The sequence below is a fragment of the Streptomyces ardesiacus genome (genome assembly GCF_003112575.1).
GTDB classification, from domain to species: domain Bacteria; phylum Actinomycetota; class Actinomycetes; order Streptomycetales; family Streptomycetaceae; genus Streptomyces; species Streptomyces ardesiacus.
Genome location: NZ_BEWC01000002.1, coordinates 966,846 through 1,082,188 on the forward strand (window position 1 = coordinate 966,846; position 115,343 = coordinate 1,082,188).

The following is a 115,343-nucleotide window of genomic DNA, read 5'->3' on the forward strand; positions in this document are numbered from 1 at the left end:
CCGCCACCGCCCTCCGCCGCCTCCGCCTGGTCTCGGCGCCCGAGGCGATCTCGTTCCTCCTCCTGCTCGTCTGCTCCGTCCTGAAGCGGACCACCGACTTCAACGCGGTGCCGGTGATGGGCGCGATCCACGGCCTCCTCTTCGTCCTCTACGTGCTCTTCTGGGCGGACGCCTGGAACCGCGCCAAGTGGCCGCTGAAGACCGCCGCGCTCTACTTCGTCCTCTCCGTCCTGCCCACCGGCGGCTTCTTCGCCGAGCGCCGGCTCAAGCGCGAGGCCGAGGACGCGGTCATCGCCTCCCGCGCCCGCCAGGAAGGGGTCGTGAACGCATGATCGTCGCCTTCTCCGTGACGCCGCTCGGCGTCGGCGAGGACGTGGGGGAGTACGTCGCCGACGCCGTCCGGGTGGTCCGCGAGTCCGGCCTGCCGAACCGCACCGACGCGATGTTCACGTCCGTCGAGGGCGAGTGGGACGAGGTCATGGACGTCGTCCGGCGGGCCGTCGCCGCCGTCGAGGCACGCGCCCCGCGGGTCTCCCTGGTCCTCAAGGCCGACCTCCGTCCCGGCGTGACGGACGGCCTCACCTCGAAGGTCGAGACGGTCGAACGCCACCTCGCCGGCTGAGCATCCCGGACCGGGCGGCGGTATCGAAAGGCGAGACGGGGCTGACCGGCATGTGACCGGCCGGTAAGGTCTGGTGGCGTGCCGAAGCCCCTCAGTCTCTCCTTCGATCCCATCGCCCGAGCCGACGAACTCTGGGCACAGCGCTGGGGCGGTGTGCCCTCCATGGCCGCGATCACCTCGATCATGCGGGCCCAGCAGATCCTGCTGGCCGAGGTCGACGCCGTGGTCAAGCCGTACGGGCTGACGTTCGCGCGCTACGAGGCACTGGTGCTGCTCACCTTCTCCAAATCGGGTGAGCTGCCGATGTCCAAGATCGGCGAGCGCCTCATGGTGCATCCCACCTCCGTGACGAACACCGTCGACCGGCTGGTGCGCTCCGGCCTGGTCGCCAAGCGCCCCAACCCCAACGACGGCCGCGGCACGCTGGCCACCATCACCGACAAGGGCCGCGAGGTCGTCGAGGCGGCCACCCGCGAGCTGATGGCGATGGACTTCGGCCTGGGCGCGTACGACGCCGAGGAGTGCGGGGAGATCTTCGCGATGCTCCGGCCGCTGCGGGTCGCCGCGGGGGACTTCAAGGAGGACTGAGCGCGGGCCGGGCGGGTCCCGGCGAGCCGCCCGACCCGGTCGAAGATCGCGCGAAACGGGCGGTTACGCTCGGAGCCATGAAAAAGAGCGTGCTGACCCGCTACCGGGTCATGGCGTACGTCACCGGTGTGCTGCTGATCGCGCTGTGCCTCGGCATGATCGCGAAGTACGTGCTGGACCTGGGCGGCGCCGCGGACTTCACCCAGGTCGTCAGCATCGCCCACGGCTGGCTGTACGTGATCTACCTGGTCTTCGCCTTCGACCTGGGCTCCAAGGCGAAGTGGCCGGTGAAGAAGCAGCTCTGGGTGCTGCTCGCCGGGACCGTTCCGACCGCCGCGTTCTTCGTGGAACGCAGGATCAGCAAGGAACTGGACGCCAAGGTCGCCGCCGCCGAGGCGCCCGCCCCCGTCAAGGCGTAACCGGCCCCTCACCGGCCGCCCCACCGCCGTGCGGACACCCGTACGGCGGTAGCCCATCGACATTTACTTGGACGTCCTAGTAAATTTGAAGGTATGGACGCTCATGCCATAGAAGAGGGCCGCCTTCGGTGGCAGGCCCGGTACGACGCGGCGCGCAAGCGCGACGCGGACTTCACCACGCTCTCCGGGGACCCCGTGGAGCCGGTGTACGGGCCCAGGCCCGGGGACGGGTACGAGGGCTTCGAGCGGATCGGCTGGCCGGGCGAGTACCCCTTCACCCGCGGCCTGTATCCGACCGGGTACCGCGGGCGTACGTGGACCATCCGGCAGTTCGCCGGGTTCGGCAACGCCGAGCAGACCAACGAGCGCTACAAGATGATCCTCCGCAACGGCGGCGGCGGGCTCTCGGTCGCCTTCGACATGCCGACCCTCATGGGCCGCGACTCCGACGACCCGCGCTCGCTCGGCGAGGTCGGGCACTGCGGGGTCGCCATCGACTCGGCCGCCGACATGGAGGTGCTGTTCAAGGACATCCCGCTCGGCGACGTGACGACCTCCATGACGATCAGCGGGCCCGCCGTGCCCGTGTTCTGCATGTACCTGGTCGCCGCCGAGCGGCAGGGCGTCGACGCGTCCGTGCTCAACGGCACGCTGCAGACCGACATCTTCAAGGAGTACATCGCCCAGAAGGAGTGGCTCTTCCAGCCCGAGCCCCACCTGCGGCTCATCGGCGACCTCATGGAGTACTGCGCGGCCGGCATCCCCGCCTACAAGCCGCTCTCCGTCTCCGGGTACCACATCCGCGAGGCCGGGGCGACGGCCGCGCAGGAGCTGGCGTACACGCTCGCCGACGGGTTCGGGTACGTGGAGCTGGGGCTCAGCCGCGGTCTCGACGTGGACGTGTTCGCGCCCGGCCTCTCCTTCTTCTTCGACGCGCACCTCGACTTCTTCGAGGAGATCGCCAAGTTCCGCGCGGCGCGCAGGATCTGGGCCCGCTGGATGCGCGACGTCTACGGCGCGCAGACCGACAAGGCGCAGTGGCTGCGGTTCCACACCCAGACCGCCGGCGTCTCGCTGACCGCGCAGCAGCCCTACAACAACGTGGTGCGGACGGCCGTGGAGGCGCTGGCCGCCGTGCTCGGGGGGACCAACTCCCTGCACACCAACGCGCTCGACGAGACCCTCGCGCTGCCCAGCGAGCAGGCCGCCGAGATCGCCCTGCGCACCCAGCAGGTGCTGATGGAGGAGACCGGCGTCGCCAACGTCGCCGACCCGCTGGGCGGTTCCTGGTTCATCGAACAGCTGACGGACCGGATCGAGGCCGACGCCGAGAAGATCTTCGAGCAGATCAAGGAACGGGGGCTGCGCGCCCACCCCGACGGGCAGCACCCCGTCGGTCCGATCACCTCCGGTCTCCTGCGCGGCATCGAGGACGGCTGGTTCACCGGGGAGATCGCCGAGTCGGCCTTCCGCTACCAGCAGGCTTTGGAGAAGGACGACAAGAAGGTGGTCGGCGTCAACGTCCACACCGGCTCCGTCACCGGCGACCTGGAGATCCTGCGGGTCAGCCACGAGGTCGAGCGCGAGCAGGTGCGGGTGCTGGGCGAGCGCAGGGCCGCCCGCGACGACGCGGCGGTGCGGGGGGCCCTGGACGCGATGCTGGCGGCGGCCCGGTCCGGCGGCAACATGATCGAACCGATGCTGGACGCGGTGCGCGCGGAGGCGACGTTGGGCGAGATCTGCGGGGTGCTGCGGGACGAGTGGGGGGTGTACACCGAGCCCGCGGGGTTCTAGGCGCCGGGTGCTGCGGCGGGGGTTCCAGGGGGCGTTGAGGCTCTGCCCCCTGGAAACCCCCGCCCGCGCCCGCCCGTCACCCGGCTCGTCCGGCCGAGAGGTCACCCGTCACCCGGCTCGTCCGGCCGGGAAGTGAGTCCCCAGAGCAGGACCCGGGTCAGGCTCCGGACCCAGTCGCCGCTCGCGGTCTCCGCGCTGACCAGGGTGCGGTGCACCACCGCTCCCGCGACCATGTCGAAGATCAGGTCCGCCGTGCGGGCCGCCTCCGCGGCGTCCGGCTCCGGGGGCAGCTCCCCCCGTGCCTGCGCCCGGGCCCGGCCCTCCAGGACCAGACGCTTCTGGCGTTCGACGATCGACGTGCGGATGCGTTCGCGCAGCACTTCGTCCCGGGTCGACTCCGCGACCACCGCCATCAGGCCGCTCCGGGCCTCCGGGCGGGCCAGGATCGCCGCGAACTGGAGGACCACGCCCTCGATGTCGGCGGCGAGGGAGCCGCGGTCGGGCAGTTCCAGCTCGTCGAAGAGCTCCGCCACCGCGTCCACGACCAGCTCGTTCTTGCCCGACCAGCGGCGGTAGAGCGTCGTCTTGGCAACCCCGGCCCGCGTGGCGACGTCTCCCAGGGTGAGCTTGGACCAGCCGAGGTCGACCAGGGCGGCCCGCGTCGCGGCCAGGATCGCGGCGTCCGCCGCGGCACTGCGGGGGCGTCCGGCACGGCCGGCGGGGCTGCTGCTCTGCATGCCCCGACCTTAACCGGCGGGTAACACGGGCTCCCCCGTGAGACAGATCACCGGGGTGGGGTGTTCCGACGGGCCCTCATGGCATTACGCTACGACCCGTAGCGAAAGCGCGGGTCCGCCCGCGCCCCAGCGACGACCACGGGCGTGGGGTGGGGACCCGGCGCCACCAGCACACACGTCGAACAGCACACATCCGGGCGGGCTTTCGACCCGCTTTTCACACGCGCGCGCCGTACGGGGGAGGATAGACCCATGCAGCCACGGAACATGTCCATGAGCGGGGTCGTCGACCTCGCCGCGGTGAAGCAGGCCCAGGAGGCCAAGGCGAAGGCGGAGCAGGCGCGCGCCGAGGCGGCCCGCCAGGGCGGGACGGGTGCCGTCTCCCCGGCCGACCTCGTCATCGACGTCGACGAGGCCGGCTTCGAGAGCGCGGTCCTGCAGCGGTCCACCGAGGTCCCGGTCGTCATCGACTTCTGGGCCGAGTGGTGCGAGCCCTGCAAGCAGTTGAGCCCCGTCCTGGAGCGGCTCGCCGTCGAGTACGGCGGACGCTTCCTCCTCGCCAAGATCGACGTCGACGCCAACCAGATGCTGATGCAGCAGTTCGGCGTCCAGGGCATCCCGGCCGTCTTCGCGGTCGTCGCCGGACAGGCGCTGCCGCTCTTCCAGGGGGCCGCGGGCGAGACCCAGATCCGTCAGACCCTGGACCAGTTGGTGCAGGTGGCCGAGGAGCGCTTCGGCCTGACCGGTCTCGTCGTCGACCCCGAGGCCGAGCCGGGCGCCGCGCACACCGCCGCCCCCGAGCGTCCGGCGGGGCCGCACGACGCGGCGCTCGAGGCCGCCGTGCAGGCCCTGGACGCGGGCGACCTGGACGGTGCCGTCCAGGCGTACAAGAACGTGCTGGCCGAGGAGCCGGGCAACACGGAGGCCAAAGTGGGCCTGGCGCAGGCCGAGTTGCTCCAGCGGGTGCAGAACGCCGACCCGCAGAAGGTCCGTCGGGACGCGGCCGACAAGCCGGGCGACGCCCAGACGCAGATCGCCGCCGCCGACCTGGACCTGGTGGGCGGTCACGTCGAGGACGCCTTCGGACGCCTCATCGACACGGTGCGCGTGACGGCGGGCGACGACCGCGACGCCGTACGGCTGCGGCTCCTCGAGCTGTTCGAGGTGGTCGGTGCCGAGGACCCGCGGGTCACCGCGGCACGCCGGGCGCTCGCCCGCGCCCTGTTCTAGCCCGCCCCGGGCGGCGTTCTAAACGCCGTCCGCGTGTGGCGGGTGTGAAGGAGCTGTCGAAGAGGCGTCACTGCGGCCGCGCTTTACCAAAACTTGGTAATCGCGGCCGCTGTTACTGCCAGTAAGTCGGCCGCGTCGATCTGTCTGGCTCTGTCCGGCGATCAATGGTTTTGTTCAGCCCTCAAGACACACCCAGCGTCGCCGTTCGGGCCCGATGCGTCGTCCCGCCGCAACGCGTCCGCTACTAGCCAGTAACGAACCCCCTTGTGTCGACGGCGAGAATGCACCACGATCGGCGACGCTCGGTCCATTCCCGTACCCCGACAGCCGGTCGGGTGGCGGGGGTTCCTGGGTCCCCACCGAGCAGGGCCGGCGGCAGTGATGCCGGCTCTTTGGGCAGGGGGGTCTTCGCTCATCCGGCGAAGCCTGTCCAGCAGGGTTGTGCGTGATGCGTGTCAGGCGCGACCAGTGGTTGTCGCTCGGGGGTGATCGCCGGTTATTCGGGCGCGTTGTACGTGCCGCCGAGTGCGGGCGCTCTCCTTCCCGAGGACGTAGCACTTCTCCCATCCCTGCCAGACCGAGCCGCCGAACCGGGGGCCGGCCGAGGCCAGGAGATGTACGTCCGAGAAGGAGGAAATATGGAGTCCCAGGTGCGTGGCGGGACCAGATGGAAGCGGTTCGCTGTGGTGATGGTGCCCAGCGTCGCCGCCACGGCTGCGATAGGCGTCGCGCTCGCGCAGGGCGCTCTGGCCGCGTCGTTCAGCGTGTCGGGGCAGTCGTTCAAGGTGACGGCGGACCGGCTCGACGGCACGGGCTTTATGCAGTACGGCGCGGTCGACTCGGGTTACACGCTGAAGGGCGAGAAGACGGCTCACCCCGTCGCGGTCTCGGCGTTCGACTCGGCGCAGATCAAGAACATGTGCCAGTCCGTGGTCACGCCGGACATCCCGCTGATCGGCTCGGTCAGCCTCATGCTGAAGGCCGGCGGTGGCGACACCCCGGTCAAGGCGGAGAACCTCTACATCGACATCGAGGACCTCCAGGCCGATGCCACGTTCCGCGGCATCGACATCGGTGTGGCCGCCAAGGACGCCAACAAGGGTCCCGGCATCAAGAAGGGCGACACCACCAACCCCTACGGGTTCTCGCAGCAGGCCGACTCGGCCACGCTGACCAACGTGAAGCAGACGGCGTGGGCGACCACCGCCGGAACCTTCAAGCTCAGCGGTCTGAAGATGTCGCTGTCCAAGGGTGTCAAGGAGTGCTACTAAGCACTCGTTGACGGGCGGGGGAGCCGGTGGCGCCCCCGCCCGTCCCCTCTCCGGCCGCGCCTTCACACGCGGACCGCATCTCCACCACAGCAAAGCCGTACCAGGGAGCTGTTTTCCATGAGCGCCGAGACTCCTGCCGCCGCCGGCCAGTTCACCCGCCGGAGGCAGCAGTTCCGCGCCTGGCGTGGCGCGCGGCCGTTCTGGGCCGGCCTGTTCGTCGCCCTCGGCGGACTCCCCATCGCCTACTTCCCGTACGCGAACCTCCAGATCGGTCACCTGACGCTGGCGATGTCCACCACCGCGGGCGCCGGGTCCCTGATCATCGGCGTGCTGCTGGTCGTCCTGGGCATCAGCCTGTGGTTCCAGAAGCACGTGCGGGTCTTCGCGGGCGTCGCGGCGATCCTGCTGGCGCTGGTGTCCATCCCCGTGTCCAACCTCGGCGGCTTCCTCATCGGCTTCCTGTTCGCACTCGTCGGCGGGGCCATGGCCGTGTCGTGGGTGCCGGGCGAGCCGCCGCAGGCCGAGCCGCCGCTGGAGGGCAAGGGCACGGACGGCGCGCCCGAGGGCGTGGTCCCCGCGGCCGGCGACACCGCGTTCCCCGGCCTCGGCAAGCCCGGGACCCAGGCGGGCGGCCCCGCGGTGCCGGGACCGCGCGGCGGAGTGGACGACGGGGAGCCCTCCCAGGTCCTCACGGCACCGGGGGCGCACGATCTGTCAGGAACGAGCCCGGCCAACGGGGCGAACGGGAGGCACAGTGCCGGCTGACGAGGTGACCCGCGGGACCGACGGGGAGTCGTCCCGCGTGAGAACCGGGCCGCGCCACGCGGCACCCAAGAAGCCGTTGTTCACCAGGTTCCACATGCCGGCCGGCAAGGCGATAGCCATCGCGGCGATGCCGACGGCCGTGCTCATGGGGATGGGGTTCACGCCGACGCTCGCCCTCGCCGACGGCAACGACGCGTCGCCGCCCTCCAACAGCCTGACGGCCGACGAGTACAAGGACTGCGTGGCGGCCCTCGAGGACGCCGAGAAGGACCCGTCGGCGTCGCCGACGCCCTCGCCCTCGGCGACCGAGGGGACCGAGGACGGCAAGGACGACGCGAAGGAGCCCGGCCCCTCGGCCTCCGCCGAGGACGCCGGCCAGGACGACAAGAACGCGGACAAGGACGCGGACAAGGACGCGGGCACGGACGACGACGGCCCCTCTTCGCCGGATTCAGGTTCCGACGACAAGGGCGCCAAGGACGAGCAGTCCGCACCCGCGCCGAGCCCGTCCGCGTCGCAGAGCCAGGCGGCGTCCGGTTCCACCGCGGCACCGTCCCCCTCCGGGTCGGAGACGAAGGGCGGTCTGCTGGAGGGCATCGGCGACGCCCTGGAGGGCATCTTCACCGGCGGCAAGAAGGCCGACGAGAGCGCGAGCCCCACGCCGGCCCCCTCGGCGTCCGAGAGCGCGTCCGGCGTGTCCGGCGCGTTGAAGGACACCACCGAGAAGGCCACCGACACGGCGAAGGACGCCGTCGAGGGCGTGACCGGCACGGCGTCGAAGGCGGCCGAGGACACCGGGAAGTCGGTGGCCGAGGCGGCCGAGGCGGCCGAGGACGCGGCCGGGAAGGCGAAGGAGGACGCGGCGAAGGCCGAGGAGGACGCCACCGCCACGCCCACCCCCGACGCCTCCGCGAGCCCCGGGACGGACGTGGACGACTGTCCGGTCGCCACCGACGAGGAGGGCGGCGTCGACAACACGGTGCCGCTGCCCGACGACCCGTGGTACCTCAACGCCAGCTCGCTGCTGCTGAAGGGCGCCTCCTACAAGGGCGTCGTCGAGGTGAAGACGGCCAACGGCACCACCAAGAAGGTGCTGAAGTACGTCATCTCCCACGGCACCGACATCGGCGACCTGCACCAGACGGTGAAGGACAAGCAGATCGGCAAGACCTACCACGTGCAGGCGGCCGAGGGCTCCACGTCCACGATCCGCGACGGCGAGACGGTGATGTACACCGAGAGCATCTCGGGCAACCTGCTCGGGCTGATCCCGATCACCTTCGACCCCGAGCACCCGCCGCCGCTGGACATCCCGCTCATCTACTTCACCAAGGTGACGGTCGTCCAGGCCGGCCAGTTCGGCGGCACGCTGCACATCCCGGGACTGCACCAGTACGTGACCGGCTGACGCGCCCGCGCTCCGCCGGGAGCCCGCGACGACGCCCGAGGGCGCCCCCTGTCGCAGGGGGCGCCCTCAGCGCCGTACGGGCCCCTGGGGGCCGGTGGTGCCGTCAGCCGCGGCGCGTCTCGCCCAGGTGGTGCACGCGGACCATGTTGGTGGTTCCGGGCACGCCGGGGGGCGAACCGGCGGTGATCACGACGACGTCGCCGTCGTCGAACCGGCCCAGGCGCATCGTCTCCTGGTCCACCAGGTCGACCATCTCGTCGGTGCTGTTCACGAACGGCACCACGTGCGGCTCCACGCCCCAGCTCAGCGTGAGCTGGTTGCGGGTGGACTCGTCGGTGGTGAAGGCCAGGATCGGCTGGCAGGCGCGGTAGCGGGAGAGCCGGCGGGCCGTGTCGCCGGACTGGGTGAAGGCCACCAGGCCCTTGCCGCCCAGGAAGTCGGCGATCTCGGCGGCGGCACGGGCCACCGAACCGCCCTGCGTGCGCGGCTTCTTGCCCGGCACCAGCGGCTGGAGGCCCTTGGAGAGCAGCTCCTGCTCGGCGGCGGTGACGATCTTCGACATCGTCTTGACGGTCTCGATCGGGTAGGCGCCCACGCTGGACTCGGCGGAGAGCATGACCGCGTCGGCGCCGTCCAGGATCGCGTTGGCCACGTCGGAGGCCTCGGCGCGGGTCGGACGGGAGTTGGTGATCATCGACTCCATCATCTGGGTCGCCACGATCACCGGCTTGGCGTTGCGCCGGCACAGCTCGATCAGGCGCTTCTGCACCATGGGGACCTTCTCGAGCGGGTACTCGACGGCCAGGTCGCCGCGGGCGACCATCACACCGTCGAACGCCATCACGACGTCCTCCATGTTGTCGACCGCCTGGGGCTTCTCCACCTTGGCGATCACCGGGACGCGGCGGCCCTCCTCGTCCATGACGCGGTGCACGTCGGCGACGTCCTTGGCGTCCCGGACGAAGGAGAGGGCGACCAGGTCGCAGCCCATGCGCAGCGCGAACCGCAGGTCCTCGACGTCCTTGTCGGACAGCGCGGGGACGTTCACCGCGGCGCCGGGCAGGTTGATGCCCTTGTGGTCGGAGATGACGCCGCCCTCGATGACGATCGTCTTCACCCGGGAGCCCTCGACCTCGGTGACCTTCAGCTCGACGTTGCCGTCGTTGATGAGGACCTGGTCGCCCTTGGTGACGTCACCGGGCAGGCCCTTGTACGTCGTGCCGCAGATCGTCCTGTCGCCCGGGACGTCCTCGGTGGTGATGGTGAACTCGTCACCGCGCACCAGCTCGACGGGACCCTCGGCGAAGGTCTCCAGGCGGATCTTCGGGCCCTGCAGGTCGGCGAGGACACCGACGGCCCGGCCGGTCTCCTTGGCGGCGGCCCGCACCCGGTCGTAGCGGCCCTGGTGCTCGGCGTGGGTGCCGTGGCTGAAATTGAAGCGGGCCACGTTCATGCCGGCTTCGATCAGCGTGACGAGCTGCTCGTGGGAGTCGACCGCGGGGCCGAGAGTACAGACGATTTTCGAACGGCGCATGGGTGCCATCCTATCGGTTTGTTTCGGCGCGGAATATTCCGTCTGGCGGAAAATACAAAAGGGCGGGATGCCGCTCAGGTGAGAAGGGGATTGCCTTCTTCATTCACCAGCGCATAGCTCTGGGTCGCGATCTCCATTTCCTCGTCCGTCGGGACCACCGCCACCGCCACCCGCGCGTCCGCGGGCGAGATCAGCCGGGCCGCGTCCCCGCGTACGGCGTTCAGCCCGGAGTCGACCGCCAGGCCGAGCCCCTCCAGGCCCGCCAGGGCCGCCTCGCGCACCGGCGCCGAGTTCTCCCCGACCCCGGCCGTGAACGCCACGGCGTCCACGCGTCCGAGAACGGCGTAATAGGCGCCGATGTACTTCTTGAGCCGGTGAATGTAGATGTCGAAGGCCAGCGCGGCCCGTTCGTCGCCGGCGTCGACACGGCGGCGGATCTCCCGCATGTCGTTGTCGCCGCACAGCCCGGTCAGACCGCTCCTCTTGTTGAGAAGAGTGTCGATCTCGTCGGCGGACATTCCACCGACGCGCATCAAATGGAAGATGACGGCCGGGTCCATGTCTCCCGAACGCGTACCCATCACCAGCCCCTCCAAAGGCGTCAGCCCCATGGAGGTGTCCACGCACCGCCCGCCCCGCACCGCCGAGGCGGACGCCCCGTTGCCCAGGTGCAGCACGATCACGTTCACGTCCTCGGGCGCCCGGCCCAGCAGCCTCGCGGTCTCGCGCGAGACGTAGGCGTGCGAGGTGCCGTGGAAGCCGTAGCGCCTGATGCGGTGCGCGTCGGCGGTCTCGACGTCGATCGCGTAGCGGGCCGCGGACTCCGGCATCGTCGTGTGGAAGGCGGTGTCGAACACGGCGACCTGCGGCAGGTCCGGGCGCAGTGACTGCGCGGTGCGGATGCCGGTGAGGTTGGCCGGGTTGTGCAGCGGGGCGACCGGGATCAGCCGCTCGATCTCGGCGAGCACGGCGTCGTCGATCACCGTCGGCTCGGTGAAGCGCAGGCCGCCGTGGACCACCCGGTGCCCGATCGCGGCCAGCTCCGGGGAGTCCAGGCCCAGGCCGTCCCGGTCCAGTTCGGCCGCCATGGCCTTCAGCGCGGCGTCGTGGTCGGGCACCGGCCCGGTCCACTCGCGGCTCTCCCCGTCCGCCGGGGTGTGCTTGACGCGGGAGCCGCCGCCCTCGCCGATCCGCTCGACCAGGCCCACCGCCAGCCGGCTGCCGCCGCGCATGTCGATGAGCTGGTACTTCACCGACGAGGAGCCGGAGTTGAGGACGAGGACACGGGAGCCGCTCACAGGTCGGACGCCTTCTCGCTGGGGGACTGCTGGGCCTGGATCGCCGTGATGGCGACGGTGTTGACGATGTCCTGCACGAGCGCGCCCCGCGACAGGTCGTTGACCGGCTTGCGCAGGCCCTGGAGGACCGGGCCGACCGCGATGGCACCGGCCGAGCGCTGCACCGCCTTGTACGTGTTGTTGCCGGTGTTCAGGTCGGGGAAGATCAGCACGCTGGCCTGCCCGGCGACCGCCGAGCCGGGGAGCTTGGTCGCGGCCACCGACGGCTCGACCGCCGCGTCGTACTGGATCGGCCCCTCGATGCTGAGGTCCGGGCGGCGCGAGCGGACCAGCTCGGTGGCCTCGCGCACCTTGTCGACGTCGGCGCCGGAACCGGAGGTGCCCGTCGAGTACGACAGCATCGCGATCCGGGGCTCCACCCCGAACCGCGCCGCCGTCGCCGCGGACTGGGCGGCGATGTCGGCGAGCTGCCCGGCGTCCGGGTCCGGGTTGACCGCGCAGTCGCCGTAGACCAGGACCTTGTCGGCCAGGCACATGAAGAAGACGGACGAGACGATCTCCGCGTCCGGCTTCGTCTTGATGATCTCGAAGGCGGGGCGGATGGTCGCCGCGGTCGAGTGCACCGACCCCGACACCATGCCGTCGGCGAATCCTTCCTGCACCATCAGCGTGCCGAAGTAGTTCACGTCCGAGACCACGTCGTACGCCAGCTCCACGGTCACGCCCTTGTGGGCGCGCAGGGCGGCGTACTTCTCGGCGAAGGAGTCGCGCAGCTCGCTGGCGGCCGGATCGATCAGCTCGGCCCCGGCGAGGTCGATGCCGAGGTCGGCGGCCTTCTTGCGGATCTGCTCCGCCGGGCCGAGCAGCGTCAGCTCGCACACGCCCCGGCGCATCAGCACCTCCGCCGCCTGCAGCACGCGCTCCTCGGTGCCCTCCGGCAGCACGACCCGGCGCAGGTCGGACCGGGCCTGTTCGAGGAGCTGGTGCTCGAACATCATCGGCGTGACGCGGTCGCTGCTGGGCGCCGAGACCCGCTTGCTCAGCTCCGCGGTGTCGACGTACCGCTCGAAGACGCCGAGGGCGGTCTCCGCCTTGCGCGGGGTGGCCGCGCCCAGCTTGCCCTCCAGGGAGAAGAGCTGCTCGGCGGTGGGGAAGCTGTTGCCGGTCACCGAGAGCACCGGTGTGCCCGGGGCCAGCCGGCCGGCGAGGGTGAGGATGCCCTCGCCGGGCACCTCGTTCAGGGTCAGCAGCACCCCGGCTATCGGCGGGGTTCCGGCGCTGTGCGCGGCCAGCGTGCCGACCACCAGGTCGGCGCGGTCGCCAGGCGTGACGACCAGGCAGCCCGGGGTCAGCGCGGCCAGCAGGTTGGGCAGCATGGCCCCGCCGAAGACGAAGTCCAGCGCGTCGCGGGCGAGCCCGGAGTCGTCCCCGAGCACCACCCGGGCGCCCAGGGCGTGCGCGATCTGGGAGACGGTCGGCGCGGACAGGGCGGGCTCGTCCGGCACCACCCAGCACGGCACCGGCAGCCGGTGCGCGAGCCGCTCGGCGATCTCGTCCCGGTCCTCGCGCGCGACCCGGTTGGTCACCATGGCCAGCACGTCGCAGCCCAGGCCGTCGTAGGCGCGGAAGGCGTTGTGGGTCTCGGCCAGCACCGAGTCCGCGCTCTGCCTGCGGCCGCCGACGACGGGGAGGACCGAGGCGCCGAACTCGTTGGCGAGCCGCGCGTTCAGCGACAGCTCGTCCGGGAACTGGGTGTCCGCGTAGTCGGTGCCCAGGACGAGGACCACGTCGTAGTCCCGCGCCACCAGGTGGAAGCGGTCGACCAGCGCGGACACCAGCTCGTCCACGCCCTGTTCCGCCTGGAGGAGGGAGGCGTCCCGGTAGTCCATGCCGTAGACCGTCGCCGGGTCCTGCGAGAGCCGGTAGCGGGCGCGCAGCAGCTCGAAGAGCCGGTCGGGCCCGTCGTGCACCAGGGGACGGAACACACCGACCCGGTCGACCTGCCGGGTGAGCAGCTCCATCACCCCCAGCTCGACGACCTGGCGGCCGTCGCCGCGGTCGGTGCCGGTCACGTACACGCTGCGCGTCACGCGTGCTCTCCGTTTCGTCGGGGTGAGCGTTCCTCGTCGGGGTGCGGAACCCTCTTGACAGTACCTCCGGCGAGGGTTAAGACGCCCGTCAGCATCATCCGGCCCCACCGTCCTCCGGGCCGTGGAACAATTGGACCGGCTCACCGGTGTCAACAGCGAGCAGGAGACACAGCACGATGCGTATCGGAGTTCTCACCGCAGGCGGCGACTGCCCCGGCCTGAACGCAGTGATCCGGTCGGTCGTGCACCGAGCGGTCGACAACTACGGCGACGAGGTCATCGGCTTCGAGGACGGCTACGCGGGCCTGCTGGACGGCCGTTACCGCACCCTCGACCTCAACGCCGTCAGCGGCATCCTCGCCCGCGGCGGCACCATCCTCGGCTCCTCCCGCCTGGAGCGCGACCGGCTCCGCGAGGCGTGCGAGAACGCCGGCGACATGATCCAGAACTTCGGGATCGACGCCCTGATCCCGATAGGCGGCGAGGGCACGCTCACGGCGGCCCGGATGCTGTCGGACGCCGGTCTGCCCGTCGTCGGCGTGCCGAAGACCATCGACAACGACATCTCCTCCACCGACCGCACCTTCGGCTTCGACACGGCCGTCGGCGTCGCCACCGAGGCGATGGACCGCCTCAAGACCACCGCCGAGTCCCACCAGCGCGTGATGGTCGTCGAGGTCATGGGCCGGCACGCCGGCTGGATCGCCCTGGAGTCCGGCATGGCCGCCGGCGCCCACGGCATCTGCCTGCCCGAGCGCCCCTTCGACCCCGCCGACCTGGTCAAGATGGTCGAGGAGCGCTTCTCCCGCGGCAAGAAGTTCGCCGTGGTCTGCGTCGCCGAGGGCGCCCACCCCGCCGAGGGCACCATGGACTACGGCAAGGGCGCCATCGACAAGTTCGGCCACGAGCGCTTCCAGGGCATCGGCACCGCGCTCGCCTTCGAACTGGAGCGCAGGCTCGGCAAGGAGGCCAAGCCGGTCATCCTCGGCCACGTCCAGCGCGGCGGCACCCCGACCGCGTACGACCGGGTCCTGGCCACCCGCTTCGGCTGGCACGCGGTGGAGGCCGCGCACCGGGGCGACTTCGGCCGGATGACCGCGCTGCGCGGCACGGACGTCGTGATGGTGCCGCTCGCCGAGGCCGTCACCGAGCTGAAGACGGTGCCGAAGGACCGGATGGACGAGGCGGAGTCGGTCTTCTAGCCCCCGGCCCGGGTGGCGCCTCACGGGTGCTTCTCGACCGCCGTCCAGAAGTGCTCCACGATCCGGTCGAGGAAGTCCCGGCCCCCGGCACTGGAGTCGGGGGCGCCGCCGCCCCAGCTCAGGGTGGCGGTCATCCGCCCCTGGTAGTCCTGGTGCAGCACCTGGAGGACGTTCTCCAGCACGCGCCGGTCCAGCGGCGCCAGCTTGGCTATCGGGCGCACACATCCCTGCCAGCGGGTGGTCACCGCGCTCGTCAGAAGTTCGGCCAGCTTCTCCTCGCGCCCGGTGACGGTCACGAAGTCGGGCAGCGTGAGGCCGAGCACGTCGGCGAGCTGGGCCGACTGCCGGTCGGTGCCGCGCCAGTCGTCCGCCTCCTCCATCCGCCGGTAGGCGGAGAGCCCGAGTCCGACCGCGCGGGCCACGTCCTCCGGCGCCAGACCGCGGGCGACGCGGTGCTCGCGCAGGGACTGCGGACGCCCGATCAGCTCGCCCGGCGAGCACCACAGCACCCCCGCGAGCGCGGTCAGCTCCGGGCCCTCGGGGGCAGCCGTCCCCCGCTCCCAGGCGACGACGAGGTCGGGGGTGACGTACGGCAGGCCGTACGAGACCCGCATGCCGTGGGCGACGTGCTCGGGGCCCATGCGGAGGGCGGCACGCAGCCGGCGGGCGGCGAGGGCGTTGAACGGAGGGCCCGACTGGCTCGGGCCGGGTGAGGGTCGGCGCACGCGCCACACCGTAGGGGTCCGGGGCGACGTTGACTACGGGCTGTTCGGCCAGCGGTACGGGTTGTAGGAACGTACGGGGGCGCGCGGGCCCCCGTACGCCCCCTCCGCCGGGCGCCCTCCTCGACGCCGGAGCCGGCCGCGTGGCCTCACCCCTTGACCGCCCCGCCCAGCGCGAACCCGCCGCCCAGCCGCCGGGAGATCAGCACGTACAGCAGCACGACCGGCGTGGAGTACACGATCGAGAACGCCGCGAGCTGCCCGTACGCCACCATGCCCCGGTTGCCGAAGAAGTCGTTGATGCTGACCGAGGCGGGCATCTGGTCCGGGGAGAGCAGCAGCATGAAGGGGACGAAGAAGTTCCCCCACATCATCACGAACGAGAAGACGGTCACCACCGCCACGCCCGGTCCCATCAGCGGCAGCACGATCCGCAGCAGCGACTGGAAGGACGACGCCCCGTCCGTCCACGCCGCCTCCTCCAGTTCCTTCGGCACCCCGTCCATGAAGTTCTTCATCAGCCAGATCGCGAAGGGCAGTTGCGAGGCGGCGAAGAAGAAGATCGTCCCCTGCACGGTGTCGATCAGGTTCACCCGCACGAACAGCGCGTAGACCGGCACCATGATCGCCGTGATCGGCAGGCTGGTCGCGAAGAGGACGGTGAGCAGGAACGGCCGGTTCAGCCGCGACCGGAAGCGGGAGAGCGGGTACGCCGCGAGCGCCGCGCACACCACCGTCAGCAGCGTCGCCCCGCCGCACAGGACCAGGCTGTTGAGCAGCGGGGTGAAGGTGATCTCCGGGGTGAGGACGGCGTCGAAGTTCTCCAGCGTCACCCCGTCGGGGACCTTGACCCTGAGGCTCGCGTGCGGGTCGAGGGCGGACAGCACCACCCAGGCCAACGGCAGCACGAAGGCCGCGGCCACCACCAGCAGCCCGGCGTCGGCGGCCGTACGGCGCCGGTTGCGCCGGGAGGCGGGGGCCGTACGGCGCGAGGTTCCGGGCCTTCGAGAAGCCGGGCGAGGCACGACCGTGTCCGTCATCTCAGACCTCCGTCCGCAGCAGCCGCAGGTACACGACCGAGAACAGCGAGCCGATGAGCAACAGCAGCAGCGCGACCGCCGTGCCGTACCCGATCAGGCTGTTCTGGAAGGCCTGCTCGTACATGAACAGCGGCAGCGTCTGGCTCCTGCCGCTCGGCCCGCCGCGCGTCATCACCCAGATCAGCCCGAAGACCGACAGCGTCTGCAGCGTGTTGAGCATGAGGTTGGTACCGATGGAGCGCCGGATCATCGGCAGCGTGATGTGCCACATCCGGCGCCAGCCGCTCGCGCCGTCCACCTCGGCGGCCTCGGTGATCTCCTTGGGGATCTCGTTCAGCGCGGCGGAGTACACCAGCATCGAGAACGCCGTGCCCCGCCACACGTTGGCGAAGGACACCGCCAGGATCGGCAGCGTGAACAGCCAGTCCTGCGAGGGCAGATGGAGCCAGTCCAGGATCGCGTTGAGGGTGCCCTCCCGCCGGAAGAAGGCGTAGAGCAGGAAGCCCGCCACCACCTCCGGCAGCACCCAGGCCGTGACAACGATGCCACCGGTGAGCGTGCGGACCGGCTTCGACGCCCGCTGCATCAGCGAGGCCAGCGCCAGCCCCAGCGTGTTCTGCCCGATCAGCGAGGACAGCACGGTGAACACCAGGGTCAGCCATACGGCGTTGAGGAACGCCTCGTCGCGGAAGGCGCGGGTGAAGTTGTCGAAGCCGACGAAGGACTCCTGGGACTGCCCGGTGAGCCGGAGGTCGGTGAAGGCGATGACGACGCAGTAGACGATCGGGCCGGCGAGGAAGAGCAGCAGGAGGACGACGGCGGGGGAGAGGGGCAGGGCACGCAGGAGCGACCGGCGCACGGTGCCGGTCCGCCCGCCGGAGGCCGCGGCCGCGGGCACCTTGCGCACCTCCGGCCCGGCGTGCCCCGGCGCGGTCGCCGTCACCTGCTCACCACCTTGCCGTCGGTGGCCTCCTTCAGCGCCTCGTCGTAGCCGCGCGCCGCCTCCTCGACCGACTTGTCGCCGGTCGTCACGCCCTCCATCGCCTCCTGGACGGCGACGGACACCTGCGGGTACGCCGGGTAGGCGGGCCGGTAGTGGGTGTCGGCGACGAGGTCGGTGAAGAACTTGATGCCGGGCTGGGCCGCGACGTAGGCGGGGTCCTCCGCGACGTCCTCGCGGACCGCGATGCCGGAGTTGGCGATGTACCACTTCTGGGCGTTGGCCTTGGTCTGCATCGTCTTGACGAACTCGAAGGCGAGATCGGGGTTGCCCGCCTTGGCCGGGATCGCCCAGGTCCACCCGCCGGACATGCTCACGCGTCCCGGTGCCTGCCCGGTCTGCGTCGGCATGGCCGCGAGCCCCAGCTCCTTCGACCACTCGGGCCACTCGTGCCCGCTGCCCTCCAGCCAGTCCTGCGGCAGCCAGGAGCCGTCGAGTGCGATCCCGAGCCTGCCCTGCGGCAGCAGCTCACCGCGGATCTTCGTGGAGAAGTTGGGGTCGAGGGCGTCGGAGACCTCCGGCCCGAGCTTCTCCTTGTACACCGTCTCGACGAAACCGAGGGCGTCCTTGAACCCCTGCCCCGCCGTGACCCACTTCTTGCTGCCCTTGTCGTACAGCGGATCGGCGCCACCGTCCCCCGTGCCGTACAGCAGCATCTCGAAGCCCTGCATGGTGGCCGCCTCGCCGGCGGGCTTGCCGGTGTAGACGTTGATCGGCGTGACGCCGGGGACCTTCTCCTTGATGGCGCGGGCGGCGTCGAGGACCTCGTCCCAGGTCTTCGGCTGCCAGTCGGCGGGCAGCCCGGCCTTGGCGAACACGTCCTTGCTGAACCAGAGCCCACGGGTGTCGGTCCCGTCCGGCACGCCGTACGTCTTCCCGTCCTCGCCCCTGGCCGCCGCCTTCGCCGTGTCGATGAACCGGTCCCAGTCCTTCCACTCGGCGAGGTAGTCGTCGAGCGGCTTCAAGTACCCGCTGGTGATGTCGGAGTTGATGAGGAACGTGTCCTCGTAGACCAGGTCGGGCGCGGTCTTGGGGGAGCGGAGCATCTGCTGGAGCTTGGTGTAGTACTCCGAGTCCGGCGCCTTGATCGGCACCAGCTCGACCTTCTTCCCCGGGTTGGCCTTCTCGAACTGCTTCTTGATGTCGCCGAGGTAGGTGTCCATCACCTTGACGGAGTTGTCCGTCGACTGCTTGAAGGAGACCTTCACCGTGTCCGCGTCGCCGCCGGAACCGCTTCCGCAGGCGGCGAGCGAGGCGGAGGCGAGCGCGGTGAGAACGAACAGGGCGGTGAACCGGACGGTGGGGCGCACGGGCATGACCTCCTGGGGGCGCACGACACTGTGGCCTGGACGGCTGCCCGGCGAACGTAAGAGGGGCGGTCTGGTCAGGTCAATGCGTGTGCGCCGGATTACCCCCGGAGGAGGCGGTCGGCCTTGCCGTCCTTGGGCGTTGCCTTACGCAGGCCGCCGAAGCCCACGCGCGGGCGGACTCGCCCAGGGAGCCGAGCAGGCCCGCAGGGCGGCCCGGCTCACCGCCCCCGCACCCACCGGTAGACCAACTCGGGCCGCCCCACCTGCCCGTACTGCGGGCTCCGGACCGCGCGCCCCGCGTTCACCAGGTGCTCCAGGTAACGGCGGGCCGTGATGCGGGAGATGCCCACCGCCTCCGCGACCCCGGCCGCCGTGAGGCCCTCGTCCGAGCCGCGCAGGGTGCCCGTGACGCGTTCCAGGGTCGGGCCGCTCAGGCCCTTCGGCAGGGCCGCCGGGGTCGGGGCGCGCAGGGTGGCGAGGGCGCGGTCGACCTCGTCCTGGCCGCTGGCCTCCCCGGCAGCGCCCCGGAACTCCGCGTAGCGCACCAGGCGGTCGCGCAGGGTGGCGAAGGTGAAGGGCTTCAGCACGTACTGGACGACGCCCAGCGACACGCCCTCCCGTACGACCGTCAGGTCCCTGGCCGACGTCACCGCTATCACGTCGGTGTGGTGTCCCGCCGCGCGCAGCGAGCGGGCCAACTGGAGGCCGTGCACGTCCGGCAGGTGCAGGTCGAGCAGGAGCAGGTCCACCGGCGTGCGGTCCAGCAGCCGCCGGGCCTCCGCGCCGGTGTGGGCCTTGCCCACCGCGACGAACCCCGGCACCCGGCCGACGTACATCACGTGCGCGTCGGCGGCGACCGGGTCGTCCTCGACGACCAGGACCCGGATGGGCTGCTCGGCGGTGTTCATACGGTGCCCCCGGCTCCCGGTCTGCCGCCCGCCACCGCCGTCGGGGCGGACCCGTCGTCCCCGGGGCCGCCCAGCGGCAGCCGGGCCTCGAAGCGGGCGCCGCCGCCGTCCGCCTCCGTCACGTTCAGGGTGCCGTCGTGGCGCCGTACCGCCTGTCGGACCAGGGCGAGCCCCAGGCCGCGTCCGCCCTCGCGGGCCGGCTTGGTCGAGTAGCCCCGCTGGAAGACCAGGTCGGCATGGGCGGGGTCGACCCCGGCGCCGGTGTCCGACACGCACAGCACCAGCTCCGAGCCGCCGGTGCCGGCCGTCTCCGTGTACGCCGCCACCGTGACCCGCGACGGCACCGCGCCCTGCGCCGCGTCCACCGCGTTGTCGACCAGGTTGCCCAGGATCGTCACCAGGTCCCGGGAGGGCAGCGACGGCGGCAGCAGCCCGTCGTCCAGTCGGCTGTCCTGCGACACCACCAGCTCCACCCCTCGTTCGTTGGCCTGCGCCGTCTTGCCCAGCAGCAGCGCCGCCAGCACCGGCTCGCTCACCGCCGCCACCACCTGGTCGGTCAGCGCCTGCGCCAGTTCCAGCTCCGCCGTCGCGAACTCCACGGCCTCCTCCGCCCGCCCCAGTTCGATCAGCGAGACGACCGTGTGCAGCCGGTTGGCCGCCTCGTGCGCCTGCGAGCGCAGCGCCTGCGTGAAGCCGCGCTCCGAATCCAGCTCGCCCGTCAGCGACTGCAGCTCCGTCACGTCCCGCAGCGTCACCACCGTGCCCCGGCGCTCACCGCCGGAGACCGGCGAGGTGTTCACCACCAGCACCCGGTCCGCCGCCAGGTGCACCTCGTCCACCCGCGGCTCCGACGCCAGCAGCGCCCCCGTCAGCCGCGACGGCAGCCCGAGCTCCGCCACCGAGGCCCCCACCACGTCACCGCGCACGCCGAGCAGCTCCCGTCCGCCGTCGTTGATCAGCGCGACGCGGTACTGCCCGTCCAGCATCAGCAGCCCCTCCCGCACCGCGTGCAGCGCCGCCTGATGGTAGTCGTGCATGCGGCTGAGCTGCTCCGCGTTCATGCCGTGCGTGTGCCGGCGCAACCGCGCGTTGATCACGTACGTACCGACCGCGCCGAGCAGCAGCGCCCCGGCCGCCACCCCCGACAGGGCCGTGAGCTGCTCCTGCGCCCGCTTGCTGATCTCCTCCACCTTGATCCCGGCACTGACCAGGCCGACGATCCGGCCGTCGTCCACGATCGGGGTGACCGCCCGTACCGAGGGGCCGAGCGTGCCCGAGTACGTCTCGGTGAAGGTGCCGCCCCGCTGCGCGCGCTCGATGTGGCCCCGGAAGGCGTGGCCGATTTCCTTCGGCTCGGGGTGGGTCCAGCGGATGCCCCGCGGATTCATGATCGTCACGAAGTCCACGTCCGTGTCCTGCATGACCCGCACCGCGTACGGCTGGAGGCGGGCCGTGGGGTCCGGCGTGCGGATCGCCTCCGCCACGGACGGCGAGTCCGCGATCGCCAGCGCCACCGCCCTGGCCTGGCGTCCGGCGGCGTCCTGGGCCTGGCCCCGGTCGCTGAGGTAGGTGAACAGCGCGTACCCGACCACGACGACCGCTATCAGGACGGCCTGCATGGCGAAGAGCTGCCCGGCCAGACTGCGGGGCCGGAGTCTCGGGACGCGGAGATGCATGCCGCCAGTCTCCCCCGTGGCTGGATTGTGAACTAAATGAACGCAAGGGTGACGGCGCTCACATGCCGGGAGATAGTCACCCCGTCCCCGATCCAACCCCCGGACGTGAGCCGCACGCCGGTGATGCCGACGACGTCGTCAAGGAGGGCCGCCGTGACCAGCAACGCCGCTACGGCACCTGCCGCACCCAAAGCCAAGCGCGACCGCACGCACTATCTCTACATAGCCGTGATCATCGCGGTCGCCCTCGGTATCGCCGTCGGTCTGATCGCCCCGGACTTCGCCACCGAGCTGAAGCCGCTCGGCACCGGCTTCGTGAACCTGATCAAGATGATGATCTCGCCGATCATCTTCTGCACGATCGTCCTGGGCATCGGCTCCGTCCGCAAGGCCGCCAAGGTCGGCGCGGTCGGCGGCATCGCCCTCGTCTACTTCTTCGTGATGTCGCTGGTGGCGCTCGCCATCGGCCTGATCGTCGGCAACATCCTCGACCCGGGCACGGGCCTCGCGGTCACGGACGCCGTCAAGGAGACCGGCCAGGCGCAGGTCGACGCGGAGGCCAAGGGCACCGTCGACTTCCTGATCGGCATCATCCCGACCACGATCGTCTCCGCGTTCACCGCGGGCGAGGTGCTCCAGACCCTGCTCGTCGCCCTGCTCTGCGGCTTCGCCCTGCAGGCCATGGGCAGCGCCGGCCAGCCCGTCCTGCGCGGCATCGAGCACATCCAGCGGCTGGTCTTCCGCGTCCTGGCGATGATCATGTGGGCCGCCCCGGTCGGTGCCTTCGGCGCCATCGCCGCCGTCACCGGCTCGGCCGGTGTCGACGCCCTCAAGAGCCTGGCCGTGCTGATGCTGGGCTTCTACGTGACCTGCTTCCTCTTCCTCTTCCTGGTGCTGGGCGCCGTGCTGCGCCTCGTCTCCGGGATCAACGTCTTCTCGCTCTTCAAGTACCTGGGCCGCGAGTTCCTGCTGATCCTGTCCACCTCGTCCTCGGAGTCGGCGCTGCCCCGCCTCATCGCGAAGATGGAGCACCTGGGCGTCAGCAAGCCGGTGGTCGGCATCACCGTCCCGACCGGCTACTCGTTCAACCTCGACGGCACCATGATCTACATGACCATGGCCTCGCTGTTCATCTCCGACGCCATGGGTACGCCGATGTCGATCGGTGAGCAGATCCCGCTGCTGCTCTTCCTGCTGGTGGCCTCCAAGGGCGCCGCCGGCGTCTCCGGCGCCGGCCTGGCCACGCTGGCCGGCGGCCTCCAGTCGCACAAGCCCGCGCTGGTGGACGGCATCGGCCTGATCGTCGGCATCGACCGCTTCATGAGCGAGGCCCGCGCCCTGACGAACTTCGGCGGCAACGCGGTGGCCACCGTCCTGATCGGCACCTGGACCAAGGAGATCGACAAGGAGCGGGTCAACGACGTCCTCGCCGGCCGGATCCCGTTCGACGAGAAGACCCTCCTGGACGACGCCCACGGCCCCGCCGACGGCGACGACACCCCGGACCTGCCCGAACAGGGCGGCGAGAAGGAGCTGACGCGGGCCTGACGCCCGTACGGCGCCCCCACACGCCGGGCGGCTGAGGTGCTCCCCCCGTTGCTCAGCCGCCCGGTCCCTGCGAAGAAGCCCCGCGTCCTCCCCCGGCGCGGGGCTTCTTGCCCTGACGTCGGCGTCAAGGCCTACGTTCGTCCCCATGCGAATCGGCGAGCTGGCCGCACGGGCCGGGACCACCACGCGGACGCTGCGGTACTACGAGTCGCGGGGTCTGCTGCCCGCGCGGCGGGGCGACAACGGCTACCGCACCTACGACGAGGACGACCTGAGGCTGCTGCGGCAGATCAGGACCCTCCAGGACTTCGGATTCGACCTGGAGGAGACCCGCCCCTTCGTGGAGTGCCTGCGCGCCGGGCACCCCGAGGGCGACTCCTGCCCCGCGTCCCTGGTGGTCTACCGGCGCAAGCTGGCGGAGCTGGACACGCTGATCGAGCAGCTCACGTCGGTGCGCGCGCAGGTCGCCGCGCAGTTGGCGCGGGCCGAGGCGGCGGTTCCGGGGGGTCCGGAACCCAAGTGCGAACTGGGAGGGCACGCATGACGACGATCGCCGGGGTGGCCGAGGTGACGGACGCGGACTTCGCCACGGAGGTGCTGGGCAGCGAGGTGCCCGTGCTGGTGCAGTTCACCGCCGAGTGGTGCGGGCCCTGCCGGCAGCTCGGGCCGGTGCTGAGGGACATCGCGGCCGAGGAGAGCGAGCGGCTGCGCGTGGTGCGGATCGACGTGGACCGCAATCCGGAGACGACGCTCGCCCACGGGGTGCTCGCGACGCCCACGCTCATGGTCTTCCGCGACGGTGAGCCGGTGCGGTCGATGGTGGGGGCCAAGCCCAAGAGGCGGCTCCTGGCGGAACTGGCCGAGGTGGTCTGAGCGCGTCCGACCGGCCGCGACGCACCAAGGAAAAATCCCCCGAGCAATTGCGCTCGGGGGATTTCTTTGCGTATATTCGATGATTCGTGACTTCAGATAAATGAGGTCGCGAAGAAGTTCAGTAGGCACAGTATATGCGGCCGGGAGTGGAATTGTCAAACACCGAATTTCCGGACGATGAATTGCGGCACGAGCAGGAATTCATCGACGGGCTGTACGCGCGCGTGGACGCGCTGCGCGGCCATGCCGAGGTGTCCGTCACCGAGGCGCTCGCGCAGGGCAACACCCCCCAGCAGGCCCGGCTGGAACGGGACATCCTGGTCGCCGAGCGCTCCGGACTGCTCGCCGCGCTCAACGCGGTGGACGGCTCCCTGTGCTTCGGCCGGATCGACCTCACCTCCGGGGAGGGCCACCACATCGGCCGCATCGGACTGCGCGCCGACGACGCCGAACGCACCCCCGTCCTCATCGACTGGCGCGCCGGTGTCGCCCGCCCCTTCTACCTGGCCACCGGCCACACCCCGATGGGTCTGCGCCGCCGCCGGCACATCACCAGCGAGGGCCGCACCGTCACCGCGCTGCACGACGAGATCCTCGACCTCGGCGACGAGACCCGCACCGGCCACGAGGACCCCTCCGGCGACGCCGTGCTGCTCGCCGCGCTGAACTCCGCGCGCACCGGGCGCATGGGCGACATCGTGCAGACCATCCAGGCCGACCAGGACCGCATCATCCGCGCCCCGCACCGCGGTGTCCTCGTCGTCGAGGGCGGCCCCGGCACCGGCAAGACCGCCGTCGCCCTGCACCGCGCCGCCTACCTCCTCTACGAGCACCGCGAACTGCTCGCCAAGCGCGCCGTCCTCATCGTCGGCCCCAACCCGGCCTTCCTCGGCTACATCGGCGAGGTGCTGCCCTCGCTGGGCGAGACCGGCGTGCTCCTCGCCACCGTCGGCGAGCTGTTCCCCGGAGTGAAAGCCACGGCGACGGACACCCCCGAGGCTGCGGCCGTGAAGGGCCGGGCCGGCATGGCCGACGTGCTCGCCGAGGTGGTCCGCGACCGGCAGGCGCTGCCCGACCCGGTCATCGCCGTCGAGCACGACCGGGACGTGCTCATGCTGGACGACGACCTCGTCAACGTCGCCCGCGAGCGCACCCGCGCCGCGCGACTCCCGCACAACGCGGCCCGCGAACACTTCGAGGGGCACATCCTCAACACCCTCACCGACATGGTCGCCGAGCGCATCGGCACCGACCCCTACGACGGCACCAACCTCCTCGACCCCAGCGACATCACCCAGATCCGCGACGAACTCGCCGAGAACCCCGAGGTCTGGTCCGCCATCGACCGGTTGTGGCCCCGGCTCACCCCGCAGCGCCTGGTCGCCGACTTCCTCGCCGCCCCCGAGGCCTTCCTGCCCGCCGAGGACGCCGCCGCCGTCCGCCGCCCGGTCACCCGGCGCTGGACCGTCGCCGACGTGCCCCTGCTGGACGAGGCGGCCGAACTGCTCGGCGTGGACGACCGGGTGGCCCGCACCCGCGCCGAACGCGAGCGGGAGGAGCAGATCGCCTACGCGCAGGGCGTGCTGGACGTGTCGTACGCGTCCCGGACCTACGAGTTCGAGGACAAGGCCGACGAGGAGTCTGAGGTCCTGCTCGCCCACGACGTCATCGACGCCGAGCGCTTCGCCGAGCGCCAGGAGGAGGAGGACCACCGCAGCGCCGCCGAGCGCGCGGCGGCCGACCGCACCTGGGCGTTCGGGCACATCATCGTCGACGAGGCGCAGGAGCTGTCCCCCATGGCCTGGCGGCTGCTGATGCGCCGCTGCCCCACCCGCTCGATGACCCTGGTCGGCGACCCGGCGCAGACCGCGGAGGCGGCCGGTGTCGGCTCCTGGTCGAAGATCCTCGCCCCGTACGTCGAGGACCGCTGGGAGCACACCCGCCTGGGCGTCAACTACCGCACCCCGGCCGAGGTCATGGACCTCGCGGCGGCCGTGGTCCGGGCCGAGGACCCGTCCTTCACCCCGCCCAGCTCGGTGCGCTCGACGGGCGTACGTCCCTGGATCCGGGCCACCGGCGACCTGCCCGCCGCCGTCGCCGAGGCCGTCCGGGAACTGACCCCCGAGGAGGGCCGCCTCGCCGTCGTCGCCCCGCGGGAGCTGCACCCCGCCCTCGCCGCCCGGCTGGACGGCGTGACCGCGGACGCCGAGCCGGACCTGACGCGGCGGGTCGTCCTCCTGGACCCGCGCCAGTCCAAGGGCCTGGAGTTCGACTCCGTCCTGGTCGTCGAGCCCGGCCGCTACGGCACCAGCGACCTCTACGTCGCCCTCACCCGCGCCACCCAGCACCTCGGCGTCCTGCACAGCGAGCCGCTGCCGAAGGGGCTCGCGGACGAGGGCGGCGCGGGCTGACGGTCAGGCCGGGCGCAGCCACACCGTGGCCAGGGGCGGCAGGGTCAGGCGGATGCTCGCCGGGCGGCCGTGCCGGCCCTGGGGTTCCGGCTTGACCGGGTCCGGGTTGGTCACGTCGCCGCCGCCGTAGCGGGCGGCGTCGGTGTTGAGGACCTCGTGCCAGGCCGGGATCTCGTCGGGGACGCCGAGGCGGTAGCCGGAGCGGACCACCGGGGCGAAGTTCGACACCGCGAGCAGCGGGCTGCCCTCGGCGTCCAGGCGCAGGAAGGCCACGACGTCGTCCTCGGCCGCGTCGCCGGCCACCCAGGAGAAACCGGAGGGATGGGTGTCGCGTTGCCACAGCGCGGGCGTGGCCCGGTAGACGGTGTTCAGGTCCCGCACCAGGTCGCGCACGCCCCGGTGGTCGGCCGCCGCCCCGTACTGCGGGTCGAGCAGCCACCAGTCGGGGCCGTGCGCCTCCGACCACTCCGCGCCCTGCGCGAACTCCTGGCCCATGAAGAGCAGTTGCTTGCCGGGGTGGGCCCACATCCAGCCCAGGTACGCCCGTTCGTTCGCGCGCTGCTGCCACCAGTCGCCGGGCATCTTCGACACCAGGGACCGCTTGCCGTGCACCACCTCGTCGTGGGATATCGGCAGCACGTAGTTCTCGCTGTACGCGTACACCATGGAGAAGGTCAGCTCGCCGTGGTGGTGCTTGCGGTGCACCGGCTCGTGGCTCATGTACGCGAGCGAGTCGTGCATCCAGCCCATGTTCCACTTCAGCCCGAAGCCGAGCCCGCCGAAGCCGCTCGGCCCCCGGTGGTGGGTGGCCCGCGTGACCCCGTCCCAGGCCGTGGACTCCTCCGCCACCGTCACCACGCCGGGCACCCGCCGGTAGACCGTCGCGTTCATCTCCTGGAGGAACGCCACCGCGTCCAGGTTCTCCCGGCCGCCGTGCTCGTTCGGCGTCCACCCGCCCGGCTCGCGCGAGTAGTCCAGGTACAGCATCGAGGCGACCGCGTCCACGCGCAGCCCGTCGATGTGGAACTCCTCGCACCAGTACACGGCGTTGGCCACCAGGAAGTTGCGCACCTCCCGGCGCCCGAAGTCGAACTCCAGCGTCCCCCAGTCCGGGTGCGCGGCCCGCAGCGGATCGGAGTGCTCGTACAGCGGGCGTCCGTCGAACTCCGCCAGCGCCCAGTCGTCGCGCGGGAAGTGCGCCGGCACCCAGTCCATCAGGACGCCGATGCCCTCCTGGTGCAGCCGGTCCACCAGGTACCGGAAGTCGTCGGGATCGCCCAGCCGGGCCGTGGGCGCGTAGAAACCGGTGACCTGGTAGCCCCAGGAACCGCCGAAGGGGTGCTCGGCGACCGGCATCAGCTCCACGTGCGTGAAGCCGAGGTCCAAGACGTACGCCGGGAGCTGCTCCGCCAGCTCGCGGTAGGTGAGGCCGGGGCGCCAGGACGGCAGGTGGACCTCGTACACCGACATCGGTGCCTCGTGCGCGGGCGTGTCCGCGCGGCGGGCCAGCCACTCCCCGTCGCCCCACGTGTAGTCCGAGGCGTGCACGATCGAGGACGTGGCCGGCGGGACCTCCGTCCGGCGGGCCAGCGGGTCGGCGCGGAAGGTGCGCGAACCGTCGGGCCGGGTGATCTCGAACTTGTACGGCTCGCCCGCGCCGACGCCGGGCAGGAACAGCTCCCACACGCCGGTCGAGCCGAGGGAGCGCATCGGATGGGCGGTGCCGTCCCAGAAGTTGAAACCGCCGGCCACCCGGACCCCGCGCGCGTTCGGCGCCCACACCGCGAAGCGGGTGCCGGCCACCCCGTCCAGCGTCGTCGGGTGCGCGCCGAGCGCCCGCCAGAGCTGCTCGTGCCGGCCCTCGCCGATCAGGTGCAGGTCCAGCTCGCCCAGGGTGGGCAGGAAGCGGTACGGGTCCTCGGCCTCCTGGACCGTCCCCTCGTACGTCACCAGGAGCCGGTGCGCCGGCACCTCCTCCAGCGGCGCGAGACCGGAGAAGAACCCGTCCCCGTCGTCGTGCAGTTCGACCCGCAGCTCCCCGCAGAGCACCGTCACCGCGAGGGCGTACGGCCTGAGCGCCCGGAACGCGACCCCGCCGGGCACCCGGTGGGCGCCGAGCACCGCGTGCGGGTCGTGGTGCGTGCCGACGAGCAGCCGCTCGCGGTCGGCGGCGGCCGGTGCGGGGGAGACGGCGGGCACCGCCCCGAAGGAGCCGGCGGTCACCTTCCGGGGCGCCTTCTTCTTCGCGGCCTTGGCGGGCTTCTTCCCGGCACCGGCCGTCTTCTTCCCGGTCGTCTTCCTCGGGTCGGGGCCGCTGGACGAGGGGCGGGGGGTCACGGGTGGAACCTCCTGGGCGGGACGGGGGCGGGCGGGGACGTCATGCCGGTTCGGGCACGGACAGGCGGCGCACCGCCGCCAGGGGCACCTCCAGCCAGTCGGGACGGTGCCGGGCCTCGTACAGGACCTCGTAGACCGCCTTGTCCGTCTCGTAGGCGCGCAGCAGCACCGGGTCGGTGCGCGGGTCGCGGCCGCCGGCCTGCGCGTACCCGGTGCAGTACGCGGCCCGGCAGGACTCGGTCCAGCCGGTCCCGCGCACGCCGGCCGAGTGGGCGGCGTAGTCGAAGGAGCGCAGCATCCCCGCGACGTCCCGCACCGCCGGCTGCGGCAGCCGGCGCTCGGCCAGGGACCGCGCGGGCTCCCCCTCGAAGTCGATCAGCGACCACTCCCCGTCGGGCGCGCGCAGGCACTGGCCGAGGTGCAGGTCGCCGTGGACCCGCTGGGCGGTCCAGGTACGGCCCTCGGCGGCCAGGCCGGCCAGCGCCGTGAAGGCCGTCCGCAGCGCGGGCGCGTACGGCCGCAGCAGCGGCACCGCCCGCGCCGCCTCCTCCAGCCGCGCGGTCATGCCCCCGGCGAGCTGCCGCGCGTGGGCGTGGCCGAGGGTGACGGTCGGCAGCGCGCGGGCCAGCGCGGAGTGCACCTCGGCGGTGGCCCGCCCCAGCGCCCGGGCCTCGGCGGCGAAGTCCTCGCCCTTGGCCAGCTCGCGCAGCGCCAGCTCCCAGCCGTCGGTGGCGCCCTGGAGGAAGGGCTGGAGCACGCCCAGCACCCAGGTCCGGCCGTCCAGGTCCGCCACCATCCACCCCGCGGGCGCGGGCACCCGGGGGCAGCCCTCGCGGGCCAGGGCCAGCGGCAGCTCCAGGTCGGGATTGACGCCGGGCACGATCCGGCGCAGCACCTTGAGGATGAACGTATCTCCGTACACGACCGACGAGTTCGACTGCTCGGCGGTCGTCAGCCGCGGCACCAGCCCGGCGCGTATGTCCTGTTCCGGTGCCCGCTCGAAGCGCAGCCCCCCGATGCGGGCCCCCGAGCGCAGCGCCTCCAGCAGCACCTCGGCGGGGCGGGTGTCGTACAGGGCGTCGTAGGCCGTGCGTCCGGCCGCCGGGCCCCCGGTCACGTGGCCGATCAGCGCGGGCGCGAGCCGGGGCGGCAGCGCCTCGCGGGTGCCTATCAGGAGCTGGTAGCAGTCGCCGGGCCCCTCGGCCGCGGCCCCGGCGGGCGCGGCCTGCTGGTGGGCGCGGACCAGGACGTGGTGGAGTCCGAGGCGGGAGTCGGCGGGGAGCAGGTCGGTGGCCGCGACCAGGGACAAGCCGGTGACCGGACGCCCCTTGCCGGCGAACCAGCGCTGCCGCGGAAGCCACTCCCGCAGCAGTGGTTCCAGGGACGCCAGGAGATCCGGCGGGCTCGTGACGGTGCGTATGACGGCTTCCGACATGGCGTCGCGTCCTTTCCCCGGAGCGTCGGGGTGGTTACTGATGCGTGCCCCGGGCGGAACGGCGGAAACCGCCCCGCCCGGGGACGGGGCCGGATCTAGACGGCGTCCTTGCGGAGCCGGAACCAGTAGAAGCCGTGCCCGCCGAGGGTCAGCAGGTACGGCAGGTCACCGACCGCCGGGAAGCGGACCCCGCCGAACAGCTCGACCGGGTGGCGTCCGCCGAAGGCGCTGAGGTCCAGCTCCGTGGGCTGCGCGAACCGCGAGAAGTTGTGGACGCACAGGACCAGGTCGTCGCCGTACTCGCGCAGGAAGGCCAGGACCGCCGGGTTGGTGGAGGGCAGCTCGGTGTAGGTGCCGAGGCCGAAGGCGGGGTTCTGCTTGCGGATCTCGATCATGCGCCGGGTCCAGTGCAGCAGGGACGAGGGCGAGGCCATGGACGCCTCGACGTTCGTCACCTGGAAGCCGTAGACCGGGTCCATGATCGTGGGCAGGAACAGGCGCCCCGGGTCGGACGAGGAGAAACCCGCGTTGCGGTCGGGCGTCCACTGCATGGGGGTGCGCACGGCGTCGCGGTCGCCGAGCCAGATGTTGTCGCCCATGCCGATCTCGTCGCCGTAGTAGAGGATCGGCGAGCCGGGCAGGGACAGCAGCAGGGCGGTGAACAGCTCGATCTGGTTGCGGTCGTTGTCGAGGAGCGGGGCCAGCCTGCGCCGGATGCCGATGTTGGCACGCATCCGCGGGTCCTTGGCGTACTCCGCGTACATGTAGTCGCGTTCCTCGTCGGTGACCATTTCGAGGGTCAGCTCGTCGTGGTTGCGCAGGAAGATGCCCCACTGGCAGCCGGAGGGGATGGCCGGGGTCTTGGCGAGGATCTCGGAGACCGGGTAGCGGGACTCCCTCCTGACCGCCATGAAGATGCGGGGCATGACGGGGAAGTGGAAGGCCATGTGGCACTCGTCCCCGCCGGCGGCGTAGTCGCCGAAGTAGTCGACGACGTCCTCGGGCCACTGGTTGGCCTCCGCCAGCACCACCGTGTCCGGGTACTGCGCGTCGATCTCCTTGCGCACCCGCTTGAGGAAGTCGTGGGTGCGCGGCAGGTTCTCGCAGTTGGTGCCCTCCTCCTGGTAGAGGTACGGCACCGCGTCCAGGCGGAACCCGTCGATGCCCAGGTCGAGCCAGAACTTCAGCGCGGAGATCATCTCCTCCTGCACGGCCGGGTTCTCGTAGTTGAGGTCCGGCTGGTGGGAGAAGAACCGGTGCCAGTAGTACTGCTTGCGCACCGGGTCGTAGGTCCAGTTCGACGCCTCGGTGTCGACGAAGATGATCCGGGCGTCCTGGAACTGCTTGTCGTCGTCGGCCCAGACGTAGTAGTCGCCGTAGGGGCCGTCGGGGTTCTTGCGGGACTCCTGGAACCACGGGTGCTGGTCGCTGGTGTGGTTCATGACGAAGTCGATGATCACGCGCATGCCGCGCTGGTGGGCCGCGTCGACGAACTCGACGAAGTCGGCGAGGTCGCCGAACTCGGGCAGGACGGCGGTGTAGTCGGAGACGTCGTACCCGCCGTCGCGCAGGGGCGACTTGAAGAAGGGCGGGAGCCAGAGGCAGTCCACGCCGAGCCATTGCAGGTAGTCCAGTTTGGCGGTCAGGCCCTTGAGGTCGCCGACGCCGTCGCCGTTGCTGTCCTGGAAGGAGCGGACGAGGACCTCGTAGAAGACGGCTCGTTTGAACCAGTCCGGGTCGCGGTCCTTGACGGGGGTGTCCTCGAAGGTGTCCGGCACGGGCTCGTTGACGATCATGTGGTGAGTGACCCTCCGATCTGCGGGTGGGACGGTCGCAGAACCGTGCAGACGTGCGCGGGCGTACGGCCCGGCTCCAGGCGCACATAGTTGGCCCTGCCCCAGTGATAGGTCTCGCCGGTCAGCTCGTCGCGCACCGGCACCGACTCGTGCCAGTCCAGGCCGAGTTGCGGCATGTCCAACGAGACCGTGGCCTCCTGGGTGTGGCGGGGGTCGAGGTTCACGACCACCAGAACCGTGTTCGATCCCTGCCGCTTGGAGTAGGCGATCACCTCTTCCTTGTCCGTGGTGTGGAAGTGCAGATCGCGCAGTTGGCGCAGGGCCGGGCTCGCGCGCCGGATGGTGTTGAGGCGGGTGATGAGGGGGGCGATGGTGGTGCCCTCGCGTTCGGCGGTGGCCCAGTCGCGGGGTTTGAGCTGGTATTTCTCGCTGTCGAGGTATTCCTCGCTGCCGGGGTGGAGGGGGGTGTTCTCGCAGAGTTCGTAGCCGCTGTAGATGCCCCAGGCGGGGGAGAGGGTGGCGGCGAGGACGGCGCGGACCTCGAAGGCGGGGCGGCCGCCGTGCTGGAGGTAGGCGTGGAGGATGTCGGGGGTGTTGGTGAAGAAGTTGGGCCGCATGTAGGCGGCGGCGTCCCCAGTGAGTTCGGTGAGGTACTGGGTCAGTTCCTGTTTGGTGTTGCGCCAGGTGAAGTAGGTGTAGGACTGCTGGAAGCCGATCTGGGCGAGGGTGTGCATCATCGCGGGGCGGGTGAAGGCCTCGGCCAGGAAGATCACGTCGGGGTCGGTGCGGTTGACGGTGGCGATGACGCGTTCCCAGAAGGCGACGGGTTTGGTGTGGGGGTTGTCGACGCGGAAGATGCGTACGCCGTGGTCCATCCAGTGGCGCAGGATGCGGACGGTTTCGGTGACGAGTCCGTCGGGGTCGGTGTCGAAGGCGACGGGGTAGATGTCCTGGTATTTCTTGGGCGGGTTCTCGGCGTGGGCGATGGTGCCGTCGGGGCGGTGGTGGAACCAGTCGGGGTGTTTGTGGACCCAGGGGTGGTCGGGGGAGCACTGGAGGGCGAAGTCGAGGGCGATTTCGAGGCCGTGGCGGGTGGCTTCGGTGACGAAGTGGTCGAAGTCGTCGAGGGTGCCGAGGGCGGGGTGGACGGTGTCGTGGCCGCCTTCGGGTGAGCCGATGGCCCAGGGGACGCCGACGTCGTCGGGGGTGGCGGAGAGGGTGTTGTTGCGGCCTTTGCGGTGGGTGGTGCCGATGGGGTGGACCGGGGGGAGGTAGACGACGTCGAAGCCCATGGCGGCGATGGCGGGCAGGCGGCGGGCGGCGGTGCGGAAGGTGCCGTGGGGGTGTTCGGGGGTGCCCTCGGAGCGGGGGAAGAATTCGTACCAGGCGCCGTAGAGGGCGCGTTCGCGCTCGACGAGCAGGGGGAGCGGTTCGGAGGAGGTGACCAGGTCGCGCAGGGGGTGGCGGGCCAGGACCGCGTCGACCTGAGGCGTCAGCGCCGCCGCCAGCCGGGACGCGGCCGGCCTGCCCTCGTCGCGCAGGGCCTCGGCGGCGGCCAGCAGTTCACGCCGGTCCGCGCTCCCGGGCACGCCGGCGGCGGCCCGCTCGTACAGCCGGGCGCCCTCCTCCAGGACCAGGTCCGTGTCCATCCCGGCCGGGATCTTGATCCGCGCCGCGTGCCGCCAGGTGGTGACCGGATCGCTCCACGCCTCCACGGTGTACGACCACAGTCCCGTCGTGTCCGCGGTGACGGTCGCACCCCAGCGGTCGGTGCCCGGGGCCAGCTCCCGCATGGGCGTCCAGGGACCCGGGCGGCCCTCGGGGTCTCTCAGGACGACGTTGGCGGCCACCGCGTCGTGCCCCTCCCGGAACACGGTCGCGGAGACCTCGAACGACTCGCCGGTGACGGCCTTGGCGGGCCTGCGCCCGTGCTGGACGACCGGACGGACGTCCAGCACGGGGATGCGTCCGACGACGGTGGTGCTCCGCGCGGGTGACACCGGGGGTGCGCCGGCAGCCGGGGATGCGGGGGATGCTGACGAGTGGTGCGTGGCGGGCATGACCGCTCCTGTCCGCGTCAACTGGGTGGGCGGATGACTTCTGGGGAGGTGGGTCCTGCGAGGTGCGTGCGGGGCGTACCGCAGGAGCCTTCCCACACTCTTCCGGTGGGCAATCCGGCGCTTTGTTAACTACCGGCGCGTATGTCGACAACACGACACACGCGGCGATCTGACCGTCGCTTTCCCGGATGCCGCTCCCGCAATCAGCGTTCGTCGCGACATGTGCAGCTTTCCTCGCGGAGCGAAGCATCACAAGAAGGCCGACGGGGAAAGATCCGGCCATATCGACACGCCGAGTGCGTCAGTTCCTGTCCGGCGCATCAGGGCGAAGGCCCCAACAAGGGACACATCGCGCGGTAACGTCGTGAGGGTGAAGGCGATCCGTCGACTGACCGTCCGTCCCGTTCTCCCCGACCCCCTCCGGCCGCTCAGTGATCTGGCCCGCAATCTGCGCTGGTCCTGGCACCCGGAGACCCGCGACCTCTTCCAGTCCGTCGACCCCGAGTGCTGGACCGCGTCCGGCCGCGACCCGGTACGGCTGCTCGGCACCGTCCGCCCCGCGCGCCTCGCGGAGCTGGCCGAGGACCGGAGCTTCCTGCGCCGGCTGACCGCGGCGGCCGACGACCTCGACCACTACATGACCGGCGACCGCTGGTACCAGGCCCAGCCCGGCCGGCTCCCGGCCGCCGTCGCCTACTTCTCGCCCGAGTTCGGCATCACCGCCGCGCTGCCCCAGTACTCCGGCGGCCTCGGCATCCTGGCCGGCGACCACCTCAAGGCCGCCAGCGACCTGGGCGTGCCGCTCGTCGGCGTGGGCCTGCTCTACCGCCACGGGTACTTCCGCCAGTCCCTCTCCCGGGACGGCTGGCAGCAGGAGCACTACCCCGTCCTCGACCCCCACGAGCTGCCGCTGGCCCCCCTGAAGGAGGCCGACGGCACCCCGGCCCACGTCGCCCTGGCGCTGCCCGGCGGCCGGGAGCTGCGGGCCCGCGTCTGGCTGGCCCAGGTCGGCCGGGTGCCCCTGCTGCTGCTCGACTCCGACGTCGAGGAGAACGACCCCGGCGAACGCGGTGTCACCGACCGGCTCTACGGCGGCGGCAGCGAGCACCGGCTCCTCCAGGAGATGCTGCTCGGCATAGGAGGTGTCCGGGCGGTGCGCACGTACTGCCGGCTCACCGGCCACGCCGCGCCGGAGGTGTTCCACACCAACGAGGGCCACGCCGGCTTCCTCGGACTGGAACGCATCGCCGAACTGTGCGACGAGGGCCTGGAGTTCGGCGCGGCGCTGGAGGCGGTGCGGGCGGGCACCGTCTTCACCACCCACACCCCCGTCCCGGCCGGCATCGACCGCTTCGACCGCGAGCTGGTCGCCCGCCACTTCGGCCCCGACTCCGAACTCCCGCGCATCGACGTCGAACGCGTCCTCCGGCTCGGCATGGAGACCTATCCCGGCGGCGAACCGAACCTCTTCAACATGGCCGTGATGGGCCTCAGGCTCGCCCAGCGCGCCAACGGGGTCTCGCTGCTGCACGGCGGGGTCAGCCGGGGGATGTTCGCCGGACTGTGGCCCGGCTTCGACGCCGACGAGGTGCCCATCACCTCCGTCACCAACGGCGTGCACGCCCCGACCTGGGTGGCACCCGAGGTGTTCCGGCTCGGTGCCCGGCAGATCGGTGTGCAGCGGGCCGAGGACGCGCTGGCCGTCGGCGGCTCGGACCGCTGGGACTCGGTCGCCGACATCCCCGACCAGGACATCTGGGAGCTGCGCCGCACCCTGCGCGCCCAGCTCGTCGACGAGGTGCGCGAGCGGCTGCGCGCCTCCTGGCGGCAGCGCGGCGCCGGGGCGGCCGAACTGGGCTGGATCGACGACGTCCTGGACCCCGACGTGCTCACCATCGGCTTCGCGCGGCGCGTCCCGTCGTACAAGCGGCTCACGCTGATGCTGCGCGACCGGGAGCGGCTGACGGAGCTGCTGCTGCATCCCGAGCGGCCGGTCCAGATCGTCGTCGCGGGCAAGGCGCACCCGGCGGACGACGGCGGCAAGCGGCTCGTGCAGGAGCTGGTGCGGTTCGCGGACGACCCGCGGGTGCGGCACCGCATCGTGTTCCTGCCGGACTACGGCATGGCGATGGCCCAGAAGCTCTACCCGGGCTGCGACATCTGGCTGAACAACCCGCTGCGGCCCCTGGAGGCATGCGGCACCTCCGGCATGAAGGCGGCGCTCAACGGCTGCCTCAACCTGTCGGTGCTCGACGGCTGGTGGGACGAGTGGTACCAGCCCGACTTCGGCTGGGCGATCCCCACCGCCGACGGCATCGGCACCGACCCGGACCGGCGCGACGCCATGGAGGCCAACGCCCTCTACGACCTGCTGGAGCAGCGGATCACCCCGCGCTTCTACGAGCGGGGCGCGAGCGGGCTGCCCGACCGGTGGCTGGAGATGGTCCGCAGGACCCTGAGCCTGCTCGGCCCGAAGGTGCTGGCCGGCCGCATGGTCCGCGAGTACGTCGAACGGCTCTACACCCCCGCCGCCGAGGCGCACCGCGCGATGGACCGGGACTCCGCGCGGGGGCTGGCCGAGTGGAAGGCGCGGGTGCGGGCGGCCTGGCCCGGCGTCAGCGTCGACCACGTGGAGACGTCCGCCGCCACCGCCAGCGCCGAACTGGGCACCACGCTCGTCCTGCGGGTGCGGGTCAAGCTCGGCGACCTCGCGCCGGAGGACGTGGAGGTGCAGGCGGTCTCCGGCCGGGTGGACTCCGAGGACCGGATCACCGACGCGGCGAAGGTGCCGCTGAAACCGGTGGGCGGCCCCGACCTGGAGGGCCGCTGGGCCTACGAGGGCCCGCTCGCCCTGGACCGCACCGGGCCCTTCGGCTACACGGTCCGCGTCCTGCCCGCGCACCGGCTGCTCGCCTCCGGCGTGGAGACGGGCCTGGTCGCGGTGCCCTCGGGCGACCTGGTGGCGGCGGGGGGGCCGGTGATGCGGTGAGCGAGAGGCGGCGGGGCGGGCCCGGTCCTCGGTCCGGTCCTCGGCTCAGTCCTCCTCGTCGCCGCCGCTCAGCCGCCTGAGGACGGTGCCGCAGCGCCGCGCGTAGGCGTGCTGGAAGGCGCGGGCGGCCGGTCCGCCGGCCTTGGCGTACCACTTGGCCGGGCGGCTGAAGGCGTGCACGGTCAGCCAGACCGTCCCGTCGCCCGTGCGGTCCACCACGAAGGCCTCCTCGCCGGACTCGGGGTGGCCGGGCAGCGTGCCGTAGGCCCAGCCGGCCCGGCGGGGCTCCTCCAGGGTCCACACCACCCGGCAGGGCGCCTTGATCATGCCGGCGAGGGTGACGGTGACGTCGACACCCGGTGCGGCACGCTCGGCGCTCGCCTCGATGCCGACGCCCATCTCCCGGTGCATCTCCCAGGTGAGCACGGCCTCGGCCGCCCGCCGGAAGACCGGCTCGCCCTCCCCGAGGCGGGTGCGTACGTGCAGGGGGCGGAAGCCGGGCGGGCAGTGGTCCTGCTCGCGGGTGGCGCCGACGTCGTCGTACGTGAAGGACATGGGCACCAAGGGTAGGGCGGCACCCGGGAACCGCTGGTTCCGGGTGCCGCCGGCCGGGTCGGTCGGGTCGGTCAGCTCACGTTGATCGCGGTCCAGGCCGCGGCCACCGTCTTGTACTCGGTGCTGGAGGAGCCGTAGAGGTCGGAGGCCGCGTTCAGGGTCGCCGTGCGGGCGGCCTTGTAGTTGGTCGTCGACGTCATGTACGTGGTCAGCGCCTTGTACCAGATCTGCAGGGCCTTGGCGCGGCCGATGCCGGTGACGGTGGAGCCGTCGGAGGTCGGGGAGTTGTAGCTCACCCCGTCGACCGTCCGCGCCCCGCTGCCCTCGGCCAGCAGGAAGAAGAAGTGGTTGGCCGGACCGGACGAGTAGTGCACGTCGACGCCGCCGAGGCCGGAGGACCAGTAGTCCTTGGACGCGCCGTCCTTGCTGGGCTTGTCCATGTAGCGCAGCGGGGTGCCGTCGCCGTTGATGTCGATCTTCTCGCCGATGAGGTAGTCGCCCTTGTCGGCGGAGCTGTTCGCGAAGTACTCCACGCCGGTGCCGAAGATGTCCGACGTCGCCTCGTTGAGGCCGCCGGACTCGCCGCTGTAGTTGAGGCCCGCGGTGTGGGAGGTGACGCCGTGGCTCATCTCGTGCCCGGCCACGTCCAGCGAGGTCAGCGGGTTGGTGTTGCCGGAGCCGTCGCCGTAGGTCATGCAGAAGCAGCTGTCCTGCCAGAAGGCGTTGACGTAGTTGTTGCCGTAGTGGACGCGGGAGTAGGCGGCCTTGCCGTCGTTCTTGATGCCGTTGCGGCCGAAGGTCTGCTTGTAGAAGTCCCAGGTGACCTGGGCCCCGTAGGCGGCGTCGACGGCGGCGGTCTGGTCCTGCGGGTCGCTGGAGGCGGCGCCGGTGCCCCAGACGTCGTCGGCGTCGGTGAACAGGGTGCCGGTGCCGGAGGTCTTGCGGGCCAGGTTGTACGTCTTGTGGCCGCCGCGCCCGGTGTCGTAGAGCTGGTACGAGGAGCCGGACTTGGTGGTGCCGAGGGTGACCGTGCCCGAGTACAGGCTCTTGCCCGAGCCGGTCTCGACGCCCTGGTACTCGTACAGCTGGGCGCCGGTGGCGGCGTCGGTGATGACGTGCAGTTCGTTGGGGGTGCCGTCGTCCTGGAGGCCGCCGACCACGGTCTCGTAGGCGAGGACGGGCTTGCCCTGGGCGGCCCAGATCACCTTGCGGGGCGCGGAGTCGGCCGCGGTCCGCGACGAACCGGCGTCCTCGGCGGCGGACAGCGCCTGCTGCTCGGCCCTGGCCGCCCCGACCTTCGGCGTCACCGTGGCCACCTTGATGGCGGCCCCGGTCGCCTTGGTGACACCTCTGGTGGCGCCGGACTCCGCCCGGTGCACGACGAGGTCGCCGCCGAGGACGGGCAGGCCGTCGTAGGTGCGCTCGTAGCGGGTGTGCACGCTGCCGTCGCGGTCCTTGACCACGTCCTTGACGACGAGCTTCTCCTTGGCACCGAGGCCCAGCTCCCGGGCGGCGTCGGCCGCGCCGGCCTGCTGTTCCTGTATGAGCGCGGTGCGGGCGGTGTCCGACAGCAGGACCGGGGCGGCCGGCAGCGCGGACGGGGCGGTGCTGTCGGCGGCGGCGCTGCCCGCGGTGAGGCCGGTGGTGAGCATCGCCCCGGCGGCGACCGCGGTGGCGAGGGCCAGGGTGGTGCGCTTGTGGCGCGCGAAGAGGGAAGACACACAAGCTCCTTCGGTGGGGGATCCGGTCGGCGTGGGGTGTCCGGCCGGTTGCTGCGAAGTTGTGCGGCGGGTGACGGAAGACTGACACCGAAGGCGCGTACATGTCAGGAGGGCGGGATGATGTTGGCCGAAAACCGACGCCGGAACCTGGAGGGCGGACCTGTGAAGGCCGCGTGACCTCGGTAAAGCGGCAACAAGGCGGGCGTAAGTGCTTGGCAAAAACGGGGGGATGACGCGTGCTCGGAGGACATGGGGAGGGCGCCGCCCCGGAGGAGTCGAACCTCCGGAGCGGCGCCCTGGTCGGGGGTGGTGCGCCCGGGGCCGGCCGGCCTACGGGAAGGTCAGCCGCCAGGCGTCGATGTAACCGGTGTCCGACGGGCCCTGGTCCTGGACGCGGAGCTTCCAGGTGCCGTTGGCCGCCTCGGAGGAGGCGTTGACGGTGTAGGTCTCGTGCACGTCCGCCGCCGGGTCGTAGCCGCTGTTCTTCAGGCGGTACGCCGTGCCGTCGGGAGCCACCAGGTCGATCCGCAGGTCACCGCGCCAGCTGTGCACGATGTCCACGCCCACCTGGAGGTTGCTCGGCGCGTTGCCGGTGCGCCCGGAGACCGTGATGGACGAGGTGACCGCCGACCCGTAGTCGGGGATGGTCACGTTCGCGGTGTTCTCGAAGGTGCTGCCGCCCCCGGGCTCGCCGCCGCCGGGCCGCGGGCCGACGTTGATGCCCGCCCACGCGTTCGCCACCGCGGTGTACTCGGCGCTGTCGGTGCCGTACAGCTCACCGGCCGCCGCGAGGGTGCCGGTGCGGGCGCCCGCGTAGTTGGTGGTCGACGTGAACTTGGTGGTCAGCGCGCGGAACCAGATCTTCTCCGCCTTGGCGCGGCCGATGCCGGTGACCGGGAGGCCGTCCGAGGTGGGCGAGTCGTAGGTGACACCGTTGACGGTCTTGGTGCCGCTGCCCTCGCTCAGCAGGTAGAAGAAGTGGTTGGCCGGGCCGGACGAGTAGTGCACGTCCACCCCGCCGATCCCCGAGTACCAGTAGTCCTTGGACGCGCCGTCCTTGCTGGGCTTGTCCATGTAGCGCAGCGGGGTGCCGTCGCCGTTGATGTCGATCTCCTCGCCGATGAGGTAGTCACCGACGTCGGAGGAGTTGTTGGCGTAGAACTCGACCGCGGTCGCGAAGATGTCGGACGTGGCCTCGTTCAGACCGCCCGACTCGCCGGAGTAGTTGAGCCCCGCGGTGACGGAGGTGACGCCGTGGCTCATCTCGTGCGCCGCCACGTCGATGGAGGTCAGCGGGTTGGCGTTGCCGGAGCCGTCGCCGTAGGTCATGCAGAAGCAGCTGTCCTGCCAGAAGGCGTTGACGTAGTTGTTGCCGTAGTGCACGCGGGAGTAGGCGCCCACGCCGTCGCCGCGGATGCCGGAGCGGCCGTGCACGTTCTTGTAGTAGTCCCACGTCAGCGCGGCGCCGTAGTGGGCGTCGGCGGCGGCGGTCTCCGCGTTGGACGCGCTGCCGTTGCCCCACACGTCGTCGGGGCCCGTGAAGAGCGTCCCCGTGCCCGAGGTGCCGCGGTTGAGGTTGTACGTCTTGTGGTTGCCGCGCGCCGTGTCGGTCAGCGTGTACGAGGACCCCGACTGCGCGGTGCCCAGCGTGACCGTGCCGCTGTAGAGGGTGTTGCCGGTGCCGTTCTCGACGGCCTGGTACTCGTACAGCTTGGCGCCGGTGGCGGCGTCGGTGACGACGTGCAGCTCGTTCGGGGTGCCGTCCTCCTGGAGGCCGCCCACGACCGTCTCGTACGCCAGGACCGGCGTGCCGTTCGCGGCCCAGATCACCTTGCGCGGGGCGCGGTCGGCGTCCGGCTGCTCGGCGCCGGCGGCCTTCGCGGCCGACACCGCCTGCGACTCGGCCTTCGCGGCGGAGATCTTCGGTGTCACGGTGGCCGGCCGGATCGCCTTCGGCGTGGCCTTGACGACCTGCTCGGTCCGGCCCGCGTCACTGGCCACCACGAGGTCGCCGCCGAGGACGGGCAGGCCGTCGTAGGTGCGCTCGTAGCGGGTGTGCACGGTGCCGTCGCGGTCCTGCGCCACGTCCCGGACGACGAGCTGCTCCTTGGCGCCCAGGCCGAGGTCGTCGGCGGTCTTCGCCTTGGTGGCGTTGGCGTCCCGGATCAGCTCGGCGCGCTGGGCCGGGCTGAGTTTCACCAGCTCGCTGCCCTTGGCGGGGGACGGCTCGGGGGCGGCGGTGGCGGTGCCGGACTGGACCGCCGTGGCGATCAGCGCCGCGACACCGGCCAGCGCGACGGCCGCGGCACGCCGGTGCGTGGCGCGGCGGGAGGTGTGGGAGGTGCGTCTGTGGGGAGTACTGCTGCTCAACACTGACTCCTTCTGCGTGGCCGCGGGTCGCGCGGCCAGGGAGACCGGCCGGCGGGTGGCCGGCCGGGCGGAACTGTGCGGTACGCAGAGAACGCGTGCTAGGAGCTGGCCGCCGCACGGCGCTCGTGGGGAAGCTGTGGGGGCGCTGTGAAGGGGCCGACGGAAGACTGGCAGGAGGAAGCGCCACTTGTCAGGAGCGCGTCATCAAGTTGGCTGGAAATGGTTCGTTGACCGGGCGTTCACGTTCGATAAACGGAATCGTCGCCTTTCGGGACCGGTTACTGTCCCGTCGGTCAGTAACCGGCGGACGGCCCGCCGTGCCAGGAGCCCCACAGGGCCGCGTACGCCCCGCCCGCCGCCACCAGGTCGTGGTGCGTGCCCAGCTCGGTCAGCAGACCGTCCTCCATCACCGCCACCCGGTCGGCGTCGTGCGCGGTGTGCAGGCGGTGCGCGATGGCGATGACCGTACGGCCCTTCAGTACGGCGGCCAGCGCCTGCTCCGTGTGCCGGGCCGTCGTCGGGTCCAGCAGGGCGGTGGCCTCGTCCAGGATCAGGGTGTGCGGGTCGGCCAGCACCACCCGGGCCAGCGCGAGCTGCTGGGCCTGCGAACCGTCCGTGGAGTGCGCGTCCTCTCCCGCCCCCAGCTCGGCGCCGAGGCCGCCGGGCAGCTCCCGCACCCAGTCCTCGGCGCCGACCGCGGCGAGCGCCGCCCACAACTCCTCGTCCGTGGCGGCCGGTTCGGCGATGAGGAGATTGTCGCGGACCGTGCCCAGGAACACGTGGTGCTCCTGGGTGACCAGCACCACCTGACGGCGCAGCCGCTCCGGGCCCAGGGCGACCACGGGCACCCCGCCCACCGTCACCGAACCCCCCGTCGGCGCGTCGACCCCGGCCAGCAGCCGGCTCAGCGTGGTCTTGCCGGCCCCCGAGGGACCGACCACCGCCAGCCGCTCGCCCGGCCGCACGGTCAGGTCCACCCCGCGCAGCACCTCGCCTCCCCGGTCGTAGGCGTACCGCGCGCCGGAGACGTCGATACGGTCGTCCGCCGGGACCGCCGACTCGTCCGCCGACGCCCGCGGCGCCCCCGCCAGCCCCTCCACCCGGGCGAACGAGGCGGAACCGGCCTGCAGTTGCTCGACCCGCATCAGCACCTCGTCCAGCGGCCCGGCCAACTGCTGGAGGTACACCGCGCAGGACACCACGGCGCCGAGACCCAGCGACCCGTGCGCGTGCAGGGCCCCGCCGAGCAGCAGCACGCCCGCCACGGGAAGGACGTAGGAGACGTCCACGGCCGGGAAGAACACACACCGCAGGAACAGCGTGCGGAACCGTGCGCGCCGCGAGACCTCCAGCGCCTCGCGGTTCGTCGCCACACGCCATCCGGCCAGCCCGAAGGCCTCGACCGTGCGCGCCCCCGACACCGTGGCCGCCAGGCTCTCCGCGACGTCCGAGTTGGCCGCGCCCTCGGCGAGGTAGGCGGTCCGCGCCCGGCGCAGGTACCAGCGCAGCGCCAGCCAGGCCGGCGTCAGCCCCAGCACCCCGACCAGGCCCAGCAACGGGTCCAGCACGAACACCGCGGCGGTGAGGAAGAGCGCCTGCACCGTGCTGATCAGCAACTCGGGACCGGCGTCGCGCAGCGTCGTGCCGACGGCGGTCACGTCGGCGGTGCCGCGGGTCGTCAGGTCCCCGGTGCCCGCCCGCTCCACCACCGACGCGGGCAGCGCCAGCGCCCGGTCCACGTACCGCTCGCGCACCCGGGCGAGCGTCCGTTCCCCGAACCGGTGCCCCACGTACCGCGCCCAGCGGGCCAGCAGCAACTGCGTGCCCGAGCACACCACGATGGCGAGGGCCATCCGGTCCACCGCGCCGACCCCGCCGCCGTCGCGCACCTCGTCGACGATCCGGCCCAGCAGCCACGGACCCGCGAGACCGGCCAGCGCGGCCAGCGCGTTGAGCCCGAGGACGACGGCGAAGGACCCGAGGTCGGCGCGCACCAGGGCGGCCGCGGCGCGGCGGACTTCGGCGCGTTCGGCGACGGGGAGCTGCGTCATCGGGTGGGCTCCCCTTCCACGGGGCGTTCGGGGCGTTCGGCGGGTGGGGTGAGCCGGGTGCGTTCGGCCTCCCCGGCGTCTCGCGCGACCAGGGCCCGGTACTCCGGTTCCGTGTCCAGGAGTGCGCGGTGGGTGCCGGTGGCGGCGACCTTGCCGTCGACCAGGTGGTGCACGACGTCCGCGCGGTCGAGGAGGAGCGGTGAGGTGACGGCCAGCACGGTGGTGCGGCCCTCGCGGGCCCTCTTGAGGCGGTCGGCCACGGTGGCCTCCGTGTGGGCGTCCAGGGCGGAGGTGGGTTCGGCGGCGAGGAGGACCTCGGGGTCGGCGAGGAGGGCACGGGCCAGGCGGATGCGTTGGCGTTGCCCCCCGGACAGGTCCCGGGCCTGGGCCGCGACCGGGGTGTCGAGGCCGTCGGGCAGGCCCCGCACGATGTCGTCTGCCGCGGCCGCGTGGACGGCCCGTGCGAGGTGCGCCGACTCGTCCGCCTCGACGGGCGGTCCGTCGGGTGCGGGTCCGCCGGGGCTCGTCGCGCCCGCGCGGCGCAGCCGCACGTCGACACCGCCCGTGCCCCCCGGGCCGGTTCGCCGAGCGCCCATCACTTCCCTCAGGGTGCCTGCGAAGAGGTCCGCCTCCGGGGTCGCGACCAGGATGCGGGAGCGGATCTGGGGGAGGGGGATCTCCGCCAGGGGGGTGTCTCCCCACGTCGCGTCGGACGGCGCGTAGCGCCCCAGGCGGTCCAGGATCTCGCTGGTGTCGGACGGGCGCGAGGCGACCAGGGCGGTCAGGCGGCCGGGGAGCACCCGGACTCCCGAGGCCGGGTCGTACAGCACCGCGGGCTCCGCGGGGGCCTCCCGGGTGCCCTCGTCCGGTTCCGGCTCCAGGCGCAGGAAGGCGACGACCCGGCGGGCGGCCACCACGCCGCGGCTGAGCTGGTGGCCCATCTCGATGAGGAACGCCACCGGCCAGCCCAGCGCGACCACGAAGCCGTACACCGACACCAGCTCGCCCACGCTGATCCGCCCCTGCACGGCCAGCCGGGCGCCCAGCCAGGTCACCAGGGCCAGGAACAGCATCGGCAGCCCCACCCCGAGCGCCTGGATCCAGCTGGTCACCGCGCCGACCCGGTACCCCTGCTCGCGCAGCCTGCCCGAGTCCCGGCGGAAGGCGTCGGCGACCAGGCCCTTGCCGCCCAGCCCGTTCAGCACCCGCAGCCCGCCCGCCAGGTCGCCGATCCGCGCGGTCAGGACGGACTGCCGCTCCCGGTACTCGGTCTCCCTGCCCTGCAGACGGCCCATCAGCGGACCGAGGGCCACCGCGAGCAGCGGCACCCCGAGCAGCACCACCAGGGCGAGCCGGGCCGACACCGACAGCATCAGTCCGCCGACCACCGCGTAGGCGACGACCGCCCCGACGCCCGGCCCCACGGCCGTCAGGGAGGCGCTGATGGTCTGCACGTCGCCCACCCCGATGGTGACGACCTCGCCGGTCCCCACCTGGGTGCGCAGCGCCGCACCGAGCCGGGTCGCGTGGCCGACGACCGCCTTGACGGTGCGGAAGTTGGCGTCCATCCGCACCTTCGTCATCGTGCGGTGCCGCAGCACGCCCAGCCAGGCGTTGACCGCGCCGACGGCGACCATGGCGCCCGTCCAGCCCGCCAGCGCGCCGAGGTCACCGGGCTCCAGACCGTGGTCGACGGCCCGGGCCATCAGGTACGGCGTCGCCGCCAGCAGCACCATCCAGCCGCTGGCGAGCACCGCCCCCGCCAGACACCGCGGCCACTGCCGCCGGACCAGCCACGCCAGGTAGTGCCAGCCGCCCCGGCGGTCCGGCGTCCCCGGGTCCTCGTACGCGTCGACCCTCACGTCAGGCTGTCCCGCCACGCCCGGTGCAGGTCGGCGAACCGGCCCGTGCCGGCGATCAGTTCGTCCGGGGGGCCGTCCTCGACGATGCGGCCGTGCTCCATCACCAGCACCCGGTCGGCGATCTCCACGGTGGACAGGCGGTGCGCGATCACCACCGCGGTACGGCCCTTCAGCACCGTCGCCATGGCCCGCTGCACCGCCCGCTCCCCGGGGATGTCCAGCGAACTGGTCGCCTCGTCCAGGATCAGCACCGCCGGGTCCGCGAGCAGTGCCCGCGCGAACGCCACGAGCTGCCGCTGACCGGCGGAGATGCGGCCGCCCCGCTTGCGCACGTCGGTGTCGTAGCCGTCGGGCAGCGCGACGATGAAGTCGTGGGCGCCGATCGCCTTCGCGGCCCGCTCGATCTCCTCCCGCGTCGCCTCCGGACGGCCGATGGCGATGTTGTCGGCGACCGTGCCGGAGAACAGGAACGCCTCCTGCGTCACCATCACCACCCCGCGCCGCAGTTCCGGCACGGCCAGGTCGCGCAGGTCGGTGCCGTCCAGCAGGACCCGCCCGGCGGAGGGGTCGTAGAACCGGGCCAGCAGCTTGGCCAGCGTCGACTTGCCCGCACCGGTCGAACCCACGACGGCGACCGTCTGACCGGCCGGGAGCGTCAGCTCGAAGCGGGGCAGCACCTCGCCGCCGGTGCGGTAGCCGAAGCTCACCGACTCGAAGACGACCTCACGTCCGGGCAGCTCCGACGCCGGCGGCGGCAGCTCCTTCGGCGCGGCCGGCTCGGGCACCGACGGCGTCTGGGCCAGCAGCCCGGCGATCTTCTCCAGCGAGGCCGCCGCCGACTGGTAGGAGTTCAGGAACATGCCGAGCCGGTCGATCGGGTCGTACAGACGGCGCAGGTACAGCACCGCCGCCGCCAGCACACCGAGGGCCAGGGTGCCGTCGGCGACCCGGTAGGCGCCCCACAGCACGATCCCCGCGACGGCCGTGTTGGCGACCAGCCGCGACCCGACGACGTAACGGGCCATCTCCAGCAGCGCGTCGCCGTTGGTCCGCTCGTGGCGCCCGTTCAGGGCGGCGAAGTCGGCGTCGTTGGCGTCCTCCCGGCGGAAGGCGCGCACCGGCCGGATGCCGTTCATCGTCTCCACGAACTTCACGATCACCGCCGCGATCGCCGTGGACCGCTGCCGGTACACGCGCCCCGCACGCCGCTGGTAGAGCCGCACCAGCCCGTACAGCGGCACGAACGACGCCACCGCGACGGCGCCCAGGCCCAGGTCCAGCCAGAGCAGCAGCGCGGCGATGTAGACGAAGGACAGGACGACCGTCACCAGCTCCTGCAGGCCCTCGTCGAGCAGCTCGCGCAGGGCCTCCACGTCCGTGGTCGAACGGGAGATGAGGCGGCCGGAGGTGTAGCGCTCGTGGAAGTCGACGCTCAGCGCCTGCGCGTGCCGGAAGATCCGCCCGCGCAGGTCGAGCAGCGCGTCCTGGTTGACCCGGGCCGCGGCGGCGATGAAGGCGTACTGCAGCCCGCCCGCGGCCAGCGAGCACAGCAGGTAGCCGGCGCCGACCGCGATCAGCGGACCGTGGTCGTCGTCCCGCAGGGCGGGTACGGCGTGGTCGATGGCGTACGCCACCAGCAGCGGGCCCGCCTGCACCGCCGCCTGCTGGAGCAGCAGGAGGAGGACGGTGAGGACGACGCGGCCCCTCATCGGCGCCAGCAGGGAGCGCAGCAGGGCGCCGGTCGCACCCGGCGGGCTGGGCAGGACGTCCTCGTCGAACGAGGTGTCGTCGGCGGCGGTGCCGCTCCCGGCCGGGTTTTTGGAGCCGGGGTCCTCCGGCCGGTCCCGGTCCGGCGCGGTGGCCGTGGGCGCGGTCATCGGCCGTCCCCTTCCTGGAAGCCCTCGGCATTGACGTGCCCGTCGAGCCCGGACATCAGGTGGGCGTACTCGGGGCTGGTGCGCAGCAGTTCGTGATGGGTGCCCACGGCGGCGATGCGGCCCTCGGAGAGCAGGGCGACGCGGTCGGCGAGCAGGACGGTGGAGGGGCGGTGGGCCACGATCAGCGCGGTGGTGTCCGCGAGGACGTCCCGCAGGGCGGCCTCCACGGCGGCCTCCGTGTGCACGTCCAGGGCGGACAGCGGGTCGTCCAGGACGAGGAACCTGGGCCTGCCGACCACCGCCCGCGCGAGCGCGAGGCGCTGACGCTGGCCGCCGGACAGGCTCAGGCCCTGCTCGCCGACCTGGGTGCGGGTGCCCTCGGGGAGCCCGTGCACGAAGTCGGCCTGCGCGACGGCGAGCGCGCGGTCCAGTTCCTCGTCGCCGGCGTCCGGGCCGGCGCCCATCAGCACGTTCGCGCCGACGGTGGCCGAGAAGAGGGTGGGCTCCTCGAAGGCCACGGCGACCCTCGCGCGCAGTTCCTCGCGGGGCAGGGCGGTGATGTCCTCGCCGTCCAGCGTGATCCGGCCCCCGGTCACCTCGTGCAGGCGGGGGACGAGCGCGGTCAGCGTCGTCTTGCCGCTGCCGGTGGCACCGACGAGGGCCATGGACTCGCCGGGGCGGATGTGCAGGGTGACGTCCGTCAGGAGGGGCGGGGAGTCGGGGGCGGCGTCGGGATAACGGAACCGGACGTGCTCGAACCGCAGCCCGGCCGCCGGTGCGGGCAGCCGTGCCTCCCCCGGTGCCTGAACGGCCTGGGAGGTACTCCCACCGCCCGTCCGTGCCGCTCCGGCGGCACGGCTGCCCGCGGCGAGGCCCGATTCCACCTCCGCGTCCATCACCTCGAAGTACCGGTCCGTGGCCGTCGCCGCCTCCTGGCTCATCGCCAGCAGGAAGCCGATCGACTCCACCGGCCACCGCAGCGCCAGCGCCGTGGACAGGAACGCCACCAGCGTCCCCGCCGACAGCGCCCCGTCCGACACCTGCACCGCCCCGACGACCAGCGCCGCCCCGATCGCCACCTCCGGCAGCGTCACGATGACCGCCCAGATGGCCGCCAGCAGCCGCGCCTTGCGCAGCTCCGTGCCCCGCAGGGTGTGCGACAGCTCGTGGAAGGCGCGGGCCTGGCTGCGATGCCTGCCGAAGCCCTTGATGATCCGGATGCCGAGGACGCTCTCCTCGACCACGGTCGTCAGGTCCCCGACCTGGTCCTGTGCGCGCCGCGCCACCGCGGAGTACTTCTTCTCGAAGATCCCGCAGGTGATCATCACCGGGACGGCGGGCCCGAGGATGACCAGCCCCAGCGTCCAGTCCTGGACCAGCATGATGCCCACGCCGATCAGGATCGTGACGCCGTTGACCAGAAGGAACGTCAGGGGGAAGGCGAGGAACATGCGGAGCAGCATCAGGTCGGTCGTCCCGCGCGACAGCAACTGCCCCGAGGCCCAGCGGTCGTGGAAGGCCACCGGCAGCCGCTGCAGGTGCCGGTACAGATCCGCGCGCATGCCCGCCTCGACGCCCGCCAGCGGCCGGGCCACCAGCCACCGCCGCAGCCCGAACAGCAGCGCCTCCGCCACGCCGAGGAGCAGCAGGTACAGCGCCCCGAGCCACACGCCCGCCGGGTCGCCGTCGGCGACCGGCCCGTCCACCATCCACTTCAGGACGAGCGGGATCACCAGCCCGACGCAGGAGGCGAGGATCGCGATGACCGCGGCCGTGCCCAACCGCGCCCGTACCGGGCGTACATAGGGCCACAGCCGCAGCAGGGCACGTACGGTGGAACGCTGCTCGGCGGCGTCCGGGGCGGGGGCGGGTGTCGTGGGCATCAGCAGCGAGCCTACGGTTTGCCACTGACACTGCCCACCGGGTTTTCGAGCTCCCGGGGTCGTACGGAAGCCTCGCCGGGGTCGTGGGGAGCCCCGCCGGGGTCGTACGGCGCATCAACCGATCGGCTGATGCGCCTTCGAGCGCGTCGGCCGATGTGCCGGGACCCCGGCTGCCGGGACGCTGGTGCCATGCCCGTCATCGAAGTCACCGATCTGCGCAAGTCCTACGGCGGCCGGCCCGTCGTCGACGGTGTGTCCTTCGCCGTCGAGGAGGGCGAGATCTTCGGCGTCCTCGGCCCCAACGGGGCCGGCAAGACCACCACCGTCGAGTGCGTCGAGGGGCTGCGCGTCCCCGACGCCGGCCGGGTCCGGGTCACCGGGCTCGACCCCGTCGCCGACCACCGGCGGGTCGCCGAGGTCCTGGGCGCCCAGCTCCAGCAGAGCGAACTCCAGCCCAAGCTCACCGTCCGCGAGGCCCTGGAGCTGTACGCCGCCTTCTACCCGAAGCCCGCCGACTGGCGGCCGCTCGCCGAGCGCCTCGACCTCGCCCCGATGCTGGACACCCGCTTCGGCAAGCTCTCCGGCGGCCAGAAGCAGCGCCTGTTCATCGCGCTGGCGCTGGTCGGCGACCCCCGGGTCGTCGTCCTCGACGAGCTGACCACCGGCCTCGACCCGCGCGCCCGCCGGGAGACCTGGCAGCTCATCGAGGACATCCGCGCGGGCGGCGTCACCGTCCTCCTGGTCACCCACTTCATGGAGGAGGCCCAGCGGCTGTGCGACCGGATCGCGGTGATCGACCGGGGACGCGTCGCCGCCCTGGACACCCCGGCCGGACTGATCCGGCGTTCGGCGGGCGCCACCGTCATCAGCTTCACCCCCTCCGAGCCGCTGCGGGAGGCGGACCTGCGGGCGCTGCCCGAACTCGCCTCCGCCGAGTCCGAGGACGGCCGCGTCACCCTGTCCGGCACCGACGAGACGGTCAACGCCGTCATCACGCTGCTCGCCCGCACCCGCGTCACCGCCCACCAGCTCCGGGTCACCGACACCACCCTGGACGACGCCTTCCTGGACCTCACGGAGGCCACCGCATGACCACCGACGTCTTCGACACCGCCGTACTGCGGACCGAGGTGCGGCTGTTCCGCCGCGAACCCGGCGCTCTCTTCTGGATCCTGGCCTTCCCGACCCTGCTCCTGGTGATCCTCGGCTCCATCCCGTCCTTCCGCGAGGCGGACGCCTCCTTCGGCGGGCTGCGCCCGGTCGACGCGTACGTGCCGGTGGCCGTGCTCCTGGGCCTGACCGTGGGCGGCCTCCAGGGCATGCCCCAGGTCCTCACCGGCTACCGGGAGCGCGGCATCCTGCGCCGGATGTCCGCCACGCCGGTGCGTCCGGCGGCGCTGCTGTCCGCGCAGATGGTGGTGTGCGGCGGGGCCGCGCTGGTCTCGGCGCTCCTCGCGCTCGCCGTCGGCCGCCTCGCCTTCGACGTGGCGCTGCCCGGGCAGCCCGCCGGTTACCTCCTCGCGCTGCTGCTGGCCGTGCTCGCCGCGCTCTCCCTGGGGGCCGTGCTCTCCGCCCTGTCCCGCACCACGAAGATCGCCGGTGCGATCGGGTCGGCCGCGCTCTTCCCGGCGATGTTCTGCGCGGGCGTGTGGCTGCCGGTGCAGGCCATGCCGGACCTGCTGGCCCGGATCGTGGGCTGGACCCCGTTCGGCGCCGCCGCGCAGGCCCTCAACGAGGCCGCCGCCGGTCACTGGCCGGGCTGGTCCCACCTGGCGGTCCTGGTGGCCTGGACGGTGCTGCTCACGGGGGCGGCCTCGCGCTGGTTCCGCTGGGAGTGAGGGTGGGGAGAGGCGGCGCCGTGCCCGACAATGACGCCATGGACGCCGGGGACACGACGAAGGAGACGACAGCGGTCGACGAGCGCTGGGCGGCGTTCCACCGCTGGGGCCCCTACGCCCTGCTGGCCGTCGGGACCCTGGTCGCCTGGTCGGCCGCCGACGCGATCGGCATGACCGGCGGCGAACGCCGGGCGAGCGGCGCCCTGATCGGCGCGGCCGTCGTGCTCCAGCTGTGGTGGAACCGGGCGGCGCGCACCCGGCCCGGACCGACCCCGGCCGGCACCTGCTACTACGCCGTCCGCTGGGCCGTCGGGTTCGCCCTCACGTGGCTGAACCCGCTCTTCGCCTTCTACGCGGTCATCGGCTACTTCGGCGCCCAGCACCTGCTGCCGCGCCGGCTGTGCCGGGCCGGACTCTTCGCCACCGCCGTCACCCTCGCCGGTTCCCAGTCCGGCGGGCTGCCCCCCGACGGGGTCATGGGATGGGTGCTCTTCGGCGCGATCCTCACGGTCAACAGCATGCTGGTGGCCCTCTTCGCCCACTTCGCCACGCTGGAGGAGGCCCGCAGCCGGGCCCGCGTGGAGACCATCACCGAACTGGAGCGCACCAACACCGCCCTGCAGCAGGCCCTCGACGAGAACGCCGCGCTGCACGACCAGCTCCTCGTCCAGGCCCGGGAGGCCGGGGTCGCCGACGAACGCCGACGGCTGGCCGCCGAGATCCACGACACCCTCGCCCAGGGCCTGACCGGCATCATCGCCCAGCTCCAGGTCGTCGCGGCCACCCCGGACCAGGAGCTGGGCCGCGCGCACCTGGACCGGGCCCTCGCCCTGGCCCGGCACAGCCTCGGCGAGGCCCGCCGCTCCGTGCACAACCTCTCCCCGGTCGCGCTGGCCGACGACGGGCTGCCCGACGCGCTGAAGAAGACCGTCACGGAGTGGGGCGAACGCACCGGCGTCCAGGCCGGGTTCACCGTCACCGGGACCGCCGAGCACCTCCACGACGAGGTCGCCGCCACCCTCCTGCGCATCGCCCAGGAGGCCCTGTCCAACACGGCCCGGCACGCCGCCGCCGGCCGGGCCGGCGTCACCCTCTCCTACATGGGCGACGAGGTCACCCTCGACATCCGCGACGACGGCCGGGGCTTCGACCCCCTGGCGGCGCGAGCGCACACCCCCGCCGGCGGCTTCGGTCTCGACGGCATGCGGGCCCGCGCCGAGCGCATCGCCGGTTCCCTCACCGTGGAGGCGGAACCGGGACACGGCACGGCGGTCTCCGCTCGCGTACCGTTGGTCCGCCATGACCGATGACGCCACGCCCTCCGGCACCCCGGCCGATCACGCCGCCGGCCCCGACGCCGTGATCTCCCTCCTCGTCGTCGACGACCACCCCGTGGTCCGCGACGGGCTGCGCGGCATCTTCGAGTCCGCGCCCGGCTTCCGGGTCCTCGGCGAGGCGAGCGGCGGCGCCGAGGCGCTGGAGAGGGCCGCCGCGCTCGACCCCGACGTGATCCTCATGGACCTGCGGATGCCGGGCGGTTCGGGCGTCGACGCCATCCGCGAGCTGACCCGGCGCGGCGCCCGCGCGCGGGTGCTCGTGCTCACCACCTACGACACCGACTCCGACACCCTGCCCGCGATCGAGGCCGGCGCCACCGGCTACCTGCTCAAGGACGCGCCCCGCGACGACCTGTTCACCGCGGTCCGGGCGGCGGCCGAGGGGCGCACCGTCCTGTCCCCGGCCGTTGCCTCCCGGCTGGTCTCCGCCGTCCGCGCCCCCAGGACGCCCGGCGGCGAGCCCCTCTCCGCCCGCGAACGCGAGGTGCTCGCCCTGGTGGCGCGGGGCACCTCCAACAAGGAGATCGCCCGCGAGCTGTTCATCAGCGAGGCGACCGTCAAGACCCACCTCACCCACCTGTACGCCAAGCTCGGCGTGAACGACCGCGCGGCGGCCGTCGCGACGGCCTACGACCGGGGCATCCTGGGCTGACGCCCCGGCCCCCGGCTCAGGCCGCCGGATAGGGCAGCAGCTCGCGGTCGGTGCGCTCCCAGGCCGCCTTCAGCTCGGCCAGCAGCTCCGGCCGGTCGGCCGCCAGGTCCGCCTGCTCACGGGCGTCGGCGGCGAGGTCGTACAGGTGGTCGCGGCCCTGCGCGTCCCGGTAGTACTTCCAGTCGCCGCGCCGCAGCGCCCGGTTGCCGCGCACCCGCCAGAACAGGTCGCGTTCGGGCAGCGCCCGGCCGCGCAGCAGGTAGCCGGCGAGGCTGTGCCCGTCGAGGGGGTACGCCGGGTCGGGGCGCGCACCGCCCAGCTCCAGCAGGGTCGCCGTCCAGTCCGGGGAGTACACCGGCTCGTGACTGACCTGCCGTCCGTCGACGCGGGCCGGCCAGCGCAGCACGGTCGGCACCCGGATCCCGCCCTCCAGCAGCTCCGACTTGCCGCCGCTGAGCGGCCACTGGTACGAGAAGCGTTCACCGCCGTTGTCGCTGGCGAAGACGACGACGGTGTTCTCCTCCTGGCCGGACCGGCGCAGCGCGGCGAGCACCCTGCCGACCGAGGCGTCCAGGTTCTCGACCATCTCCCGGTACTTCTCCACCGAGCCGCCGTCGTTGTGCAGCAGGGCGCCCAGCACGTTCCCGGACCGCACCTCGTCGGCGATCGCGGCGCCGGTCTCCTCGTCGTCCTCGGTCAGCCAGGGCCAGTGCGGGGTGGTGAAGTTGAGGTTCAGCAGCCAGGGCCGGCCGTGGTCGCGGCCGACGTACTCGACGGCCCGCTCGGTGAGGACCGTGGTGTAGTAGCGCAGGTCCTTGTAGGTGGCGTCGCCCTCGTACAGGTCGTACTCGCCGAGCTGGCCCAGCTTGGAGAAGTACTCCAGGGCCCCGCCGAAGTTGCCGAAGAACTCGTCCCAGCCGGACTTGGTCGGGCTGTAGTCGGGGAGCCAGCCGCAGTGCCACTTGCCGATCAGCGCGGTGGCGTAACCGGCCCGCTTCAGCAGGGACGCGAGGGTCGGGTGGTGGGGGTCCAGGCCCTGGGCGCGGTTGCCGATCGGCTCCGCCAGCCCGCCCTTCGTACGGCCCGGGTGGCGCCCGGTGTAGAGGCTGAAGCGGGTGGGGGAGCAGGTCGCCGATCCCGAGTACGCCTGGGTGAACCGCACCCCCTGCGCGGCGAGCCGGTCCAGGTGCGGGGTCCTGATGTGCGGGGCGCCGTACGAGGACAGGTCGGCCCAGCCGAGGTCGTCGCCGAGGATGAACAGGAAGTTGGGGCGCTCGCCGGGCCGGGACCCGGTGCGCGCCGCGAAAGGGCGCTCGGCGGGGCCGGAAGCGGCCGCGGAGGCGGGGGCGGGCGTGGCGGCCTCGGCGGCGGACGTGCCGGCGACGGCGCTCACCGCACCGCCGCCGACCAGGCCGCCGAAGAGGCGACGGGATATCTCGGGCATGCGTGATCCCCTGGAGGACGAGGGCGGAAGTGCGCGCCCGATGGGGCGCCGGCCAGGGACGTTTCCAGGCACGCCGAGGCACGGTCAAGAAGATCGCCGACGAGTTCACGGAGCCGAAACGCTGCCTTGAGAAACCGCCCGGGACGGCGTCAGCCGGCCGCCCGCAGCAGCAGCACCGTCCGCCCCGGCACCGTGACCGCCGCCCCCGCCGCGTGCACGGTGCCCGGCGCACCGCCCTGCTCCTCGCGGCCGGTGTCGACGACCACCTCGTACCGCCGCGCCCACGGCGGACCCGGCAGGACGAAGCGGGCCGCCTCCCCGCCCGCGTGCAGGACGGCCAGGAAGCTGTCGTCGGTGACCGGGTCCCCCCGCTCGTCGCGGCCCGGGATGTCCCGCCCGGACAGGAACATGCCGAGGGTGGCCGCGGGGGCGAACCAGTCCCGCTCCGTCATCTCGGCGCCCTCCGCCGTGAACCAGGCCAGGTCGCGCAGGCCGTCCGCGGAATGCGCGCGGCCGGAGAAGAAGGCCCGGCGGCGCAGCACCGGGTGCCGGTGGCGCAGCGCCACCAGCCGCGAGGCCAGCTCGAACAGCGGTCGCCACTCCGGGTCGTCGAGCAGGCTCCAGTCCACCCAACTGGCCGCGTTGTCCTGGCAGTAGGCGTTGTTGCTGCCGCGCTGGGTGCGGCCCATCTCGTCGCCCGCGACCAGCATCGGCACCCCCGTCGACAGCAGCAGCGTGGTCAGCAGGTTGCGCAGCTGGCGCCGCCGCAGCGCACGCACCTGCGCGTCGTCCGTCTCGCCCTCCGCGCCGCAGTTCCAGGACCGGTTGTCGTCCGTGCCGTCCCGGTTGCCCTCGCCGTTGGCCTCGTTGTGCTTGCGCTCGTAGGACACCAGGTCGCGCAGTGTGAAACCGTCGTGCGCGGTGACGAAGTTGACCGAGGCGTACGGCCGCCGCCCGCCCCACGCGTACAGGTCGCTGGAACCCGACAGGCGGTAGCCCATCTCCCGCACGTCCGGCAGCGCGTGCCGCCAGAAGTCCCGCACCGTGTCGCGGTAGCGGTCGTTCCACTCCGTCCACAGCGGGGGGAAGGCGCCCACCTGGTAGCCGCCCGAACCCACGTCCCACGGCTCGGCGATCAGCTTCACCCGCCGCAGCACCGGATCCTGCGCGATCACCGCGAGGAACGGGGAGAGCATGTCGACGTCGTGCATCGAGCGGGCCAGCGCCGCCGCCAGGTCGAACCGGAAGCCGTCCACGCCCATCTCCGTGACCCAGTACCGCAGCGAGTCGGTGATCAGGCGCAGCACGTGCGGCTGGACGACGTGCAGGGTGTTGCCGCAGCCGGTGTAGTCCGCGTACCGGCGGGCGTCGGACTGGAGGCGGTAGTAGCCGCGGTTGTCGATGCCCTTCAGGGAGAGCGTCGGGCCCCGCTCGCCCGCCTCCGCCGTGTGGTTGTAGACCACGTCCAGGATCACCTCGATGCCGGCCGCGTGCAGCGCGCGCACCATCCGCTTGAACTCGCCGACCTGCTGCCCCGTGGTGCCGGAGGCCGCGTAGGCGGCGTGCGGGGCGAAGTAGCCGACCGAGTTGTAGCCCCAGTAGTTCCTGAGGCCCCGCTCCAGCAGGTGGCTCTCGTGCGCGAACTGGTGCACCGGCAGCAGTTCCACCGCCGTCACGCCCAGCCGGGTCAGGTGTGCGACCGCCGCCGGGTGCGCCAGGCCCGCGTACGTGCCGCGCAGCTCGGGCGGGACGTCCGGGTGGAGCTGGGTGAAGCCGCGCACGTGCAGTTCGTAGATGACCGAGTCCGCCCACGGCGTCTTGGGCCGGTGGTCGTCCGACCAGTCGTCGTCGTCATGGACCACCACTCCCTTGGGGACGTACGGCGCCGAGTCCCGGTCGTCGCGCACGGTGTCCGCCACGTGCTGCTCAGGCCAGTCGCGGACGTGCCCGTAGACCTCGGGCGGCAGGACGAAGTCGCCGTCCACCGCGCGGGCGTACGGGTCGAGCAGCAGCTTCGCCGGATTCCAGCGGGCGCCGGTCCACGGGTCCCAGCGGCCGTGCACCCGGTAGCCGTACCGCTGCCCGGGCAGGACGCCCGGCACGAAGCCGTGCCATATCTCGTGCGTCAGCTCGGTCAGCCGCACCCGCCGCTCCCCGGCACCGGGACCCGGCCCGTCGAACAGACACAGCTCCACCGCCTCCGCCCCGCCCGCCCACAGCGCGAAGTTGGTCCCCGCCACCCGGTCCGGGCCGGTCCGGAACCGGGCGCCCAACGGCACCGGGGTGCCCGGCCGGGCCGCCGCGGCGGGCGGCGGGGCGGCCCGCCGCCCGCCGTTGACCACCACGGACGGACGCCCGTCCGCGCCGGCCACCGCCTCCTGCTCGGCTGCGCTGGACACCTGTCGGCCTCCCACGGCTCGTGGAAACGACGTCCGTCAGGAGGGCGTACGGCGTCCCGGCCGCTGCTCCCCGTCGCGTCGTCCTCCCCACAGTTCTGCCCACCGGGTGGCTCGCACTCACGTTTCCCCGGGGCCGACCGGTCGTTACGGGTGGATGTGAGGCACGTACACGGGCGCGCACGGCGCGCGGGCGCCGCTCTGGCCGCCCTACTGACATGGGCAGGACTGCTGGCCGGGGCCGCCGGATGCACCGGGGACGGCGGCGGCATCGGCTCCGGCATCGGCGACATGTTCGGCAAGCCACCCGCCGCCGAGGACGTCATCCGCGTCACCCCGGACGACGGGAGCAGGGCCGTCCCGCCGGAGAGGAAGCTGTCGGTGCGGGTGCCCGACGGGCGCCTGGAGTCGGTGAAGGTGGTCAGGTCCCAGGACGCGCAGGAGACCCCGGTGCCCGGCCGGATCTCCGAGGACGGCCTGAGCTGGCGGCCCGACGAGGACCGGCTCGCCCTCGCCGCCAAGTACACCGTCGACGCCGTCGCCCTGGACGGCGGCGGACGCCGCTCGGCCCGCCACACCACGTTCACCACCAAGGTCCCCGAGGAACGCTTCATCGCCTACGTCGCCCCCGAGAACCGCTCGGTCGTCGGCACCGGCATGATCGTCTCGCTGGAGTTCAACCGCGAGATCACCCATCGCGCCGCCGTCGAACGCGCCGTCACGGTCACCGCGGAGCCCGCCGTCGAGATCCGCCCCCACTGGTTCGGCAAGGACCGCCTCGACTTCCGCCCCGAGGAGTACTGGAAGCCCGGCACCGAGGTCACCGTCGACCTCCGGCTGCGGGACGTCGAGGGCGCGAAGGGCGTCTACGGACTCCAGCACAAGAAGGTCTCCTTCACCGTCGGCCGCAGCCAGGTCTCCCGCGTCGACGCCCTCGAACGGACCATGGAGGTGCGCCGCGACGGCACGCTGCTGGCCACCGTGCCGATCACCGCGGGGGCGCCGACGACGCCCACCTACAACGGCCGGATGGTGATCACCGAGATGCTCGAGGTCACCCGCATGAACAGCCGCACGGTCGGCTTCGGCGGCGAGTACGACATCCCCGACGTCCCGCACGCCATCCGCCTGACCAGCTCGGGCACCTTCCTGCACGGCAACTACTGGGCGCCCGCCGACACCTTCGGCCGGGCCAACGTCAGCCACGGCTGCGTCGGTCTGCGCGACGACAAGGGCGGCGGGTCGGACACCCCGGCGGGCTGGTTCTTCGACCGCAGCCTCGTCGGCGACGTCGTCGAGGTCGTCCACAGCAAGGACAGGACCGTCGCCCCCGACAACGGGCTCGGCGGCTGGAACATGAAGTGGCAGCGATGGAAGGCGGGCAGCGCGGTGAAGTGACCCCGCCACCCCTCCCGGCCCGGGCCGCCAACTCGGTACGGAACGGTGACAATCCATCGGTCCCGCAACCCCCTGGCCTGCGGTTACGATGCGCCGGTGCGCGCGGGCGCACTGGGGCGCGGGCCCGACCAGGCCCGGCGAGGGGAGAACAGGTGAACGTGCGTCCGATAGCGGGGGCGGTACTCGGGCTGCTGATGCTGACCGTCACCGCGTGCGGTGGCAACGGCCCGGGGGCCGGGGACGGCAAGGGGGAGAGGGCCAAGGACTCCACCGCGGCGCAGAGCGAGCAGTCCGAGGCCGTCGTCACCGTCGCCCCGAAGAACGGGGCCGAGGCGGTCGACACCAGCGGTGCCCTCAAGGTCGGCGCCGCGAAGGGCAAGCTCACCGAGGTCGTCGTCAAGGACGCCAAGGGCGCGAAGGTCGACGGCGAGATATCCGGGGACGGCGCCACCTGGACGCCGTCCACCCACCTGGCCGCCTCCACCACGTACACCGTGCACGCGGTCGCCAAGGACTCCGCGGGCCGCACGGCCGCCGAGGACTCCCGCTTCACCACCCTGACGCCGAAGAACACCTTCACCGGCACCTTCACCCCGGAGGACGGCTCGAAGGTCGGCGTCGGCATGCCGTTCTCGATCCGCTTCACCCGGGGCATCACCCACCCGGAGGACGTCGAGAAGGCCATCACCGTCAAGACCGAACCGGCCGTCGAGGTCGAGGGCCACTGGTTCGGCAACGACCGCCTCGACTTCCGCCCCGAGCAGTACTGGAAGGCCGGCACCAAGGTCACCGTCGACCTCAACCTCGACGGCGTCGAGGGCCGGGACGGCGTCTACGGCAAGCAGGCCAAGACCGTCTCCTTCACCGTGGGCCGCAGCCAGGTCTCCGTCGTGGACGCCAAGAAGCTCACGATGAAGGTCGTGCGCGACGGCAGGACCGTCAAGACCATCCCCGTCACCACCGGCGCACCCGGCTACGAGACCTGGAACGGCCAGATGGTCATCACCGAGCGGCTCCCGGTGACCCGCATGAACGGCGAGACCGTCGGCTACGGCGGCGAGTACGACATCAAGGACGTCCCGCACGCCATGCGCCTGTCCACCTCCGGCACCTTCATCCACGGCAACTACTGGGGCGGCGACGCCTTCGGCAACCGCAACTCCAGCCACGGCTGCATCGGCCTGCGCGACGTGCGCGGCGGCTGGGACAAGGGAGCGCCGGCCCGCTGGTTCTTCGAGAACTCCCTCATCGGCGACGTGGTCGTGGTCAAGAACTCCAACGACGCCACCATCGCCCCGGACAACGGCCTCAACGGCTGGAACATGTCCTGGGAGAAGTGGAAGGCGTGAGGGGGAGACTGCCCCGCCGCGTGAACGCCCGCTAACCTGCGGGGCATGACCGTACACCTCGAAGTCGCGGACGGTGTCGCAGCGCTGCGCCTGGACCGCCCGCCCATGAACGCGCTGGACGTCGCCACCCAGGACCGGCTGAAGGAGCTGGCCGAGGAGGTCACCCGGCGCGAGGACGTCCGCGCCGTCGTGATCCACGGCGGCGAGAAGGTGTTCGCCGCGGGCGCGGACATCAAGGAGATGCAGGTGATGGACCACGCGGCGATGATCGCGCGGTCCCGTGCCCTCCAGGACTCCTTCACCGCGGTGGCCCGCATCCCCAAGCCGGTGGTCGCGGCCGTCACCGGCTACGCGCTGGGCGGCGGCTGCGAACTCGCCCTCTGCGCCGACTTCCGCATCGCCGGGGAGAACGCCAAGCTGGGCCAGCCCGAGATCCTCCTCGGGCTGATCCCGGGCGCGGGCGGCACCCAGCGGCTGTCCCGGCTGATCGGCCCCTCCAAGGCCAAGGACCTGATCTTCACCGGCCGCCAGGTCAAGGCCGACGAGGCGCTGGCCCTCGGCCTGGTGGACCGGGTGGTCCCGGCCGCCGAGGTCTACGAGCAGGCGCACGCCTGGGCCGCACGGCTCGCCAAGGGGCCCGCCATCGCCCTGCGCGCGGCGAAGGAGGCGATCGACACGGGTCTGGAGACGGACATCGAGACCGGTCTCGCCGTCGAGCGGAACTGGTTCGCGGGCCTGTTCGCCACGGAGGACCGCGAGCGCGGCATGCGCAGCTTCGTCGAAGAGGGCCCCGGCAAGGCGAAGTTCCTCTGACACCGCCCCACAGGAAGTACAAGTTTCACCCGAAGTCCCGCTGTACTCCTTGCAATTGACACGATGTCTCATCCGGGTCCCTCGATGGGGCGGTTTATGGCAGCCTTAACGCACCCATAAGCGCGCCTTGTCGAGGGAGTCCGTCGCTTGTCTCCGGCCGAGCCGTCGTCGCAGGTCATCGCGCCTGCTTCCGGTCCCGCACTGTCTGTGGCACATGCCGAACGGCCGTCGCCCCGCCCGCTTGCCGCCGGAGCCCATTCACCGGGAACGGCCCCCAAGCCCCCGGAAGGCGGCCATGATGGGGGCATGGCGGGGCTGGAGGGTACGGGACAGCCGCGGGGAGCCGGACGTGCGACCGCGGCGCGCTGGTCGCCGGCGGTCGAGGACGAGCGCGCGACCCAGGCGCTGGACCTGTACGGCAACCCCACGGAGCGCGAAGTCCGGCTGCCCTCCCTCCCCGAGTCCGCGGCCACCGCCCGCCGGCTGGCCCAGGTCGTCTGCCTGCGCCAGTGGACACTCGGCCCCAAGGTCACCGAGGACGCCGTCCTGCTCGTCTCCGAACTGGTCGGCAACGCCGTGCGCCACACCGGCGCCCGCGTCTTCGGCCTGCGCATGCGCCGCCGCCCCGGATGGATCCGGGTCGAGGTCCGTGACCCCTCCCGGGGGCTGCCCTGCCTGATGCCGGTGCAGGAGACGGACGTCAGCGGGCGCGGTCTCTTCCTCGTCGACAAACTCTCCGACCGCTGGGGCGTCGATCTGCTGCCGCGCGGCAAGACCACCTGGTTCGAGATGCGCGTCGTGGACCGGTGAGAGTCCATCTGCCGCTGAAATCAACCCCGTTCGCCGGACACGCCACCTACGGGTGAGAATCCGGAGCGTGCGGCGCCACGGCCGGGATCGTATCCGCATGATCACCACTCGTCTGCGCCGCCGGACCGCCGCCGCCGTCCTGTCGCTCTCCGCGGTCCTCGCCACCTCCGCCGCGGCCGTCCCGGGAGCCGCCCCCGCCCCCGCGGCGGCCCCCGCCAAGGCCGCCCCGGCCTGCCCCCAGTTCGACGACAAGACCAAGGCCGCCGCCGACCGCGGCGTCGACGTCGACCGCATCACCCCCGAGCCGGTCTGGCGCACCACCTGCGGCACCCTCTACCGCAGCGACAGCCGCGGCCCCCAGGTCGTCTTCGAGGAGGGCTTCCACGCCAAGGACGTCCGGAACGGCCAGTACGACGTCGAGAAGTACGTCCTGGTCAACCAGCCCTCGCCGTTCGTCTCGACGACCTACGACCACGACCTGTACAAGACCTGGTACAAGTCCGGCTACAACTACTACATCGACGCCCCCGGCGGCATCGACGTCAACAAGACCATCGGCGACACCCACAAGTGGGCCGACCAGGTCGAGGTCGCCTTCCCCGGCGGCATCCAGCGCAAGTACATCATCGGCGTCTGCCCGGTCGACCGGCAGACCAAGACCGAGATCATGAGCGAGTGCGAGAGCAACCCGCACTACCAGCCCTGGCACTGACCCCGGCCGCCCCGGCTCAAGGGCGCTGGAACAGCGCCTCCGAGCCCACCGGCCGGTAGCCCGCCGCCTGGAACGCCCGCAGACTGCGGGCGTTCCCCGCCGAGACCTGCGCCCAGACCGCCTCGCCCGCGGACCACTGCCGTGCCGCCGTCATCAGCCGCCGCCCCAGCCCCCGGTGCCGGGCGCCGTCCGCCACCTCCACGGCGACCTCCAGCCGCCCGCCGACCCCGCGGCCCAGCACCAGCACCCCGCCGTCCGCCGCCCACACCCGCACCCCGTCGCGCCGCCGCCGGGCCGCGACGACCCGCGGATGCCCGGGATCGGCCACCTCCGCCGGCGCGATGTCCGGCCGCCCCGGAAGCGGGGCGCCGGTCAGCAGCACGTCTACCGTGTCCGTCGTACGCCCCGTGCGCTCCGCGAAGGCCGTCAGGAAGCGGGGATGCATGGCCGCGGCGAGCGGATCGCAGTCCAGCGCGGCCAGCGTCCCGCGCACCCACCCCTCGTCCTCGTCGGTGAAGACCACCGAGTGCGCCGTGAACGCGATCACCCCCGCGTCCCGGCCGGCGTGCTGCGGCACGACGCTCGTCCCGCCGTCCGCCGGCGGGAACACCCCCCGCGCCGCCGCGTCCAGAATGTCCCGCAGGCTCTCCGCCACACCGCGCTCCTTGAGTCTCCACCCACTGGAAGGCACAGACTCCCAGACATGACCGACGACGGCACCGGCCTCATGACCATCGGCGCGCTGGCGCGCACCACGGGACTCGCGGTGCGCACCATCCGCTACTGGTCCGACGAGGGCGCCCTGCCCCCGGTCACCCGCTCCCCGGGCGGCTACCGGCTCTACGACGCCGCCTCCGTCGCCCGCCTGGAGCTGATCCGCACCCTGCGCGAACTGGGTCTGGGCCTGGACGCGGTACGCCGTGTGCTGGCCGGCGAGACCACGGTCGCGCAGGTCGCGGCGGCGCACGTGAGCGCGCTGGACGCGCAGATCCGTGCGCTCAGGGTGACCCGCGCGGTGCTGTCCACCGTGGCACGACGCGGCTCGACCGCAGAGGAGATGACCCTGATGAACAAACTGGCGCGACTGTCCACCGCCGAACGGCGGCGGATCATCGAGGACTTCACGGCGGAGGTCTTCGACGGCATCGACACCGGGGACCCCGGCGTCCGCACCCGCCTGCGCTTCGCCGTGGCCGACCTGCCCGACGACCCCACCCCGGAACAGGTGGACGCCTGGGTGGAACTGGCCGAACTGATCCAGGACCCGGAGTTCCGGCGGGCGATGCGCCGGTCGGCCGAGTTCAACGCGGCGGACCGGGGGCCGGACGTCCCCACCGGCTCCTGGTTCATGAGCCGCCTGGTGCAACTCGCCGGGGACGCGCTGCGGGAGGGCGTCGCGCCGGACTCGCCGCGGGCCGCCGGCATCCTGCACGCGCTGATCGGCGACGCCGACCCGGCCGTCGTACGCGAACGCCTCACCGCGGGGGCCAACGTCCGGCTCGCCCGCTACCGGGAGTTGTCGGCGATCGTGAACGGCCACGAGCCGCCGCCCGCCCACGAGGAGGAGTTCGGGTGGGTGGTCGCCGCGCTGGACGCGCGGGCGGGCGGATAATCTGACCTGCGTCAGAAGGACCCATGCGCGAAACGAGGGGCGGACCGGTGGCGGACATCGAGGAAGCACGCAAGCAGTTCGAGCGGATCGACACGGACGGTGACGGTCTCATCACCGCGGCCGAGTTCAAGACCGCGCTCGCCCAGGGCGGCGACTGGAACGTCACCGAGTCCGTGGCCGAGGCGATCATCGCCGGCCGCGACCTCGACGGCGACAAGAAGCTGTCCTTCGACGAGTTCTGGGCCCACCTGAACAAGTAGCGGCACCACGACGAGCGGGGCGCCCACCGGTCACCCGGACGGGCGCCCCGCCCGGAATAGCGCACCCCGGCCGGAGGTTGGTGCGGGTCACGGGCGCGGGCCACGGGGCTCCGCGCGACACGACCTCCGGAAGGCCAGGCGAGTCGGCATCATGAAGATCGGCATCATCGGCGCGGGCAACATCGGCGGCAACCTCACCCGGCGGCTCACCGCCCTCGGGCACGACGTCTCCGTCGCCAACTCGCGCGGACCGCACACGCTCACCGCGCTGGCCGAGGAGACCGGCGCCACCCCCGTACCGGTGGAGGAGGCGGCGCGCGGCGCCGAGATCGTGGTCGTCACGATCCCGCTGAAGCGCGTCCCCGAGCTGCCGTCCGGCGTCCTGGACGGGGCGGCCGAGGGCGTCGCGGTCATCGACACCGGCAACTACTACCCGCAGCAGCGGGACGGCAGGATCGCGGGCATCGAGGACGAGGGCCTCACCGAGAGCCGCTGGACCGAGGGCCACCTCGGCCACCCGGTGGTCAAGGCCTTCAACGGCACCTACGCCCAGGACATCCTCGACCGGCATCGCCCCGCCGGAGCACCCGACCGCATGGCGCTCCCGGTGGCCGGCGACGACGAGGCGGCCAAGGCCAAGGTCCGCGCCCTGATCGACGAGCTGGGCTTCGACACCGTCGACGCCGGCGGCATCGACGACTCCTGGCGCCAGCAGCCCGACACCCCGGTCTACGGCCTGCGCGAGGGAGTCGACGGCGTCACCAAGGCGCTGGCGGAGGCGTCCCCGGAGCGGCCCGCGGGCTTCCGGGGCTGACCCGCCCTCAGGCGCCGTGGGCCCACTCCTTGAGCGCGGCCCGGCTCGAGAAGTCCGCCACGTTGGTGTCGACCGGTTCGTCCGTGTACTGGTGGAAGCGCCACTTGGCCCGGATGCGGGGCTTGCCCGCCGAGACGTAGTCGGCGATCCAGAGCCCGTCACCGGCGTACGAGGTGGTGTCCACGTTCAACCAGAAGTGCCGGTTGCAGTAGAGGACGACGCGGTTGTCCGGCCGCAGCGCCTTCAGCTTCTTGATGAAGCTGTCCTTCTCCGCGTTGCTCGGATGCGTGCCCTCGCCGTTCGTCTCCCAGTCGACGGCGAGGATGTCGCCCTTGCGGTCCGGGGCCTTGGAGACGAAGTGCTCGGCCTGGGCGGTGAGGTTGCCCGGCCACAGGAAGTGGTAGAAGCCGACGACGAGTCCGGCGTCGCGCGCCCGTTTCGTCTGGGCCGAGAGCTTGGGGTTGACGTACGAACGGCCCTCCGTCGCCTTCATGAAGACGAAGGAGAGGCCGTCGGTGTCGTAGCCGGAGGACTGGTAGGCGCTGACGTCGATGCCACGCAGCATGGGGCCTCCCTGAGGAGCTGTGGGGGGAAGTGGTCGGGTCCTGCTCGTTCCTGGTCTTTCTCCCCTTTTCCTTCCCCTTGACGGAGTCGGAGATTCCCCCGGGGGCCTCCGTCCGGCGAACGGCCGCCCACGAGGGCCCTGTTGACGCGCGTAGCGCCGTGGCCCACGCTGGGCTCCGGTTCACGGACGCTTCGAGGCTCGGGAGGCCGGGATGTTCAGACGCGTGTCACGCTTGCTTCTCTCACTTGTCATGATCGTGACAGGAGCGGTCATCGGTGTGGGGGCCACCGCCGGCACCGCGCAGGCCGACTCCTGCTACACCTGGAACCGCACCCTCTCCCAGGGGTCCTCCGGCAGCGACGTGACGCAGCTCCAGATCCGCGTCGCGGGCTGGGTCACCTCCGGCGAACGGCTCTCCTACGACGGCCAGTACGGCGCCCGCACCGCCGCCGCCGTCAAGAAGTTCCAGGCCGCCTACGGGCTGGCCGCGGACGGCGTCGCGGGCCCCGCCACCTTCAGCAAGATCTACGCGCTCCAGGACGCGGACTGCACGCCCGTCCACTTCACCTACGCGGAGCTGAACAAGTGCAACTCCGACTGGTCGGGCGGCGCGGTCTCCGCCGCCACCGCCAAGGCGAACGCGCTGAAGACCATGTGGAAGCTGGAGGCGATGCGGCACGCCCTCGGCGACGTACCCCTCACAGTCTCCAGCGGTTTCCGCTCCCGCGCCTGCAACACCGCCGTCGGCGGCTCGTCCACCAGCCGCCACCTCTACGGCGACGCCGCCGACCTCACCGGCTCGCCCAGCTTCTGCCGGCTCGCCCAGCAGGCCAGGACCCACGGCTTCTCGGAGATCCTCGGCCCGGGCTACCCCGGCCACAACGACCACACCCACGTGGCCTTCGACCCGTCGCCGTACTGGTCGGCGCCCAACTGCGGCATCTGAGGACGCCGGAGCCCACCCTGCGCGGACCGCGCAGGGTGGGCTCCGTGCGGCTCGCGCGGGACTGCCGAGGGCTCAGGACGCGGACGACGACGCGGCCGGGGCCGTCCGGGCGGCGTCCTCGCCGGCGGGTGCGGGCTCCCGCTCGTCCAGGGAGACGTCCTTGGTCTCCTTGGAGAGCAGGAGGGCGGCCAGCGTCAGCACGGCCATCGCCGAGAGGTACACGCCGACCAGCCACGGCGAGCCGTCACCGGCCTCCCACAGCGCCACCGCGATGAACGGGGCGACGGCCGCGCCGAGGATCGAGCTGACGTTGTACGAGATGCCGGACCCGGTGTAGCGCACGCTCGTCGGGAACAGCTCCGGCAGCAGGGCGCCCATCGGGCCGAAGGTCATGCCCATCAGCGTGAAGCCGAGCACCAGCCACAGCACCACGCCGAGCGTGCCCATGCCGATCAGCGGCACCCAGACCAGGCCGAAGACCACGATCGCGGCCGTGATCCAGACCAGGGTGGCGCGGCGCCCGTACCGGTCGGCGAGCGGGCCGGAGACCAGTGTGAACACGGCGAAGAACAGCACACCGAAGATCATCATCAGGACGAACGTCGTGTAGCCGTACCCCAGCCCCGGCACGTCGGCGTCCTTCGCGGCGCGCCCGTAGCTCAGCGAGAACGTGGTCATGAGGTAGAAGAGCACGTACGTCGCCAGCATGATGAACGTGCCCAGGACCAGCTGCTTCCAGTGGCCCTGGACCACGGTGGCCAGCGGCAGCTTCCGCACCTTCCCGGCCTCGCGGGTCCGGGTGAACACCGTCGACTCGACGAGCCGCGAGCGCACCCACAGGCCGATCGCGACCATCACGGCGGAGAACAGGAACGGGATGCGCCATCCCCAGCTCGCGAAGGCCTCGGACGGCTGCGTGGGGTCGGCGCCGCTCTCGGAGGGCAGCAGCGCCCCGATGACCAGGAACAGGCCGTTGCCGATGATGAAACCGAGCGGGGCGCCGAGTTGGGGGAAGGTCCCCCACAGGGCCCGCTTGCCGCGGGGCGCGTTCTCGGTCGCGACCAGCGCGGCCCCGCTCCACTCGCCGCCGAGCGCGAAACCCTGGGCGAGCCGCATCAGCACGAGCAGCGCGGTGGCGACCCAGCCGGCCTGCGCGTAGGTGGGCAGTACGCCGATGAGGAAGGTGGCGATGCCCATGGTGAGGAGCGAGACGACCAGCGTCTTCTTGCGGCCGAGCCGGTCGCCGAGGTGTCCGAAGAAGACGGCGCCCACCGGCCGCGCGACCATCGCGGCGCCGAAGACCGCGAACGACGACAGCAGGGCCGTGGTGGGGTCGCTGCTCGGGAAGAAGAGCTTCGGGAAGACGAGGACGGCGGCGGTCGCGTAGATGTAGAAGTCGTAGAACTCGATCGTCGTCCCCATGAGGCTGGCGACGAGGACCCGCGACCGGGGATTGACGGGCGTCTGCGGTGCTGGGGCGGAAGCTGGTGCGGGCATGGCTGGTTCTTTCACGTGCGAAACATGTGTCCCGCAACGATCTCAGTCGTCTTGTTTTTCGGAAAGCGAGTGTCACGATGTGAGACACCCGCGGCCGGCGGGTGCTCCTGCCGCCCCTGCCGCCCCTACCACGACGGTCCCTCAGTCGTCACTCCCGTCCGGGGGCGGGGGCGCGGTGGGCGTCAGATACCGGGTGACGGTGTCGGCGGCGTCGAGGGTGAGGGGGACGGTGGCGTCCAGGCCCAGGTGCCCGGCCAGGTCGCGGGCGTGCAGACGGGTGGCGGCTTCCAGCAGAAGGGCGTACGCGTCGACAGCCGCGTGCGTACGGGCCCGGGCGGTGAGGGCGAGGACGCAGGCGACCAGGGCGGCCGGCCACCACCGGAGGGTGAGCGGCAGGTAGAGCAGGGCCCAGGCGGCCAGTGTGGTCGCGCGGGTGAGGGCCTGGCGGGCGGCGGTGACCTCGCCGCGGGGGCCGTCGGGGAGCGCGAGCCACAGGTGGGGCCACGTGGCGGCCAGGTCGAGGCCCTGGTCGCGCTCGATGCGCACCGCCGCCGCGTTGAGGCGGTCGCCGCTCCAGGTGGGACGCGTGGGTTCTTCGACCGCGATGCGTGTCATGGCGCGTTCCGCGGCGTGCCGGGCTGCGGGATCGGCCCGGTTCCCGGAGGCCAGGGAACGGATGTCGTCGTCGCGGCGCCGGTGCCAGGTCCGGGCGGCGGCGATCCACGCGCGGCGCCTTCGGGCCGTGCGCCGGGCGGCGAGTGTGCGGGCGGGACGTGGCCAGGCGGGCCAGTCGGCGGCCAGCCAGAGCCGTTCCAGCAGGGAACCCAGCGCCTGCGCGGCGAGTCCCGCCATCGCCGCGGCGGCCAGCACCGCCAGCAGCAGCACCACCTGGCCGCCGCCCCCGGCCGCGGCCGAACGGTCGGCCCAGGCGGTGATCCGGTCGGCCGTGCGGGACAGGTCGAACGGGTGAGTGTGGCCGAGGGAGACCGCGGCGGTGGCGACGGCCAGGTACAGGGCACCGGGCAGCGCGAGCAGGGTCACCCACTTCTCGGCCAGCTTCCTGCCCACCTCGGTCAGCAGCCCGCCCACGGGTCAGAGCCGCTTCCTGCGCAGGGCCGCACCGCTCATCCGGCACTCCGGCACCGGTTCGGCGGCCCGCCGCGGCCACCAGGAACGCGTGCACAGTCCGCCGGGGCACAGATACACGTGCTCACCCGTCAGCGGTCGCGCGACCCCTTCCGGCCACATCCCCCGGAGGCCGGACCCCTCGTCGGCGTAGCCGTCCAACCCCCATGGATCGCCGCCGACCTGCAGCACCGCGTGCAGCCTGTCCAGCGCGTCCGCCACGTCGCCCCCGCCCCGCACGGCGGCCAGTACCCGCTCCACCGGGCTGTCCCCACCGGTGGGCACGCCCCGCAGATCCCTGCGGATCTCGTCGAGGTGACCGCACAGCGCCGCCAACCGCCCTGCCGTGCACCCTCGTTCGTCAGCCATGGCCCACCCCCGTACCGCCGGTTCGGCCGCCGCCCCGCCCCGCGGCCGACTAACCTGACACCTCATTGGATTGTTGCACCGAACAACGGGCGTTGCGTCGGTTCACCCCCATGCACCGGTAGGGCGTGGCCGTCGAGGACGGTACGGACAGGGGGCGCGGGTGCGCGACGAGTTGGTGGCCTCGGTGTGGGCACGGCTGGGGCGGCTGGCCGAGACGGGCGATCCTTCCGCCGTGATGGAGCCGCAGGCCCTCGCCGACGCCCAGCGGCTCGCCGCGCTCCTGCGCACCGCCGACGGCAGCGGCGAGAGCGACGTCACCGCCTGGTACGCACTCGGCTGGTTCCACTGGAACCGCGGGGCCGCCCTCCCCCTCGGCGTCAACCACACGGATCTGACCGCCGCGGTGTCGGCGTTCGTTCCGTGCTTCCTCGACGGTGCCGAGGGACTGCCACCAGACGCGCTGCCGTTCGTCGCGGGGCACGCGGCACCGCACGCGGTCGAGCTGTTCCACCGGGCCACGAAGTCGGCCGATCCGGACCTGCTCTCCGCCACGGTGCTCCTGTGGAAACGAGTGGTGCACGCCATGCCGCCCGGCTTCCCCCAGCGTCCGGTGTGCCAGGCCTACGTGGCGGCCGCGCTGCAGTTGCGGTTCTCCCGGGCCGGGGACCGCGGCGACCTGGACGCCGCCATCGACGTGGCCCGGGACGCGCTCAGGGCCTTCGCCGCCGACGACCCGCAGCGGATGAAGTGCCTGAGCCTCCTGGGAGACGCACTGCGGGTGCGGTTCACGCGATCCGGTGACCCGACGGACCTGGACGAAGCCGTCGAGCATCTCAGGACCACGGTGAGGGCCGTGGCCGCCGACGACCCCGAGCGGGCGGGATACCTGTCCAACCTGGGGATCGCGCTCGTGCCGCGGTTCAAGCAGACCGCGGACCGGGCGGACCTGGACGAAGCCGCCCGCAGTCTGCGGAGCGCGGTGGCGTCCGCCCCCGCCGACCATCCCGACCGGGCGACGTACCTGTCCAACCTGGGGTCGGTGCTGAGGATCAGGTTCCAGCGCTTCGGGGACCAGGTGGACCTCGACCAGGCCGTCACCGTCGAGCGGGAGGCGGCGGAGGCGACCCCCGCAGGCCACCCGAACCGGCCTCTGTACCTGTCCAACCTCGGGGTCGCGTTGACGGAACGGTTCCACCGGACCGGCGACCTGGCGGACTTGGCCGAAGCCGTCCGCAGTCTCCAGGACGCGGTGGCGGCCACCCCCGTCCATCACGCGGAGCGCCCCACGTACGTGTCCAACCTCGCGGACGCGTTGCACGCCCAGTTGGAACGCACGGGGAGCCAGACGAAAACCGGTGATGCCGTCGTGGTCGCGCGGGAGGCGCTGCACACGCTTCCCGCCGACCACCCCGACCGGCCGAGCCATCTGGCCAAGGTCGCCGTCGCGCTCCTCTCGCGGTTCGAGCGCGTCGGCGACCGGACGGATCTGGACGAGGCCGTCGACCGCCTCCGTGCTGCGGTGGCCCTCGTCCCCGACAACCGTCCCGAGCGGGCGGGGCACCTGTCCAACCTGGCAGCCGCTTTGCAGTCGCGGTTCGAGCGCACCGGGGACCGGGTGGATCTGGACGAGGCCGTCGGCTGCCTCGGTGCCGTGGTGGCCCTCGTCCCCGACGACCATCCCGACCGGCCGGCGTACCTGTCCAACCTGGGGGTCGCACTGCAGTCGCGGTACGACCGCAACGGGAACCCGGTGGACATCGACGACGCCGTCGCCGCGGGACGGGACGCGCTGGCACTCTTCCCCGGCGACCATCCCGACCGGGCCGTGTGCCTGTCCAACCTGGGGGTGGCCCTGCAGTCGCGGTACGACCGCGTCGGCGAGCCGGCGGACCTGGACCAGGCCGTCGCCGCCCTGCGCGAGTCCGTTCACACCACCCCCGACGACCATCCCGGGCGGGCCACGATCCTGTCCACGCTCGGGATGGCGCTGCGGGCCAGGTACGAGCGGACCGGGGACGCGGGGGACCTGGACGAGGCCGTCGCCGTGGGGCGGGAGGCGGCGGAAGCCACCCCCGACGATCACCCCGCACGGACGCTGCGGCTGTCCAACCTCGCGGTCATCCTGCAGGCGCGTTTCGGGCGCACCGGGAGCATGACGGACCTGGGCGAGGCCGTGCGCGGTCTCAGGACGGCGGTGGCGGCCACCCCGGAGGACCACCCCACGCGGCGGTTGCTCCTGACCAACCTCGGGCAGGCGCTGCGCGCCAGTTTCGAACGGGCCGGGGACGTAGCAGACCTGGACGAGGCCATCGGCGTGGAGCGTCAGGCGGTGGCGGCCACCCCGGACGACCACCCCGACCGGGCCCGGCACCTGTCCAACCTCGCGGTCGCCCTGATCGGACGGTTCGGCCGCACGGGGGAGCGCGCGGCCCTGGACGAGAGCGTCGACTGCCTCCGGGCCGCGGTGGCGGCCACCCCCGTCGAGCACCCGGAACACCCCCGGTACCAGACCAACCTCGGACTGGCGTTGCTGTCGCGGTTCGAGCGCACCGCGGACCCGGCGGACCTGGACGAGGCCGTCGCCGTCCAGCGGAAGGCAAGGGGAGCCACTGCGGACCACCACGTCAACCGAGCGCAGTACCTGTCCAATCTGGGGCAGGCGCTGCTGGCCGGATTCGAGCGGACGAAGGACCGGGCGGCCCTGGGCGAGGCCGTCGACTGCTTCCGGGCCGCGGTGGCGGCCACCCCCGTCGAGCACCCCGAACGCCCCCGGTACCAGACCAACCTCGGGGCCGCGTTGACGTCCCGGTTCAAGCAGAGCCGGCAGGAGGCGGACCTGGAAGAAGCCGTCGACCACCTCCGGGCCGCGGTCGCCGTCACCCCCGCCGATCACCCCGAAGGCGCGAAAGCCCAGATCGGCCTGGGCACCGCGCTCTGGGCCAGATCCGAGCACACCGGGAACGGGACGGACCTCGACGGGGCTGTCGCCGCCTACGCCGAAGCCTGCGCCTCGCCCACGGCGAGCCCGTCCGTCCGCGTCAAGGCGGGAAGTGCCATCGCCGCGCTGCTGGCCGCGTCGGACCCGGGGCGGGCGTCCGACGCGGCGGAGGCCGCGGTGCTGCTGCTGCCCGAGTTGACCGCACGGCAGTTGGGACGGGTCGATCAGCAGTACGCGCTCGGTCAGTACGCCGGCCTCGCCGTGAACGCCGCAGGACTCGCTCTGGCCGACCCCCGCACGGGCCGGCGTGAACGGGCCGCCAGGGCGCTGCGGTTGCTGGAGGCGGGGCGGGCGGTCCTCTACAGCCAGGCGCTGGACACCCGTGACGACATCACCGACCTGGAAGAACGTCACCCGGCCCTGGCCGCACGTTTCGTGCGCCTGCGTGCCCGGCTGGACCAGCCCGTCGGCGACTCCGCCCTCGGCGAGCTCCTGGACACGGGCGCCCTCGCCGCGGACCAGGAGCGCGGCGCCCCCCTCGACCGGCACGACCTGGTCCGCGATTTCACCCGGACCCTGAGTGAGATTCGCGCGCTCGACGGGTTCGGCTCGTTCGCCCTCCCGCCCAGCGTCGAGGAACTCCTCTCCGAGGCGTCCCAGGGCCCGGTCGTGGTGTTCAACATCAGCCACTTCCGCAGCGACGCCCTGGTCCTCACCCACGACGGCATCACCTGCCTGGAACTCCCCGGCATCACCGTCGCCACCGTGAACGAGCAGATCACCGCCTTCCACCAGGCGCTCGTCACCGCCTCCACCGGCGCGAGCGCCGCTGCCCGGCGCGCGGCGCAGGAGGACATGACGGCAGTCCTGGAGTGGCTGTGGGACAACGCGGCAGGACCGGTGCTCGGTCTGCTGGGCCACGACCGGCGGCCGTCGGCGGAGGCCGACTGGCCACGGGTGTGGTGGGTGCCGGGCGGAGTGCTGGGGCTGCTGCCGCTGCATGCCGCGGGCCACCACACCGATCCCGCCGACGACGCGCGCCGGCGTACCGTCCTGGACCGGGTGGTTTCCTCCTACACACCGACCGTCCGCGCCCTGCGCCACGCCCGCCGCACCAGTGGCGGCCGGGTCCTGTCCCCGGACGCGCCCGTCCGGGGCCTGATCGTCGCCATGCCCACCACTCCCGGAGTGCCCGGACTCGGCCGCCTCCCCTACGTGGCGGCCGAGGCGGAGCTACTGCGCCGGCACCTGCCGGATTCCGTCCTGCTGCGTGAGCCCGACCCCGCGGACGCGGACGTGCCCCTCACGGAGCCGCCCACCAAGCCGGCCGTTCTGCGCCACCTGCCCGACTGCACGATCGCGCACTTCGCCTGCCACGGCGCCAGCCATCCGGCCGACCCCTCCCGGAGCCTGCTCCTGCTCCACGACCACGCGTCCGACCCGTTCACCGTCGCCAGTCTCGCCCCCGTCCGCCTCGACCACGCCCGGTTGGCCTACCTGTCCGCCTGCCGCACCGCGGCCGTCGGCAACGTCGAGCTGATCGAAGAGTCCATCCACCTGACCTCCGCCTTCCAGCTCGCCGGGTTCCCCCACGTGGTGGGCACCCTGTGGGAGATCAGGGACCAGACGGCCGCCGCCGTCGCCGACGCCTTCTACACCCACCTGCGCACCCCTGCCGGAGCGCTGGACACCAGCCGTTCGGCCTGGGCGCTCCACCAGGCGGTACGCGACCTGCGCGACGGTCAGGACCTGCCGGGCGGGCTCGATCGCACCAAGGTCCCCTACCTGTGGGCCGCATACCTCCACACCGGTGCCTGAGCCGCCGAGGGCCGCTCAGCACTCGATGATGTTCACCGCGAGCCCGCCCCTGGCCGTCTCCTTGTACTTGACGGACATGTCGGCGCCGGTCTCCTTCATGGTCTTGATGACCTTGTCCAGGGAGACCTTGTGGGAGCCGTCGCCGCGCATCGCCATCCGGGCCGCGGTGACCGCCTTGACCGCGGCCATGCCGTTGCGCTCGATGCACGGGATCTGGACGAGGCCGCCGACCGGGTCGCAGGTGAGGCCGAGGTTGTGCTCCATGCCGATCTCGGCCGCGTTCTCCACCTGCTCCGGGGAGCCGCCGAGCACCTCGGCGAGGGCACCGGCCGCCATCGAGCAGGCGGAGCCGACCTCGCCCTGGCAGCCGACCTCGGCGCCGGAGATGGAGGCGTTCTCCTTGAAGAGCATGCCGATGGCGCCGGCCGCGAGGAGGAAGCGGACCACGCCGTCCTCGTCGGCGCCGGGGACGAAGTTCATGTAGTAGTGCAGGACCGCGGGGATGATGCCGGCCGCGCCGTTGGTGGGCGCGGTGACGACCCGGCCGCCGGCCGCGTTCTCCTCGTTCACGGCCATCGCGTAGAGGGTGATCCACTCCATGGCCAGGGCCTGCGGGTCGCCCTCGGAGCGCAGCTTGCGCGCGGTGTTCGCGGCGCGGCGGCGGACCTTCAGGCCGCCCGGCAGGATGCCCTCGCGGGTCATGCCGCGCTCCACGCACGCCCGCATCACCCGCCAGATCTCCAGCAGGCCCTCGCGGATCTCGTCCTCGTCGCGCCAGGCGCGCTCGTTCTCCAGCATGAGGGCGGAGATGGACAGACCCGTCTCGCGGGTCAGGCGCAGCAGCTCGTCGCCGGTGCGGAAGGGGTACTTCAGGACGGTGTCGTCGAGGACGATGCGGTCGGCGCCCACCGCGTCCTCGTCGACGACGAAGCCGCCGCCCACCGAGTAGTAGGTCTTGGTCAGCACCTCGGCGCCCTCGGCGTCGTACGCCCACAGCGTCATGCCGTTGGCGTGGTAGGGGAGGGCCTTGCGGCGGTGCAGGACCATGTCGTCGTCGTAGGAGAAGGCGATCTCGTGCTCGCCGAGGAGGCGGATGCGGCCCGAGGACCGGATCGTCTCGACGCGGGTGTCGGCCGTCTCGACGTCGACCGTGCGCGGGGAGTCGCCCTCCAGGCCGAGCAGCACCGCCTTGGGGGTGCCGTGGCCGTGGCCGGTGGCGCCGAGCGAGCCGTACAGCTCGGCGCGGACGGAGGCGACGGAGTCCAGCAGCTCCTCGTTGCGCAGGCGGCGGGCGAACATGCGGGCCGCGCGCATCGGGCCGACCGTGTGCGAGCTCGACGGGCCGATGCCGATCGAGAACAGGTCGAAGACCGAGATGGCCACGGGGACTCCTCAGAACGGGGGTGGTGCGGAGGGCGGTGCTTGGGACGGGGCGCCGGACCCTGCTTGTGGCGGGCGCGGCGCCCCGTCCTCGGGCGCGGTGTCTACTTGTTCAGACCCGGGTACAGCGGATGCTTGTCGGCCAGGGTCTTCACCCGGGCCTTGAGGGCCTCGGCGTCGTAGGACGGCTTCAGCGCCTCGGCGATCACGTCCGCGACCTCGGCGAAGTCCTCGGCGGTGAAGCCGCGGGTCGCCAGGGCCGGCGTACCGATGCGCAGACCGGAGGTCACCATCGGCGGACGCGGGTCGTTCGGGACGGCGTTGCGGTTGACCGTGATGCCGACCTCGTGGAGGCGGTCCTCGGCCTGCTGCCCGTCCAGCTCGGAGTCGCGCAGGTCCACCAGGACCAGGTGGACGTCCGTGCCGCCGGTCAGGACGGAGACGCCCGCCGCCTTGGCGTCGTCCCGCACCAGGCGCTCGGCCAGGATGCGGGCACCCTCCAGCGTACGGGTCTGGCGCTCCTTGAAGTCCTCGCTCGCGGCGACCTTGAAGGCGACGGCCTTGGCGGCCACCACGTGCTCCAGCGGGCCACCCTGCTGACCGGGGAAGACGGCGGAGTTGATCTTCTTGGCCAGCTCGGCCGTGGAGAGGATCACACCGCCGCGCGGGCCGCCCAGGGTCTTGTGCGTGGTGGTGGTGACGACGTGGGCGTGCGGCACCGGGTTGGGGTGCAGGCCCGCCGCGACCAGACCGGCGAAGTGCGCCATGTCGACCATCAGGTACGCGCCGACCTCGTCGGCGACCTTGCGGAACGCGGCGAAGTCCAGCTGCCGCGGGTAGGCCGACCAGCCGGCCACGATCAGCGTCGGCCTGCTCTCCTTGGCGAGGCGCTCCACCTCGGCCATGTCCACCTGGCCGTCGTCGCCGACGTGGTAGGGGACGACGTTGTAGAGCTTGCCGGAGAAGTTGATCTTCATGCCGTGGGTCAGGTGCCCGCCGTGGGCGAGGTTCAGACCCATGATCGTGTCGCCGGGCTTGAGCAGCGCGAACATCGCGGCCGCGTTGGCCTGGGCGCCCGAGTGCGGCTGGACGTTGGCGTGCTCGGCGCCGAAGAGCGCCTTGACCCGGTCGATGGCGATCTGCTCGACCACGTCGACGTGCTCGCAGCCGCCGTAGTAGCGGCGGCCGGGGTAGCCCTCGGCGTACTTGTTGGTCAGGACCGAGCCCTGGGCCTCCATGACCGCGACCGGGGCGAAGTTCTCCGAGGCGATCATCTCGAGGGTGGACTGCTGGCGGTCCAGCTCGGCGTCGACGGCGGCGGCGACGTCCGGGTCCAGCTCGTGCAGGGGCGTGTTCAGAAGCGACATGCGGGCGTGACTCCTCAGCCGGCGGTGAAGGCGGTGTACTCGTCGGCGGAGAGCAGGTCGGCCGGCTCGTCCGTGACCCTCACCTTGAACAGCCAGCCGCCCTCGAAGGGGGCGCTGTTCACCAGCGACGGGTCGTTGACGACGTCCTCGTTGACCTCGGTGACCTCACCGGAGACGGGGGAGTACAGGTCGGAGACGGACTTGGTCGACTCCAGTTCGCCGCAGGTCTCGCCCGCGGTCACCGAGTCGCCGACGTCGGGAAGCTGCACGAAGACGACGTCACCGAGCGCGTTGGCCGCGTGCTCCGTGATGCCGACCGTCGAGGCGCCGTCCACGGCGTCCGACAGCCACTCGTGCTCCTTGCTGTAGCGAAGCTGCTGGGGGTTGCTCATGGCCTGAATTCTCCTGTACGCGAGGAAGTGTCTGGTGAAGGGGGTGAGGGGGGAGCCGCGAGCGGCACGGGGTGCGGTGCCGCCCGTGTCCGCTTCCGGGTCTACTTCTGCCGCTTGTAGAACGGCAGCGCCACGACCTCGTACGGCTCGTGGCTGCCCCGGATGTCCACGCCGACGCCCTCCGTGCCCGGGGCCGCGTGCGCGGGGTCGACGTACGCCATGGCGATGGGCCTGCCCAGCGTCGGGGACGGGGCGCCGGAGGTGACCTCGCCGATCACCTCGCCGCCCGCCACCACCTGGTACCCGGCGCGCGGGACCCGGCGGCCCTCGGCGACCAGGCCGACCAGGACGCGGGGCGGCTGCGTCGCGGCGCGCTCGGCGGCCTCGGTCAGCGCGGCGCGCCCGACGAAGTCGCCCTCCTTCTCGAACTTCACCACCCGGCCGAGCCCGGCGTCGAACGGCGTCAGCGCGGTCGACAGCTCGTTGCCGTACAGCGGCATGCCCGCCTCCAGGCGGAGCGTGTCCCGGCACGACAGCCCGCACGGGATCAGTCCGGCGCCCTCGCCCGCCTTGGTCAGCGCCTCCCACAGCGCGACGGCGTGCTCGGGCCGCACGAACAGCTCGAAGCCGTCCTCGCCGGTGTAGCCGGTGCGGGCGATCAGCGCCGGGACGCCCGCGACCGTGCCGGGCAGGCCGGCGTAGTACTTCAGGCCGTCCAGGTCGGCGTCGGTGAGCGAGGCGAGGATGCCCGGGGACTCGGGGCCCTGCACCGCCAGCAGCGCGTAGGCGTCGCGGTCGTCGCGCACCTCGGCGTCGAAGCCCGCCGCCCGCTCGGTCAGCGCGTCCAGCACGACCTGGGCGTTGGAGGCGTTGGCGACGACCATGTAGTGAGCGGACGCGGCCCCGGGCTCGTCGAGCCGGTAGACGATCAGGTCGTCCAGGATGCCGCCGTCCTCGCGGCAGATCATGGTGTAGCGGGCCCGGCCCGGCTTCACGGTGGCGATGTTGCCGACCAGCGCGAAGTTCAGCAGCTCGGCCGCCTGCGGCCCGGTGACGGTGATCTCACCCATGTGCGAGAGGTCGAAGAGACCGGCGCGGGTGCGCACCGCGAGGTGCTCCTCGCGCTCGGAGCCGTAGCGCAGGGGCATGTCCCAGCCGGCGAAGTCGGTCATCGTCGCGCCCAGCGCGCGATGCGTGGCATCGAGCGCGGTACGGCGCAGTTCGGTACTGCTCATCGGTCGGTCGTCTCCCAGGACAGGACGTGGCGAGGTCGGTCCTCCCCATCTGTCATCGGAACCTGAGAGGTTCGCCACGGCCACCGGAGTACGGCGATCAGGGCTTGCACCTTGGGTGGGACCGCCGTCGGGGCGGTCCGCTTTTCAGATGTGCCTCGCCCGCGCGGTAACGGTGCCTGAGAGATTCAAGGGAGGGACTTGCTCCTTCGGCGCCCCGGCGCGGCCGGGGACTCTCCCGCGCGGATTCAAACGGCCGGTATGCAGTTGGCGCGGCCATCATTGCACGCCCCGGCGATCCGTGGGCAGAGCTGTCCTTGTAACCGGCTTGTGGCAGTAAGCGAACGAAAACGCGAGACCGGCGCATTACCTTCTCTTTACACTCGGCGGGGAGGGACTCGTGAACCGCCCCAGGGGAGGACGATCACGGTGAACAGGACCACGGCGTACGCCACGACCTCGGGACTCGCGCTGCCCAAGCAGCCCGCCGCCCCGGCCCCCGAGGCGTGCGCCCCACTGACCGCACCCGTCGTCCGCGACCTGAGGGACCGCGACGGCCGCAGCCCGCACGCCCTGCTCTTCGGACCCCGGGACCTGGTGGTGATCACCGGCCTGCCCGGCAGCGGCAAGTCCACGCTGATGCGGCGCACCGTGCGCGGCCTGCGCATCGACTCCCAGGACACCCGCGACCGCTGGGACGGCCGCGTGCCGCGCTTACTCCCGTACGGGCTCTACCGCCCCCTCGTCCGCCTCGCCCACTACGCCGGACTGCGCCGCGCGCTGCGCTCCGGCGAGGGCGTCGTCGTGCACGACTGCGGCACCCAGGCCTGGGTCCGCGGCTGGCTCGCCCGCGAGGCCCGCCGCCGGGGCGCCGCCCTGCACCTGCTGCTCCTCGACGTCCCCGCCGACGAGGCCCTGGCCGGCCAGCGCGAGCGCGGCAGGGGCGTGTCGCGGTACGCGTTCCTGCGGCACCGCGCGGCCAACTCCCGTCTGCTGCGCGCGGTGACGGCGGGTGCCCTGCCCGCGGGCTGCGCCTCGGCGGTGGTCCTCGACCGGGCGGCGGCCGGCAGCCTGCGCCGGATCGCCTTCACGGGCTGACGCACGGCGGGGCGGTGGGCCGAACGGGTTAGCCTTTCAGTCACGAATCAGCCACGAACAGCGGTACCAGGCAGGCGGTAGGCAGGCAGATGGACTTCCCGGCACAGGCGCACCCCCATCCCCACGGCGGATGGCCCGGCAACGAGCTGGAGGAGGTGCTGTCCGCCTCCCTCGGCGTCCCGGCGGCCGGCGGCCGGATCGTGGAGGTCCTGGGCCGCAGCTTCCTGTGGATACCCCTGCCCAACGGCGGGGGCCCGCACAGCGGCCCCCTCGACCTGCCCTCGCTGGAGATCGACGGCCAGGCCTACGTACCGGTGTTCAGCTCCGAGGAACAGTTCCGGCAGGTCGCCGGGGCGCAGATGGCGTACACCGTCGCCCCCGCCGTGGAGTTCGCCCGCGGCCTGCCCCCGCAGGTCGGCGTCATCGTCAACCCGGAGGGCGTGGTGGGCATCCCGCTGCCGCCGCCCGCCGTGGCCGAGCTGTGCCGCGCCGGGCGCACCCCGCTGGACGGGCCCGCCTCCGGCGGCCGGGTCCGCCTCTTCGAGCCCGACTGGCAGGACGACCCGGTGGACTTCCTGGCCGCCGCCTCCGCGGAGTTCGCCGCCACCGGCGTCGTCCGCACCGCGCGCCGCTGCCTGGCCGCCGTGGAGACCGCCGACCCGGTCCTGTACGTCGGCGTCGAACTCACCCACTGGGAGGGCGACGCCCCGTCCCTCCCCCTGGAAGCCCTCGGCCGTGCCCTGACCAAGTCCCCTCCGAAGCACCCGGTCAACCTGGTCCTCCTGGAGGCCGCCCAGGACCCGGTCTGCGACTGGATGCGGGAGAAGGTACGGCCCTTCTACGACCGGGACTTGTGACCACCGGCGGGACAACTCCCCCAAGGCGCGCGGGGCCGTGTCCGGTGCGGCCGGCTCCGCCGCGCGGGCGCGGGCGGCCACGGCGCACCCGCGCCCGCGCCCGCGCCCGGAGACCACAGCACACCCCGAGCTCCTGACCCCCGCACCCGGCGGAGCCGTAAGCTGGTTCCGACACCGGGGGAACTTCTCGAAGGGGCGATACGCGTGAGCGCCAGCGGCACCACGACCGGACAGGTCGAGCACATGCTGCGCCAGGTGACGCCCGGGCGCTACGACGCCTACGAGGCCCTGTTGCGCGCCCTCGCCACCCCCACCTCCGGCCAGGTCTGGATGCTGCTGTGGCACGGCCAGGCCGGCTCCCCGGACGCCCAGTACGGGAACATGGAGGTCGAGGGGTACGGCTACGCGCCGTGCGTGACCTCCGCCCAGGAGCTGTCCGCCAGTGGCTGGAACCGGTCGTACGAGGTGGTCGACGGCCTGGAGGTCGCCCGCGCCCTCTACCCGGACCACTTCGGCCTGTGGCTCAACCCGCACGCCCCCGGCGGCGGCGTCGGCATCCCCTGGCTCGACCTGCGCCGCATCGCCTCCGGCCTGGACCGCCAGCCCGCGGGCCCGCTGCGCCTGTCCGAACCGGCCATCGAGATCCCCCAGTTCTACGCCCTGCTCGCCCAGAACGCCCACCGCACCCCGGCGGTCCGTGCCCTGCGCCGCGCCTGGGTGCAGCCGACGCTCGGGGCGCCGTATCTCGCCATCGGCCTCGACGTGTACGACACCTCCCCGCCGGCCGTCGACGCGGTGCGCGCGATGATGCAGCAGTCCGTCGGCGCGGTGCCGGACGGCCTGCCGGTGTCGACGGTGGCGATGACCGACACCCACGACCCGGTCGCCCTGTGGCTGCGCGCCAACGCCCGCCCGTTCTACGACCGCGAGGCCCATGCGGCCGCCCCCGCCCAGACGCCGGCGGGCGGGTACGGCTACCCTCCGGCCGGCAGCCGTTACTGACGGCAGGGCCGTCGGCGGCCGGAACACGGGACCGGGCATCCAAGGTCATCTTCGCGCGTAGATGGCGACGCAAAGCGCCACCATGTCCCTGATGTCCCAACTCGCCCGCGTCCGGCCCCCGTTACCCACTGTCCGGATAACGGAACACCTCAAACAGCATCACGGTTGCGCATCCATTCACCGTCAGCTCTGGCTACGGATCGCCCAGGCATTGAAGACTCCCGCAACAAGGGGTGGATGCTCGCCTCTTTGTACGACGGACTGATCACGCCGCTACAGCGGCAAGTGCGGGCCGGCTACCGCCGGTTGAGAGGGGTCCCTGCCAGATGACGGCACCATTGCACGAGCCGACCGCGGAAGCGGCCCCGAGTGCGGCAGAGGAAGCGGCGGTCGCCGGCGCCGAGGCCAAGTCGGTACAAGGCCGCTCCCTGGGCCGGATCGCCTGGGAGCGTCTGAAGAAGGACCGGCTGGCCCTCGCGGGCGGCATCGTGGTGCTGGTCCTGATCCTGGTCGCCGTCTTCGCGCCCCTGATCACCTCCCTGTACGGGCAGGAGCCCAACGCCTACAACGAGGACATGATCGACCCGCTGTTCGGTACCCCCACGGGCTCGCTGGGCGGCGTCAGCGGCGACCACTGGCTCGGCGTGGAGCCGGTCAACGGCCGCGACATTTTCGCCCGCATCGTCCACGGCGCCCGGATCTCGCTGCTCGTCGGCTTCCTGTCCGCCCTGGTCGCCGTCGTCATCGGCACCGTCCTGGGTGTCCTCGCCGGTTTCTTCGGCGGCTGGGTCGACTCCCTGATCAGCCGGATCATGGACGGCCTGCTGGCCTTCCCGCAGCTGCTGTTCATCATCGCCCTGGTCTCCGTGATGCCGGACTCCATGCTGGGGCTGAGCGGCACGGGCGTGCGCCTGCTCATGATGATCGTGGTCATCGGCTTCTTCGGCTGGCCCTACATCGGCCGCGTGGTCCGCGGCCAGACCCTCTCGATGCGTGAACGGGAGTACGTCGAGGCGGCCCGGTCGCTGGGGGCCGGACGGTTCTACATCCTGTTCAAGGAACTGCTGCCCAACCTGGTGGCGCCGATCATCGTCTACACCACGATGATGATCCCCACCAACATCCTCACCGAGGCGGCGCTCAGCTTCCTCGGCGTGGGCGTCAAGCCGCCCACGTCGTCCTGGGGGCAGATGCTCTCGAGCGCGATCGACTACTACAAGTCGGACCCCATGTACATGGTGGTCCCCGGTGTGGCGATCTTCATCACCGTTCTTGCCTTCAACCTCTTCGGCGACGGCGTGCGCGACGCGTTGGACCCGAAGGGCTCCCGCTGACCCTGCCGTACCGCAAAGCGACCCGTGGCACCTGCACGGGGTCTCTCATCTAATCCGGAGGATCCGAGATCGTGACTACCCAACGCACCTCAGGGCGGCGCAAGCAGGCTTTGGCCGCTGCCGCAGTGGTCGCCGCGCTGCTGACCACGGCGGCGTGCGGCGGAGGCGGCGACGACGACGGCGGCAGCGGTTCGAAGAACGGCGCGGCCGGCTTCAACGCGGCCAACAACAAGGTCGCCCAGGCCTCCGAGGCCAAGAAGGGCGGCACGCTGAAGTTCGCCAGCACCCAGGACGCCGACTCGTGGGACACCACGCGTGGCTACTACGGCTTCATGTGGGACTTCTCCCGCTACTACAGCCGCCAGCTCGTCACGAACAAGACGGAGCCCGGCAAGACCGGCGCCGAGGTCACCCCCGACCTCGCCACCGACGTCGCCAAGGTCTCGGCGGACGGCAAGACCTACACGTACACCCTGCGTGACGGCATCACCTGGGAGGACGGCAAGCCGATCACCTCCAAGGACGTCAAGTACGGCATCGAGCGCGTCTGGGCGCAGGACGTGCTGTCCGGCGGTCCGACGTACCTCAAGGAGGTGCTGGACCCCAAGGGCGAGTACCAGGGCCCGTACAAGGACAAGGCCAAGGACAAGCTGGGTCTGAAGGCGATCGAGACGCCGGACGACAAGACGATCGTCTTCCACCTGCCCGCGGCCAACTCCGACTTCGAGGAGATGCTCGCGCTGACCTCGGCGTCCCCGGTCCGCCAGGACAAGGACACCAAGTCCAAGTACGGCCTGCACCCGTTCTCCTCGGGTCCCTACAAGTTCGAGTCCTACAACCCGGGCAAGGACCTGACCCTGGTCCGCAACACCGAGTGGAAGCAGAGCTCGGACCCGGTGCGCAAGGCGTACCCGGACAAGATCACGATCAAGTTCTTCACCAACGCCAACGACCTGGACGCCCGCCTGATCGCCGGCGACTACGACATCGACCTGGCCCAGACCGGTCTGTCGCCGCAGGGTCGCACCACGGCGCTGAAGGAGCACAAGGAGAACCTGGACAACCCGGTCTCGGGTTACATCCGGTACGCCACGTTCCCGCAGAACGTGAAGCCGTTCGACAACATCCACTGCCGCAAGGCCGTGCTCTACGGGGCCGACCACGTCTCCCTGCAGACCGCGCGCGGCGGCCCGGTCGCCGGCGGCGACATCGGCACCAACATGCTGCCGCCCGCCGTCCCGGGTTCCGAGGGCCAGAAGTACGACCCGTACGAGATGGCCGGCGCCAACAAGAGCGGCAACGTCGAGAAGGCCAAGGAAGAGCTGAAGGCCTGCGGCAAGCCGAACGGCTTCAAGACCACCATCGCGGTCCGCAACAACAAGCCGGTCGAGGTCGCCACCGCCGAGTCCCTCCAGGCCTCGCTGAAGAAGGTCGGCATCAACGTCGAGATCGACCAGTACGACGGCTCGCAGTACGCCAGCGTCATCGGCAGCCCCTCGAACGTGCAGAAGAAGGGCTACGGCATCATCATCATGGGCTGGGGCCCGGACTTCCCGTCCGTGCAGGGCTACGGTCTGCCGCTGTGGCACAGCGACTACATCCTCGACAGCGCGAACAACAACTTCGCGATGATCGACGACCCGAAGATCGACGGTCTCTTCGCCGACTACCTGACGCAGAAGGACGCCGCGGGCAAGGAGAAGACCGCCCGGGAGATCAACCACAAGGTGATGGAGGGCGCGTACTACCTGCCCTTCGTCTTCGAGAAGTTCATCAACTGGCGCTCCAGCAACATCGCGAACGTGTACACCACCGACGCCTACAGCGGTATGTACGACTTCGTGAACATCGGTCTGAAGAACCCCAAGAAGTAACCGGTACACCCGCCGTACGGCACGAAAGGCAGGTGAAGGCCGGCGCGGCGTGACCGCGGGCCGCCGGACAATCTCCGGCGGCCCGCGGGGCGCAGCGGGCCGCAACCCGTGCTCGCTTACCTCATCAGGCGGCTGTTCGCCGCCGCAGTGATGCTCGTGGTCATCATCCTGGTGGTCTTCGGCATCTTCTTCCTCGTCCCCAAGTGGGCCGGGGTCGACATCGCCCTGAACTTCGTCGGCAAGCAGGCGGACCCCGCCGCGGTCGAGGGAGTGCGCGAGAAGCTGGGTCTGGGCGACCCGGTCCTCGTGCAGGCCTGGGAGTTCTTCAAGGGCATCTTCGCGGGTCGCACCTACGCGGCCGGCGGCGACGTGACCCACTGCGCCGCGCCCTGCTTCGGTTACTCCTTCAAGACCGAGCAGTCGGTCTGGCCGGTCCTGACCGAGCGTTTCCCGGTGACCCTGGCTCTCGCGCTCGGCGCCGCCGTGCTGTGGCTGCTCTTCGGCGTGGCCGCCGGTGTGCTCTCCGCCCTCAAGCGCGGCACGCTGTGGGACCGCGGTGCGATGGTCGTCGCCCTGGCGGGTGTCTCCCTGCCGATCTACTTCACCGGTCTGCTGAGCCTGGCGATCTTCTCCTACGGCCTCGGCTGGATCAACGGTGAGTTCGTCCCGCTCGAACAGAGCTTCACCGGGTGGTTCGGCGGCATGATCCTGCCGTGGATCACCCTGGCCTTCCTGTACGCCGCGATGTACGCCCGGATCACCCGCGCCACCATGCTGGAGATCCTCGGCGAGGACTACATCCGCACCGCGCGGGCCAAGGGCCTCAAGGAACAGGTCGTCATCAGCAAGCACGCGATGCGGTCCACCCTGACCCCCCTGCTCACCATGCTCGGCATGGACCTCGGTGCCCTGATGGGCGGCGCGATCCTGACCGAGACGACGTTCAGCCTCCCCGGCCTGGGCCAGAAGGTCCTGGACGCCATCAAGAACCACGACCTGCCCTTTATCCTGGGCGTCGTACTGATCACTTCTCTCGCGGTGCTGATCGCCAACCTCGTGGTGGACATCCTGTACGCCGTGATCGACCCCCGAGTGAGGCTCGCATGACCGAACTGAGCAAGAGCGGGGCCGCGGTGGGCGAGCCCGCCGCCGCCTCGCCCGCGCCGACCGCCTTCCTGGAAGTGCGCGACCTCAAGGTCCACTTCCCGACCGACGACGGCCTGGTCAAGTCCGTCGACGGGCTCTCCTTCCAGCTGGAGAAGGGCAAGACCCTCGGCATCGTGGGCGAGTCCGGCTCCGGCAAGTCGGTGACCTCGCTCGGCATCATGGGCCTGCACACCGCCGGCCAGTACGGCAAGCGCAAGGCGCAGATATCCGGCGAGATCTGGCTGGACGGCACCGAGCTGCTGTCCGCCGACCCCGACTACGTGCGCAAGCTGCGCGGCCGCGAGATGGCGATGATCTTCCAGGATCCGCTGTCCGCGCTGCACCCGTACTACACGATCGGCCAGCAGATCGTGGAGGCGTACCGCATCCACCACAAGGTGGACAAGAAGACCGCCAAGCGCCGCGCCGTGGAGATGCTCGACCGCGTCGGCATCCCGCAGCCGGACAAGCGCGTGGACAGCTACCCGCACGAGTTCTCCGGCGGCATGCGCCAGCGCGCGATGATCGCGATGTCGCTGGTCAACAACCCCGAGCTGCTCATCGCGGACGAGCCGACCACCGCCCTGGACGTCACCGTCCAGGCGCAGATCCTCGACCTCATCCGGGACCTGCAGAAGGAGTTCGGCTCCGCGGTCATCGTCATCACCCACGACCTGGGCGTCGTCGCCGAGCTGGCCGACGACCTCCTGGTGATGTACGGCGGCCGGTGCGTGGAGCGCGGTCCGGCGGAGAAGGTGTTCTACGAGCCCCGGCACCCCTACACCTGGGGCCTGCTCGGCTCGATGCCGCGGCTCGACCGCGAACAGCAGGAACGCCTTATCCCGGTCAAGGGCTCGCCGCCCTCCCTCATCAACCTGCCGTCCGGCTGCGCCTTCAACCCGCGCTGCCCGTACGCCGACGTGCCCAAGGACGACGTCACCCGCACGGTCCGCCCCGAGCTGACCGAGGTCGGCAGCAAGCACTGGGCCGCCTGCCACATGTCGCAGGAGCAGCGGGAGCGTATCTGGACCGAAGAGATTGCGCCGAAGCTGTGAGCGACCAGGCAGAGGACAAAGCGGTGACCATTCCCGCACAGACCAGCGGTGCCACCCTGACCAAGGACGCCGCCCCCGGCGAGACCCTGCTCAAGGTGACCGGGCTGCAGAAGCACTTCCCGATCAAGAAGGGCCTGCTGCAGCGCCAGGCCGGCGCGGTCCGCGCCGTCGACGGCATCGACTTCGAGGTCAGGGCCGGCGAGACGCTGGGCGTCGTGGGCGAGTCCGGCTGCGGCAAGTCGACCATGGGCCGGCTGATCACCCGGCTCCTGGAGCCCACCGCGGGCAAGGTCGAGTTCCAGGGCAAGGACATCACCCACCTCGGCGTCGGCGGGATGCGTCCGCTGCGCCGCGACGTGCAGATGATCTTCCAGGACCCGTACTCCTCGCTGAACCCGCGCCACACCATCGGCACGATCGTCAGCGCCCCCTTCAAGCTCCAGGGCGTCCAGCCCGAGGGCGGGGTCAAGAAGGAGGTCCAGCGGCTCCTGTCGGTGGTCGGCCTCAACCCCGAGCACTACAACCGCTACCCGCACGAGTTCTCCGGCGGCCAGCGCCAGCGCATCGGCATCGCCCGCGCGCTCGCGCTCAACCCGAAGCTGGTCGTCGCCGACGAGCCGGTCTCCGCGCTCGACGTGTCGATCCAGGCCCAGGTCGTCAACCTGCTCGACGACCTCCAGCAGGAGCTGGGCCTGACGTACGTGATCATCGCGCACGACCTCTCCGTCGTCCGGCACGTCTCGGACCGGATCGCGGTGATGTACCTCGGCAAGATCATGGAGCTGGCCGACCGCGACCTGCTCTACAAGTCGCCGATGCACCCGTACACCAAGGCGCTGATGTCGGCCGTCCCGATCCCGGACCCGGCCCGCAAGTCGGCCAAGAGCGAGCGCATCCTGCTCAAGGGCGACGTGCCCTCGCCGATCGCCCCGCCGAGCGGCTGCCGCTTCCACACCCGGTGCTGGAAGGCGACGCAGATCTGCACCACCACCGAGCCGCCGCTCAAGGAGCTGCGGCCGGGGCAGCAGGTCGCCTGCCACCACCCGGAGAACTTCGAGGACCAGGCCCCGCAGGACGTCGTCCTGCTCTCCGCGGCGAAGGAGGCGGCGGAGCTGGTGTCGGAGGAGGCCCTGGCGGAGTCGGCGGCGACCTCGGCCGCCGTCGCCGCGGAGGTCGGGGCGGAGTCCGCGAAGACCCCGGCGTCCGACGGCGACGAGCCTGCGGCCGAGGGCACCGACGGCGCTGACACCGAGGGCACTGACGGCACCGACGGCGCTGGCACCGAGGGCACCGGCGGCACGGACGGCACCGACGGCGACGCTACCGAGGGCACCGACGGCGACGGCACCGACGGCACCGGCGAGAGCGCCGGGGCCGCCGACGGGAGCACCGACGAGAAGCCTCCCGCCAAGGAGAAGTGACCTCACTCACCCGCCCTGACACTGAGCCCCTGCCTTCGTTTGTAAGGCGGGGGCTCACTGGCAGGTAAGAATGGAAGGGTGTACGAGCAACTCTTCAGCCCCACCGTCCAGCACACGCTCGACCTGGTCGGCATCTTCGTCTTCGCCATCTCCGGCGCGCTGCTGGCCGTACGCAAGAACTTCGACGTCTTCGGCATCGCCGTCCTCGCCGAGGTCACCGCGCTGGGCGGCGGGCTCTTCCGGGACCTGGTGATCGGCGCGGTGCCGCCCGCCGCCTTCACCGACCTCGGGTACTTCCTCACCCCGCTGCTCGCGACGCTGCTGGTCTTCTTCCTCCACCCCCACGTGGAACGTCTCCAGACCGGCGTGAACATCTTCGACGCGGCGGGCCTCGGCCTGTTCTGCGTCGCCGGCACCACCAAGGCCTACGACTACGGTCTCGGCCTGACCGCCTCGGCCTGCCTGGGCCTGGCCACCGCCGTCGGCGGCGGCGTCCTGCGCGACGTGCTCGCCAACGAGGTGCCCTCCCTCCTGCGCTGGGACCGCGACCTGTACGCCGTCCCCGCGATCGTCGGCTCCACGATGGTCGCCCTGTGCATCCGCTACGAGGCCCTCACCCCGCTCACCAGCGCACTCGCGGTCGTCACGGCCTTCGTCCTGCGCCTGCTCGCCCTGCGGTACCACTGGCGCGCACCCCGCGCCTGGAACCGCCGGTCGACGGTGGTGGAGGGGGAGTGAGCCCCGGCTTCCGTCAGGGGTGCGGCATGTCCTTGACGAAGACGAGGCCGTCGATCGTGTCCAGGTGGCCCGGGTCGAGCGGGGCGTAGCCGAACCAGGGGGAGACGCGGGGCGCGGGCCGCGGATCGCCGAGGGCGGCGGCCAGCAGCGCGGGGTCCACGACGCAGGGGTCGTCCGGCAGGTCGTACAGCAGCCCCTCGGCGGTGCCGGGCGGCGGGGTGTCCACCCCCTCGTGCCGGATCGTGCCGAGCGCCGTCGCCACGAAGGCGTACGCGCCGCCGAGCCGTGCGTTCACGAGCGCGCCGGCGCTCCACCACTCCAGCCGGCCCTGCCACATCCGCATCGAGCTCTTCTCGCGCTGGAGGTGGGAGTTGTGGGCGTGGACGAGGACCGGCCTCCGTTCGGCGAGCGCGAGGAGGTTGCCGGCCATCATCCGGTCCCGCAGGCCCAGCATGCGGCTCATGCGGGCGGGGGAGGCCTCGGCCATCCAGTAGTGGTAGGCCAGCAGGCCGGTGGCGGTGCGTCCGTACAGGCGGGCCCGGTCCCAGTCGCCCCGCGAGGCGGACGCGAGCAGGTGCGGCGTCTGCTCCTCCAGGAGTGACACCAGGTCGGCGGCGAGCGTCCGCAGTTCCCCGGCCCCGGCCGACCGCCCCACGGACCGGGACGGGTCCGTCATCGCCCCGGGCTCGGTCCACCGGTCGTCGGCGCCGAGCAGGCGGTCCAGTGTCCGTGCCGTGCAGGGGAGCAGGGCGGGGTCCACCCGCGCCGCGAGGTACCCGTGCAGCGCGGTGAGCGCCTCCCGGGGACTGGCGGCCCCGGTGATCTCGAGGGGGCCGTCGAAACCGGCGAAGCGGATCCGCTCGTGCGCGGGCCGGTCCTCGTTGTACGCGCGCATCCAGCGGACCAGTTCCCGGTTGGGCGTGGCGGGGCCCCAGGGATGGCTGAACCCGCGCTCCACCGCCTCGTCGAGGGTGCCGGTGCCCCGCGTGACGTAGTCGTCCACGGCCAGCCCTTTCAGGCAGTCGCTCTCGACGGCGATCGTGCGGTATCCGTACTGCTCGACGAGCTGCCGGAAGACGTCGTTGCGCACGTCGAGGAGGGCGTCCTCGCCGTGGGTGGGCTCGCCCAGGGCGAGCAGCCGGGGCCGGGCCGGCAGCAGCCGCATGACCGCGGCGGCGTCCAGCGGGCGGGCGATGTCCTGGATGCGTTCAGCCATGGGTTCAACGGTATCGTTGAACCCTCGATTGAAACTTTTGCTGCGGGGACTTGGGGTTCATGGCCGACAGGCTTCAAAACGAGGAAAGACTCCGGCCGGTCGACCTGGCGCGTGCGCACGGTCTGTCGGCGCAGGCGGTCAGGAACTACGAGGCGGCCGGCATCCTCCCGGCCGCCGTCCGGACGGCCCGTGGCTACCGCGTCTACACCTCGCTGCACGCCCGGGCCCTGGACGCCTTCCTCGCCCTGGTGGCGGCCCACGGGCACGGGACGGCGGCCGCGGTGCTGCGGGGCGTGAACGAGGGGGCGGTGGACGAGGCGTTCCGGCTGATCGACGAGAGCCACGCGCAGTTGCTCGACGACCGGCGGACGCTGGAAGCGGTGGAGGGCGCGCTGCGGGAGCTGGTGCCCGAGGCCGCGGAGGAGGCGCCGGGGCCGCCGGGCGGGTTCATCGGAGCGCTCGCCCGGGAGCTGGGCATCCGGCCCGCGACCCTGCGCAAGTGGGAGCGCGCGGGCCTGGTGCGCCCCCGGCGCGACCCGGTGACCGGATACCGCCGCTACGGCGCGGCCGACGCGCGGGACGCCCGCCTCGCGCACCAGCTCCGGCGGGGCGGCTACTCGCTGGAGCGGATCGCGTCCGTCCTCGCCCAGGTGCGGTCGGCCGGGGGAGTGGAGCCGCTGGAGGCCGCCCTCGGCGAGTGGCGCGACCGGGTGTCCGCCCGGGGCCGGGCCATGGTGGCCGGGGCGGCGGAACTGGAGACGTATCTGCGCGCACGGGAACGGAAGGAGAAAGCTACCGCTTAGTAGTTTCCTGTTGTACCGTTCAGCCATGCCAGAAGCAGCCTCCGCAGCGGCCACACGGGCCGCCATCGGTGACAGTGAGTTCGACCGCGACACCGCCGTCCACCGACGCGCGCCGGGTGTCTACGCCCTCGACCTGTCGGCCGGCTGGACGATCATCAACGCCGTCAACGGCGGTTACCTGCTGGCCGTCCTGGGCCGTGCCCTCGGTGACGCGCTCCCGCATGCCGACCCCTTCACCGTCTCGGCGCACTACCTCACCGCGTCCCGGCCGGGCCCGGCCCTCGTGCGCACCGAGACCGTCCGCACGGGACGCACCCTCTCCACCGGCCAGGCCTCCCTCTTCCAGTTCGACGACGAGGGCAACGAGGTGGAGCGCATCCGCGTGCTCGCCTCCTACGGCGACCTCGACGCGCTGCCGGACGACGTCCGGACCTCGGCCACGCCGCCCGCGATCCCGCCGATGGACCGGTGCTTCGGTCCGGAGGACGGCCCCGCCCCCGTCGAGGGCAGCTCGGCCATCGCCGACCGGCTGATGCTCAAGCTCGACCCGGCCACCCTGGGCTGGGCGCTGGGGCAGCCCTCGGGCCGGGGCGAGATGCGGGCCTGGTTCGGCCTCGCCGACGGCCGTGACGCCGACCCGCTCTCGCTGCTCCTCGCGGTGGACGCGCTGCCGCCCACCGCCTTCGAGCTGGGACTCAAGGGCTGGGTGCCGACGGTCGAGCTGACCGTGCACGTGCGGTGCCGTCCGGCGCCGGGGCCGCTGCGGGTCTCCGTCACCACCCGCAACCTCGCCGGCGGCTTCCTGGAGGAGGACGCCGAGGTCTGGGACAGCGCCGACCGGCTGGTCGCCCAGTCCCGCCAGCTGGCCCGGGCGCGGCTCGGCTGACCCCGGGGCCCCTCAGTCCAGCCAGTGCGCGCGGCCGACGCCGATCAGCCGCAGTTGCCGCCGGGCCGTCTCGACGGCCCGGCGGCGCTCCTCCTCCGGGGCGTCCAGCGTCTCCAGGAAGAGTGACGCCGTGATCAGCATCTGGTCGACGTAGAGGCCCGCCAGCATGCGCAGATCGGCCTCGCTCCAGCCCGCCGCCGACGCGTCCTCGGCCAGCTCGGCCTTCACCTCCTCGGCGAACCGCGCCAGTTGCTCCCGTATGGCCCGGCGCACCGGCTGCACGCCGCCGTGCCGCTCCCGCGCGACGAAACGGACGTGCGCGGGGTGCGCGGCCACATGCCGGGCGATCAACTCGACCGCGCGGCCGATGCGTTCGTCGTCGTCCTCGGCCGGTGCCATCGTCGTGCGGATCATCGGGTGCAGGCTGCCCAGCGCCTCCTCGACCAGCGCCACGCCGAGGTCGGCCGTGGAGCGGAAGTGCCGGTAGAAGGCGGTCGGGGCGACGCCGACGGCGCGCGTGACCTCACGCAGCCCCAGGCTGCTCAGGCTCTGCTCCTCCAGCAGGCCGAGTGCCGCGTCCAGGAGCGCCTGCCGGGTCTTCTGCTTCTGCGCCTGCCGCACGCCCGAGGTGTGACTCATGCCATGCAGTTAACAACTGTTCTCCGGAATTGAAAAGCCGTGCGGCGCGCTAGACTGGCAAGTCAGTGAACAACTGTAACCACAACCGTTCACCGAAGTGCCCACCCAAGATTGGGGGATCCGCTCGATGCTGTTTCTCGTCGTCGCGCTTCTGCTCCTCGGTGTGGTCCTGGGCGCCGTCGCCCACGCGCCGCTCACCTTCTCCGTCGCGGCCGGCCTGGTCATCGCCGTCTGGCTCGGCGTCTTCGCCGTCCGCGAGCGGCACGGCCGCCGACGGAGCAGCACCTCCGCCCACTGACGCACGTCCACCGACGCACGGCAGGGAGAACGCCATGCAGCTCACCGCACCGGCCCACCGCTCCACCGACACCGACCGCGGCCCCCGCGCCACCCGCCGCACCGGCATCCACGACACCGACGGCATGGCCGTCGCCTCCTTCGTCCTCGGCCTGCTCGGCCTGCTCGTCCTCAACGTCTTCCTGGGTCCGGTCGCCATCGCCCTCGCGGGCGTCGCCCTGTGGCGCGGCACCGCCCGCCGCGGCCGGGCCCTCCTCGGTCTCGGCCTGGGCGTCGCCGACCTGCTGGTCCTGGTGGCGTTCATGTCCGCGGACAGCACGATGTCCTGGAGCCTGTGACCGAAAGGCGCCGACGAGGCCAACCGCGGTCCGGGGCCCGGCGGAGCCGCCCGTAGAATCGGCCGCACCATGGCTTACCTCGACCACGCCGCGACGACCCCGATGCTTCCCGAGGCAGTCGAGGCACTCACCGCGCACCTGAGCGTCACCGGCAACGCCTCCTCCCTCCACGCGTCCGGCCGCCGGGCGCGGCGCACCGTCGAGGAGGCCCGCGAGACCCTCGCCGAGGCGCTCGGCGCCCGACCGAGCGAAGTGGTCCTCACCTCCGGGGGCACCGAGGCCGACAACCTCGCCGTCAAGGGCCTGTACTGGGCCCGCCGCGACGCCGACCCGGCCCGCACCCGGGTCCTGGCCAGCCCCGTCGAGCACCACGCCGTCCTCGACGCCGTCCACTGGCTCGGCGAACACGAGGGCGCCACCGTCGAGTACCTGCCGGTCGACGCGTACGGCCGCGTCCACCCCGAGGCGCTGCGCGAGGCCATCGCCCGCGACCCCGGCAACGTCGCCCTCGCCACCGTCATGTGGGCCAACAACGAGATCGGCACCGTCATGCCGGTGCGCGAACTCGCCGACGTGGCCGCCGAGTTCGACGTCCCGCTGCACGCCGACGCGGTCCAGGCCTTCGGCCAGCTCCCGGTCGACTTCGCCGCCTCGGGGCTCGCCGCGGCGACCGTCTCCGGCCACAAGATCGGCGGTCCCTACGGCATCGGCGCGCTGCTCCTGGGCCGCGAGTACACCCCGGTACCCGTCCTGCACGGCGGCGGACAGGAACGCCATGTGCGCTCCGGGACCCTCGACGTACCCGCCGTCGCCTCCTTCGCGGTCGCCGGGCGGCTCGCCGCCGAGCGGCGTGCGTGGTTCGCCCGTGAGATCGGCGCCCTGCGCGACGACCTCGTCGACGCCGTCCGTACGGCGGTCCCGGACGCGATCCTCGGCGGCGACCCGGCATCCGAGGGGCGCCTGCCCGCCAACGCCCACTTCACCTTCCCGGGCTGCGAGGGCGACTCCCTCCTCCTCCTGCTCGACGCCCAGGGCATCGAGTGCTCCACCGGCTCCGCCTGCACGGCGGGCGTCGCCCAGCCCAGCCACGTCCTGCTGGCCACCGGGACCGACCCCGACCTGGCCCGCGGCACCCTGCGCTTCTCCCTCGGCCACACCTCGACCCGGGCCGACGTGGAGGCGCTCGGCAAGGCGATCGGCCCCGCGGTCGAGCGCGCCAGGGCGGCGGGGCTTTCGTAGGCAACGGCGGAATTCGTGGCCAACGGTCCGGAGCCGTGGCCAACGGTCCGGAGCCGTGGGCAACGGGCCGAAGCCGTGCGCAAGGGGCCGGGGTCGTGCGCAAGGGGCCGGAGTCGTGGGCTCCGGCCGGATCAGGCCTTCGTGGGCGGCCTGGACGGGCCGCTCGTGGCCGCCCGCCGCACCAGCTTCAGATACCGGTCCCAGTCCCAGTGCGGCCCCGGATCGGTGTGGTCGGTGCCCGGCACCTCCACGTGGCCGAGGATGTGCTCGCGGTCCACGGGTATGTCGTACCGCGCGCAGATCCCCGCCGTCAGCCGCGCGGAGGCGGCGTACATCGCGTCGGTGAAGTCCCGCGGGCGGTCCACGAATCCCTCGTGCTCGATGCCGACACTGCGTTCGTTGTAGTCGCGGTTGCCCGCGTGGTACGCCACGTCCAGCTCGCGGATCATCTGGGTGATCCGCCCGTCCTGCCCCACGACGTAGTGCGCGGCCGCCTTGTGCCCCGGGTCCTGGAAGGCCCGCACGGCGCTGTCGAAGCTGCCCTGGGTGACGTGGACGATCACCATGTCGATGCCGAAGTCGTCCGGCCGGTCCGCCCGCCGCCAGTTGGCGTCCGACGCCGCCACCCAGCGGGCGCCCGCGTAGTCCACCACGCCCTCTTCGCGGGGCCGCTCGACGCCCGGCAGCCGCCACCACAGGCGCGACAGCTCGTCGCGGGCCAGCACGCCGGTGCCCACGGCCGCCGCCGCACCGCCGACGATCAGAGCGCGCCGGCCGATGCGCCGGTCGCCGTCCGCGGAGCCGCCGCTCCCGGCGCCGCCCGGTGCCGACCCGCCCGTGGAACCCTCTTTCGCCCCCATACGATCATCAACGCATACGCGCGCGCCCCGGTTCCCGCCTCCCCGTACTCTGGAGGGGCTATGACTGACACTCCGCAGCGCACCCGTCCCCTCCGCGTCCTCGCCGCCATGTCGGGCGGAGTCGACTCCGCCGTCGCCGCCGCCCGCGCGGCCGAGGCGGGGCACGACGTGACCGGCGTCCACCTGGCGCTCTCCGCGAACCCGCAGTCCTTCCGTACGGGCGCCCGGGGCTGTTGCACCATCGAGGACTCACGGGACGCCCGCCGGGCCGCCGACGTCATCGGCATCCCCTTCTACGTGTGGGACCTCGCCGACCGCTTCCGCGAGGACGTGGTCGAGGACTTCGTCGCCGAGTACGAGGCCGGCCGCACCCCCAACCCGTGCCTGCGCTGCAACGAGAAGATCAAGTTCGCGGCGCTGCTCGACAAGGCGCTCGCCCTCGGCTTCGACGCCGTCTGCACCGGCCACTACGCCCAGGTGATCCTGCGCGAGGACGGCACCCGCGAGCTGCACCGCGCCTCCGACACGGCCAAGGACCAGAGCTACGTCCTCGGCGTGCTCGACGACCGCCAGCTCGCCCACGCCATGTTCCCGCTGGGCGACACGGTCACCACCAAGGACGAGATCCGCGCGGAGGCCGAGCGCCGGGGTCTCGCGGTGGCCAAGAAGCCCGACTCGCACGACATCTGCTTCATCGCCGACGGCGACACCCAGGGCTTCCTCGCCGACCGCCTCGGCAAGGCGGAGGGCGACATCGTCGACGAGGCCGGCAACCGCCTCGGCACCCACGAGGGCGCCTACGGCTACACCATCGGCCAGCGCAAGGGCCTCAGGATCGGCACCCCGGCCCCCGACGGCAAGCCCCGCTACGTCCTGGACATCTCCCCGGTGAACAACACCGTGACGGTCGGCCCGGCCGAGGCCCTCGACGTCGACGCCCTCCGCGCGATCAGGCCCCGCTGGTGCGGCGCCGCCCCCACCGGCCCCGGCACCTACACCGCCCAGCTCCGCGCCCACGGCGGCGAGAGCGAGGTCCGCGCCGAACTGGTCGACGGCACCCTGGAGGTGACGTTCACCGAGCCGGTGCGCGGCGTCGCCCCCGGCCAGGCGATCGTGCTGTACGACGGCACGCGCGTGGTGGGCTCGGCGACCATCGCCTCGACGGTGCGGGCGACGGCCGGCGCGGCCTGATCCGCGCGCCGGTCACGCCCGTGCGGTCCGCGCCGTCGCCGGCTCACGCGGCGAGGAACTCCGCCAGGACCGGCGCCAGTACGCCCGGCTCCACCCGGTGGGTCTGCCCGGCCACGGTGCCGTACGTCCCTTCGGGGGCCGCCTGTGCGACGGCGCGGGCGGCCTCGTGCCACCACGCGTCGCTCGCACCGCCCGCGAGGGCCAGCAGGGGGGCACCGATCGAGGCGATCGCGGACGTGGGGACCCGGCCCCCGCCCAGCACGGCGTCGTCGTACGCCAGGCTCGGCGCCAACGACTCCATCCCGGCCCACATCGGGGACTGCCGGGCGCCCCGGATCATCTCCTCGCCCAGCCCGGTGTGACGCAGGAACAGCTCCACGGCGTCCCCGCGCCCACCCCGCCCGAGGGCCTCGGCCAGCCGCTCGGTGTACGCGGCGGCGGCCCGCACGGCCGCGTCGTCCATGGCGTACGGCACCTCGTACACGGCCACCCGGCGCACCGGCAGCCCGCTCGCCGCCGCGCGCAGCACCAGTGCGCCGCCCGACGACATGCCGTACAGCGAGGCCTCGCCGCCCACCTCCTCGATCAGCGCCGCCAGGTCCTCGATCTCGCGTTCCACCGCGTAGGGCGCCGTGTCGCCGCTCCCGCCGCGCCCCCGGCGGTCGTACACGACCACATCGAAACGGTCCGACAGCTCGGCGGCCAGCGGTGCCGTCGTCGCCCCGGTCGACATGGCGCCGCTGACGAGCACGACCACCGGTCCCTGCCCGGACCGGTGGTAGGCGATGCGGGTGCCGTCACGGGAAACAGTCGTCTTCTCCATGCCTGTGCAGACTGCCCTACGGCACCCGGTTCATCGATCAGGACACTTCGGCCTCGTAGAAACAGAGGTGGTCCTTGATGTCCGCGACCTCCGGCTTCGGGTCCGGGTACGCCCAGACCAGGTCCGCCGCACCGGGCAGGGACCAGTAGGACGCGTCGCCCTTGAAGGGGCAGTGGGTGTGCGTGCCGGACGGGGTCAGCAGGTCGACGCGTACGTCCGCCGGCGGGATGTAGTACCGGTCGGGACAGCCCGTCTCGCGCAGGACGAGCGCCGCGTCGCTCTCCGCCAGGACCTGCCCGCCGAGCACCACGCGCACGTGCCGGCCGCTCGGCTCGACGGTGATGCGATGTCCCTTGAGCTTCCCGAGTCCCTCGGTCACGATCGTCCTCCTCCGTGGCAGTGGCCTTCGTCACTACAGCGTGCCCGGGCGGCGGGTTCTTCCCGCCGCGCGGGAACGTACCGTTGAGCCATGAACATCTGCGTCTTCCTCTCCGCCGCCGACCTCGACGAGCGTTACACCCGGCCCGCCAAGGAGTTCGCCGAACTGCTCGGCAAGGGCGGACACACCCTGGTCTGGGGCGGCTCCGACGTCGGTCTGATGAAGGTCGTCGCCGACGGCGTGCAGGAGACGGGCGGGCGGCTGCTCGGGGTCTCGGTGGACTTCCTGGCGGCCAAGGCGCGCGAGGGTGCCGACGAGATGGTGATCGCCAAGGACCTGGCCGAGCGCAAGCGGCTGCTGCTGGAGAAGGCCGACGCCGTGGTCATCATGGTGGGCGGCACCGGCACCCTCGACGAGGCCACCGAGATCCTGGAGCTGAAGAAGCACGGACACACCGACAAGCCGGTCGTCCTGCTCAACACCGCGGGCTTCTACGACGGCCTCAGGGAGCAGTTCCGCCGCATGGAGGACGAGGGCTTCCTGCCCCGCCCCCTCACCGAGCTGGTCTTCTTCGCCGAGGAGCCGGTCGGCGCGCTCGCCTACCTGGAGGAGAGCCAGGGCATCGCGTAGGGCGCCGGTGGTGCGAGCATGGCGGGCATGGCTACACATGTGATCACCGGAGCGGGTTCCGGCATCGGCGAGGCCGTCGCCCGCCGCCTGCACGCACGCGGCGACGAAATCGTGCTCCACGCGCGCGACGCGGGCCGCGCCAAGGAACTGGCCGCCGCGCTCCCCGGCGCGCAGACCCTGGTCGGCGACCTCTCCGACCCGGGCAAGCTGTCCTGGGCCCTCTCCCACCAGACGCTGCCCGACCGCGTGGACTCCCTGCTGCACATCGCCGGGGTCGTCGACCTCGGCGCGGTGGGCGACCTGACCCCCAAGACCTGGATCAACCAGCTCAACGTCAACCTGGTCGCCCCCGCCGAGCTGACCCGCCTGCTGCTGCCCCAGCTCCGCGTCGCCCAGGGCCAGGTGATCTTCGTCAACTCCGGTTCCGGCCTCAACGCCCACGCCGGCTGGGCCGCGTACGGCGCCTCCAAGCACGGGCTGAAGGCGCTGGCCGACGCCCTGCGTCAGGAGGAGCACGGCAACGGCGTCCGCGTCACCTCGGTCTACCCCGGCCGCACCGCCAGCCCCATGCAGGCCAAGGTCCACCAGCAGGAGGGCAAGGAGTACGACCCCTCCAAGTGGATCGACCCGGAGTCCGTCGCCACGACGATCCTGATGGCCCTCGACCTCCCGAGGGACGCGGAGGTCAACGATCTGACGGTGCGCCCCGGACGCTGAGCACCGTCCGCAAGGGGCGGCGGGGGCGGGAAACAGCCCCGCGGCCCCTGCGTACGCTTCTCCCGTGAACGACACCTTCGCCCCCGCCACCGGCATCGGCAGCCTCCCGGGCCACGACGCCCGAGAGGCCGCCAAGACCGCCACCGGCACATTCGAGGACTTCCCCTTCCTCCCCGAACTGCCCGCCCGCGGCCCCGGCGCCGACATGATCGGCCGCACCGCCGGGATGCTCGTCGAGCTGTACGCGCGCGTGGAGCCCAGTGGCTGGCGGCTCGGCGACCGTCCGGGACGGGACACCAAGCGGGCCCGGGCCTGGCTCGGCGAGGACCTCGACGCCCTGGAGGAGTTCACCCAGGGCTACCAGGGCCCGCTCAAGGTCCAGGCGGTCGGCCCGTGGACCCTCGCCGCCGCCCTCGAACTGCGGGGCGGCGAGGCGGTCCTCTCCGACCCCGGCGCCTGCCGCGACCTCGCCGCGTCGCTCGCCGAGGGCCTGCGCCTGCACCTGGCGGAGATCCGGCGCCGCGTACCCGGCGCGCGCCCGGTCCTCCAGCTCGACGAACCCTCCCTCACCGCCGTCCTGCGCGGACAGGTCCGCACCGCCAGCGGCTACCGCACCCACCGCGCCGTCGACCGCCAAACCGTGGAGGCGACCCTCCGCGAAGTGGCCGGCGTCCACGAGGGCGGCCCCGTCGTGGTCCACTCCTGCGCGCCGGACGTGCCGTTCGCCCTGCTGCGCCGGGCGGGTGTCGCGGGTGTCTCCTTCGACTTCTCGCTCCTCACCGACCGTGACGACGACGCGATCGGCGAGGCCGTCGAGGGCGGCACCCGGCTGTTCGCCGGTGTCGTGCCGGGCACGGACACCGCATTGTCAGACCCTGCCGGTAGCGTCATGGGTGTCAGAACGCTGTGGCGCAGGCTGGGGCTGCGTCCGGAGCTGCTCGCGGAGGCGGTCACCGTCACTCCCGCGTGCGGACTCGCGGGCGCCTCCCCGGAGTACGCCCGGCGCGCGCTCGCCCACTGCGTCCGGGCGGCAAGATCCCTCGCGGACAACCCAGAGTAACGGGAGGACATACGGTGGCCGGCGACAAGCAGGGCGACAAGCAGGCGGAGACGACGAGCGTGCCCGCCGAGGCGCGGGAGCGGCACATGCGGCTCGCCGAGCAGATCGAGGAGCACCGCTTCCGGTACTACGTGAACGACGCCCCCGTCGTCAGCGACGCGGAGTTCGACCGGCTGCTGCGCACCCTGGAGGAGCTGGAGGAGCAGTATCCGGAGCTGCGCACGCCCCAGTCCCCGACCCAGAAGGTCGCCGGTTCCTACGAGACCGAGTTCACGGCCGTGCAGCACCCCACGCGGATGCTCTCCCTGGACAACACCTTCAACGACGACGAGCTGGCCGCCTGGTTCGACCGCATCGCCCGGGAGCTGGGCGAGCAGGAGTACCACTTCCTGTGCGAGCTGAAGGTCGACGGACTCGCCGTCAACCTCACCTACGAGCGCGGCCGTCTGGTGCGCGCCGCCACCCGGGGCGACGGCCGCACCGGCGAGGACATCACGCCCAACGTCCGCACCATCGCCGAGATCCCCGACCGCCTGGCGGGCGAGAAGGTCCCCGACCTGGTGGAGATCCGCGGCGAGGTCTACTTCCCGATGGACAAGTTCCAGGAACTCAACGCCCGGCTGAACGAGGCGGGGGACAAGCCCTTCGCCAACGCGCGCAACGCGGCGGCGGGTTCGCTGCGCCAGAAGGACCCGCGCGTCACCGCCTCCCGCCCGCTGCACATGGTGGTCCACGGCATCGGCGTCCTGGAGGGGTACACGGGCCTGACCCGCCTCTCCCAGGCGTACGACCTGCTGAAGACCTGGGGCCTGCCCACCTCCCCGCACAACAGGGTGGTCGACGGCCTCGACGGCGTACGGGAGTTCATCGCGTACTACGGCGACAACCGCCACTCCGTCGCGCACGAGATCGACGGTGTCGTCGTCAAGCTCGACGAGATCCGCCTCCAGGGCCGGCTCGGCTCCACGGCCCGCGCCCCCCGCTGGGCGATCGCCTACAAGTACGCGCCGGAGGAGGTCAACACCAAGCTGGTCGACATCAAGGTGGGCGTCGGCCGCACCGGCCGCGTCACGCCGTACGCGCAGGTCGAGCCCGTGACCGTGGCCGGCAGCGAGGTGGAGTTCGCCACGCTGCACAACCAGGAGGTCGTCAAGGCCAAGGGCGTGCTCATCGGGGACACCGTGGTGCTGCGCAAGGCCGGGGACGTCATCCCCGAGATCCTCGGGCCGGTCGCCGACCTCAGGGACGGCAGCGAGCGGGAGTTCGTGATGCCGGCCGAGTGCCCCGAGTGCGGCACGCCGCTGCGGGCCATGAAGGAGGGCGACATCGACCTCCGCTGCCCCAACGCCCGCGCCTGCCCGGCCCAGTTGCGCGAGCGCGTCGCCTACCTCGCCGGCCGGGAGTGCCTGGACATCGAGCACTTCGGCGGGGTCGTGGCGGCCGCGCTGACCGGGCCGCTGGAGCCGTCCGAGCCGCCGCTGGTGGACGAGGGCGACCTCTTCGACCTCACCCTCGAGAAGCTGCTGCCCATCAAGGCGTACGTCCTCGACCCCGACAGCGGGCTGCCCAAGCGCGACCCCGAGACCGGCGAGGAGAAGATCGCCACGGTCTTCGCCAACAAGGCGGGCGAGCCGAAGAAGAACACCCTCGCGCTGCTCCAGCACATCGAGGAGGCCAAGACCCGCCCGCTGGCCCGCTTCCTCAACGGCCTCTCCATCCGGTACGTGGGGCCGGTCGCCGCGCAGGCCCTCGCCCGGGAGTTCCGCTCCGTCGACCGCATCGAGCAGGCCACCGAGGAGGAGCTGGCGAGCACGGACGGGGTGGGCGGCACCATCGCCGCCGCCGTCAAGGAGTGGTTCGCCGTGGACTGGCACCGCGAGATCGTCCGCAAGTGGAAGGCGGCCGGGGTTCCGTTGGAGGACCACTCGACGGGGGAGGACGAGGGCCCGCGGCCGCTCGAGGGCCTCACCGTCGTCGTCACCGGCACCCTGGAGAAGTTCACCCGGGACGCGGCCAAGGAGGCCCTCCAGAACAGGGGCGCCAAGGTGACCGGATCCGTGTCCAAGAAGACGTCGTTCGTCGTGGTCGGTGACAACCCTGGTTCGAAATACGACAAGGCGATGCAACTGAAGGTTCCGGTTCTGAACGAGGACGGTTTCGCCGTACTGCTCGAACAGGGAGCCGAAGCGGCGGAGGGCGTCGCGCTTTCGGCTGAGGAATAGCGGTTGAAGGCCACCCGATCGGCGCATATCAGATGCATACGGGTGGCCGGGTGGCATTCGGGCAACCGTCGACGACCGGTGCCCCTGGACGCCTTACGCGGCCTACTGTTGAGGGGTGCGCCCGCCGTGCCCAGCCGCGGTCGGGGCACCCCCTGCCCCGAGCGACAGGGGAACGGGTCTCCCACGCGGAGCCGTTGAAGGTGGTCGAGGCGGGGACCGCGTGGTGTGGGCACCGCCGGCTGTGAGAGGGACGGGAATGGAACCGACCGAGAGTGCCGCCGCGGGCTCACGGCTGCGCCTGCGTCACATGGCGGGCGCGCGGCACGTGAGCCGGTGGCTCGGGCAACGCGATGGCGGCGTCCCGCACCCCGCGACGGGCCCCCGCGTGCCGCAGGCGACCGGCCACACCACCGGACACCTCCGGGTCCCGGCCGGTCCGGCCGACCCGGACGCCGAACGGCACCTGTCCTGGCCCGCGTTGCCCGCGGCGGTCGTCGCGACCGCCGCCTTCGTGCTGGGCGCCGGCTTCTACCGGGCGTTCAGCGACGGCCACGCCCTCTTCCCGTCCGGCACCGTCGGCTGGTCCCTGGCCGTGCTGGCCGGCATCGTCGTCGGCCACCTCGTCATGCTCGGCCGCGCCCGCTGGTGGGGCGGCACCGGCTCGGGCGCCGCCCTCACTCTCGCCGTCCTGCTGCTGTACGGCTGGATCCCGGCCGGCATGGTCAGCCTCACCGTCGTCGTCCTGGTCGGCATAGCCCGCCGGGGCCGCTGGCGGCAGGGCGTCCTGCACGGCGCGGTGGACCTCCTCGGCATCGCCGCGGGCGCCCTGCTCCTCCGCGTCTGCGGTTCCGTACCGTCCGTCGAGCGTCCCTGGGACCCCGACACCTGGGGGGTGTACGCGGCACCCAAGGTGGTGCTCGTCGCCGTCGCCTACCTCGCCGTCACCCGCGCCCTGCTGTGGTACCTGCAGACCCCGCGCCCCGGTCTGCCCACCGTCGCCCGCACCGCCCTGGTCAGACAGGGCCTGGTCGCCGTCGCCCTGCTCGGCATCGCCCCGCTGGTCTGCGTCGTCGCCCTCGCCAAGCCGCTGCTGCTGCCACTGTTCGCCATCCCGCTCATCGCCCTCGACTCCACGCTGTGGATCGCCCGCGCCCGCGCCGAGGAGCAGTTGCGCGACCCGCTCACCGGTCTGCCCAACCGGCAGTGGCTGCTGGAGCGCACCTGGAGCGCGCTGGACGACGCGGAGCGCATCGGCGCCCGCGCCGCCCTGATGCTGATCGACCTCGACCGTTTCCGGTCGGTCAACGACACGCTCGGTCACCTCGCCGGCGACCGGCTCCTGCTGCAGACCGCCGACCGGCTGCGCCAGGCCCTGCCGCGCGGGGCGGAGGCCGCGCGGCTCGGCGGCGACGAGTTCGCCGTGTTACTGCCCGTCGCCGACTCCACCACGTCGGCGACCCGGATCGCCCGCGGCCTCGTCGGCGCCCTCGGCTCCCCGATGGACCTGGACGGGCTCACCCTGGTGCTGGAGGCCAGCGCGGGCGTCGCCGTCTTCCCCGACCACGCGCTGGACGCCGAAGGGCTGCTGCGCCGCGCCGACGTGGCGATGTACCAGGCGAAGCGGGACCGCACCGGGGTCGAGGTCTACGAGTCCAAGCGGGACTCCAACACGCCGGACCGGCTCGGTCTCCTCGGCGACCTGCGCCGGGCGCTGGACGCCCGCGAGGTCGAGCTGCACTACCAGCCCAAGGTCCGCTTCGACGGGCAGGTCGCCGGCCTGGAGGCGCTGGTGCGCTGGGTGCACCCCGAGCGCGGCAGGGTGCCGCCGGACGAGTTCATAGCCATCGCCGAGTCCTCCGGGCTGATGCCCCACCTCACCGAGTACGTCCTGGAGACGGCGCTCGGCCAGGTCGCCCACTGGCGCTCCCAGGGCCTGTTCGTGCCGGTCGCGGTCAACGTCTCCCCGCGCGACGTGCACACCCCCGGCTTCGCGGGGTCGGTGGCCGCCCGGCTGGCCCGGCACGGGGTTCCCGCGGGAGCGCTCCAACTCGAGATCACCGAGCACGTCCTCCTGGAGGACCCCCAGCGCGCGGCCGACACCCTCAACGCGCTGACCGGGCACGGCGTCAAGATGTCCCTGGACGACTTCGGCACCGGCTACTCCTCCCTCGTCCACCTGCGCAGGCTCCCCGTCAGCGAGCTGAAGATCGACCGGTCCTTCGTGGCCCGGCTGGCCGTCGACACCGAGGACGCCGAGATCGTCCGCTGCACCGTCGACCTCGCCCACTCCCTCGGCCTGCTCGTCGTCGCGGAGGGCGTGGAGGACGACGAGACCTGGGAGCGCCTGCGCGATCTGGGCTGCGACGCCGTACAGGGCTGGCTCGTCGCGGCCGCGATGCCCCCGGAGGAGACCACGGCCTGGCTGCTCGCCCGCGGGTCCAGGGGCTGGGTACGGGCCGGCGCCGCCCTGCCGGCGGCAGCGAGCGACGAGTGACCTGAGCCCCGTCGGCGCCGGCCAGCCCTCCCGCTGCCGGCCGGGAGCGGGCCGGGGCCCGCGTCGTGGCGGTCAGCCCGCCCGGTCCCGCGGCGCGAGGCGCCCGACCAGCAGGGCCAGCCGGCTCTCGTGGGCCTCCGGGGGCAGCCGGCCGCTGCGCGTCAGCGTCACCAGCCCGTGCAGACCCGCCCAGAAGGTCTCCGTGAGCAGGGCCGGGTCGTCGTCCTCGTGGGCGACCGGCTCGACGGCCCGTCGCAGTTCGGCGAAGGCTGCCCGAAGAGGGGCCGGAGCCTCGGGCGTGGCGAACGGCAGGTCCACCAGGTGCGTGAACATCGCGTCGTAGAGCGCGGGCCGGCGCCGTCCGAAGTCCGTGTACGCCCCGCCGACCGCCGCCGGCCTCCCGTACGCGCCCCCGGCCGCGGCGGTCGCCGCCCGCAGTGCGGCCGTCAGCTCCTCGCTGCCCTCCAGCGCGACCGCCGTCATGATCGCGCCCTTGCCCCGGAAGTGGCTGTAGAGGACGGGCTGGCTGTACCCGATCTCGGCGGACAGCCGGCGCGTGGTGACCGCGTCCCAGCCCTCCGCCTCGGCCAGGTCCCGCGCGGCCGTCACGATCAGCCGCGCGCGTTCCGCCCGTTCGCGCTCCCGGCGCGTCCGCATCGTCATGGGCTGGATTCTAGCAACGCTAGCCACACTGTCGCCGCTCTGCTAGCGTCACCCTTGTCCCTAGCGCTGCTAGTAAGGAGTGGTCATGACCGTCACCGCGTACACCCTGGCCGTCGTCCTCAACCTGTTCTGCCTGTTCCTGGGGTACCGCTTCCTGTTCCGGCCCGGCCCGGCCGCCGCCGGCTACGGCGCCCCGGCCGACCCCGGCGGCGACGCCGCCGCCTACCTGACGGTCAAGGGCGTCAGGGACGGCACCCTCGGCGTGGTCGGCCTGGCGCTGCTGGCCTTCGCCGGCGCCCGCGCCGAGGCGTGGTTCATGCTCTGCGTCGCCCTGGTCCCGCTCGCCGACACGCTCATAGTGCTGCGCCACGGGGGTACCAGGGCGGTGGCCTTCGGGATCCACTTCGCCACCGCCGTCGTCGTCCTCGTCAGCGCCGGACTGCTCTTCGCCGTCTGACCACGCCCGGCCCGGCACACCGGCCCGGCACACCGGCCCGGCGGGCCCGTGCGCCACGCCCGTCCGGGTACGCTCAACCGCCGTTCCGTCCCAGGGGGTCCGAGAGATGTCGCTGTTCGTTCCGGAGTTCGACGAGTCCGTGGTCGTCCGCGAGGCCGAGGCCGAGGTCGTCGGCCGGGCGCCCGTCACCGTGCGCCTGCTGGCCGACAGCAGCTCCACCGGCGGTGCCCTGTCCACCCAGCGCGTCACCCTCACCGCGGGTGCCGACGGCGCCGCACCGCACTGGCACGACAACTCCGCCGAGATGTTCTTCCTCCTCGACGGCGCCGCCGACGTCCTCTCCGGCGACGAGGTCCTCACCGCGGGCCCGGGCGACCTCGTCGTCGTCCCGCCCGGCAAGCCGCACGCCTTCGCCGCCGTGCCCGGAGCCGACGCCGACCTGCTCATCGTCCTCACGCCGGGCGTCGAACGCTTCGAGTACTTCCGCCACCTGCGGCGCATCGCCCTCGGCGAGGCCACCCGGGAGAGCCTGCTGGAGGTCCAGGAGCTGTACGACAACCACTTCCTGAGCAGCGCCGCCTGGGACGCGCGACGCCGGTGAGCCGCTCCGGGGAAACCGTTTAACGGCCACGGCGCCCGGCCCCATAGGATTGGGCCAAACCGATTGGGTCGATTCGACGGGGACAAGCGACTTGTCCCGGCCGACGTGCCCCGACCACACACTCACCCAGAGGAACGCTGCATGCCTGGCATCACGCGCGAGGAGGTCGCCCACCTCGCCCGGCTGGCGCGTCTGGAGCTGAAGCCCGAAGAGCTCGAGCACTTCGCGGGACAGCTTGACGACATCATCGGCGCGGTCGCCCGCGTCAGCGAGGTCGCCGACCAAGACGTACCGCCGACCTCGCACCCGCTCCCGCTGACGAACGTCATGCGGCCGGACGAGGTCCGTCCGTCGCTCACGCCCGAGCAGGCGCTCTCCGGCGCCCCGGCCCAGGAGCAGCAGCGTTTCAAGGTGCCGCAGATCCTGGGGGAGGAGTAAGCCATGAGCGACATCATCAAGCTCACCGCGGCCGAGATCGCCGCGAAGATCGCCTCCGGCGAGCTGACCGCCGTCCAGGTCACCGAGGCCCACCTGGCCCGCATCGAGGCCGTCGACGAGAAGGTGCACGCCTTCCTGCACGTCGACCGCGAGGGCGCGCTGGCCCAGGCCCGCGCCGTCGACGAGAAGCGCGAGCGCGGCGAGAAGCTCGGCCCGCTGGCCGGCGTCCCCCTCGCGCTCAAGGACATCTTCACCACCGAGGGCGTTCCCACCACCGTCGGCTCCAAGATCCTCGAGGGCTGGATCCCGCCGTACGACGCGACCGTCACCCAGCGCCTCAAGGCCGCCGACGTCGTCATCCTCGGCAAGACCAACATGGACGAGTTCGCCATGGGGTCCTCCACCGAGAACAGCGCCTACGGCCCGACCGGCAACCCCTGGGACCTCACCAAGATCCCCGGCGGCTCCGGCGGCGGCTCCTCCGCGGCCCTCGCCGCCTTCCAGGCCCCGCTCGCCATCGGCACCGACACCGGCGGTTCCATCCGCCAGCCCGCGGCCGTCACCGGCACGGTCGGCGTCAAGCCGACGTACGGCGGCGTCTCCCGCTACGGCATGGTGGCCTTCTCCTCCTCCCTCGACCAGGGCGGCCCCTGCGCCCGCACGGTCCTGGACGCGGCCCTGCTGCACGAGGTCATCGCCGGGCACGACCCGTTGGACTCCACCTCGATCGACGCCCCGGTCCCCGCGGTCGTCGAGGCCGCGCGCAACGGCAGCGTGGACGGCATGCGCGTCGGCGTCGTCAAGCAGTTCCGCGGCGAGGGCTACCAGGCCGGTGTCGTGCAGCGCTTCGACGAGTCCGTCGAGCTGCTGAAGTCGCTGGGCGCCGAGATCGTCGAGCTGGACTGCCCGTCCTTCGACCTCGCGCTCTCCGCGTACTACCTGATCGCGCCGTCCGAGTGCTCCTCCAACCTCGCCCGCTTCGACGGCCTGCGCTACGGCGCGCGCGTCGGCGACGACGGCACGCACTCCGCCGAGGAGGTCACCTCCCTGACCCGCGAGGCCGGCTTCGGCCCCGAGGTCAAGCGCCGCATCATGCTCGGCACGTACGCCCTGTCGAGCGGGTACTACGACGCGTACTACGGCAGCGCCCAGAAGGTCCGCACCCTCATCAAGCAGGAGTTCGAGCGGGCCTTCGAGCAGGTCGACGTGATCGTCTCCCCGACGACCCCGACCACCGCCTTCGCGATCGGCGAGCGCGCCGACGACCCGATGGCGATGTACCTGGCCGACCTGTGCACCATCCCCACCAACCTGGCGGGCAACGCGGCCATGTCGCTGCCCTGCGGCCTCGCCCCCGAGGACAACCTGCCGGTGGGTCTGCAGATCATCGCCCCGGCCATGAAGGACGACCGGCTCTACAAGGTCGGCGCCGCCGTCGAGGCCGCCTTCGTGGAAAAGTGGGGCCACCCGCTGATCGAGGAGGCACCGTCGCTGTGAGCGCACTGTCCAAGGCCAAGGGCTTCAAGAAGTCCAAGTCCGGTCTGTACGTCTCGATGGCCACCTCGGCGTTCGGCGCCGTGGGTGTCTACAAGCAGATCAAGAAGGCGCGTGGCGAGAACGACACGCTGCGGCTGCTCGACGCCGTCGTCACCGGCGCCGCCGTCGTCACCAACCTCGCCATCCTCTACCGCGAGCTGAAGCGCCTCGGCGACGACGACGTCCTGCTGGGCTGAGAGGGAAGTTTCACCGTGACCACCACGACCGACCTGGTGTCGTACGAGGACGCACTCGCGTCGTACGACCCCGTCATGGGCCTCGAGGTCCATGTCGAACTCGGCACCCACACCAAGATGTTCTGCGGCTGTTCGACCGCGCTCGGTGCCGACCCCAACACCCAGACCTGCCCCGTCTGCCTCGGCATGCCCGGCGCGCTCCCGGTCGTCAACGCGACCGGCGTCGAGTCGGCGATCAAGATCGGTCTCGCGCTGAACTGCGAGATCGCCGAGTGGTGCCGCTTCGCCCGGAAGAACTACTTCTATCCGGACATGCCGAAGAACTTCCAGACCTCCCAGTACGACGAGCCGATCGCCTTCGACGGCTACCTCGACGTGCAGCTGGAGGACGGGGAGACCTTCCGCGTCCAGATCGAGCGCGCCCACATGGAGGAGGACACCGGCAAGTCGCTGCACGTCGGCGGTGCGACCGGCCGCATCCACGGCGCCTCGCACTCCCTCCTCGACTACAACCGCGCCGGCATCCCGCTCATCGAGATCGTCACCAAGCCGATCGAGGGAGCGGGCGAGCGCGCCCCCGAGGTCGCCCGCGCCTACGTCCGCGAGCTGCGCGAGGTCATCCGCGCCCTCGGCGTGTCCGAGGCCCGCATGGAGATGGGGCAGATGCGCTGCGACGTGAACCTGTCGCTGCGGCCCCACGGCACCGAGAAGTTCGGCACCCGCAGCGAGACCAAGAACGTCAACTCGCTGCGCTCCGTCGAGCGCGCCGCCCGCTTCGAGATCCAGCGCCACGCCGCGGTGCTGGGCGGCGGCGGCACGATCATCCAGGAGACCCGCCACTTCCACGAGGACACGGGGTCCACCACCTCGGGCCGCGTGAAGGAGGAGGCCGAGGACTACCGGTACTTCCCGGAGCCCGACCTGGTCCCCGTCGCCCCGGCCCGCGAGTGGGTCGAGGAGCTGCGGACCGGCCTGCCCGAGCTGCCGCTGGTGCGCCGCAACCGCCTCCGCGAGGAGTGGGGCGTCTCCGCCACCGACATGCAGTCCATCCTCAACGCCGGAGCCCTGGACCCGATCGTCGCCACGATCGACGCCGGAGCCGACGCGGCCTCCGCCCGCAAGTGGTGGATGGGCGAGCTGGCCCGCAGCGCCAACGAGTCGGGCAAGGCGCTCGACGAGCTGGCGATCACCCCGGTCCAGGTGGCCCGCGTCGCCGAGCTGGTGACGAAGGGCGAGCTGAACGACAAGCTGGCCCGCCAGGTCATCCTGGGCGTCCTCGCCGGCGAGGGCACGCCGGACGAGGTCGTCGACAAGCGCGGTCTCAAGGTCGTCTCCGACGAGGGCGCGCTGACCGCCGCCGTCGACGAGGCCATCGCCGGCAACCCCGGCATCGCGGACAAGATCCGCGGCGGCAAGGTGGCCGCGGCCGGCGCCCTGGTCGGGGCGGTCATGAAGGCGACCAGGGGTCAGGCGGACGCAGCCCGCGTCAAGGAGCTGATCCTGGAGAAGCTGGGCGTCACCGAAGGCTGACGCCCCGTACGCCACGGGCCCTGGGGGGACGCGCCGACACGGCGGGTTCCCCCGGGGCCCTTTTGTGAAGAAGGCCACTAAGTCCGCAAAGGATCTCGTCTGCCTGCAAGAGTGATTCCGCATTGCTCATGCGTTCTTTGCGGACTGTTCACCCCATGAACGTCTGTTCCCGGTGTTCCCGTCCTTCCGGGTGTTCCCGGTCAAAGATCGACAATCAGACACCCCTGGGAGCACGTTCGTGGCAGCCCTCGCACGCTGGTGTGTACAGCATCGCCTTGCAGCCGTCCTGCTCTGGCTGCTCGCCTTCGGCGGTGTGGCGACGGCCGCCACGGTCGCCGGCTCCGCGTACTCCAACGACTACGGCATCCCGGACACCGGCTCCGACCGCGCCTACCGGCTCCTCGAATCCCGCTTCCCCGACGTCGGCGGCGACAGCGACACGATCGTGTGGCACACCACGTCCGGCACCGTCCGCGCCGCCGACGTCGAGCAGACCATGACCCGCACCCTGGACCGCATCGCGGACCTGCCGGGCGTGGCCTCGGTCGGCAACCCGTACCAGGACCCCGACTCGCCCCTGATCAGCGAGAACGCCGACACCGCGTACGCCACCGTCACCTTCGAGGACGCCTCCCAGGACATCGACCCGGCGCAGGCGCGGGCCGTGGTCGACACCGCCGAGACGGCCCGGACCGACGGACTCCAGGTCGAACTCGGCGGCAGTGCCATAGCGCTCACCGAGTCCGGCGGCGGCCACCTCGCCGAGGCCGTCGGCGTGGCCGTGGCCGCGGTCGTCCTCTTCCTCGCCTTCGGCTCCGCCGCCGCGGCCCTGCTGCCCATCGCCACCGCGCTGGTCTCCGTCGGCACCGCCTACGCCGGAATCACCCTGCTCGGCCACGCCATGACCGTCGCCGACTTCGCGCCCATGCTGGGCACGCTCATCGGGCTCGGCGTCGGCATCGACTACGCGCTGTTCATCGTCACCCGACACCGGCGCGGACTGAAGCGGGGCCTGTCCGTGGCCGACGCCGCCGCCGAGGCCGTGGCGACCACCGGACGCGCGGTCGTCTTCGCGGGTGCCACCGTGTGCATCGCCCTGCTGGGCATGCTGATCCTCCGGCTGAGCTTCCTCAACGGCGTAGCGATCGCCGCCTCGCTGACCGTGATCCTCACCGTCGCCGCCTCCGTGACGCTGCTGCCCGCCCTGCTGTCGTACATCGGCCCGCGCGCCCTGAGCCGGCGCGAGCGGCGCCGGCTCGCCGAGCACGGGCCCGAGCCCGAGGTGCCGACCGGGTTCGCCGCCCGCTGGTCGGCCTTCGTCGAGCGCCACCCGAAGCTGCTCGGCGCGCTCGCCCTCGTCGTCATCACCGTGATCGCCCTGCCCACCCTCGGCCTGCGCCTGGGCACCTCCGACCAGGGCAACGACCCCAAGGGCACCACCACCCGCCAGGCCTACGACCTGCTCGCCGACGGCTTCGGCCCCGGCGTCAACGGCCCGCTCACCCTGATCACCGAGGTCCACGGCGCCGAGGACCGCCTCGCGCTCGACAACCTCGACGCCACGCTGCGCGCCACCGAGGGCGTCTCCTCGGTGACCCCGGTGCGGTACAACTCCGGCGGCGACGCCGCCCACCTCACCGTCGTGCCCGAGTCCGCCCCCCAGTCCCAGCAGACCAGCGCCCTGGTCGACCGGCTGCGCTCCGAGGTGCTGCCGCGTGCCGAGACCGGGACCGCCCTCGACGTGCACGTGGGCGGTGTGACGGCCGGCTACGACGACTTCGCCGACGTCATCGTCGGCAAGCTGCCGCTCTTCGTCGGCGTGGTCATCGGCCTGGGCTGCCTCCTGCTCCTGCTGGCCTTCCGGTCCGTCGGCATCCCCCTCAAGGCCGCCGCCATGAACGTCGCCGCCGTGGCCGCCGCCTTCGGCGTGGTCGTGGCGATCTTCCAATGGGGCTGGGGGAGCGAGCTGCTCGGGCTGGGCAGCGCGGGGCCGATCGAACCCTTCCTCCCCGTGATCATGGTCTCGGTGCTCTTCGGGCTCTCCATGGACTACCAGGTCTTCCTCGTCAGCCGGATGTACGAGGAGTGGCTGGAGACCGGCGACAACCGCCGCGCCGTCCGGGTCGGCCTCGCCGAGACCGGCCGCGTGATCAACTCCGCCGCCGTCATCATGATCTCGGTCTTCCTCGCCTTCGTGCTCAGCGGCGACCGGGTGATCGCCATGTTCGGCATCGCGCTCGCCGCCGCCGTCGCCCTGGACGCCTTCGTACTGCGCACCCTCCTGGTGCCGGCCCTGATGCACCTGCTGGGCCGCGCCAACTGGTGGCTGCCGCGCCGCCTGGACGCGCTCCTGCCGCGCATCAGCATCGAGCCGCCCGAGTGCCGGGCCGCCCACGAGAGGCTGGCCGCGGCGACGGACGCCGAGGTGGCGGACGTCCTCGCGGAGGAGGAACGGCAGCGGGACGTGCGTGACGTCACGGGGTGACCGGGGCGGCCCGCCGCGCCCCCACCCCGGGTGCCGGTGCCGCGCGGCCACTGGGCATGATGCGTGAGGGCGTGTGGCGCGGGAGCCTCCCTGCCGGGGCACGCGCCGACGGCACGCGCGCGTGCCGCTCACAGGGATCATTAAGGGACCTCTCAGACAGCGTCCGTACGGTGCGAGGCATGGGAACGAAGACAGTGGACGAGACCGGCGTGAAGACCGACGAGCACAAGACGGACGAGGCGACCGGGACCGCCGGGTCCACCGACCTCACCAAGACCGCCGAGACCCCTGAGGCCGAGGAGACCTCCGGGGCGGCCGAGACCTCCGAGAGCGACACGCCCGAGGGCGCCGAGGCGGCGGAGGGCGAGGACGCCGACGGCGCCGACGGCACCGGTACCGGGCCCACCGGCGTCGGCCAGGGCGCGGGCGCCGTCGTCTCCGCCGGTCTCGGCATCGTCTCCCTGACCGGGAGCTGGGTCGGCACCGTGGCCTCCGCGCGCGAGTCGCTGATGGGCCAGCTCCAGACCTCCTCGTCGTCGAACGTCGGCACGCTGATCGAGAAGGGCTACGGCAACGCCTGGCAGGCCACCGCGCTGTGGGGCGGCCTCTTCGCCCTGGTCGCGCTCGTCGTCGGCGTCGTCGTCCTGGCCCGCCCCGCGTTCGGGGCGCCCGGCCGCCCGCAGGCCCCGTGGATCAAGTCGGTCGCCTGGGCGGGCGTCGCCCTCGGCGTCATCGGCCTGCTCCTGGCCGTCCTGAAGTACACGGACGTCCTGCTGGGTCTGCCCTCCGCCGGCTGAACCGGGCACTTCTGAGGGGTCTTAGGGACCGTGCGCCCCGCGCGGCGCACGGTCCCTAAGACCCCTCACGCACGCCTAAGGCCCCTCACGCGAGTCTGAGGCCCCGCCCGGCGCCGAAGATGCGGAACTTTCCCGATGTGGCCCACCCCCCTGGGAGACGAAGGTTGAGGCATCGCAAGCGAGCGAAGCCGAAACCGAAGAGGAACCGAGGGACACGCCATGTTCGCGTACGAGGTCCAGCAGTACCGCTCCGCCGAACTGATCCGCCGCGCCGACGAGGCCCGGCTGGCCCGCGAGGTGCTCCGTGCACGCCGCGCCGCCCGCCGCAGGGCCCGGCAGGGCGCCGCCGAGGCGGAGAGCCATACGCCGCGACAGCGCCGGCCCCGGTTCGCCCGGGCCGCGTGAACGGGGGAGACGGGGAGGGAGGCCGCACGGCCTTCCTCCCCGCCGTCGTGCACGGCACCGTCCGTCTGCCGAAAACCGGTGACCCGCTGTCGGACCCGCGTGCGATGCTCGGGTCCGTGGAGACCAGGTCCGTCAGTCCCGTGTTCGTCGGCCGCACCGGCGAACTGGACACGTTGAACGACGCGCTCGCCCGCGCCGCGGGCGGTGCCGCCGCCGGGGCGTCCGCCGCCGGGGGAGAGCCGCAGGCCCTGCTGCTCGGCGGCGAGGCCGGCGTCGGCAAGACCCGCCTCGTCGAGGAGTTCGCCGCCGCAGCGCATCGGCGGGGCGCCGTCGTGGCGCTGGGCGGCTGCGTCGAGATCGGTGCCGACGGGCTGCCCTTCGCGCCGTTCTCCACCGCGCTGCGCGCCCTGCGCCGCCACCTGCCCGAAGAGCTGGCCGCGGCCGCCGCCGGGCAGGAGGAGGAACTGGCCCGGCTGCTGCCCGAACTGGCCGAGGGCGCCCCCGTCACCGGCGGCGGCCGGCACGACGAGGAGAGCATGGCCCGGCTCTTCGAGCTGACCGCCCGCCTGCTGGAGCGCGTCGCCGCCCGGCACACCGTCGTCCTCGTCCTGGAGGACCTGCACTGGGCCGACGCCTCCACCCGCCACCTGATCGCCTACCTCTTCCGCACCCTGCGCACCGGCCGCCTCGTCGTCCTCGCCACCTACCGCTCCGACGACATCCACCGCCGCCATCCGCTGCGCCCCCTGCTCGCCGAACTCGACCGGCTGCGCACCGTCCGCCGCCTCGAACTCGGCCGCTTCACCCGCGACGAGGTGGGCCGCCAGATCGCCGGGATCCTCGCCCACGAACCCGACCCGGGGCAGGTCGACGCGATCTTCGAGCGTTCCGACGGCAACGCCTTCTTCGTCGAGGAACTCGCCGTCGCCGCCCACGAGGGCAGTTGCACCGGCCTCACCGACTCCCTGCGCGACCTGCTCCTGGTCCGCGTCGAAGCCCTGCCCGAAAGCGCCCAGCGGGTCGCCCGCCTCGTCGCCGAGGGCGGTTCCACCGTCGAGTACCGGCTGCTGGCCGCCGTCGCGCAACTCGCCGAGGACGACCTCATCGAGGCGCTGCGCTCCGCGGTCAACGCCCACATCCTGCTGCCCGCGCCCGACGGCGACGGCTACCGCTTCCGCCACTCCCTGGTCCGCGAGGCCGTCGGCGACGACCTGCTCCCCGGCGAACGCTCCCGCCTCAACCGGCGCTACGCCGAAGCCCTGGACGCCGACCCCACGCTGGTCCCCGCCGCCGAGCGCGTGATGCGCCTGGCCAGCTACTGGTACCACGCCCACGACCCCGCCAAGGCGCTGCCCGCCGTCCTGGACGCCTCCGTCGAGGCCCGCCGCCGGCACGCCTACTCCGAGCAACTGCGCCTGCTGGAGCGCGCGATGGAGCTGTGGGACGCCGTCCCCGGCGACGTACGCGCC

96 protein-coding genes, 1 pseudogene and 2 riboswitches (2 of these 99 cut by a window edge) are annotated in these 115,343 nt (G+C 72.3%); of the genes and pseudogenes, 59 read left to right on the forward strand and 38 right to left on the reverse strand.

The genetic code is table 11. From position 1 onward, the window contains the following. From Sdi02f_RS11465 to icmA, 5 genes are all read left to right on the forward strand, one after another. A protein-coding gene (locus tag Sdi02f_RS11465) for a DUF3817 domain-containing protein (protein WP_030402695.1) crosses the window boundary here: on the forward strand, positions 1-332 show its 3' portion. Its footprint begins 13 nt before the window's first position; 332 of the gene's 345 nt are visible here — the last part of the coding sequence; its start codon lies beyond the left edge, outside the window; the stop codon is at positions 330-332. Then, positions 329-622, forward strand: coding sequence for an MTH1187 family thiamine-binding protein (locus Sdi02f_RS11470; RefSeq protein ID WP_030402694.1), 294 nt, complete (start codon positions 329-331; stop codon positions 620-622). The genes Sdi02f_RS11465 and Sdi02f_RS11470 overlap by 4 nt, the downstream gene beginning before the upstream one ends. A 78-nt stretch (positions 623-700) precedes the next feature. After that, positions 701-1,210, forward strand: coding sequence for a MarR family winged helix-turn-helix transcriptional regulator (locus Sdi02f_RS11475; protein ID WP_030402693.1), 510 nt, complete (start codon positions 701-703; stop codon positions 1,208-1,210). A gap of 77 nt (positions 1,211-1,287) precedes the next feature. Continuing rightward, positions 1,288-1,629, forward strand: a complete 342-nt coding sequence (locus tag Sdi02f_RS11480; protein ID WP_030402692.1) for a DUF3817 domain-containing protein — start codon at positions 1,288-1,290, stop codon at positions 1,627-1,629. A gap of 93 nt (positions 1,630-1,722) precedes the next feature. Continuing rightward, on the forward strand, positions 1,723-3,423 hold the full coding sequence (gene icmA, locus Sdi02f_RS11485; RefSeq protein WP_030402691.1) for a coenzyme B12-dependent isobutyryl-CoA mutase large subunit: 1,701 nt from the start codon (positions 1,723-1,725) through the stop codon (positions 3,421-3,423). Between the two features lie 101 nt (positions 3,424-3,524). Here icmA and Sdi02f_RS11490 read toward each other — a convergent pair whose 3' ends face one another. Then, positions 3,525-4,160, reverse strand: coding sequence for a TetR/AcrR family transcriptional regulator (locus Sdi02f_RS11490; RefSeq protein WP_030402690.1), 636 nt, complete (start codon positions 4,158-4,160; stop codon positions 3,525-3,527). A 252-nt stretch (positions 4,161-4,412) separates the two neighbouring features. On the opposite strand from Sdi02f_RS11490, the gene Sdi02f_RS11495 reads away from it, so the two are divergent. From Sdi02f_RS11495 to Sdi02f_RS11510, 4 genes are all read left to right on the forward strand, one after another. Next, the gene (locus Sdi02f_RS11495) at positions 4,413-5,390 is read left to right on the forward strand and encodes a tetratricopeptide repeat protein (RefSeq protein WP_167458153.1); all 978 of its coding nucleotides are present in this window, start codon (positions 4,413-4,415) and stop codon (positions 5,388-5,390) included. A gap of 638 nt (positions 5,391-6,028) precedes the next feature. After that, the gene (locus Sdi02f_RS11500) at positions 6,029-6,661 is read left to right on the forward strand and encodes a DUF6230 family protein (protein WP_030402688.1); all 633 of its coding nucleotides are present in this window, start codon (positions 6,029-6,031) and stop codon (positions 6,659-6,661) included. Positions 6,662-6,778: 117 nt separating this feature from the next. Then, a complete protein-coding gene (locus tag Sdi02f_RS11505; RefSeq protein ID WP_030402687.1) occupies positions 6,779-7,426 on the forward strand; it encodes a DUF6114 domain-containing protein in 648 nt (215 codons plus the stop codon). Continuing rightward, entirely contained in the window at positions 7,416-8,834 is a 1,419-nt protein-coding gene (locus Sdi02f_RS11510; protein ID WP_108933197.1) for a hypothetical protein, read from the forward strand. Before Sdi02f_RS11505 ends, Sdi02f_RS11510 begins: the two co-directional genes overlap by 11 nt. 103 nt (positions 8,835-8,937) lie before the next feature. On the opposite strand, the gene pyk is transcribed toward Sdi02f_RS11510, so the two are convergent. The 3 genes from pyk to pta form a co-directional block, all read right to left on the reverse strand. Continuing rightward, the gene (pyk, locus tag Sdi02f_RS11515; RefSeq protein WP_030402685.1) at positions 8,938-10,368 is read right to left on the reverse strand and encodes a pyruvate kinase; all 1,431 of its coding nucleotides are present in this window, start codon (positions 10,366-10,368) and stop codon (positions 8,938-8,940) included. 74 nt (positions 10,369-10,442) lie between these two features. Then, a complete protein-coding gene (locus Sdi02f_RS11520; RefSeq protein ID WP_031082786.1) occupies positions 10,443-11,666 on the reverse strand; it encodes an acetate kinase in 1,224 nt (407 codons plus the stop codon). Next, positions 11,663-13,756: a phosphate acetyltransferase gene (gene pta / locus Sdi02f_RS11525; protein WP_030402683.1), complete on the reverse strand. Its 2,094-nt coding sequence runs from the start codon at positions 13,754-13,756 to the stop codon at positions 11,663-11,665. Before pta ends, Sdi02f_RS11520 begins: the two co-directional genes overlap by 4 nt. A 176-nt stretch (positions 13,757-13,932) precedes the next feature. Here pta and Sdi02f_RS11530 point away from each other — a divergent pair, with 176 nt between their 5' ends. After that, positions 13,933-14,958 (forward strand): ATP-dependent 6-phosphofructokinase, encoded by a 1,026-nt coding sequence (locus tag Sdi02f_RS11530; RefSeq protein WP_030402682.1) that lies wholly within the window; start codon positions 13,933-13,935, stop codon positions 14,956-14,958. Positions 14,959-14,978: 20 nt separating this feature from the next. On the opposite strand, the gene Sdi02f_RS11535 is transcribed toward Sdi02f_RS11530, so the two are convergent. The 6 genes from Sdi02f_RS11535 to Sdi02f_RS11560 form a co-directional block, all read right to left on the reverse strand. Continuing rightward, positions 14,979-15,692 (reverse strand): helix-turn-helix domain-containing protein, encoded by a 714-nt coding sequence (locus tag Sdi02f_RS11535; RefSeq protein WP_030402681.1) that lies wholly within the window; start codon positions 15,690-15,692, stop codon positions 14,979-14,981. Positions 15,693-15,829: 137 nt separating this feature from the next. Further along, positions 15,830-16,720: a carbohydrate ABC transporter permease gene (locus Sdi02f_RS11540; protein WP_030402680.1), complete on the reverse strand. Its 891-nt coding sequence runs from the start codon at positions 16,718-16,720 to the stop codon at positions 15,830-15,832. Position 16,721: 1 nt separating this feature from the next. Then, positions 16,722-17,663, reverse strand: coding sequence for a carbohydrate ABC transporter permease (locus Sdi02f_RS11545; RefSeq protein WP_108933198.1), 942 nt, complete (start codon positions 17,661-17,663; stop codon positions 16,722-16,724). After that, entirely contained in the window at positions 17,660-19,036 is a 1,377-nt protein-coding gene (locus Sdi02f_RS11550; protein ID WP_174843331.1) for an ABC transporter substrate-binding protein, read from the reverse strand. Before Sdi02f_RS11550 ends, Sdi02f_RS11545 begins: the two co-directional genes overlap by 4 nt. Before the next feature lie 212 nt (positions 19,037-19,248). Next, positions 19,249-19,938: a response regulator gene (locus tag Sdi02f_RS11555; RefSeq protein WP_030402677.1), complete on the reverse strand. Its 690-nt coding sequence runs from the start codon at positions 19,936-19,938 to the stop codon at positions 19,249-19,251. Then, positions 19,935-21,614 carry a sensor histidine kinase gene (locus Sdi02f_RS11560; protein WP_053637564.1) on the reverse strand — a complete coding sequence of 560 codons (1,680 nt, stop codon included), beginning with the start codon at positions 21,612-21,614 and terminating at the stop codon, positions 19,935-19,937. The genes Sdi02f_RS11555 and Sdi02f_RS11560 overlap by 4 nt, the downstream gene beginning before the upstream one ends. Before the next feature lie 153 nt (positions 21,615-21,767). On the opposite strand from Sdi02f_RS11560, the gene Sdi02f_RS11565 reads away from it, so the two are divergent. The 4 genes from Sdi02f_RS11565 to Sdi02f_RS11580 all read left to right on the forward strand — a co-directional run bounded on the left by Sdi02f_RS11565 (position 21,768) and on the right by Sdi02f_RS11580 (position 26,446). Further along, entirely contained in the window at positions 21,768-23,162 is a 1,395-nt protein-coding gene (locus Sdi02f_RS11565; RefSeq protein ID WP_030402675.1) for a cation:dicarboxylate symporter family transporter, read from the forward strand. A 145-nt stretch (positions 23,163-23,307) separates the two neighbouring features. After that, the gene (locus tag Sdi02f_RS11570; RefSeq protein WP_030402674.1) at positions 23,308-23,706 is read left to right on the forward strand and encodes a MerR family transcriptional regulator; all 399 of its coding nucleotides are present in this window, start codon (positions 23,308-23,310) and stop codon (positions 23,704-23,706) included. Beyond that, positions 23,703-24,035, forward strand: coding sequence for a thioredoxin family protein (locus Sdi02f_RS11575; RefSeq protein WP_030402673.1), 333 nt, complete (start codon positions 23,703-23,705; stop codon positions 24,033-24,035). Before Sdi02f_RS11570 ends, Sdi02f_RS11575 begins: the two co-directional genes overlap by 4 nt. A gap of 134 nt (positions 24,036-24,169) precedes the next feature. Beyond that, positions 24,170-26,446, forward strand: coding sequence for a HelD family protein (locus Sdi02f_RS11580; protein ID WP_108933199.1), 2,277 nt, complete (start codon positions 24,170-24,172; stop codon positions 26,444-26,446). A 3-nt stretch (positions 26,447-26,449) separates the two neighbouring features. On the opposite strand, the gene glgB is transcribed toward Sdi02f_RS11580, so the two are convergent. From glgB to Sdi02f_RS11600, 4 genes are all read right to left on the reverse strand, one after another. After that, the gene (gene glgB / locus Sdi02f_RS11585; RefSeq protein WP_167458154.1) at positions 26,450-28,783 is read right to left on the reverse strand and encodes a 1,4-alpha-glucan branching enzyme; all 2,334 of its coding nucleotides are present in this window, start codon (positions 28,781-28,783) and stop codon (positions 26,450-26,452) included. A gap of 40 nt (positions 28,784-28,823) precedes the next feature. Next, positions 28,824-30,218, reverse strand: a complete 1,395-nt coding sequence (locus Sdi02f_RS11590) for a maltokinase N-terminal cap-like domain-containing protein (RefSeq protein WP_108933200.1) — start codon at positions 30,216-30,218, stop codon at positions 28,824-28,826. A 95-nt stretch (positions 30,219-30,313) separates the two neighbouring features. After that, the gene (gene treS, locus Sdi02f_RS11595) at positions 30,314-32,014 is read right to left on the reverse strand and encodes a maltose alpha-D-glucosyltransferase (RefSeq protein ID WP_108933201.1); all 1,701 of its coding nucleotides are present in this window, start codon (positions 32,012-32,014) and stop codon (positions 30,314-30,316) included. Beyond that, positions 32,011-34,074, reverse strand: coding sequence for an alpha-1,4-glucan--maltose-1-phosphate maltosyltransferase (locus Sdi02f_RS11600; protein WP_167458155.1), 2,064 nt, complete (start codon positions 34,072-34,074; stop codon positions 32,011-32,013). The genes treS and Sdi02f_RS11600 overlap by 4 nt, the downstream gene beginning before the upstream one ends. Before the next feature lie 370 nt (positions 34,075-34,444). Between Sdi02f_RS11600 and Sdi02f_RS11605 the strand changes: the two genes are divergently transcribed. Next, a complete protein-coding gene (locus Sdi02f_RS11605; protein ID WP_031086178.1) occupies positions 34,445-37,063 on the forward strand; it encodes a glycosyltransferase family 1 protein in 2,619 nt (872 codons plus the stop codon). Positions 37,064-37,108: 45 nt separating this feature from the next. Here the strand turns inward: Sdi02f_RS11605 and Sdi02f_RS11610 are convergent, their stop codons facing one another. The 7 genes from Sdi02f_RS11610 to Sdi02f_RS11640 all read right to left on the reverse strand — a co-directional run bounded on the left by Sdi02f_RS11610 (position 37,109) and on the right by Sdi02f_RS11640 (position 49,382). Continuing rightward, positions 37,109-37,618: a DUF1990 domain-containing protein gene (locus Sdi02f_RS11610; RefSeq protein ID WP_030402452.1), complete on the reverse strand. Its 510-nt coding sequence runs from the start codon at positions 37,616-37,618 to the stop codon at positions 37,109-37,111. A gap of 71 nt (positions 37,619-37,689) precedes the next feature. Then, on the reverse strand, positions 37,690-39,339 hold the full coding sequence (locus Sdi02f_RS11615) for a M4 family metallopeptidase (RefSeq protein WP_108933203.1): 1,650 nt from the start codon (positions 39,337-39,339) through the stop codon (positions 37,690-37,692). A gap of 330 nt (positions 39,340-39,669) precedes the next feature. Continuing rightward, positions 39,670-41,709, reverse strand: coding sequence for a M4 family metallopeptidase (locus Sdi02f_RS11620; RefSeq protein WP_055469363.1), 2,040 nt, complete (start codon positions 41,707-41,709; stop codon positions 39,670-39,672). A gap of 293 nt (positions 41,710-42,002) precedes the next feature. After that, complete coding sequence (locus tag Sdi02f_RS11625; RefSeq protein ID WP_030402449.1) at positions 42,003-43,760, reverse strand: ABC transporter ATP-binding protein; 1,758 nt, start codon at positions 43,758-43,760, stop codon at positions 42,003-42,005. Further along, positions 43,757-45,622 carry an ABC transporter transmembrane domain-containing protein gene (locus Sdi02f_RS11630; protein WP_079007736.1) on the reverse strand — a complete coding sequence of 622 codons (1,866 nt, stop codon included), beginning with the start codon at positions 45,620-45,622 and terminating at the stop codon, positions 43,757-43,759. Before Sdi02f_RS11630 ends, Sdi02f_RS11625 begins: the two co-directional genes overlap by 4 nt. Then, positions 45,619-47,499: an ABC transporter ATP-binding protein gene (locus tag Sdi02f_RS11635; RefSeq protein WP_108933204.1), complete on the reverse strand. Its 1,881-nt coding sequence runs from the start codon at positions 47,497-47,499 to the stop codon at positions 45,619-45,621. Before Sdi02f_RS11635 ends, Sdi02f_RS11630 begins: the two co-directional genes overlap by 4 nt. Then, entirely contained in the window at positions 47,496-49,382 is a 1,887-nt protein-coding gene (locus tag Sdi02f_RS11640; protein ID WP_108933205.1) for an ABC transporter ATP-binding protein, read from the reverse strand. Before Sdi02f_RS11640 ends, Sdi02f_RS11635 begins: the two co-directional genes overlap by 4 nt. A gap of 189 nt (positions 49,383-49,571) precedes the next feature. Here Sdi02f_RS11640 and Sdi02f_RS11645 point away from each other — a divergent pair, with 189 nt between their 5' ends. From Sdi02f_RS11645 to Sdi02f_RS11660, 4 genes are read left to right on the forward strand one after another with little or no spacing between them, the layout of a single operon-like run. Beyond that, a complete protein-coding gene (locus Sdi02f_RS11645) occupies positions 49,572-50,474 on the forward strand; it encodes an ABC transporter ATP-binding protein (RefSeq protein ID WP_108933206.1) in 903 nt (300 codons plus the stop codon). Then, on the forward strand, positions 50,471-51,220 hold the full coding sequence (locus tag Sdi02f_RS11650; RefSeq protein ID WP_030402444.1) for an ABC transporter permease: 750 nt from the start codon (positions 50,471-50,473) through the stop codon (positions 51,218-51,220). Before Sdi02f_RS11645 ends, Sdi02f_RS11650 begins: the two co-directional genes overlap by 4 nt. Positions 51,221-51,258: 38 nt before the next feature. Beyond that, positions 51,259-52,530, forward strand: a complete 1,272-nt coding sequence (locus Sdi02f_RS11655) for a sensor histidine kinase (protein ID WP_108933207.1) — start codon at positions 51,259-51,261, stop codon at positions 52,528-52,530. Next, positions 52,520-53,209, forward strand: a complete 690-nt coding sequence (locus Sdi02f_RS11660; RefSeq protein ID WP_031185440.1) for a response regulator — start codon at positions 52,520-52,522, stop codon at positions 53,207-53,209. The genes Sdi02f_RS11655 and Sdi02f_RS11660 overlap by 11 nt, the downstream gene beginning before the upstream one ends. Positions 53,210-53,225: 16 nt before the next feature. Here Sdi02f_RS11660 and Sdi02f_RS11665 read toward each other — a convergent pair whose 3' ends face one another. Together Sdi02f_RS11665 and glgX are read right to left on the reverse strand one after the other, a co-directional pair. Further along, positions 53,226-54,653 (reverse strand): sulfatase family protein, encoded by a 1,428-nt coding sequence (locus tag Sdi02f_RS11665; protein ID WP_030402441.1) that lies wholly within the window; start codon positions 54,651-54,653, stop codon positions 53,226-53,228. 149 nt (positions 54,654-54,802) lie between these two features. Next, positions 54,803-57,052, reverse strand: a complete 2,250-nt coding sequence (gene glgX / locus Sdi02f_RS11670) for a glycogen debranching protein GlgX (RefSeq protein WP_108933208.1) — start codon at positions 57,050-57,052, stop codon at positions 54,803-54,805. Positions 57,053-57,208: 156 nt separating this feature from the next. On the opposite strand from glgX, the gene Sdi02f_RS11675 reads away from it, so the two are divergent. From Sdi02f_RS11675 to Sdi02f_RS11695, 5 genes are all read left to right on the forward strand, one after another. Further along, positions 57,209-58,447 (forward strand): L,D-transpeptidase, encoded by a 1,239-nt coding sequence (locus Sdi02f_RS11675; RefSeq protein ID WP_030402439.1) that lies wholly within the window; start codon positions 57,209-57,211, stop codon positions 58,445-58,447. A gap of 152 nt (positions 58,448-58,599) precedes the next feature. Next, a complete protein-coding gene (locus Sdi02f_RS11680; RefSeq protein ID WP_031086190.1) occupies positions 58,600-59,796 on the forward strand; it encodes a L,D-transpeptidase in 1,197 nt (398 codons plus the stop codon). A 45-nt stretch (positions 59,797-59,841) separates the two neighbouring features. Further along, complete coding sequence (locus tag Sdi02f_RS11685) at positions 59,842-60,609, forward strand: enoyl-CoA hydratase/isomerase family protein (RefSeq protein WP_030402437.1); 768 nt, start codon at positions 59,842-59,844, stop codon at positions 60,607-60,609. Positions 60,610-60,915: 306 nt separating this feature from the next. Continuing rightward, positions 60,916-61,419 carry an ATP-binding protein gene (locus Sdi02f_RS11690; protein ID WP_030402436.1) on the forward strand — a complete coding sequence of 168 codons (504 nt, stop codon included), beginning with the start codon at positions 60,916-60,918 and terminating at the stop codon, positions 61,417-61,419. Between the two features lie 97 nt (positions 61,420-61,516). Continuing rightward, positions 61,517-62,131, forward strand: coding sequence for an ADP-ribosyltransferase (locus Sdi02f_RS11695; RefSeq protein ID WP_030402435.1), 615 nt, complete (start codon positions 61,517-61,519; stop codon positions 62,129-62,131). Positions 62,132-62,147: 16 nt separating this feature from the next. On the opposite strand, the gene Sdi02f_RS11700 is transcribed toward Sdi02f_RS11695, so the two are convergent. After that, complete coding sequence (locus Sdi02f_RS11700) at positions 62,148-62,786, reverse strand: GNAT family N-acetyltransferase (RefSeq protein WP_030402434.1); 639 nt, start codon at positions 62,784-62,786, stop codon at positions 62,148-62,150. A 48-nt stretch (positions 62,787-62,834) separates the two neighbouring features. On the opposite strand from Sdi02f_RS11700, the gene Sdi02f_RS11705 reads away from it, so the two are divergent. From Sdi02f_RS11705 to Sdi02f_RS11715, 3 genes and pseudogenes are all read left to right on the forward strand, one after another. Further along, positions 62,835-63,743 carry a helix-turn-helix domain-containing protein gene (locus Sdi02f_RS11705; RefSeq protein WP_053662713.1) on the forward strand — a complete coding sequence of 303 codons (909 nt, stop codon included), beginning with the start codon at positions 62,835-62,837 and terminating at the stop codon, positions 63,741-63,743. 47 nt (positions 63,744-63,790) lie between these two features. Next, positions 63,791-64,003 (forward strand): EF-hand domain-containing protein, encoded by a 213-nt coding sequence (locus Sdi02f_RS11710; RefSeq protein ID WP_030402432.1) that lies wholly within the window; start codon positions 63,791-63,793, stop codon positions 64,001-64,003. Positions 64,004-64,136: 133 nt separating this feature from the next. Then, positions 64,137-64,817, forward strand: a pseudogene (locus Sdi02f_RS11715) (NADPH-dependent F420 reductase); the annotation flags it as partial. A 7-nt stretch (positions 64,818-64,824) separates the two neighbouring features. On the opposite strand, the gene Sdi02f_RS11720 reads toward Sdi02f_RS11715, so the two are convergent. Next, positions 64,825-65,382 (reverse strand): glycoside hydrolase family 25 protein, encoded by a 558-nt coding sequence (locus Sdi02f_RS11720; RefSeq protein WP_108933209.1) that lies wholly within the window; start codon positions 65,380-65,382, stop codon positions 64,825-64,827. A 211-nt stretch (positions 65,383-65,593) separates the two neighbouring features. On the opposite strand from Sdi02f_RS11720, the gene Sdi02f_RS11725 reads away from it, so the two are divergent. Beyond that, on the forward strand, positions 65,594-66,328 hold the full coding sequence (locus Sdi02f_RS11725) for a D-Ala-D-Ala carboxypeptidase family metallohydrolase (protein WP_031086198.1): 735 nt from the start codon (positions 65,594-65,596) through the stop codon (positions 66,326-66,328). A 72-nt stretch (positions 66,329-66,400) separates the two neighbouring features. Here the strand turns inward: Sdi02f_RS11725 and Sdi02f_RS11730 are convergent, their stop codons facing one another. The 3 genes from Sdi02f_RS11730 to Sdi02f_RS11740 all read right to left on the reverse strand — a co-directional run bounded on the left by Sdi02f_RS11730 (position 66,401) and on the right by Sdi02f_RS11740 (position 69,319). Further along, the gene (locus Sdi02f_RS11730) at positions 66,401-67,825 is read right to left on the reverse strand and encodes an MFS transporter (protein WP_030402428.1); all 1,425 of its coding nucleotides are present in this window, start codon (positions 67,823-67,825) and stop codon (positions 66,401-66,403) included. Positions 67,826-67,966: 141 nt separating this feature from the next. Beyond that, a complete protein-coding gene (locus Sdi02f_RS11735; protein WP_051783486.1) occupies positions 67,967-68,914 on the reverse strand; it encodes a hypothetical protein in 948 nt (315 codons plus the stop codon). Positions 68,915-68,917: 3 nt separating this feature from the next. Then, positions 68,918-69,319 carry a hypothetical protein gene (locus Sdi02f_RS11740; RefSeq protein WP_030402426.1) on the reverse strand — a complete coding sequence of 134 codons (402 nt, stop codon included), beginning with the start codon at positions 69,317-69,319 and terminating at the stop codon, positions 68,918-68,920. 160 nt (positions 69,320-69,479) lie between these two features. On the opposite strand from Sdi02f_RS11740, the gene Sdi02f_RS11745 reads away from it, so the two are divergent. Beyond that, positions 69,480-74,075 (forward strand): CHAT domain-containing protein, encoded by a 4,596-nt coding sequence (locus tag Sdi02f_RS11745; RefSeq protein WP_108933210.1) that lies wholly within the window; start codon positions 69,480-69,482, stop codon positions 74,073-74,075. Positions 74,076-74,090: 15 nt separating this feature from the next. Here Sdi02f_RS11745 and Sdi02f_RS11750 read toward each other — a convergent pair whose 3' ends face one another. From Sdi02f_RS11750 to gcvT, 4 genes are all read right to left on the reverse strand, one after another. Further along, positions 74,091-75,458, reverse strand: a complete 1,368-nt coding sequence (locus Sdi02f_RS11750; protein ID WP_030402424.1) for an L-serine ammonia-lyase — start codon at positions 75,456-75,458, stop codon at positions 74,091-74,093. 101 nt (positions 75,459-75,559) lie between these two features. Next, on the reverse strand, positions 75,560-76,822 hold the full coding sequence (gene glyA / locus Sdi02f_RS11755; protein WP_108933211.1) for a serine hydroxymethyltransferase: 1,263 nt from the start codon (positions 76,820-76,822) through the stop codon (positions 75,560-75,562). Positions 76,823-76,836: 14 nt separating this feature from the next. Then, entirely contained in the window at positions 76,837-77,214 is a 378-nt protein-coding gene (gene gcvH, locus Sdi02f_RS11760; protein ID WP_030402422.1) for a glycine cleavage system protein GcvH, read from the reverse strand. A gap of 101 nt (positions 77,215-77,315) precedes the next feature. Then, positions 77,316-78,449, reverse strand: coding sequence for a glycine cleavage system aminomethyltransferase GcvT (gene gcvT / locus Sdi02f_RS11765; protein WP_030402421.1), 1,134 nt, complete (start codon positions 78,447-78,449; stop codon positions 77,316-77,318). 39 nt (positions 78,450-78,488) lie between these two features. Next, positions 78,489-78,603: riboswitch (glycine riboswitch) on the reverse strand. Then, positions 78,604-78,697, reverse strand: a riboswitch (glycine riboswitch). It abuts the riboswitch before it with no gap. Between the two features lie 178 nt (positions 78,698-78,875). Here gcvT and Sdi02f_RS11770 point away from each other — a divergent pair. The 9 genes from Sdi02f_RS11770 to Sdi02f_RS11810 all read left to right on the forward strand — a co-directional run bounded on the left by Sdi02f_RS11770 (position 78,876) and on the right by Sdi02f_RS11810 (position 88,971). Further along, complete coding sequence (locus Sdi02f_RS11770) at positions 78,876-79,544, forward strand: AAA family ATPase (protein ID WP_031185437.1); 669 nt, start codon at positions 78,876-78,878, stop codon at positions 79,542-79,544. An 89-nt stretch (positions 79,545-79,633) separates the two neighbouring features. Further along, positions 79,634-80,401: an enhanced serine sensitivity protein SseB gene (locus Sdi02f_RS11775; protein WP_031086205.1), complete on the forward strand. Its 768-nt coding sequence runs from the start codon at positions 79,634-79,636 to the stop codon at positions 80,399-80,401. 204 nt (positions 80,402-80,605) lie between these two features. Continuing rightward, the gene (locus tag Sdi02f_RS11780; protein ID WP_030402418.1) at positions 80,606-81,403 is read left to right on the forward strand and encodes an enhanced serine sensitivity protein SseB C-terminal domain-containing protein; all 798 of its coding nucleotides are present in this window, start codon (positions 80,606-80,608) and stop codon (positions 81,401-81,403) included. 326 nt (positions 81,404-81,729) lie between these two features. Next, positions 81,730-82,737, forward strand: a complete 1,008-nt coding sequence (locus tag Sdi02f_RS11785; RefSeq protein ID WP_030402417.1) for an ABC transporter permease — start codon at positions 81,730-81,732, stop codon at positions 82,735-82,737. A gap of 71 nt (positions 82,738-82,808) precedes the next feature. After that, positions 82,809-84,611 carry an ABC transporter substrate-binding protein gene (locus Sdi02f_RS11790; RefSeq protein ID WP_030402416.1) on the forward strand — a complete coding sequence of 601 codons (1,803 nt, stop codon included), beginning with the start codon at positions 82,809-82,811 and terminating at the stop codon, positions 84,609-84,611. Between the two features lie 108 nt (positions 84,612-84,719). Next, entirely contained in the window at positions 84,720-85,718 is a 999-nt protein-coding gene (locus tag Sdi02f_RS11795) for an ABC transporter permease (RefSeq protein WP_030402415.1), read from the forward strand. Then, positions 85,715-86,812, forward strand: coding sequence for an ABC transporter ATP-binding protein (locus Sdi02f_RS11800; protein WP_030402414.1), 1,098 nt, complete (start codon positions 85,715-85,717; stop codon positions 86,810-86,812). The genes Sdi02f_RS11795 and Sdi02f_RS11800 overlap by 4 nt, the downstream gene beginning before the upstream one ends. Before the next feature lie 23 nt (positions 86,813-86,835). Further along, positions 86,836-88,233, forward strand: coding sequence for an ABC transporter ATP-binding protein (locus Sdi02f_RS11805; RefSeq protein ID WP_245962176.1), 1,398 nt, complete (start codon positions 86,836-86,838; stop codon positions 88,231-88,233). 78 nt (positions 88,234-88,311) lie between these two features. Continuing rightward, positions 88,312-88,971 (forward strand): trimeric intracellular cation channel family protein, encoded by a 660-nt coding sequence (locus Sdi02f_RS11810; RefSeq protein WP_030402412.1) that lies wholly within the window; start codon positions 88,312-88,314, stop codon positions 88,969-88,971. 13 nt (positions 88,972-88,984) lie between these two features. On the opposite strand, the gene Sdi02f_RS11815 is transcribed toward Sdi02f_RS11810, so the two are convergent. After that, complete coding sequence (locus Sdi02f_RS11815; protein WP_108933213.1) at positions 88,985-90,187, reverse strand: erythromycin esterase family protein; 1,203 nt, start codon at positions 90,185-90,187, stop codon at positions 88,985-88,987. Positions 90,188-90,246: 59 nt separating this feature from the next. On the opposite strand from Sdi02f_RS11815, the gene Sdi02f_RS11820 reads away from it, so the two are divergent. Next, entirely contained in the window at positions 90,247-90,990 is a 744-nt protein-coding gene (locus tag Sdi02f_RS11820) for a MerR family transcriptional regulator (protein ID WP_031185434.1), read from the forward strand. A gap of 25 nt (positions 90,991-91,015) precedes the next feature. Continuing rightward, positions 91,016-91,876, forward strand: a complete 861-nt coding sequence (locus Sdi02f_RS11825; protein ID WP_031086217.1) for a thioesterase family protein — start codon at positions 91,016-91,018, stop codon at positions 91,874-91,876. A 12-nt stretch (positions 91,877-91,888) separates the two neighbouring features. Here Sdi02f_RS11825 and Sdi02f_RS11830 read toward each other — a convergent pair whose 3' ends face one another. Continuing rightward, positions 91,889-92,515: a TetR family transcriptional regulator gene (locus Sdi02f_RS11830; RefSeq protein WP_030402408.1), complete on the reverse strand. Its 627-nt coding sequence runs from the start codon at positions 92,513-92,515 to the stop codon at positions 91,889-91,891. 127 nt (positions 92,516-92,642) lie between these two features. On the opposite strand from Sdi02f_RS11830, the gene Sdi02f_RS11835 reads away from it, so the two are divergent. The 3 genes from Sdi02f_RS11835 to Sdi02f_RS11845 all read left to right on the forward strand — a co-directional run bounded on the left by Sdi02f_RS11835 (position 92,643) and on the right by Sdi02f_RS11845 (position 94,389). Continuing rightward, positions 92,643-92,813 (forward strand): hypothetical protein, encoded by a 171-nt coding sequence (locus Sdi02f_RS11835; RefSeq protein ID WP_030402407.1) that lies wholly within the window; start codon positions 92,643-92,645, stop codon positions 92,811-92,813. A 34-nt stretch (positions 92,814-92,847) separates the two neighbouring features. Beyond that, positions 92,848-93,150 carry a hypothetical protein gene (locus Sdi02f_RS11840; RefSeq protein WP_030402406.1) on the forward strand — a complete coding sequence of 101 codons (303 nt, stop codon included), beginning with the start codon at positions 92,848-92,850 and terminating at the stop codon, positions 93,148-93,150. Positions 93,151-93,219: 69 nt separating this feature from the next. Then, entirely contained in the window at positions 93,220-94,389 is a 1,170-nt protein-coding gene (locus tag Sdi02f_RS11845) for a cysteine desulfurase family protein (RefSeq protein WP_031086222.1), read from the forward strand. A 131-nt stretch (positions 94,390-94,520) separates the two neighbouring features. Here the strand turns inward: Sdi02f_RS11845 and Sdi02f_RS11850 are convergent, their stop codons facing one another. Continuing rightward, positions 94,521-95,249, reverse strand: a complete 729-nt coding sequence (locus tag Sdi02f_RS11850) for an N-acetylmuramoyl-L-alanine amidase (RefSeq protein ID WP_030402404.1) — start codon at positions 95,247-95,249, stop codon at positions 94,521-94,523. A 60-nt stretch (positions 95,250-95,309) separates the two neighbouring features. On the opposite strand from Sdi02f_RS11850, the gene mnmA reads away from it, so the two are divergent. Then, positions 95,310-96,440, forward strand: coding sequence for a tRNA 2-thiouridine(34) synthase MnmA (gene mnmA, locus Sdi02f_RS11855; RefSeq protein WP_030402403.1), 1,131 nt, complete (start codon positions 95,310-95,312; stop codon positions 96,438-96,440). Between the two features lie 43 nt (positions 96,441-96,483). Here the strand turns inward: mnmA and Sdi02f_RS11860 are convergent, their stop codons facing one another. Together Sdi02f_RS11860 and Sdi02f_RS11865 are read right to left on the reverse strand one after the other, a co-directional pair. Further along, the gene (locus Sdi02f_RS11860) at positions 96,484-97,263 is read right to left on the reverse strand and encodes an alpha/beta fold hydrolase (RefSeq protein WP_108933214.1); all 780 of its coding nucleotides are present in this window, start codon (positions 97,261-97,263) and stop codon (positions 96,484-96,486) included. A gap of 37 nt (positions 97,264-97,300) precedes the next feature. Further along, positions 97,301-97,642 carry a DUF427 domain-containing protein gene (locus Sdi02f_RS11865; RefSeq protein ID WP_108933215.1) on the reverse strand — a complete coding sequence of 114 codons (342 nt, stop codon included), beginning with the start codon at positions 97,640-97,642 and terminating at the stop codon, positions 97,301-97,303. A 90-nt stretch (positions 97,643-97,732) separates the two neighbouring features. On the opposite strand from Sdi02f_RS11865, the gene Sdi02f_RS11870 reads away from it, so the two are divergent. The 5 genes from Sdi02f_RS11870 to rmdB all read left to right on the forward strand — a co-directional run bounded on the left by Sdi02f_RS11870 (position 97,733) and on the right by rmdB (position 104,765). Then, positions 97,733-98,272, forward strand: coding sequence for an LOG family protein (locus tag Sdi02f_RS11870; protein ID WP_030402400.1), 540 nt, complete (start codon positions 97,733-97,735; stop codon positions 98,270-98,272). A gap of 27 nt (positions 98,273-98,299) precedes the next feature. After that, entirely contained in the window at positions 98,300-98,989 is a 690-nt protein-coding gene (locus Sdi02f_RS11875) for an SDR family oxidoreductase (protein WP_031086230.1), read from the forward strand. Between the two features lie 64 nt (positions 98,990-99,053). Beyond that, positions 99,054-100,049, forward strand: a complete 996-nt coding sequence (locus Sdi02f_RS11880) for a methionine synthase (protein WP_030402398.1) — start codon at positions 99,054-99,056, stop codon at positions 100,047-100,049. A gap of 14 nt (positions 100,050-100,063) precedes the next feature. Continuing rightward, positions 100,064-102,271, forward strand: a complete 2,208-nt coding sequence (gene ligA / locus Sdi02f_RS11885) for an NAD-dependent DNA ligase LigA (protein ID WP_031086233.1) — start codon at positions 100,064-100,066, stop codon at positions 102,269-102,271. Positions 102,272-102,527: 256 nt separating this feature from the next. Beyond that, the gene (gene rmdB / locus Sdi02f_RS11890) at positions 102,528-104,765 is read left to right on the forward strand and encodes a cyclic Di-GMP phosphodiesterase RmdB (protein WP_108933216.1); all 2,238 of its coding nucleotides are present in this window, start codon (positions 102,528-102,530) and stop codon (positions 104,763-104,765) included. Between the two features lie 72 nt (positions 104,766-104,837). On the opposite strand, the gene Sdi02f_RS11895 is transcribed toward rmdB, so the two are convergent. After that, positions 104,838-105,428 (reverse strand): TetR/AcrR family transcriptional regulator, encoded by a 591-nt coding sequence (locus Sdi02f_RS11895; RefSeq protein ID WP_031086237.1) that lies wholly within the window; start codon positions 105,426-105,428, stop codon positions 104,838-104,840. 85 nt (positions 105,429-105,513) lie between these two features. Between Sdi02f_RS11895 and Sdi02f_RS11900 the strand changes: the two genes are divergently transcribed. The 10 genes from Sdi02f_RS11900 to Sdi02f_RS11945 form a co-directional block, all read left to right on the forward strand. Continuing rightward, the gene (locus tag Sdi02f_RS11900) at positions 105,514-105,885 is read left to right on the forward strand and encodes a DUF4267 domain-containing protein (RefSeq protein WP_031185421.1); all 372 of its coding nucleotides are present in this window, start codon (positions 105,514-105,516) and stop codon (positions 105,883-105,885) included. Between the two features lie 106 nt (positions 105,886-105,991). Next, a complete protein-coding gene (locus Sdi02f_RS11905; protein WP_030402393.1) occupies positions 105,992-106,486 on the forward strand; it encodes a cupin domain-containing protein in 495 nt (164 codons plus the stop codon). Between the two features lie 141 nt (positions 106,487-106,627). Beyond that, on the forward strand, positions 106,628-106,924 hold the full coding sequence (gatC, locus tag Sdi02f_RS11910; protein WP_003973500.1) for an Asp-tRNA(Asn)/Glu-tRNA(Gln) amidotransferase subunit GatC: 297 nt from the start codon (positions 106,628-106,630) through the stop codon (positions 106,922-106,924). Positions 106,925-106,927: 3 nt separating this feature from the next. After that, entirely contained in the window at positions 106,928-108,421 is a 1,494-nt protein-coding gene (gene gatA, locus Sdi02f_RS11915) for an Asp-tRNA(Asn)/Glu-tRNA(Gln) amidotransferase subunit GatA (protein WP_030402392.1), read from the forward strand. Then, on the forward strand, positions 108,418-108,657 hold the full coding sequence (locus Sdi02f_RS11920; RefSeq protein ID WP_030402391.1) for a hypothetical protein: 240 nt from the start codon (positions 108,418-108,420) through the stop codon (positions 108,655-108,657). The genes gatA and Sdi02f_RS11920 overlap by 4 nt, the downstream gene beginning before the upstream one ends. A gap of 15 nt (positions 108,658-108,672) precedes the next feature. Then, positions 108,673-110,187, forward strand: coding sequence for an Asp-tRNA(Asn)/Glu-tRNA(Gln) amidotransferase subunit GatB (gene gatB / locus Sdi02f_RS11925; protein WP_030402390.1), 1,515 nt, complete (start codon positions 108,673-108,675; stop codon positions 110,185-110,187). A gap of 238 nt (positions 110,188-110,425) precedes the next feature. Further along, entirely contained in the window at positions 110,426-112,672 is a 2,247-nt protein-coding gene (locus tag Sdi02f_RS11930) for an MMPL family transporter (RefSeq protein ID WP_108933217.1), read from the forward strand. Positions 112,673-112,851: 179 nt separating this feature from the next. Beyond that, on the forward strand, positions 112,852-113,469 hold the full coding sequence (locus Sdi02f_RS11935) for a hypothetical protein (RefSeq protein ID WP_030402388.1): 618 nt from the start codon (positions 112,852-112,854) through the stop codon (positions 113,467-113,469). A gap of 219 nt (positions 113,470-113,688) precedes the next feature. Further along, a complete protein-coding gene (locus tag Sdi02f_RS11940) occupies positions 113,689-113,874 on the forward strand; it encodes a hypothetical protein (protein ID WP_030402387.1) in 186 nt (61 codons plus the stop codon). 104 nt (positions 113,875-113,978) lie between these two features. Then, a protein-coding gene (locus Sdi02f_RS11945; RefSeq protein WP_053662733.1) for a helix-turn-helix transcriptional regulator crosses the window boundary here: on the forward strand, positions 113,979-115,343 show its 5' portion. 1,746 nt of this gene lie beyond the right edge of the window; the window shows 1,365 of its 3,111 coding nt (coding positions 1-1,365); it begins with the start codon at positions 113,979-113,981; its stop codon lies beyond the right edge, outside the window.

Coding starts and splice junctions, on each gene's coding strand:
- Sdi02f_RS11470 (WP_030402694.1), top strand. CDS start 329: ATGATCGTCGCCTTCTCCGTGACGCCGCTCGGCGTCGGCGAGGACGTG.
- Sdi02f_RS11480 (WP_030402692.1), top strand. CDS start 1,288: ATGAAAAAGAGCGTGCTGACCCGCTACCGGGTCATGGCGTACGTCACC.
- icmA (WP_030402691.1), top strand. CDS start 1,723: ATGGACGCTCATGCCATAGAAGAGGGCCGCCTTCGGTGGCAGGCCCGG.
- Sdi02f_RS11490 (WP_030402690.1), bottom strand. CDS start 4,160: ATGCAGAGCAGCAGCCCCGCCGGCCGTGCCGGACGCCCCCGCAGTGCC.
- Sdi02f_RS11495 (WP_167458153.1), top strand. CDS start 4,413: ATGCAGCCACGGAACATGTCCATGAGCGGGGTCGTCGACCTCGCCGCG.
- Sdi02f_RS11500 (WP_030402688.1), top strand. CDS start 6,029: ATGGAGTCCCAGGTGCGTGGCGGGACCAGATGGAAGCGGTTCGCTGTG.
- Sdi02f_RS11505 (WP_030402687.1), top strand. CDS start 6,779: ATGAGCGCCGAGACTCCTGCCGCCGCCGGCCAGTTCACCCGCCGGAGG.
- pyk (WP_030402685.1), bottom strand. CDS start 10,368: ATGCGCCGTTCGAAAATCGTCTGTACTCTCGGCCCCGCGGTCGACTCC.
- Sdi02f_RS11530 (WP_030402682.1), top strand. CDS start 13,933: ATGCGTATCGGAGTTCTCACCGCAGGCGGCGACTGCCCCGGCCTGAAC.
- Sdi02f_RS11540 (WP_030402680.1), bottom strand. CDS start 16,720: ATGACGGACACGGTCGTGCCTCGCCCGGCTTCTCGAAGGCCCGGAACC.
- Sdi02f_RS11550 (WP_174843331.1), bottom strand. CDS start 19,036: ATGCCCGTGCGCCCCACCGTCCGGTTCACCGCCCTGTTCGTTCTCACC.
- Sdi02f_RS11555 (WP_030402677.1), bottom strand. CDS start 19,938: ATGAACACCGCCGAGCAGCCCATCCGGGTCCTGGTCGTCGAGGACGAC.
- Sdi02f_RS11560 (WP_053637564.1), bottom strand. CDS start 21,614: ATGCATCTCCGCGTCCCGAGACTCCGGCCCCGCAGTCTGGCCGGGCAG.
- Sdi02f_RS11570 (WP_030402674.1), top strand. CDS start 23,308: ATGCGAATCGGCGAGCTGGCCGCACGGGCCGGGACCACCACGCGGACG.
- Sdi02f_RS11575 (WP_030402673.1), top strand. CDS start 23,703: ATGACGACGATCGCCGGGGTGGCCGAGGTGACGGACGCGGACTTCGCC.
- Sdi02f_RS11580 (WP_108933199.1), top strand. CDS start 24,170: ATGCGGCCGGGAGTGGAATTGTCAAACACCGAATTTCCGGACGATGAA.
- Sdi02f_RS11590 (WP_108933200.1), bottom strand. CDS start 30,218: ATGTCGGAAGCCGTCATACGCACCGTCACGAGCCCGCCGGATCTCCTG.
- treS (WP_108933201.1), bottom strand. CDS start 32,014: ATGATCGTCAACGAGCCCGTGCCGGACACCTTCGAGGACACCCCCGTC.
- Sdi02f_RS11600 (WP_167458155.1), bottom strand. CDS start 34,074: ATGCCCGCCACGCACCACTCGTCAGCATCCCCCGCATCCCCGGCTGCC.
- Sdi02f_RS11610 (WP_030402452.1), bottom strand. CDS start 37,618: ATGTCCTTCACGTACGACGACGTCGGCGCCACCCGCGAGCAGGACCAC.
- Sdi02f_RS11625 (WP_030402449.1), bottom strand. CDS start 43,760: ATGACGCAGCTCCCCGTCGCCGAACGCGCCGAAGTCCGCCGCGCCGCG.
- Sdi02f_RS11635 (WP_108933204.1), bottom strand. CDS start 47,499: ATGACCGCGCCCACGGCCACCGCGCCGGACCGGGACCGGCCGGAGGAC.
- Sdi02f_RS11640 (WP_108933205.1), bottom strand. CDS start 49,382: ATGCCCACGACACCCGCCCCCGCCCCGGACGCCGCCGAGCAGCGTTCC.
- Sdi02f_RS11645 (WP_108933206.1), top strand. CDS start 49,572: ATGCCCGTCATCGAAGTCACCGATCTGCGCAAGTCCTACGGCGGCCGG.
- Sdi02f_RS11650 (WP_030402444.1), top strand. CDS start 50,471: ATGACCACCGACGTCTTCGACACCGCCGTACTGCGGACCGAGGTGCGG.
- Sdi02f_RS11655 (WP_108933207.1), top strand. CDS start 51,259: ATGGACGCCGGGGACACGACGAAGGAGACGACAGCGGTCGACGAGCGC.
- Sdi02f_RS11660 (WP_031185440.1), top strand. CDS start 52,520: ATGACCGATGACGCCACGCCCTCCGGCACCCCGGCCGATCACGCCGCC.
- Sdi02f_RS11665 (WP_030402441.1), bottom strand. CDS start 54,653: ATGCCCGAGATATCCCGTCGCCTCTTCGGCGGCCTGGTCGGCGGCGGT.
- Sdi02f_RS11685 (WP_030402437.1), top strand. CDS start 59,842: ATGACCGTACACCTCGAAGTCGCGGACGGTGTCGCAGCGCTGCGCCTG.
- Sdi02f_RS11690 (WP_030402436.1), top strand. CDS start 60,916: ATGGCGGGGCTGGAGGGTACGGGACAGCCGCGGGGAGCCGGACGTGCG.
- Sdi02f_RS11695 (WP_030402435.1), top strand. CDS start 61,517: ATGATCACCACTCGTCTGCGCCGCCGGACCGCCGCCGCCGTCCTGTCG.
- Sdi02f_RS11705 (WP_053662713.1), top strand. CDS start 62,835: ATGACCGACGACGGCACCGGCCTCATGACCATCGGCGCGCTGGCGCGC.
- Sdi02f_RS11720 (WP_108933209.1), bottom strand. CDS start 65,382: ATGCTGCGTGGCATCGACGTCAGCGCCTACCAGTCCTCCGGCTACGAC.
- Sdi02f_RS11725 (WP_031086198.1), top strand. CDS start 65,594: ATGTTCAGACGCGTGTCACGCTTGCTTCTCTCACTTGTCATGATCGTG.
- Sdi02f_RS11730 (WP_030402428.1), bottom strand. CDS start 67,825: ATGCCCGCACCAGCTTCCGCCCCAGCACCGCAGACGCCCGTCAATCCC.
- Sdi02f_RS11740 (WP_030402426.1), bottom strand. CDS start 69,319: ATGGCTGACGAACGAGGGTGCACGGCAGGGCGGTTGGCGGCGCTGTGC.
- glyA (WP_108933211.1), bottom strand. CDS start 76,822: ATGTCGCTTCTGAACACGCCCCTGCACGAGCTGGACCCGGACGTCGCC.
- gcvH (WP_030402422.1), bottom strand. CDS start 77,214: ATGAGCAACCCCCAGCAGCTTCGCTACAGCAAGGAGCACGAGTGGCTG.
- gcvT (WP_030402421.1), bottom strand. CDS start 78,449: ATGAGCAGTACCGAACTGCGCCGTACCGCGCTCGATGCCACGCATCGC.
- Sdi02f_RS11775 (WP_031086205.1), top strand. CDS start 79,634: ATGGACTTCCCGGCACAGGCGCACCCCCATCCCCACGGCGGATGGCCC.
- Sdi02f_RS11785 (WP_030402417.1), top strand. CDS start 81,730: ATGACGGCACCATTGCACGAGCCGACCGCGGAAGCGGCCCCGAGTGCG.
- Sdi02f_RS11800 (WP_030402414.1), top strand. CDS start 85,715: ATGACCGAACTGAGCAAGAGCGGGGCCGCGGTGGGCGAGCCCGCCGCC.
- Sdi02f_RS11815 (WP_108933213.1), bottom strand. CDS start 90,187: ATGGCTGAACGCATCCAGGACATCGCCCGCCCGCTGGACGCCGCCGCG.
- Sdi02f_RS11820 (WP_031185434.1), top strand. CDS start 90,247: ATGGCCGACAGGCTTCAAAACGAGGAAAGACTCCGGCCGGTCGACCTG.
- Sdi02f_RS11825 (WP_031086217.1), top strand. CDS start 91,016: ATGCCAGAAGCAGCCTCCGCAGCGGCCACACGGGCCGCCATCGGTGAC.
- Sdi02f_RS11830 (WP_030402408.1), bottom strand. CDS start 92,515: ATGAGTCACACCTCGGGCGTGCGGCAGGCGCAGAAGCAGAAGACCCGG.
- Sdi02f_RS11835 (WP_030402407.1), top strand. CDS start 92,643: ATGCTGTTTCTCGTCGTCGCGCTTCTGCTCCTCGGTGTGGTCCTGGGC.
- Sdi02f_RS11840 (WP_030402406.1), top strand. CDS start 92,848: ATGCAGCTCACCGCACCGGCCCACCGCTCCACCGACACCGACCGCGGC.
- Sdi02f_RS11845 (WP_031086222.1), top strand. CDS start 93,220: ATGGCTTACCTCGACCACGCCGCGACGACCCCGATGCTTCCCGAGGCA.
- Sdi02f_RS11850 (WP_030402404.1), bottom strand. CDS start 95,249: ATGGGGGCGAAAGAGGGTTCCACGGGCGGGTCGGCACCGGGCGGCGCC.
- mnmA (WP_030402403.1), top strand. CDS start 95,310: ATGACTGACACTCCGCAGCGCACCCGTCCCCTCCGCGTCCTCGCCGCC.
- Sdi02f_RS11860 (WP_108933214.1), bottom strand. CDS start 97,263: ATGGAGAAGACGACTGTTTCCCGTGACGGCACCCGCATCGCCTACCAC.
- Sdi02f_RS11870 (WP_030402400.1), top strand. CDS start 97,733: ATGAACATCTGCGTCTTCCTCTCCGCCGCCGACCTCGACGAGCGTTAC.
- Sdi02f_RS11875 (WP_031086230.1), top strand. CDS start 98,300: ATGGCTACACATGTGATCACCGGAGCGGGTTCCGGCATCGGCGAGGCC.
- rmdB (WP_108933216.1), top strand. CDS start 102,528: ATGGAACCGACCGAGAGTGCCGCCGCGGGCTCACGGCTGCGCCTGCGT.
- Sdi02f_RS11895 (WP_031086237.1), bottom strand. CDS start 105,428: ATGACGATGCGGACGCGCCGGGAGCGCGAACGGGCGGAACGCGCGCGG.
- Sdi02f_RS11900 (WP_031185421.1), top strand. CDS start 105,514: ATGACCGTCACCGCGTACACCCTGGCCGTCGTCCTCAACCTGTTCTGC.
- Sdi02f_RS11905 (WP_030402393.1), top strand. CDS start 105,992: ATGTCGCTGTTCGTTCCGGAGTTCGACGAGTCCGTGGTCGTCCGCGAG.
- gatC (WP_003973500.1), top strand. CDS start 106,628: ATGCCTGGCATCACGCGCGAGGAGGTCGCCCACCTCGCCCGGCTGGCG.
- gatA (WP_030402392.1), top strand. CDS start 106,928: ATGAGCGACATCATCAAGCTCACCGCGGCCGAGATCGCCGCGAAGATC.
- Sdi02f_RS11935 (WP_030402388.1), top strand. CDS start 112,852: ATGGGAACGAAGACAGTGGACGAGACCGGCGTGAAGACCGACGAGCAC.
- Sdi02f_RS11940 (WP_030402387.1), top strand. CDS start 113,689: ATGTTCGCGTACGAGGTCCAGCAGTACCGCTCCGCCGAACTGATCCGC.